General features: G+C 67.7%; 100 protein-coding genes, 3 tRNA genes and 2 pseudogenes. 57 read left to right on the forward strand and 48 right to left on the reverse strand.

The features are described 5' to 3' along the window. Positions 1 to 145 precede the first annotated feature (145 nt). From A5775_RS25715 to A5775_RS19440, 3 genes are all read right to left on the reverse strand, one after another. Complete coding sequence (locus A5775_RS25715) at positions 146 to 301, reverse strand: DUF6131 family protein (protein ID WP_197512744.1); 156 nt, start codon at positions 299 to 301, stop codon at positions 146 to 148. A gap of 21 nt (positions 302 to 322) precedes the next feature. Next, entirely contained in the window at positions 323 to 562 is a 240-nt protein-coding gene (locus tag A5775_RS19435; RefSeq protein ID WP_067255985.1) for a hypothetical protein, read from the reverse strand. Positions 563 to 828: 266 nt separating this feature from the next. Further along, entirely contained in the window at positions 829 to 1,785 is a 957-nt protein-coding gene (locus A5775_RS19440; RefSeq protein WP_067255987.1) for a class I SAM-dependent methyltransferase, read from the reverse strand. A 125-nt stretch (positions 1,786 to 1,910) separates the two neighbouring features. Here A5775_RS19440 and A5775_RS19445 point away from each other — a divergent pair, with 125 nt between their 5' ends. From A5775_RS19445 to A5775_RS19455, 3 genes are read left to right on the forward strand one after another with little or no spacing between them, the layout of a single operon-like run. Beyond that, positions 1,911 to 2,270 carry a nuclear transport factor 2 family protein gene (locus tag A5775_RS19445; RefSeq protein WP_067255989.1) on the forward strand — a complete coding sequence of 120 codons (360 nt, stop codon included), beginning with the start codon at positions 1,911 to 1,913 and terminating at the stop codon, positions 2,268 to 2,270. Positions 2,271 to 2,309: 39 nt separating this feature from the next. Then, on the forward strand, positions 2,310 to 3,308 hold the full coding sequence (locus A5775_RS19450) for a phosphotransferase family protein (protein ID WP_369827896.1): 999 nt from the start codon (positions 2,310 to 2,312) through the stop codon (positions 3,306 to 3,308). Positions 3,309 to 3,326: 18 nt separating this feature from the next. Then, positions 3,327 to 3,800, forward strand: a complete 474-nt coding sequence (locus A5775_RS19455) for a hypothetical protein (protein WP_067255994.1) — start codon at positions 3,327 to 3,329, stop codon at positions 3,798 to 3,800. Positions 3,801 to 4,075: 275 nt separating this feature from the next. Here the strand turns inward: A5775_RS19455 and A5775_RS19460 are convergent. Continuing rightward, positions 4,076 to 4,148 (reverse strand) — tRNA-Arg (locus tag A5775_RS19460). A 42-nt stretch (positions 4,149 to 4,190) separates the two neighbouring features. Beyond that, a tRNA-Ser gene (locus A5775_RS19465) sits at positions 4,191 to 4,279 on the reverse strand. Positions 4,280 to 4,363: 84 nt separating this feature from the next. Here A5775_RS19465 and A5775_RS19470 point away from each other — a divergent pair. Both A5775_RS19470 and A5775_RS19475 read left to right on the forward strand, forming a co-directional pair. Beyond that, positions 4,364 to 5,431 carry a pyridoxal phosphate-dependent aminotransferase gene (locus A5775_RS19470; protein WP_067255996.1) on the forward strand — a complete coding sequence of 356 codons (1,068 nt, stop codon included), beginning with the start codon at positions 4,364 to 4,366 and terminating at the stop codon, positions 5,429 to 5,431. 11 nt (positions 5,432 to 5,442) lie between these two features. Continuing rightward, positions 5,443 to 5,904 carry a DUF4334 domain-containing protein gene (locus A5775_RS19475; RefSeq protein WP_067255998.1) on the forward strand — a complete coding sequence of 154 codons (462 nt, stop codon included), beginning with the start codon at positions 5,443 to 5,445 and terminating at the stop codon, positions 5,902 to 5,904. Between the two features lie 138 nt (positions 5,905 to 6,042). On the opposite strand, the gene A5775_RS19480 is transcribed toward A5775_RS19475, so the two are convergent. Beyond that, complete coding sequence (locus A5775_RS19480) at positions 6,043 to 6,627, reverse strand: TIGR03086 family metal-binding protein (protein ID WP_082953088.1); 585 nt, start codon at positions 6,625 to 6,627, stop codon at positions 6,043 to 6,045. A gap of 23 nt (positions 6,628 to 6,650) precedes the next feature. Between A5775_RS19480 and A5775_RS19485 the strand changes: the two genes are divergently transcribed. Genes A5775_RS19485 through A5775_RS19500 form a run of 4 tightly spaced genes read left to right on the forward strand, consistent with a single transcriptional unit; the run spans position 6,651 to position 10,111 of the window. Further along, positions 6,651 to 7,475: a crotonase/enoyl-CoA hydratase family protein gene (locus tag A5775_RS19485; RefSeq protein ID WP_067256002.1), complete on the forward strand. Its 825-nt coding sequence runs from the start codon at positions 6,651 to 6,653 to the stop codon at positions 7,473 to 7,475. A gap of 25 nt (positions 7,476 to 7,500) precedes the next feature. Then, on the forward strand, positions 7,501 to 8,736 hold the full coding sequence (lipE, locus tag A5775_RS19490) for a lipase LipE (protein ID WP_067256005.1): 1,236 nt from the start codon (positions 7,501 to 7,503) through the stop codon (positions 8,734 to 8,736). A gap of 28 nt (positions 8,737 to 8,764) precedes the next feature. Further along, the gene (locus tag A5775_RS19495; protein WP_067256007.1) at positions 8,765 to 8,953 is read left to right on the forward strand and encodes a hypothetical protein; all 189 of its coding nucleotides are present in this window, start codon (positions 8,765 to 8,767) and stop codon (positions 8,951 to 8,953) included. Between the two features lie 39 nt (positions 8,954 to 8,992). Further along, positions 8,993 to 10,111 carry a hypothetical protein gene (locus tag A5775_RS19500; RefSeq protein WP_067256010.1) on the forward strand — a complete coding sequence of 373 codons (1,119 nt, stop codon included), beginning with the start codon at positions 8,993 to 8,995 and terminating at the stop codon, positions 10,109 to 10,111. Between the two features lie 6 nt (positions 10,112 to 10,117). Here A5775_RS19500 and A5775_RS19505 read toward each other — a convergent pair. Then, positions 10,118 to 10,204: transfer RNA gene (locus tag A5775_RS19505), tRNA-Ser, on the reverse strand. A gap of 37 nt (positions 10,205 to 10,241) precedes the next feature. Between A5775_RS19505 and A5775_RS19510 the strand changes: the two genes are divergently transcribed. Further along, on the forward strand, positions 10,242 to 11,213 hold the full coding sequence (locus tag A5775_RS19510; protein WP_067256329.1) for an NAD(P)H-quinone oxidoreductase: 972 nt from the start codon (positions 10,242 to 10,244) through the stop codon (positions 11,211 to 11,213). Positions 11,214 to 11,298: 85 nt separating this feature from the next. Here A5775_RS19510 and A5775_RS19515 read toward each other — a convergent pair whose 3' ends face one another. After that, positions 11,299 to 12,495, reverse strand: coding sequence for a cysteine desulfurase-like protein (locus A5775_RS19515; protein WP_067256012.1), 1,197 nt, complete (start codon positions 12,493 to 12,495; stop codon positions 11,299 to 11,301). A gap of 129 nt (positions 12,496 to 12,624) precedes the next feature. Here A5775_RS19515 and A5775_RS19520 point away from each other — a divergent pair, with 129 nt between their 5' ends. The 20 genes from A5775_RS19520 (at position 12,625) to A5775_RS19615 (ending at position 38,746) form a co-directional block, all read left to right on the forward strand. Beyond that, positions 12,625 to 14,598 carry a DUF6541 family protein gene (locus tag A5775_RS19520; protein WP_067256014.1) on the forward strand — a complete coding sequence of 658 codons (1,974 nt, stop codon included), beginning with the start codon at positions 12,625 to 12,627 and terminating at the stop codon, positions 14,596 to 14,598. A 90-nt stretch (positions 14,599 to 14,688) separates the two neighbouring features. After that, the gene (locus tag A5775_RS19525; RefSeq protein ID WP_231995230.1) at positions 14,689 to 15,138 is read left to right on the forward strand and encodes a bacterial proteasome activator family protein; all 450 of its coding nucleotides are present in this window, start codon (positions 14,689 to 14,691) and stop codon (positions 15,136 to 15,138) included. A gap of 20 nt (positions 15,139 to 15,158) precedes the next feature. Continuing rightward, positions 15,159 to 15,956: an ABC transporter ATP-binding protein gene (locus tag A5775_RS19530; protein ID WP_008263074.1), complete on the forward strand. Its 798-nt coding sequence runs from the start codon at positions 15,159 to 15,161 to the stop codon at positions 15,954 to 15,956. Further along, on the forward strand, positions 15,953 to 16,867 hold the full coding sequence (locus tag A5775_RS19535; RefSeq protein ID WP_067256019.1) for a glycosyltransferase: 915 nt from the start codon (positions 15,953 to 15,955) through the stop codon (positions 16,865 to 16,867). The genes A5775_RS19530 and A5775_RS19535 overlap by 4 nt, the downstream gene beginning before the upstream one ends. After that, the gene (locus tag A5775_RS19540) at positions 16,864 to 17,694 is read left to right on the forward strand and encodes an ABC transporter permease (RefSeq protein ID WP_067256021.1); all 831 of its coding nucleotides are present in this window, start codon (positions 16,864 to 16,866) and stop codon (positions 17,692 to 17,694) included. Before A5775_RS19535 ends, A5775_RS19540 begins: the two co-directional genes overlap by 4 nt. Before the next feature lie 42 nt (positions 17,695 to 17,736). Then, positions 17,737 to 19,197: an HNH endonuclease signature motif containing protein gene (locus A5775_RS19545; protein ID WP_067256024.1), complete on the forward strand. Its 1,461-nt coding sequence runs from the start codon at positions 17,737 to 17,739 to the stop codon at positions 19,195 to 19,197. 74 nt (positions 19,198 to 19,271) lie between these two features. Continuing rightward, a complete protein-coding gene (locus A5775_RS19550; protein ID WP_067256026.1) occupies positions 19,272 to 19,751 on the forward strand; it encodes a GreA/GreB family elongation factor in 480 nt (159 codons plus the stop codon). Between the two features lie 41 nt (positions 19,752 to 19,792). Continuing rightward, positions 19,793 to 20,215 carry a GtrA family protein gene (locus tag A5775_RS19555; protein ID WP_067256028.1) on the forward strand — a complete coding sequence of 141 codons (423 nt, stop codon included), beginning with the start codon at positions 19,793 to 19,795 and terminating at the stop codon, positions 20,213 to 20,215. Between the two features lie 32 nt (positions 20,216 to 20,247). Further along, positions 20,248 to 21,630, forward strand: coding sequence for an FAD-binding oxidoreductase (locus A5775_RS19560; RefSeq protein WP_067256031.1), 1,383 nt, complete (start codon positions 20,248 to 20,250; stop codon positions 21,628 to 21,630). Positions 21,631 to 21,641: 11 nt separating this feature from the next. Continuing rightward, a complete protein-coding gene (locus tag A5775_RS19565) occupies positions 21,642 to 22,406 on the forward strand; it encodes a decaprenylphospho-beta-D-erythro-pentofuranosid-2-ulose 2-reductase (RefSeq protein WP_067256033.1) in 765 nt (254 codons plus the stop codon). 2 nt (positions 22,407 to 22,408) lie between these two features. Beyond that, positions 22,409 to 24,343 carry a galactan 5-O-arabinofuranosyltransferase gene (locus A5775_RS19570; protein WP_067256036.1) on the forward strand — a complete coding sequence of 645 codons (1,935 nt, stop codon included), beginning with the start codon at positions 22,409 to 22,411 and terminating at the stop codon, positions 24,341 to 24,343. A gap of 6 nt (positions 24,344 to 24,349) precedes the next feature. Beyond that, positions 24,350 to 27,628, forward strand: coding sequence for an arabinosyltransferase domain-containing protein (locus A5775_RS19575; RefSeq protein ID WP_082953090.1), 3,279 nt, complete (start codon positions 24,350 to 24,352; stop codon positions 27,626 to 27,628). A 69-nt stretch (positions 27,629 to 27,697) separates the two neighbouring features. Then, entirely contained in the window at positions 27,698 to 28,021 is a 324-nt protein-coding gene (locus A5775_RS19580) for a helix-turn-helix transcriptional regulator (protein ID WP_067256038.1), read from the forward strand. Further along, positions 28,018 to 28,506: an SRPBCC family protein gene (locus tag A5775_RS19585; RefSeq protein WP_067256045.1), complete on the forward strand. Its 489-nt coding sequence runs from the start codon at positions 28,018 to 28,020 to the stop codon at positions 28,504 to 28,506. The genes A5775_RS19580 and A5775_RS19585 overlap by 4 nt, the downstream gene beginning before the upstream one ends. Next, positions 28,503 to 29,126, forward strand: coding sequence for a maleylpyruvate isomerase family mycothiol-dependent enzyme (locus A5775_RS19590; protein ID WP_067256048.1), 624 nt, complete (start codon positions 28,503 to 28,505; stop codon positions 29,124 to 29,126). The genes A5775_RS19585 and A5775_RS19590 overlap by 4 nt, the downstream gene beginning before the upstream one ends. Before the next feature lie 63 nt (positions 29,127 to 29,189). After that, positions 29,190 to 32,516 carry an arabinosyltransferase domain-containing protein gene (locus tag A5775_RS19595; protein WP_067256050.1) on the forward strand — a complete coding sequence of 1,109 codons (3,327 nt, stop codon included), beginning with the start codon at positions 29,190 to 29,192 and terminating at the stop codon, positions 32,514 to 32,516. After that, positions 32,513 to 35,713: an arabinosyltransferase domain-containing protein gene (locus A5775_RS19600; protein ID WP_067256052.1), complete on the forward strand. Its 3,201-nt coding sequence runs from the start codon at positions 32,513 to 32,515 to the stop codon at positions 35,711 to 35,713. Before A5775_RS19595 ends, A5775_RS19600 begins: the two co-directional genes overlap by 4 nt. Before the next feature lie 182 nt (positions 35,714 to 35,895). Then, positions 35,896 to 36,399, forward strand: a complete 504-nt coding sequence (locus A5775_RS19605) for a hypothetical protein (RefSeq protein ID WP_067256054.1) — start codon at positions 35,896 to 35,898, stop codon at positions 36,397 to 36,399. A gap of 83 nt (positions 36,400 to 36,482) precedes the next feature. Beyond that, positions 36,483 to 36,926: an FHA domain-containing protein gene (locus tag A5775_RS19610; RefSeq protein WP_067256057.1), complete on the forward strand. Its 444-nt coding sequence runs from the start codon at positions 36,483 to 36,485 to the stop codon at positions 36,924 to 36,926. Between the two features lie 41 nt (positions 36,927 to 36,967). Further along, the gene (locus A5775_RS19615; RefSeq protein WP_067256059.1) at positions 36,968 to 38,746 is read left to right on the forward strand and encodes an acyl-CoA dehydrogenase family protein; all 1,779 of its coding nucleotides are present in this window, start codon (positions 36,968 to 36,970) and stop codon (positions 38,744 to 38,746) included. Between the two features lie 3 nt (positions 38,747 to 38,749). Here A5775_RS19615 and A5775_RS19620 read toward each other — a convergent pair whose 3' ends face one another. The 11 genes from A5775_RS19620 to glf form a co-directional block, all read right to left on the reverse strand. After that, positions 38,750 to 40,315 (reverse strand): acyl-CoA carboxylase subunit beta, encoded by a 1,566-nt coding sequence (locus A5775_RS19620; RefSeq protein WP_156660782.1) that lies wholly within the window; start codon positions 40,313 to 40,315, stop codon positions 38,750 to 38,752. 8 nt (positions 40,316 to 40,323) lie between these two features. Next, a complete protein-coding gene (pks13, locus tag A5775_RS19625) occupies positions 40,324 to 45,603 on the reverse strand; it encodes a polyketide synthase Pks13 (protein ID WP_197512763.1) in 5,280 nt (1,759 codons plus the stop codon). Between the two features lie 98 nt (positions 45,604 to 45,701). Further along, positions 45,702 to 47,600, reverse strand: a complete 1,899-nt coding sequence (fadD32, locus tag A5775_RS19630) for a long-chain-fatty-acid--AMP ligase FadD32 (protein ID WP_067256065.1) — start codon at positions 47,598 to 47,600, stop codon at positions 45,702 to 45,704. A gap of 285 nt (positions 47,601 to 47,885) precedes the next feature. Continuing rightward, complete coding sequence (locus A5775_RS19635) at positions 47,886 to 48,896, reverse strand: cutinase family protein (protein WP_067256067.1); 1,011 nt, start codon at positions 48,894 to 48,896, stop codon at positions 47,886 to 47,888. Between the two features lie 105 nt (positions 48,897 to 49,001). Then, positions 49,002 to 49,913 carry an esterase family protein gene (locus A5775_RS19640; RefSeq protein WP_369827894.1) on the reverse strand — a complete coding sequence of 304 codons (912 nt, stop codon included), beginning with the start codon at positions 49,911 to 49,913 and terminating at the stop codon, positions 49,002 to 49,004. A 152-nt stretch (positions 49,914 to 50,065) separates the two neighbouring features. Then, on the reverse strand, positions 50,066 to 51,115 hold the full coding sequence (gene ag85A / locus A5775_RS19645; protein WP_067256069.1) for a diacylglycerol acyltransferase/mycolyltransferase Ag85A: 1,050 nt from the start codon (positions 51,113 to 51,115) through the stop codon (positions 50,066 to 50,068). Positions 51,116 to 51,508: 393 nt separating this feature from the next. Continuing rightward, positions 51,509 to 53,491, reverse strand: coding sequence for a terminal beta-(1->2)-arabinofuranosyltransferase (gene aftB / locus A5775_RS19650; protein WP_304441529.1), 1,983 nt, complete (start codon positions 53,489 to 53,491; stop codon positions 51,509 to 51,511). Then, positions 53,478 to 54,386 (reverse strand): decaprenyl-phosphate phosphoribosyltransferase, encoded by a 909-nt coding sequence (locus A5775_RS19655; protein ID WP_067256073.1) that lies wholly within the window; start codon positions 54,384 to 54,386, stop codon positions 53,478 to 53,480. The genes aftB and A5775_RS19655 overlap by 14 nt, the downstream gene beginning before the upstream one ends. Further along, the gene (locus A5775_RS19660) at positions 54,379 to 54,924 is read right to left on the reverse strand and encodes a phosphatase PAP2 family protein (protein WP_067256075.1); all 546 of its coding nucleotides are present in this window, start codon (positions 54,922 to 54,924) and stop codon (positions 54,379 to 54,381) included. The genes A5775_RS19655 and A5775_RS19660 overlap by 8 nt, the downstream gene beginning before the upstream one ends. Further along, positions 54,917 to 56,803 (reverse strand): glycosyltransferase, encoded by a 1,887-nt coding sequence (locus A5775_RS19665; RefSeq protein WP_067256078.1) that lies wholly within the window; start codon positions 56,801 to 56,803, stop codon positions 54,917 to 54,919. Before A5775_RS19665 ends, A5775_RS19660 begins: the two co-directional genes overlap by 8 nt. Beyond that, on the reverse strand, positions 56,800 to 58,008 hold the full coding sequence (gene glf / locus A5775_RS19670; protein WP_067256080.1) for a UDP-galactopyranose mutase: 1,209 nt from the start codon (positions 58,006 to 58,008) through the stop codon (positions 56,800 to 56,802). Before glf ends, A5775_RS19665 begins: the two co-directional genes overlap by 4 nt. A 266-nt stretch (positions 58,009 to 58,274) precedes the next feature. Between glf and A5775_RS19675 the strand changes: the two genes are divergently transcribed. Together A5775_RS19675 and A5775_RS19680 are read left to right on the forward strand one after the other, a co-directional pair. Continuing rightward, positions 58,275 to 59,294, forward strand: a complete 1,020-nt coding sequence (locus A5775_RS19675) for a PirG (protein WP_197512746.1) — start codon at positions 58,275 to 58,277, stop codon at positions 59,292 to 59,294. Positions 59,295 to 59,425: 131 nt separating this feature from the next. Further along, on the forward strand, positions 59,426 to 61,069 hold the full coding sequence (locus A5775_RS19680; RefSeq protein WP_197512748.1) for an LGFP repeat-containing protein: 1,644 nt from the start codon (positions 59,426 to 59,428) through the stop codon (positions 61,067 to 61,069). Between the two features lie 2 nt (positions 61,070 to 61,071). Here A5775_RS19680 and A5775_RS19685 read toward each other — a convergent pair whose 3' ends face one another. The 4 genes from A5775_RS19685 to A5775_RS19700 are packed head-to-tail and all read right to left on the reverse strand — an operon-like array spanning position 61,072 to position 64,257. Beyond that, positions 61,072 to 61,884 carry an HAD family hydrolase gene (locus A5775_RS19685; RefSeq protein WP_156660783.1) on the reverse strand — a complete coding sequence of 271 codons (813 nt, stop codon included), beginning with the start codon at positions 61,882 to 61,884 and terminating at the stop codon, positions 61,072 to 61,074. Between the two features lie 19 nt (positions 61,885 to 61,903). Further along, positions 61,904 to 62,689, reverse strand: coding sequence for a 1-acyl-sn-glycerol-3-phosphate acyltransferase (locus A5775_RS19690; RefSeq protein WP_067256089.1), 786 nt, complete (start codon positions 62,687 to 62,689; stop codon positions 61,904 to 61,906). 14 nt (positions 62,690 to 62,703) lie between these two features. Next, positions 62,704 to 63,483 (reverse strand): 1-acyl-sn-glycerol-3-phosphate acyltransferase, encoded by a 780-nt coding sequence (locus A5775_RS19695; protein WP_067256091.1) that lies wholly within the window; start codon positions 63,481 to 63,483, stop codon positions 62,704 to 62,706. Positions 63,484 to 63,489: 6 nt separating this feature from the next. After that, complete coding sequence (locus A5775_RS19700; RefSeq protein ID WP_067256093.1) at positions 63,490 to 64,257, reverse strand: 1-acyl-sn-glycerol-3-phosphate acyltransferase; 768 nt, start codon at positions 64,255 to 64,257, stop codon at positions 63,490 to 63,492. 186 nt (positions 64,258 to 64,443) lie between these two features. On the opposite strand from A5775_RS19700, the gene A5775_RS19705 reads away from it, so the two are divergent. Together A5775_RS19705 and A5775_RS19710 are read left to right on the forward strand one after the other, a co-directional pair. Further along, positions 64,444 to 65,994, forward strand: a complete 1,551-nt coding sequence (locus tag A5775_RS19705; RefSeq protein ID WP_067256095.1) for an MBL fold metallo-hydrolase — start codon at positions 64,444 to 64,446, stop codon at positions 65,992 to 65,994. Beyond that, on the forward strand, positions 65,991 to 66,323 hold the full coding sequence (locus A5775_RS19710; RefSeq protein ID WP_067256097.1) for a hypothetical protein: 333 nt from the start codon (positions 65,991 to 65,993) through the stop codon (positions 66,321 to 66,323). The genes A5775_RS19705 and A5775_RS19710 overlap by 4 nt, the downstream gene beginning before the upstream one ends. A 74-nt stretch (positions 66,324 to 66,397) precedes the next feature. On the opposite strand, the gene A5775_RS19715 is transcribed toward A5775_RS19710, so the two are convergent. Then, positions 66,398 to 67,954, reverse strand: coding sequence for an NAD(P)/FAD-dependent oxidoreductase (locus tag A5775_RS19715; protein ID WP_067256099.1), 1,557 nt, complete (start codon positions 67,952 to 67,954; stop codon positions 66,398 to 66,400). Between the two features lie 47 nt (positions 67,955 to 68,001). Beyond that, a complete protein-coding gene (locus tag A5775_RS19720; protein ID WP_067256101.1) occupies positions 68,002 to 68,649 on the reverse strand; it encodes a TetR/AcrR family transcriptional regulator in 648 nt (215 codons plus the stop codon). A gap of 88 nt (positions 68,650 to 68,737) precedes the next feature. Between A5775_RS19720 and A5775_RS19725 the strand changes: the two genes are divergently transcribed. Continuing rightward, positions 68,738 to 69,235 carry a DUF2834 domain-containing protein gene (locus tag A5775_RS19725; protein WP_067256103.1) on the forward strand — a complete coding sequence of 166 codons (498 nt, stop codon included), beginning with the start codon at positions 68,738 to 68,740 and terminating at the stop codon, positions 69,233 to 69,235. Here A5775_RS19725 and A5775_RS19730 read toward each other — a convergent pair. Further along, positions 69,232 to 69,801 (reverse strand): class I SAM-dependent methyltransferase, encoded by a 570-nt coding sequence (locus A5775_RS19730; protein WP_067256337.1) that lies wholly within the window; start codon positions 69,799 to 69,801, stop codon positions 69,232 to 69,234. The genes A5775_RS19725 and A5775_RS19730 overlap by 4 nt on opposite strands. Positions 69,802 to 69,856: 55 nt before the next feature. Between A5775_RS19730 and A5775_RS19735 the strand changes: the two genes are divergently transcribed. Next, positions 69,857 to 70,606 (forward strand): helix-turn-helix transcriptional regulator, encoded by a 750-nt coding sequence (locus A5775_RS19735; RefSeq protein WP_067256105.1) that lies wholly within the window; start codon positions 69,857 to 69,859, stop codon positions 70,604 to 70,606. Here the strand turns inward: A5775_RS19735 and serS are convergent. Next, on the reverse strand, positions 70,603 to 71,862 hold the full coding sequence (gene serS, locus A5775_RS19740) for a serine--tRNA ligase (RefSeq protein WP_067256107.1): 1,260 nt from the start codon (positions 71,860 to 71,862) through the stop codon (positions 70,603 to 70,605). The genes A5775_RS19735 and serS overlap by 4 nt on opposite strands. Positions 71,863 to 71,973: 111 nt before the next feature. Between serS and A5775_RS19745 the strand changes: the two genes are divergently transcribed. The 3 genes and pseudogenes from A5775_RS19745 (at position 71,974) to A5775_RS19755 (ending at position 73,937) form a co-directional block, all read left to right on the forward strand. Then, entirely contained in the window at positions 71,974 to 73,341 is a 1,368-nt protein-coding gene (locus tag A5775_RS19745; RefSeq protein ID WP_067256110.1) for a septum formation family protein, read from the forward strand. Positions 73,342 to 73,345: 4 nt separating this feature from the next. Then, positions 73,346 to 73,749: pseudogene (locus tag A5775_RS19750) on the forward strand (metallopeptidase family protein). Further along, positions 73,746 to 73,937, forward strand: a complete 192-nt coding sequence (locus A5775_RS19755; protein WP_067256114.1) for a hypothetical protein — start codon at positions 73,746 to 73,748, stop codon at positions 73,935 to 73,937. The pseudogene A5775_RS19750 and the gene A5775_RS19755 overlap by 4 nt, the downstream one beginning before the upstream one ends. Before the next feature lie 7 nt (positions 73,938 to 73,944). On the opposite strand, the gene A5775_RS19760 is transcribed toward A5775_RS19755, so the two are convergent. Further along, positions 73,945 to 74,631, reverse strand: coding sequence for a histidine phosphatase family protein (locus A5775_RS19760; protein ID WP_067256116.1), 687 nt, complete (start codon positions 74,629 to 74,631; stop codon positions 73,945 to 73,947). Beyond that, positions 74,628 to 75,578 (reverse strand): prephenate dehydratase, encoded by a 951-nt coding sequence (gene pheA / locus A5775_RS19765; protein ID WP_067256119.1) that lies wholly within the window; start codon positions 75,576 to 75,578, stop codon positions 74,628 to 74,630. Before pheA ends, A5775_RS19760 begins: the two co-directional genes overlap by 4 nt. Before the next feature lie 90 nt (positions 75,579 to 75,668). On the opposite strand from pheA, the gene A5775_RS19770 reads away from it, so the two are divergent. Further along, positions 75,669 to 76,457: a DUF2470 domain-containing protein gene (locus A5775_RS19770; RefSeq protein WP_067256121.1), complete on the forward strand. Its 789-nt coding sequence runs from the start codon at positions 75,669 to 75,671 to the stop codon at positions 76,455 to 76,457. 325 nt (positions 76,458 to 76,782) lie between these two features. Further along, positions 76,783 to 77,730, forward strand: a complete 948-nt coding sequence (locus A5775_RS19775) for an LCP family protein (protein WP_067256123.1) — start codon at positions 76,783 to 76,785, stop codon at positions 77,728 to 77,730. Here A5775_RS19775 and A5775_RS19780 read toward each other — a convergent pair. Both A5775_RS19780 and A5775_RS19785 read right to left on the reverse strand, forming a co-directional pair. Next, the gene (locus A5775_RS19780) at positions 77,727 to 78,551 is read right to left on the reverse strand and encodes a glycerophosphodiester phosphodiesterase (protein WP_067256125.1); all 825 of its coding nucleotides are present in this window, start codon (positions 78,549 to 78,551) and stop codon (positions 77,727 to 77,729) included. The genes A5775_RS19775 and A5775_RS19780 overlap by 4 nt on opposite strands. A 4-nt stretch (positions 78,552 to 78,555) precedes the next feature. Then, entirely contained in the window at positions 78,556 to 79,602 is a 1,047-nt protein-coding gene (locus tag A5775_RS19785) for a DUF4328 domain-containing protein (protein ID WP_197512750.1), read from the reverse strand. Between the two features lie 508 nt (positions 79,603 to 80,110). Between A5775_RS19785 and A5775_RS25720 the strand changes: the two genes are divergently transcribed. From A5775_RS25720 to rraA, 9 genes are all read left to right on the forward strand, one after another. Beyond that, positions 80,111 to 80,266 (forward strand): hypothetical protein, encoded by a 156-nt coding sequence (locus tag A5775_RS25720; protein ID WP_197512752.1) that lies wholly within the window; start codon positions 80,111 to 80,113, stop codon positions 80,264 to 80,266. Between the two features lie 148 nt (positions 80,267 to 80,414). Beyond that, a complete protein-coding gene (locus tag A5775_RS19790) occupies positions 80,415 to 81,038 on the forward strand; it encodes a superoxide dismutase (protein WP_067256127.1) in 624 nt (207 codons plus the stop codon). 196 nt (positions 81,039 to 81,234) lie between these two features. After that, positions 81,235 to 81,768: a peptidase gene (locus tag A5775_RS19795; protein ID WP_067256129.1), complete on the forward strand. Its 534-nt coding sequence runs from the start codon at positions 81,235 to 81,237 to the stop codon at positions 81,766 to 81,768. 668 nt (positions 81,769 to 82,436) lie between these two features. After that, positions 82,437 to 82,835, forward strand: a complete 399-nt coding sequence (locus tag A5775_RS19800; protein ID WP_067256132.1) for a secretion protein EspR — start codon at positions 82,437 to 82,439, stop codon at positions 82,833 to 82,835. Between the two features lie 170 nt (positions 82,836 to 83,005). Continuing rightward, the gene (locus A5775_RS19805) at positions 83,006 to 83,662 is read left to right on the forward strand and encodes a DUF6474 family protein (RefSeq protein ID WP_067256135.1); all 657 of its coding nucleotides are present in this window, start codon (positions 83,006 to 83,008) and stop codon (positions 83,660 to 83,662) included. A 27-nt stretch (positions 83,663 to 83,689) separates the two neighbouring features. Next, positions 83,690 to 84,358, forward strand: coding sequence for a YcnI family protein (locus A5775_RS19810; protein WP_067256138.1), 669 nt, complete (start codon positions 83,690 to 83,692; stop codon positions 84,356 to 84,358). Further along, on the forward strand, positions 84,355 to 84,864 hold the full coding sequence (locus A5775_RS19815) for a copper resistance CopC family protein (RefSeq protein ID WP_067256140.1): 510 nt from the start codon (positions 84,355 to 84,357) through the stop codon (positions 84,862 to 84,864). Before A5775_RS19810 ends, A5775_RS19815 begins: the two co-directional genes overlap by 4 nt. An 89-nt stretch (positions 84,865 to 84,953) precedes the next feature. Continuing rightward, on the forward strand, positions 84,954 to 85,394 hold the full coding sequence (locus A5775_RS19820; RefSeq protein ID WP_067256142.1) for a nucleoid-structuring protein H-NS: 441 nt from the start codon (positions 84,954 to 84,956) through the stop codon (positions 85,392 to 85,394). A 26-nt stretch (positions 85,395 to 85,420) separates the two neighbouring features. After that, entirely contained in the window at positions 85,421 to 85,906 is a 486-nt protein-coding gene (gene rraA, locus A5775_RS19825) for a ribonuclease E activity regulator RraA (protein WP_067256144.1), read from the forward strand. On the opposite strand, the gene A5775_RS19830 is transcribed toward rraA, so the two are convergent. Beyond that, positions 85,903 to 87,372 (reverse strand): NAD(P)/FAD-dependent oxidoreductase, encoded by a 1,470-nt coding sequence (locus tag A5775_RS19830; protein ID WP_067256147.1) that lies wholly within the window; start codon positions 87,370 to 87,372, stop codon positions 85,903 to 85,905. The genes rraA and A5775_RS19830 overlap by 4 nt on opposite strands. A 76-nt stretch (positions 87,373 to 87,448) precedes the next feature. Between A5775_RS19830 and A5775_RS19835 the strand changes: the two genes are divergently transcribed. Next, the gene (locus tag A5775_RS19835; RefSeq protein WP_067256150.1) at positions 87,449 to 88,090 is read left to right on the forward strand and encodes a TetR/AcrR family transcriptional regulator; all 642 of its coding nucleotides are present in this window, start codon (positions 87,449 to 87,451) and stop codon (positions 88,088 to 88,090) included. Positions 88,091 to 88,113: 23 nt separating this feature from the next. Continuing rightward, the gene (gene dinB / locus A5775_RS19840) at positions 88,114 to 89,328 is read left to right on the forward strand and encodes a DNA polymerase IV (protein ID WP_067256152.1); all 1,215 of its coding nucleotides are present in this window, start codon (positions 88,114 to 88,116) and stop codon (positions 89,326 to 89,328) included. A gap of 16 nt (positions 89,329 to 89,344) precedes the next feature. Here the strand turns inward: dinB and A5775_RS19845 are convergent, their stop codons facing one another. Next, positions 89,345 to 90,622: an NAD(P)/FAD-dependent oxidoreductase gene (locus A5775_RS19845; protein WP_067256155.1), complete on the reverse strand. Its 1,278-nt coding sequence runs from the start codon at positions 90,620 to 90,622 to the stop codon at positions 89,345 to 89,347. Positions 90,623 to 90,691: 69 nt separating this feature from the next. Here A5775_RS19845 and A5775_RS19850 point away from each other — a divergent pair, with 69 nt between their 5' ends. Continuing rightward, entirely contained in the window at positions 90,692 to 91,195 is a 504-nt protein-coding gene (locus A5775_RS19850) for an STAS/SEC14 domain-containing protein (RefSeq protein ID WP_231995225.1), read from the forward strand. Between the two features lie 23 nt (positions 91,196 to 91,218). Here A5775_RS19850 and A5775_RS19855 read toward each other — a convergent pair whose 3' ends face one another. Together A5775_RS19855 and A5775_RS19860 are read right to left on the reverse strand one after the other, a co-directional pair. After that, positions 91,219 to 92,223, reverse strand: a complete 1,005-nt coding sequence (locus A5775_RS19855) for a PHP domain-containing protein (protein ID WP_067256158.1) — start codon at positions 92,221 to 92,223, stop codon at positions 91,219 to 91,221. A gap of 76 nt (positions 92,224 to 92,299) precedes the next feature. Then, positions 92,300 to 92,740, reverse strand: a complete 441-nt coding sequence (locus A5775_RS19860; protein WP_067256160.1) for a hypothetical protein — start codon at positions 92,738 to 92,740, stop codon at positions 92,300 to 92,302. A gap of 51 nt (positions 92,741 to 92,791) precedes the next feature. Here A5775_RS19860 and A5775_RS19865 point away from each other — a divergent pair, with 51 nt between their 5' ends. Then, on the forward strand, positions 92,792 to 93,643 hold the full coding sequence (locus A5775_RS19865) for an LLM class F420-dependent oxidoreductase (protein WP_067256163.1): 852 nt from the start codon (positions 92,792 to 92,794) through the stop codon (positions 93,641 to 93,643). A gap of 393 nt (positions 93,644 to 94,036) precedes the next feature. Here the strand turns inward: A5775_RS19865 and A5775_RS19870 are convergent, their stop codons facing one another. Both A5775_RS19870 and gltB read right to left on the reverse strand, forming a co-directional pair. Continuing rightward, positions 94,037 to 95,512: a glutamate synthase subunit beta gene (locus tag A5775_RS19870; RefSeq protein ID WP_067256166.1), complete on the reverse strand. Its 1,476-nt coding sequence runs from the start codon at positions 95,510 to 95,512 to the stop codon at positions 94,037 to 94,039. Continuing rightward, positions 95,505 to 100,088, reverse strand: a complete 4,584-nt coding sequence (gene gltB / locus A5775_RS19875; RefSeq protein WP_067256345.1) for a glutamate synthase large subunit — start codon at positions 100,086 to 100,088, stop codon at positions 95,505 to 95,507. The genes A5775_RS19870 and gltB overlap by 8 nt, the downstream gene beginning before the upstream one ends. Before the next feature lie 630 nt (positions 100,089 to 100,718). Between gltB and A5775_RS19880 the strand changes: the two are divergent. Continuing rightward, positions 100,719 to 101,847, forward strand: a pseudogene (locus A5775_RS19880) (MinD/ParA family protein). Here the strand turns inward: A5775_RS19880 and sigI are convergent. Continuing rightward, positions 101,844 to 102,722 carry an RNA polymerase sigma factor SigI gene (gene sigI, locus A5775_RS19885; protein WP_067256170.1) on the reverse strand — a complete coding sequence of 293 codons (879 nt, stop codon included), beginning with the start codon at positions 102,720 to 102,722 and terminating at the stop codon, positions 101,844 to 101,846. The pseudogene A5775_RS19880 and the gene sigI overlap by 4 nt on opposite strands. Before the next feature lie 111 nt (positions 102,723 to 102,833). Between sigI and A5775_RS19890 the strand changes: the two genes are divergently transcribed. Together A5775_RS19890 and A5775_RS19895 are read left to right on the forward strand one after the other, a co-directional pair. After that, a complete protein-coding gene (locus tag A5775_RS19890) occupies positions 102,834 to 103,682 on the forward strand; it encodes an NAD(P)H-binding protein (protein WP_067256347.1) in 849 nt (282 codons plus the stop codon). Between the two features lies 1 nt (position 103,683). Continuing rightward, positions 103,684 to 104,124, forward strand: coding sequence for a nitroreductase family deazaflavin-dependent oxidoreductase (locus tag A5775_RS19895; RefSeq protein WP_067256172.1), 441 nt, complete (start codon positions 103,684 to 103,686; stop codon positions 104,122 to 104,124). Positions 104,125 to 104,133: 9 nt separating this feature from the next. Here the strand turns inward: A5775_RS19895 and eccA2 are convergent, their stop codons facing one another. The 10 genes from eccA2 to A5775_RS19945 all read right to left on the reverse strand — a co-directional run bounded on the left by eccA2 (position 104,134) and on the right by A5775_RS19945 (position 115,170). Beyond that, positions 104,134 to 105,984, reverse strand: coding sequence for a type VII secretion system ESX-2 AAA family ATPase EccA2 (eccA2, locus tag A5775_RS19900; RefSeq protein ID WP_197512767.1), 1,851 nt, complete (start codon positions 105,982 to 105,984; stop codon positions 104,134 to 104,136). Between the two features lie 112 nt (positions 105,985 to 106,096). Beyond that, positions 106,097 to 107,719 (reverse strand): type VII secretion protein EccE, encoded by a 1,623-nt coding sequence (eccE, locus tag A5775_RS19905; protein ID WP_067256177.1) that lies wholly within the window; start codon positions 107,717 to 107,719, stop codon positions 106,097 to 106,099. Beyond that, entirely contained in the window at positions 107,716 to 109,308 is a 1,593-nt protein-coding gene (mycP, locus tag A5775_RS19910) for a type VII secretion-associated serine protease mycosin (protein ID WP_067256179.1), read from the reverse strand. Before mycP ends, eccE begins: the two co-directional genes overlap by 4 nt. After that, on the reverse strand, positions 109,293 to 110,822 hold the full coding sequence (gene eccD, locus A5775_RS19915) for a type VII secretion integral membrane protein EccD (RefSeq protein ID WP_082953092.1): 1,530 nt from the start codon (positions 110,820 to 110,822) through the stop codon (positions 109,293 to 109,295). The genes mycP and eccD overlap by 16 nt, the downstream gene beginning before the upstream one ends. Further along, on the reverse strand, positions 110,819 to 111,844 hold the full coding sequence (locus tag A5775_RS19920) for a MinD/ParA family protein (RefSeq protein ID WP_156660781.1): 1,026 nt from the start codon (positions 111,842 to 111,844) through the stop codon (positions 110,819 to 110,821). Before A5775_RS19920 ends, eccD begins: the two co-directional genes overlap by 4 nt. 127 nt (positions 111,845 to 111,971) lie before the next feature. Further along, the gene (locus A5775_RS19925; RefSeq protein ID WP_067256183.1) at positions 111,972 to 112,802 is read right to left on the reverse strand and encodes an ESX secretion-associated protein EspG; all 831 of its coding nucleotides are present in this window, start codon (positions 112,800 to 112,802) and stop codon (positions 111,972 to 111,974) included. 112 nt (positions 112,803 to 112,914) lie between these two features. After that, a complete protein-coding gene (locus tag A5775_RS19930) occupies positions 112,915 to 113,202 on the reverse strand; it encodes a WXG100 family type VII secretion target (protein ID WP_008262888.1) in 288 nt (95 codons plus the stop codon). A 51-nt stretch (positions 113,203 to 113,253) separates the two neighbouring features. Then, entirely contained in the window at positions 113,254 to 113,568 is a 315-nt protein-coding gene (locus tag A5775_RS19935) for a WXG100 family type VII secretion target (protein ID WP_008262887.1), read from the reverse strand. Between the two features lie 101 nt (positions 113,569 to 113,669). Continuing rightward, positions 113,670 to 114,839, reverse strand: a complete 1,170-nt coding sequence (locus A5775_RS19940; protein WP_067256352.1) for a PPE family protein — start codon at positions 114,837 to 114,839, stop codon at positions 113,670 to 113,672. 31 nt (positions 114,840 to 114,870) lie between these two features. Continuing rightward, the gene (locus A5775_RS19945; RefSeq protein ID WP_369827895.1) at positions 114,871 to 115,170 is read right to left on the reverse strand and encodes a PE domain-containing protein; all 300 of its coding nucleotides are present in this window, start codon (positions 115,168 to 115,170) and stop codon (positions 114,871 to 114,873) included. Between the last annotated feature and the right edge of the window lie 173 nt (positions 115,171 to 115,343).

Below are 115,343 nucleotides of genomic sequence, written 5' to 3' on the forward strand. Positions count from 1 at the left end.
CACACTGCGGCGGCCGGGGGGGGCCTACAACCCCACCTTTCGCGGCGCCCTCTTGCGCGGGGCATACCACAACCATTGCCGCCCCGTGTAAACCCCCCGGCGCCCGGGGGGGGGCCGGCGCGCGTTCGCGGTTTCGGCAGCAGGGTTAATACCAGTAGCGCCTGCCGCCGACCGGACGGCCGATCGAGCCCAGAATCCAAAGGATCGCGCCAATCACCAACAGCACGATGCCTAGCGTGGTCAGCACGGGTACGTGGAAGAAATACCCGAGAACAAGCAGGACAATTCCTAAGATAACCATTTCGACTTCCTTCGGTGAGGGTTAGAGGTTGACCGATGGCATTGAACTTGGTTGCGGCAGATGGCAATCCGCGACTTTCGGGTTGACGCCAAAGTAATTCAACGGTCCGGCGATCACGGTCACCGCAACCGTGCCCGCGGAGGCGCATGTCGTTTGGTCGTTTTTGAAGTAATCCCGTTGCCACGCCGCGAAGGCTCCGATCAGCAACCACACCAAAGCAACCGTTCCGATGATCCCGCTGCCACGCATCGTGACCTCCATTGTGATCGAGAAGAAGTTTTCTCGTGGACGTGAAGTTACCCATTCGACTTATGTCTAAACATGCAATGGGTTATGCGGCAGTACTTGTCGGCATATCCCGGCACGTCAGAGGTGGTTGGCGCGCCAAACGGCGACCCGCACCGTCGACGCCGGAAAAGCCGCGCGCCCCGGATGAGCTCAGCTAATTTGAGTATTCGCCCCGACTGGCGATGTTCAGACTCGAATAAACGCGCCTGAGCCGTTAATCATCAGCGGCACTTTCGGTCTCAGCGTTCGGGCTGCGGCGCTCGCCGCTGCGCGGACACATAGAGGGTGGGTGGCATCGAATCCTCCGCGCCCGGCGGGATCCGGCGGCCGTACCGGGCCATCAACTCCGCGAACGTCGCGGTCGCGACGTCCCAGCCGCGGTCGCGCAACCAGCCGTCGACGGGCGTGCGCTCCTCCGCGTACCAGAGCTCGTCGAAGTCCGTGATCTCGGCGTTGACCAGCTCGGCGGCCGCGGCCCGCATGCGTCGCATGTCCTCGCGCTGGCGCTGCACCCGGTCGGGGTCGGTGAAACCCGAGGCGGGCACGTTGGACGCCACCCGGCTGCCCTCGACACTCAACGCATCTATCCGCTCGAACAGCAAGTCCTGTGCCTGCGCCGGCAGGTAGCGTACGAGCCCTTCGGCCGACCAGACCGCCGGTAGGGACGGGTCGAACCCCGCTTCCTGCAACGCTTTCGGCCAATCCTGACGCAGGTCGATCGGCACGTTGACCAGTTGCGCGGTCGGCTTCGCGCCGTGCTCGCGCAGGGTGGTGGATTTGAATTCCAGCACCTTGGGTTGGTCGAGCTCATACACGACCGTGCCGTCGGGCCACGGCAGCCGCCAGCTGCGCGCGTCCAGTCCGGCCGCCAGAATCACCACCTGGCGAATCCCGGCGTCGGCCGCGTCCAGGAAGAACTCGTCGAAGAACGCCGTCCGGGTGGCCATGAAGTCGACCATCAGCTGTAGCCGCGCCCGCAGATCCGGTTCGATGTCGCCCGCCCTGGCCAGCAGCGCCGGATCGGCGTAGATGCTCCACATCCCCTCGCCCGCGGCGTCGACGAACACCCGCGCGAACGGGTCGTTGATCAGCGGGTTCTCGCTCTCGGTCTCCGCGGCGCGGGCTGCGGCAACACCGAGCGCGGTCGCGCCGACGCTTTGGGTGATTTCCCAGGAATCGTTGTCGGTCCGCGGCATCGCCAGTTCCCTTCCCCAGAAAGTAAGTTACGCACACTATCCTTCCAGCCGCCGCCACCGGACGCCTCCCGTCGACCCTGCCCTAGTCTTTTTCCCAGACTGTCCACAGGTTGCAAGGGAGTGCCATGACACCCACCCAATCGCGTACGCCGCGGGAGGTGTTCGCCCACCACGGCACGGCGCTGGCCGCGGGCGACCTAGACGAAATCCTCGTCGACTACGCCGAGGAGTCCGTGCTGATCAGCCCCGCCGGCGTGGCGCGTGGCAAGCAGGCGATCCGCCAGGTGTTCGCGCAACTGCTCGCCGACCTGCCGGATGCCAACTGGGACTTGAAGACCCAGCTGTTCGACGATGATGTGCTGTTCCTGGAATGGGCCGCCGATTCGACCGCCAACCGGGTCGACGACGGTGTCGATACCTTCGTGTTCCGCGACGGCATGATCCATGCGCAGACCGTCCGATACACGCCACACCCGAAGGGCTGACGAGTGGACCCGGTGAATCTGGAAGCCGTAGCGGAATGGATGTCCGGGCAGGGGCTCGGCGAGGGCCCGTTGCAAGACGTCTCCAACGTCACCGGCGGAACGCAGAACGTCATGCTGCGGTTCAGCAGGGCCGGGCGGCCCTACGTGCTGCGACGCGGCCCGCGGCACCTGCGTCCGCGCAGCAACAGCGTGATCTTACGGGAGACGAAAGTCCTTGCCGCACTGGCTGGTTCGGACGTGCCCCATCCACACCTGATTGCCGTCTGCGAGGACCCCGCCGTGCTGGGCGATGCGGTCTTCTACTTGATGGATCCGGTCGACGGCTTCAACGCCGGCGAGGGTCTGCCGCCGCTGCACGCCGGTGACGCCACGGTGCGGCACGGCATGGGCCTGTCGATGGCCGACGCGCTGGCCAAGCTCGGTGCCGTCGACCATGTCGCGGTCGGCCTCGCCGAATTCGGCAAGCCGGAGGGCTTTTTGGAACGCCAGGTGCCGCGCTGGCTTTCGGAGCTGGAGTCCTACAACGACTACGACGGCTATCCGGGACCGCAGATCCCCGGCATCGAGGAGGTGTCGGGCTGGTTGGACCGGCACCGGCCGACGCACTGGACGCCGGGCATCATGCACGGCGACTACCACGCGGCCAACGTGATGTTCTCGCGCACGGGGCCAGACGTGGTCGCGATCGTCGATTGGGAGATGTGCACGATCGGTGACCCGCTGCTCGACCTGGGCTGGCTGCTCACCACCTGGCGCCAGCCCGACGGTTCGGCCGTGTTCAGCCACGCCCTGGGCGGGCAGGACGGATTGGCCAGCACCGACGAGCTGTTTCACCACTACGCCGCCAACACGACCCGTGACCTGTCACACATCGCCTGGTACACGGTGCTGGCCTGCTTCAAGCTCGGCATCGTGATCGAGGGGACGCTGGCCCGGGCCTGCGCGGGAAAGGCGGAGAAGGAGGTCGGCGACCAATTGCACGCCGCCACCGTGCATCTGTTCGAGCGGGCGCTGCGCCTCATCGACAACGAGGACTGACCTACTACGATTCGTCTCGTGCCGCCCTATCCCGAGGAACCGGACTACTACTCCGAACCCACCGCGGCCGCGCGGTACGGCGGCTCCTACGACGGCGCGCCCGAACCGCCCGAGCCCCCGACGCCCTGGTACCGCCGCCCGGCAGCGCTGGTCGCCGCCGGCGCCATCGGTGCGCTACTGCTCGGCGTGATCGTCTTCGCGGCGGTCAAGCTTGCGGGCAATTCGCCGGCGCCCGCCCCGGCAACGACGACAACGCCGGCACCCTCCACCACCGCACCGGTGACCACCACGACAACGGAGGCGCCCCGGCACGACGGCGGTGGCGGCGGGCCTACCGAGACCGTCCCACCGACGAGCACCGACACGGGCACGACGACGGTCTCGCCCAGCACGGTCACCGTTACGCCGAGCACCGAGACCAGCACCGTCACCCAAACCGTGACCGAGCCGCCGCGTCGGGGGCCATTCGGCGGGCCGTTCGGGGGACGCTAGCGCAGCGCTCCCCGGGTTCCGTCAAACCCGAGGGCGCAACAGAATTCGACCGCTTACGACAAGGCGCAAGTGGTGACGCCTAATGCGCTTGTGCTGCAACCGCAACCAGACGTCATCGAGGCGCTGGAGGCGATTACCAGGGCGGCGAGGATTGTGGTGACGCGGGCCACGACTCAACTCCGATGTTCGCACGGAACTTAACTGTTGCCCGAGGCCGATGAATTTACGCGCAGACCGGCGCGCGAGGAACCGCGTTTGCGCACGAAATGACTGAGCGCGCCCGAAGGGATTCGAACCCCTAACCTTCTGATCCGTAGTCAGATGCTCTATCCGTTGAGCTACGGGCGCTTGTTCTTCAGTTGTGGTTCCGCGTTCCGTTCAAGGACCCAGCGGAGGCGAGAGGATTTGAACCTCCGGTCCCCTTTGAGGGGGACAACTCATTAGCAGTGAGCCCCATTCGGCCGCTCTGGCACGCCTCCCTTTGGACTTTCTGAGGGTACCGACCCCTTTCCGGTCTCGCGGAACCGGCCATACTGTACACAGTTGGGACATAAACTGTCGAAGTGACCGCCCGCCTGCGCTCCGAACTGGCCGGACTGCCAGTGTATGTGCCCGGCAAGAACGTGCCGGGGTCCATAAAACTGGCCAGCAACGAGACCGTTTACGGCCCGCTGCCCAGCGTGCATGCGGCGATCGAGCGCGCCATTGCCATCGTCAACCGCTACCCGGACAACGCCAGCGTGGACCTCAAGGCGGCGCTGGCCATGCACCTGGGTTCCGGTGTCGCCCCCGAGCACATCGCCGTCGGCAGCGGTTCGGTCACGTTGTGCCAGCAGTTGGCTCAGATCACCGCCGCGGCCGGCGACGAGGTGATGATCGGCTGGCGCAGCTTCGAGTGCTACCTGCCCATCATCCAGGTGTCGGGCGCGACGACCGTCCCGGTGCCGTTGACCGACCACACGCATGACCTCGACGCGATGCTCGCCGCGATCACCGACCGCACCCGGCTGATTTTCGTCTGCAACCCCAACAATCCGACGTCCACGGTCGTCGACCCCGACGCGCTGGCCCGTTTCGTCGCCGCCGTGCCGCCGCACATCCTGATCGCCATCGACGAGGCCTATGTCGAGTACGTCCGCGACGGCATGCTGCCCAACAGCCTGGAGCTGGCTTTCACCCACAGCAATGTCGTTGTGCTGCGGACCTTTTCGAAGGCCTACGGGTTGGCGGGCTTGCGGGTCGGATATGCGGTCGCCCACCCCGACCTGATCACGGCGCTGGACAAGGTCGTCATGCCGTTCGCGGTGACGAACGTCGCCCAGGCGGCCGCCATCGCGTCGCTGGAGGCCTCCGACGAGCTGATGGCCCGCACCGACGCGCTGGTCCTCGAACGCACCCGCGTGAGCGACACCCTGCGCGGCGCCGGGTTCGAGCTGCCGCCGTCGCAGTCGAACTTCGTCTGGCTGCCGCTCGGGTCGCGCACCATGGACTTCACCGAGCAGGCCGCCGACGCGCGACTGGTGGTGCGGCCGTTCGCGTCCGAAGGCATCCGTGTCACCATTGGTGCGCCGGAGGAAAACGACGCCCTGCTGCGTTTTGCCTGCGACTGGATTGCCCGCACCGAACCCTAAGGAGTCGCCCCGTGGACCTCGCGCGCAAGAAGTTCACCGAGTTCAAAGAGCGCAGCGGCGACATCGCGGATTCCGAGCTCGACGAATTCTGGGTAGAACTTTCACCCGCGGCGCTCGAGGAAATGCTCGGCGAATGGAAGGGTGGCGAGTTCCAGACCGGCCACAAAATGAACGGCCAGCTGGAAAAGGCCGGGTGGTTCGGCAAGACGTTCAAATCCGTCAGCGACGTGCAGCCGCTGGTCTGCCTGGACGCCGACGGCAACAAATTCTCGAACGTGGAAATGGGCAAGGGTGAGGCCAGCCTGTGGCTGGAGGACTTCCGCGGGGAGGTCACCGCCACCATGGTCTACGACGGCCAGCCGGTGCACGATCACTTCAAGAAGATCGACGACAACGCCGTGATGGGCATCATGAACGGCAAGGGCGTTCGGGACAACGGCAAGTACTACTACTTCTACCTGGAACGCGTCTAGCTTCCGAGCCGCGCCGTCGAGTGTGCACTGACGGCCTTGACTGTGCGTCCAGGGCGACGACACGCCGCGCGGACCCGCCGTGGCTTCACACTCAAAGCCCAGGCTTCACACTCGACGGGGCGAAAGCCGAAGAGCCGACTATCTCGCCGGATTGCGGCCGGTGAACGCGACCAACTGTTCGAGCGCGCCGGCGTCAGCGGGCACGTCGACCGGGTCGTCGAATCCGGCGACGCCCCGCAACTCCGGCCTGATGATCTGGCGGGCCAGCCCCAGCACGTACTCGGACAGCGGCTCCGGGGCGTCAACCTTGCGCCCCGTCGCGGCCGCGTAATCCCAGGCGTGTACCAGGAATTCGATCGACAGGACGCCGCACGCGCTCTTGGCGGGCATCTCGCCCGTGCCAAACGGCACCGACCCGCCCAGGCCGTGGCGGTGCCAGGCGTCCAAGGCCGGCCGCGCCGCGGCGACCACCTGCCGTTCCACCGAATCGCCGTCGGCGGGCTCGGGAATTTCGGCGCCCACCATGCCGCCGAGAGCCCTGATCGAACTGAGCAGGTGCCCGGTCAGCTGTGCCACATCGAAATCCGCGCAGGGCGTCCGTCGCGACAGGTCATCGGTGGCGACGGTGTGCAGGACCCGCTGCAGCACACCCAGGGTGTCCTCGGCGCTGTGCAGCTCGTCGGTCGGCGGGGAATGCGGGCCGGGTCGCAAGTCAGGAGCCATATTCGCCACGCTACGGTCTCGATATGGCGCAAGCATATGAATCCGTCACCGTGGAGAAGAAAGACCACGTCGCCCAGGTGACGCTGATCGGGCCGGGGAAGGGCAACGCGATGGGGCCCGCATTCTGGTCCGAGCTCCCCGAACTCTTTCCGGACTTGGACGCCGACCCCGAGGTGCGGGCCATCGTCTTGACCGGTTCGGGCCGCAACTTCAGCTACGGCCTGGACCTCGCCGCGATGGGCGGGACGCTGTCAGCGGTGCTGGGTGAGGGCGCCTCGGCGCGACCGCGGGCGGAATTCCACCGCGAGGTCAAGCGCATGCAGGGCGCGATCAGCGCGGTCGCCGACTGCCGGACCCCCACCATCGCCGCGGTGCACGGCTGGTGCATCGGCGGCGGCGTCGACCTGATCTCGGCGGTGGATATCCGCTACGCCAGCTCCGACGCCAAGTTCTCGGTGCGCGAGGTCAAGCTCGCCATCGTCGCCGACGTCGGCAGCCTGGCCCGCCTGCCGCTGATCCTGAACGACGGGCACCTGCGTGAGCTGGCGCTGACCGGCAAGGACATCGACGCGGCCCGCGCCGAGAAGATCGGGCTGGTCAACGACGTGTACGCCGACGCCGAGGCCACGCTCGCCGCCGCCCACGCCACCGCCGCGGAGATCGCCGCCAATCCCCCGCTGACCGTGCACGGCATCAAGGACGTCCTCGACCAGCAGCGCATTGCGGCCGTCTCGGAGAGCCTGCGGTATGTGGCCGCTTGGAACGCCGCCTTCCTGCCGTCCAAGGACCTGACCGAGGGCATCTCGGCGACGTTCGCCAAGCGTCCGCCGCAGTTCACCGGGGAGTAGGACGGCGACACGTACCCTCGCTGAGGTGACTCCTGACGGCAAGATCCGCGTCCCGGCCGATCTGGACGCGGTGACGACGATCGGCGCCGAAGACCACTCCGAAATCGACAGTGCCGCAATCGACCGGATCTGGCAGGCCGCGCGGCATTGGTACCGGGCCGGCTTCCATCCCGCCATCCAGCTGTGCATCCGCCGGCATGGGCGCGTCGTGCTCAACCGCGCGATCGGCCACGGCTGGGGCAACGCCCCGAGCGACCCGCCCGACGCCGAGCAGATCCCCGTCACACCCGACACCCCGTTCTGCGTGTACTCGGCGGCCAAGGGAATGGCGGCGACCGTGGTGCACATGCTCGCCGAGCGTGGCGTCTTCTCACTCGACGACCGGGTCTGCGACTACATCCCCACCTTCACCAGCCACGGCAAGCATCGGATCACCATCCGACATGTGATGACGCACAGCGCCGGGCTGCCGTTCCCGACCGGCCCGCGCCCGGACGTCAAGCGCGCCGACGACCACGAATACGCGCAGCAGAAGCTCGGCGAATTGCGGCCTCTCTACCGCCCCGGGCTGTTCCACATGTACCACGCGCTGACCTGGGGTCCGCTGATGCGCGAGATCGTGTACGGGGCCACCGGCAAGGAAATTCGCGAAATCCTGGCCACCGAGATCCTCGACCCACTCGGCTTCCGCTGGACCAACTTCGGCGTTGCCGAGAAGGACCTGCCGCTGGTGGCGCCGAGTCACGCCACCGGGCGAACGCTTCCGCCGGTGGTCGCCCAGATCTTCCGCAAGGCGATCGGCGGAACCGTGCACGAGATCATCCCGTACACGAACACCCCGCTGTTTCTGACCACCATCATCCCGTCGTCCAACACCGTGTCGAACGCACAGGAGATGTCGCGGTTCGCCGAGATCTGGCGACGTGGAGGCGAACTCGACGGTGTGCGGGTCATCAGTCCGGAGACCATGTACGGCGCGATAGCCGAATGCCGAAGGCTGCGACCGGATTTCGCGGTCGGGCTGCAACCGGCCCGGTGGGGCACCGGCTACATCCTCGGCACCAACCGGTGGGGGCCGTTCGGGCGCAACGCCCCGCACGCCTTCGGCAACCTGGGCCTGGTGAACATCGCGGTCTGGGCCGACCCCGCGCGCGGGCTGGCGGCCGGCGTGGTGAGCAGCGGCAAGCCCGGACGGGATCCGGAAGCCCGCCGGTATACGGCCCTGCTGGACACGATCACCGCCGCAATCCCCGCGGGTTAACGACCACGGCAGTGGGAACCCTGCCGTCATGGCTACCTATCGAGTGCTCAACCCGAAAGGCGACGTCGTCGCGACCAAAGACATCGACAGCGCCGGCGACGCACACGCATGGTTCGTCGACAACAAGGCTGACAACAGCGAGCTCGGCTGGCGCATGGAAGTCGAGCACGACGGCGACTGGCATTTCTTCGACGACAGCGAGGGCGATCGAAGCTAACGGTGTTTGTGCTTCCGCTCGCGGGGCAACCAACAAGGCATGGACTCGCAACGCTTCCGCAAACTGCTGGACGCACCGGGGCCCTTCGTTTCGGTGTATTTCGACGACTCGCACGACACCCATGACGCCGAGGCTCAACTCGAGCTCAAGTGGCGGGCGATTAAAGAGGACCTCCAACGCTCGCGTGCCGGCGCGACGGTGATCGACGCGATCGAGGACGCGGTGATGAACCTGCGGCCCCCGATCGGCCGAAGCGGGAGGGCGGTGATCGCCAGCGCCGACGGTGTGGTGATCAATGAGCATCTGGCCCGCCCCGCCGCCGCCACCGTCATTCGGGTATCCGAATTGCCTTACCTGGTACCGATTCTGGAGCAGAGCTTCGATCACCCCGACTATGTCCTGGTGGTCGTCGACCACAGCGGCGCCGACATCACGACCCATATGGGCGGGACACTGCGCACCGAGACCGTCGACGGCGGCGGCTACCCCGTGCACAAGGCCGCGGGGGCCGAGACCGCCGGATACGGCGACCCCCAGTTGCGCACCGACGAGGCCGCCCGCAAGAACGTACGCGCGGTCGCCGATCGCGTCGCCGAGCTTGCCGACGACAAGGCGATCGAGGTGATCTTCGTGGTGGGTGAGGTGCGATCGCGCTCGGACCTGCTGGCCGCGCTGCCGGAACGGCTGCACGACCGCGCGGTGGCACTCGAGGTCGGAGCGCGGCACAGCGGCCACGGCTTCGGCGAGATCGAGCAGGCCATCGAAGAAGAATTCATCAAGCGCCAGCTGCGGACCATCGACGATGCGGCACAACGATTTACCGCCGAGATCGGGCGGCAGTCGGGGCTGGCGGCCGAAGGACTCGGTCCGGTCTGCTCGGCGCTGCGCCAAGGCGCGGTGGAGACGCTGATCATCGGCGACATCGGCGACGCCACCGTGGTTGCCGACGAGGGCCTGACGGTCGTCGCCCCCAACGAAAACGTGCTGTCCGAGCAGGGCGCCGCCCCCGCCAAGACGCTGCGGGCCGACGAGGCGCTGCCGGTATCCGCGATCTCGGTCGGCGCGGCGCTGGTGCGGACCGACGAGCGGATCTCCCCGGCCGACGGCGTGGGCGCGGTGCTGCGCTACGCGCCGACGCTGCACCAGAGTGTCGAATGACGAGGGCGGTGGCGGAGGGATTTGAACCCCCGGACGGTTTTAGCCGTCTCTCGCTTTCAAGGCGAGTGCATTAGGCCGCTCTGCCACGCCACCGCTGATCAGGGTAGCGGCACTGGGTAGCGTGGCCACCATGCGCGCCATCGTCGCCGAATCCTCCGACCAACTTTCCTGGCAAGAAGTCGCCGACGTATCCGCCAGGCCCGGCGAGGTGGTGATCAAGGTGGCCGCCGCCGGCGTGAACCGCGCGGACGTGCTGCAGGCCGCCGGCAAGTACCCGCCCCCGCCGGGCGCCAGCGAAACCATCGGCATGGAGGTGTCCGGCGTCATCACCGAGGTCGGCGATGACGTCACGGAATGGTCTGTGGGGCAAGAGGTTTGCGCGCTGCTCGCCGGCGGGGGATACGCCGAATACGTCGCCGTTCCCGCCGGCCAGGTGCTGCCGATTCCCTCCGGTGTGGACCTCGTCGACGCCGCCGGGCTGCCGGAAGTGGCCTGCACGGTGTGGTCGAACCTGGTGCTCACCGCGGGCCTGGGCGAGGGACAACTCCTGCTCGCGCACGGCGGGGCCAGCGGCATCGGCAGCCACGCGATCCAAATCGCGCGGGCGCTCCGGGCCCGGGTGGCCGTCACCGCCGGCTCGGCGGAGAAGCTCGACTTCTGCCGCGAGCTGGGCGCCGACATCACGATCAACTACCACGACGAAGACTTCGTCGCGCGGCTGCGCGACGAAACCGACGGCGCGGACGTGATCCTCGACATCATGGGCGCGGCCTACCTGGACCGCAACATCGACGCCCTGGCCAGCGACGGACAGCTCGTCATCATCGGGATGCAGGGCGGTATCAAGGGCGAGCTCAACATCGGCAAACTGCTCGCGAAGCGAGCGCGGGTCATCGGCACCACGTTGCGCGGGCGTCCGACCACCGGACCGAACAGCAAAAGCGAAATCGTGCAGGCGGTGACGGCCTCGGTGTGGCCGATGGTCGCCGACGGCCGGGTGCGGCCGATCATCGGCGCCCGCCTGCCCATCCAGCAGGCCGGCGACGCGCATCAACAACTGGTGGCGGGCAAGGTGACCGGGAAGATCGTGTTGACCGTCTAGCGGATTCGCGAGCGTAACGTGGCTGCGATTTTCGGGCCGGATTTTCGCCGTGGCGTTACGCTCGCGACCACAAGGTCAGCCAGTCTTAACCCAGGGAAGCCAGCGCGCGCACCAACTGGTCGACCTCGGCCGTCGTCGAATAGTGCGCCAGCCCGACGGTGACCGCGCCCCCGATGTCGTTGACGCCCAGCACGTCAAGCGCGCGAGAACTCTCGTTGGTGACGGCCAGAATCCCGTTGTCCGCCAGCCGCTGCACCACTCGTTCGGCGGGCACCCCGTTCAGCGCGAAACTGACCACCGGGATCCGCACCTCCGGACGGCCGATGACCATCACCAACGGCAACGAGCGCAACGACACCATCAGGTAGTCATAGATCCGGTTCAGATATGACGTGGCGGATTGCATCGACACCGCCAGACGCTCGCGGCGGCCGCCGCGGGCGGATTCGTCGAGCGAGGCCAGGTACTCGATGCTGGCGACCACCCCGCCCAGCAGACCGAACTGGTGCGCACCGATCTCCAGGCGCGCCGCGCCGGTGGCTTTCGGGTCGGCCGAGATGGAGCTGAACGAATTGAGCAGCACCGGATCGCGGAACACGATCGCCCCGATCGGCGGACCGCCCCACGCGGCGGCGTTCACCGCCACCACGTCGGCGTCGGTTTCCTTCATGTCGAGCAGCCGGTAGGGCGCGGCGGCGGAATGGTCGACCACCACCAGACCCCCGACGTCGTGCACCAGCTTGGTCATCGCCCGCAGATCGGTGACGGTCCCCATCGTCGCGGACGCCGAAGCGACGGCGACGAGCCGCGTCGACTTGCCGATCAGGCCCTCCCACTGCCACGTCGGCAGCTCGCCGGTCTCGATGTCGATCTCGGCCCACTTGACCTTGGCCCCGTACCGGTGCGCCGCCCGCAGCCACGGGGCGATGTTGGCTTCCTCGTCCAGGCGGCTGACGATCACCTCGTAGCCCAGGCCGGCGCGCGACGACGAGGCCTCGGCCAGCGCGGCCAGCAAAATCGCACGATCGGCGCCCAGCACGACACCCGCGGGTTCCACGTTGAACAGATCGGCCACCGCCGCCCGGGCCGCCTCCAAGATGGCGGCACTGCGCTGTGCCGACGGGTGTGCCCCCACAGTGGTGGGTCCAGACCTGCGGAAAGCCGTCGACACGGTAGTCGCGACGGAGTCGGGAACGAGCATCCCGGCGGGCGCGTCGAAGTGGACCCACCCGTCACCCAGGGACGGATGCAGTCCGCGCACCCGGGCGACGTCATATGCCATGTGGGCCACCTTAAAGCTTCCGCGTTTTTGCGAAAATGTGACGGTAGCGGGTGCCTTGAAAGGGTCCAAGCCGTTCCGGCCAGGCGGTGGCCTCCCGAGCCAGGGCACCCGGCCAGCCATACTAGTCGAGTGGGGCTCTGGTTCGGAACGCTCATTGCATTGTTTTTGCTGATAGCGCCCGGGGCGATCATCGCACGTATCAGTCAGCTGTCGTGGCCGGTCGCTGTTGCGGTGGGCCCGGCGCTGACCTACGGCGTGGTTGCGCTCGCCATTATTCCGTTTGGTGCCATCGGAATACCGTGGAACGGCTGGACCGCGCTGGCCGCGCTGGCCGTGGTCTGCGTGGTGATGACCGGTTTCCAGCTGCTGCTGGCCCGCTACCGCGACCCCGATGCCGAAACCCGCCGGGTCAGCCGCTGGCCGGCCGTCACGGTGGCGGCCGGTGTGTTGCTGGGGGCGTTGCTGATCATGTGGGCCGCCTACCGCGGCCTGGACGCCCATTGGCAGACCGTCCCGAGCACCTGGGACGCGGTCTGGCACGCCAACGAGGTGCGGTTCATCCTGGACACCGGCCAGGCGTCATCCACCCACATGGGCGAGCTGCGTAACGTCGACACGCACCACACGCTGTACTACCCGTCGGTGTTCCACGCCCTGACCGCGGTGTTCTGCCAGCTGACCGGGGCGGCGCCCACCACCGGCTACACGCTGAGCTCGGTTGCCGCATCGGTGTGGCTGTTCCCGACCGGCGCGGCGATGCTCACCTGGCGTCTGCTGCGCCCCACCTGGGGCGAATGGCGCACCGCGGGCGCCGCGGCGACCGCAGCCACGCTGGCGGCATCGTTCACCGCGGTCCCCTACGTCGAGTTCGCCGTCGCCGCGATGCCCAACCTGGCGGCCTACGGAGCCGCCGTCCCGGCGTTCGTGTTGATCACCTCCACGTTGCGGCACCGCGACCGTATCCCCGCGGCCGTACTGGCGCTGGTGGGTGTGATGTCGGTGCACATCACGGGCGGGGTCATCGTGCTGTTGATGCTGCTGGCCTGGTGGCTCGCGGATGCGCTGTGGCATCCGGTGCGCGGCAGGCTGGCCGACGTGGCGGCCCTGGCCTGCGTCGCGGTGGTGTCCGGGTTGATCCTGCTGCCGCAGTTCATCAGCGTCCAGGAACAGGAAGACATCATTGCCGGGCACTCGTTCCTCACCTACCTCAGCAAGAAGCGGGGGCTCTTCGACGCCGTCTTCCAGCACTCCCGCCACCTCAACGACTTCCCGGTCCAATACGGGCTGATCGCGTTGGCCGCCATCGGCGGCGTCATCCTGCTGGTCAAGCGGGTCTGGTGGCCGTTGGCCCTGTGGCTGCTGCTGATCGTGGTGAACGTCGACGCCGGTAATCCGATCGGCGGCCCCATCGGCGCGGTGGCCGGAATGTTCGGCGAGTTCTTCTATAAGGATCCACGCCGGATCGCGGCCGCCACCACCCTGCTGCTGGAGCCGATGGCCGGCATCGCCTTGTTCGTGATCGTGCTGGGCGTCGTTGCCGGTGCCCGACGACTCACCAACCGGTTCAAACCGCTGCCCGCCCCGGTCTGGGTGTCGGTCACCGCGGTCCTGCTGGTGGCGACCACGGTGTTCAGCGCGCGCCACTACCTCTATCGGCACCTGTGGTTGTTCGGCGACAAATACGACTCGGTGATGATCGACCAACGCGATCTGATGGCCATGGCGTATCTGGCCAAGCTGCCCGGGGCCCGCGACACCCTGATCGGCAACGCCAACACCGACGGCACCGCGTGGATGTACGCCGTCGCCGGCCTGCACCCGCTATGGACGCACTACGACTACCCGCAACAGATGGGCCCGGGCCCCAACCGCTACATCTTCTGGACCTCGGCGCGCCGGGGCGATTCCGATCCGAGGGTCCTCGAAGCGATCAAGGCGCTCAATATCCGGTACATCTACACCAGCTCGCCCACTGTCCGGGGGTTCGCCGTACCCGAAGGACTAGTGTCACTGGATAAGTCGAAGTCGTGGGCCCTGATCTACGACAATGGCGGTGCCCGAATCTACGAATGGCGCGGAAACGGCACGACGCCACACTCATAGTCCACAAAGGATGGTGAAGTATTGAGTACCCGCAACGATGGCCCCGACGATAGCGACGTCGAAATCATCGGCGGTGTCGACCCGCGGATCATGGCGGTCGCCGACGATGACTCCGATGAGCGCTCGCTGACCGACCTGGTCGAGCAGCCCGCAAAGGTGATGCGGATCGGGACCATGATCAAGCAGCTGCTCGAGGAAGTGCGCGCCGCGCCGCTGGACGACGCCAGCCGCAACCGGCTGCGCGAGATCCACGCGACCAGCATCCGCGAACTGGAAGAGGGCTTGGCGCCCGAACTGCGTGAGGAACTGGACCGCCTCACCCTGCCCTTCAACGAGGACGCCGCGCCGTCGGACGCCGAATTGCGCATCGCCCAAGCGCAGTTGGTCGGCTGGCTGGAAGGGCTCTTTCACGGCATCCAGACCGCGCTGTTCGCCCAGCAGATGGCCGCCCGCGCCCAACTGGAGAATATGCGCCAGGGCGCGCTTCCCCCGGGCGTCGGCAAGCCGGGCGGCGCGCCCGGGCACGGTCAGTACCTGTAAGCGGCATTAAGTAGTTCACGGTGTCGGGTCCTCACATCAAGACGCACAACGCGTGGGTGGAATTTCCCATCTTCGACGCCAAGTCGCGTTCGCTGAAGAAGGCCTTCTTGGGCAAGGCGGGCGGCACGATCGGGCGCAACAACTCCAACGTGGTTGTCGTCGAAGCGTTGCGGGACATCACCATGTCCCTCGAGCTGGGCGACCGGGTGGGCCTGGTCGGCCACAACGGGGCGGGGAAATCGACTCTGCTGCGCCTACTTTCGGGCATCTACGAGCCCACCCGGGGCTGGGCGCAGGTCACCGGGCGGGTGGCGCCGATCTTCGACCTCGGCGTCGGGATGGACCCCGAGATCTCCGGCTACGAGAACATCATCATCCGCGGCCTGTTCCTCGGGCAGACCCGAAAACAGATGCAGTCCAAGGTCGACGAGATCGCCGAGTTCACCGAGCTGGGTGACTACCTGTCGATGCCGCTGCGCACCTATTCCACCGGTATGCGGGTCCGGCTGGCCATGGGCGTGGTCACCAGCATCGATCCCGAGATCCTGCTGCTCGACGAAGGCCTGGGCGCCGTGGACGCCGACTTCATGAAGAAGGCCCAGTCGCGGTTGCAGGGTCTGGTGGAGCGGTCCGGAATCCTGGTGTTCGCCAGCCATTCCAACGAATTCCTGGCCCGGCTGTGCAAGACGGCGATGTGGATCGACCACGGTGTCATCCGCATGACCGGCGGCATCGAGGACGTCGTGCGGGCATACGAGGGGGAGGACGCGGCCCGGCACGTGCGCGAGGTGCTGGCCGAGACGGCCGGACAGCCATGAGCGACACCGTCGTCGCCGTCGTCGTCACCCACCGGCGCCCCGACGAGCTGGCCAAGTCCCTCGATGTGCTGAGCACGCAGACCCGGCTGCCCGACCACCTCATCGTCGTCGACAACGACTTTACGGGTGACGGCCGTGTCCGCGAACTTGTTGCGGGACAACCCATTCCGACCACCTATCTCGGATCGCGCCGTAACCTAGGCGGAGCAGGCGGCTTCGCGTTGGGCATGCTGCACGCGTTGGCGCTGGGCGCCGACTGGGTGTGGCTGGCCGACGACGACGGGCGCCCGCAGGACTCCCATGTTCTGGCCACCCTGCTGGCGTGCGCGGACAAGCACGGCCTGGCCGAGGTGTCACCGATGGTGTGCAATATGGACGACGCGGCGCGGTTGGCGTTTCCGTTGCGCCGCGGCCTGGTATGGCGCAGGCGCGCAAGCGAATTGCGCACCGAGGACGGGCAGGACCTGTTGGGTGGCATCGCGTCGTTGTTCAACGGCGCGCTGTTCCGGGCCGCGACGCTGGAATCGATCGGCGTCCCGGATCTTCGGCTGTTCATCCGGGGCGACGAGGTGGAGATGCACCGGCGGCTGGTGCGTTCCGGCCTGCCGTTCGGCACCTGCCTGGACACGGTCTACCTGCACCCGTGCGGATCCGACGAATTCCGCCCGATCCTCGGCGGCCGGATGCACACCCAATATCCCGACAATGCCACCAAACGGTTCTTCACCTACCGCAACCGCGGCTACCTGCAGTCACAGCCCGGGCTGCGCAAGCTGGTGGTGCAGGAATGGGTTCGGTTCGGCTGGTTCTTCTTGGTCACCCGTCGCGATCCCCGAGGTCTGGCCGAGTGGATCCGGTTGCGGCGCTTGGGACGTCGTGAGCAATTCGGCCAGCTGGGAGGACCCCGATGACGTTCCTTGACGCGGCGGCACAGTCGCGGACATTCACCCGGGCCCGTGGCGATCTGGCCGACGGCTTCCGTCGTCACGAGCTCTGGCTGCACCTGGGCTGGCAGGACATCAAGCAGCGCTACCGCCGCTCGGTGCTGGGGCCCTTCTGGATCACCATCGCGACCGGGACCACCGCCGTCGCCATGGGTGGCTTGTACTCCAAGCTGTTTCACCTCGAGCTGTCCGTGCATCTGCCGTATGTGACGCTGGGCCTGATCATCTGGAACCTGATCAATGCCGCCATCCTGGAGGGCGCCGATGTGTTCGTCGCCAACGAGGGACTGATCAAGCAGTTGCCCACCCCGCTGAGTGTGCATGTCTACCGGCTGGTGTGGCGGCAGGTCATCTTGTTCGCGCACAACATCGTCATCTACGTCGTGATCGCGATGATCTATCCCAAGCCGTGGTCGTGGGCCGACCTTGCGGTGATCCCGGCGTTGGTGCTGATCGTGCTCAATTGCATATGGGTGTCGCTGTGTTTCGGCATCCTGGCGACCCGCTACCGCGACATCGGTCCGCTGCTCTTCTCCGTCGTGCAGTTGCTGTTCTTCATGACGCCGATCATCTGGAACGACGACACCCTGCGCCAGCAGGGGGCCGGACGGTGGTCGCGCATCGTCGAGCTCAACCCGCTGCTGCACTACCTCGACATCGTTCGCGCGCCGCTGCTCGGGGCGCACCAGGAGCTGCGGCACTGGGCCGTAGTGCTGGTGTTGACGGCCGTCGGTTGGGTGCTCGCGGCCTTCGCGATGCGCCAATACCGCGCCCGGGTGCCGTACTGGGTTTAGCGCTTCGCCGGCTTGTCACCGGGCGCGGCTACTATCGAATGTATGTTCGAAGTGGTGGCCTGCGACCTCGCGTTTCACGGCGTCGACGACGCCGGTGTGTTGGACCGGGTCACCGCGGCGGCCCGCGCGCAAAACGCGCACTGCGCCCGGGAGTTGGCGGCGATCGGGGAGCTGTATGCACGTAGGGCTCCGGCCGACGACGCCGACCGTTTCAATTGGGCCGTCGACGGGCACGAGAATGTGGTCGCCGAGGTGGCGGCCGCACTGGGCATCAGCCGCGGCCGCGCGGCCGGCCGGTTGCACTATGCGATCGCGTTGCGTGAGCGGCTGCCACGGGTCGCCGAGGTCTTCGCCCAGGGAAGAATCGATTTCCGGCTGATGGCGGCGGTGGTGTACCGCACCGATCTGATCGAGGACCCCGAATTGATCGCCCGGCTGGACGCCGCGGTGGCCCGGCATGCACCGAAGTGGATGCGGTTGTCGGGGCCGAAAATGGCCGAGCGTATTGACATGTGGGTGGCGCGGTTCGATCCCGCGGGAGTGCGCGTGCCGGGGATGCGCAGTCAAGATCGCCGCGTCGAGATCGGGCCCATCAGCCCAGGGCTCGCGGAAATCTCGGCGACGGTGCACGCCACCGATGCGGCCGCAGTGGACCGCGCGCTTGACGCGTTGGCCGACTCGGTGTGCCGGAATGATTCACGAACCAAGGCTCAGCGTCGCGCCGACGGTTTTGCCGCGATGGCCGCCGGGCTGACCGTTTTGCGCTGCGACTGTGGCGGGCCGGATTGCCCTGCGGCGCAGCGTCCCTCGGGCACCAACGTCGTGATCCGTGTGCTGGCCGAGCCGGCCGCGGTCGGCGGCCAGACATGCGCGCTGGCGTATCTACCTGGGTTCGGCCCATTGCCGACGGCGTCGCTGCGCGAGCTGGCCGGTGTCGCGAAGACCAAGCCGCTTTCGCTGCCGCCGGATCGCGCGGAAGCCGGGTATCGCCCGTCGACCGCACTGGCCGAATTCATCCGCTTTCGCGATCTGACATGCCGATTCCCCGGCTGCGATGCTCCGGCCGACCTCTGCGATATCGACCACACGGTGCCGTTTCCCCTCGGTCCCACCCATCCGTCGAACCTCAAGTTGCTCTGCCGCCACCATCACCTGCTCAAGACGTTCTATACAGGCCCTGATGGCTGGCGGGATCGCCAGCTTCCCGATGGCACGGTGGTGTGGACGTCGCCGACGGGACATACCTACACCACCAAACCCGTTGGTAGCCATTATTTTCCGGCACTGGCTGTCCCGACCGGAACGCTGACACTGCCGACCTTCACGCCCGCACCTCAGCAGAACCGCGGTGTCATGATGCCGGTCCGGCAGCGAACCCGGGCCGAGGATCATGCCGCCCGGGTCCGCTGGGAGCGCGGCATCAACGAGGCACGCATCAGCGCCGAGGCGGCACGTCGGGCCGAGCGGTCGGCGCCCAACATCAACGACCCGCCACCCTTCTAGATGGTGGCGGGTTGGCTCATCGTGGTGTCACACTGGTACGCCATCTGAGCACACCGGGCGAAAGGTCCACCGACGTGAGCAAGAAAGTCCCATCGGCAGCGGACGCCGCGCGGAACAACCTCGAAGCGGAGCTGGACCGGCTGCGGCAGCGGCGCGACCGCCTCGAGGCCGAAGTCAAGAACGACCGCGGGATGGTGGGCGATCACGGCGATGCGGCCGAGGCGATCCAGCGCGCCGACGAACTCGTGGTCCTCTCCGAGCGGATCAACGAATTGGACCGGCGTCTGCGGGCCGGGCCGCCGGACTCCGACTCCTCGGCGACGCTGCCCGGCGGCACCGAGGTGACCCTGCGGTTCGCCGACGGCGAAGTGGTCACGATGCACGTGATCTCCATCGTCGAGGAGACGCCCGTGGGCCGGGAAGCCGAGACGCTCACCGCGCGCAGCCCGCTGGCCCAGGCCCTGGCCGGGCGCAAGCCGGGTGACACGGTGACCTACTCGACGCCGCAGGGCGAGAACCAGGTTGAGTTGATCGCGGTCAAGTTGCCGCGCTGACGCTGCCCGCCAGCGCCCGGCGGCCCCGTTAGACTCCCCCAATGCTTCCCCCCGAGTCCCCGACCGCGCCGGCGCGCCTGAGCCTGACGACGCAGGTCACGCGTTTCGTCGTCACGGGCGGCCTGGCGGGGATCGTGGACTTCGGGCTCTACATGTTGCTCTGGAAGGTCCTGGGCGTACAGGTTGACCTGTCCAAGGCGACCAGCTTCATCGTCGGCACCATCACCGCCTATCTGATCAACCGCCGGTGGACCTTCCAGGCGGCACCGAGTACCGCCCGGTTCGTCGCGGTCATGGTTCTCTACGGCATCACCTTTACCGTGCAGGTCGGGCTCAACCACCTGTGCCTGGTCCTTTTGCACTATCGGGGGTGGGCGTCCATCGTCGCTTTCGTGATCGCGCAGGGGACCGCGACGGTAATCAACTTCGTCGTGCAGCGGGCCGTAATCTTCCGCATCCACTGAGCCGCCATCGGCAGGCGGTACCCTCTTTGACGATGTCGAGCACCGATCCCGTGACCAAGCCCACCCGGCTGATGGGCTTTGGGCGCACCGCACCGTCGGTGGCCCAGGTGCTGTCCACCCGCGATCCCGAGGTGATCGCCAAGGCGGTGGCCCGGGTGGCCGACTCGGGCGGTCGGGGCGTCATCGCCCGCGGGCTGGGCCGGTCCTACGGCGACAACGCGCAAAACGGCGGCGGCCTGGTGATCGACATGACCGGGCTCAACCGCATCCACTCGATCAGCGCCGACACCCAGCTGGTCGACGTCGACGCCGGCGTCAGCCTGGACCAACTGATGAAGGCGGCACTCCCGTTCGGGCTGTGGGTTCCGGTGCTGCCGGGCACGCGGCAGGTGACCGTCGGCGGCGCGATCGCCTGCGACATCCACGGCAAGAACCATCACAGCGCGGGCAGTTTCGGCAACCACGTGCGGTCGATGGACCTGCTCATGGCCGACGGCTCCGTGCGCACCGTCACCCCCGAGGGGGATGATGCCGAACTGTTCTGGGCCACCGTCGGGGGCAACGGCCTGACCGGGATCGTGCTGCGCGCGACCATCGCCATGACGCCGACGGAGACGGCGTACTTCATCGCCGACGGCGTGGCCACCAAGGATCTCGACGAGACGGTCGCCGTTCACCTCGACGGCAGCGAAGCCAACTACACCTACTCCAGCGCCTGGTTCGACCTGATCAGCCCGCCGCCGAAGCTCGGCCGGGCCTCGGTCAGCCGCGGCAGCCTGGCGAAGCTGGATCAACTGCCGAAGAAACTCGCCAAGAACCCGCTGAAATTCGATGCGCCGCAGCTGTTGACGGTACCGGACATGTTTCCGGTCAGCGCCATGAACAAGCTGTCGTTCATGGCGATCGGCGAGGTGTATTACCGCCTGGGCGGAACGTACTCGGGCAAGATCCAGAATCTGTCGCAGTTCTACCACATGCTGGATCTGGTCAGTGGCTGGAATAACTCCTACGGCCCAAGGGGTTTCGCCCAGCATCAGTTCCTGGTGCCGCCGAACGCGATGGACGAATTCAAGGCCATCATCCGCTGGATCCAAACCAGGGGCCACTACTCGGCGCTGAACGTGTTCAAGCTTTTCGGCCCGGGCAACCGCGCACCTCTGAGTTTCCCCATGGCCGGTTGGAACGTCGCGATGGACTTCCCCAACAAGCCCGGGATCAACGAGTTCCTCAACGAACTCGACCGGCGCGCACTGGAATTCGGCGGCAGGGTCTATACCGCCAAGGACTCCCGTGTCAGCGCGGAGACCTTCCACGCCATGTATCCGCGCATCGACGAATGGATCGCTGTGCGCCGCAAGGTCGATCCCTTGCGGGTGTTCGCCTCGGACATGGCCCGACGTTTGGAGCTGCTCTAGATGGTGTGTCAATGGTTCTAGATGCCGTAGGAAATCCGCAGACCATCCTGCTGCTCGGCGGCACGTCCGAGATCGGGCTGGCCATCTGCGAACGCTACCTGCAGAACGCGCACGCACGAATCGTGCTGGCCGCCATGCCGGGTGACCCAGGCCGCGAGGCCGCGGTGGCGCAGATGAAGGCCGCGGGCGCGCGGTCGGTGGAGGTGATCGATTTCGAAGCCACCGATCCCGACACCCACCCGAAGATGATCGATGCGGCGTTCGCCAACGGAGATGTAGACGTGGCCATCGTCGCCTTCGGCATCCTCGGTGACGCCGAGGAGCTGTGGCAAAACCAGCACAAGGCCGTGTTGGCCGCCGAAATCAACTACACCGCAGCGGTTTCGGTGGGCGTACTACTGGCCGAGAAGATGCGGGCCCAGGGCTTCGGCCAGATCATCGCGATGAGTTCGGCCGCCGGTGAGCGGGTGCGGCGGTCCAACTTCGTCTATGGCTCCACCAAGGCGGGTTTGGACGGCTTCTATCTGGGCCTGGGAGAAGCGTTGCGTGAGTTCGGGGTTCGCGTCCTGGTGATCCGTCCCGGCCAGGTGCGTACCCGGATGAGCGCGCACGTCAAGGAAGCGCCACTGACCGTCGACAAGGAATACGTCGCCAACCTCGCGGTCACCGCTGCCGCAAAGGGTAAGGAATTGGTTTGGGCACCAGCAGCATTCCGTTATGTGATGATGGTGTTGCGACACGTCCCGCGTCCCATCTTCCGCAAGCTGCCAATCTGATCATGCGTAACGCGCTGGCCACCCTCGGCCAGATGGCCTTGGCGGTGCTGGTCGCAGTGGCCGTCGCGGTGGTGTCGCTGACCGCCATCTCCCGCGTGCAATGGCCGGCGTTCCCGTCATCCAATCAACTTCACGCGCTGACCACCGTGGGCCAGGTCGGCTGCCTGGCCGGGCTTCTCGCCGTCGGCTGGGCGTGGCGGCGCTCCGGCCGGCCCAGGGGTCGGCTGCTCGCGCGATTGGGTGGGCTGGTCTTCGTGTCGGCGTTCACCGTCGTCACCCTGGGCATGCCGCTGGGGGCCACCAAGCTGTACCTGTTCGGCATCTCCGTCGACCAGCAGTTCCGCACCGAATACGTGACCCGCCTCGCCGACAACCCCGCGCTGCGCGACATGACCTATCTCGGGCTGCCGCCGTTCTACCCGCCCGGCTGGTTCTGGATCGGCGGGCGCGCGGCGGCGCTCAGCGGGACACCGGCCTGGGAGATCTTCAAGCCGTGGGCCATCACCTCGATCACGATCGCGGTCGCGGTCGCGCTGGTGCTGTGGTGGCGGATGGTGCGGTTCGAGTACGCGCTGATCGTGACCACCGCGACGGCCGCGGTCACGCTGGCCTACGGCTCGCCCGAGCCCTACTCGGCGATGATCACCGTGCTGTTGCCGCCGGTGCTGGTGCTGACCTGGTCGGGCCTGCGCGCCGCGGACCGTCCCGACGCGCCGAGACGCGCCGGCTGGGGCGCGGTGATCGGCGCCGGGCTTTTCCTGGGGTGGACGGCCACCTGGTACACGCTGTTGTTCGGGTTCAGCGCGTTCGCGGTGGGGCTGATGGCGCTGTGGCTGGCCGGGCGCCGTTGGTATCGAAACAGGAAGAGCGACGGCGTCAAGGCCGCGCTCGATCCGCTTGCGCGCTTGGCCGTCATCGCCGGCATGGCCGTGGTGATCGGATGCACGACCTGGTTGCCGTTCCTGTTGCGAGCGGCCGGCAGCCCGATCAGCAACACCGGAGGCGCCGCCCACTACCTGCCGGCCGACGGGGCCGAGCTGACCTTCCCGATGCTGCAGTTCACGCTGCTCGGCATCGTCGCCATGATCGGCACCCTGTGGCTGGTGGTGCGGGCCCGCTCCTCGGTACGGGCGGGCGCGCTGGCCATCGGCGTGCTCGCCGTCTACCTGTGGTCGTTGCTGTCGATGCTCACCACGTTGGCGCGCGTCACGCTGTTGTCGTTCCGGCTGCAGCCGACCCTGAGCGTGCTGCTGGTGGCCGCCGGGGCGTTCGGATTCCTTGAACTCGCTGCGGCGCTGGCCGCCGCGGGCCGCGATCGGAGTTGGGGCCGAACCGTCTCCCCGGTGGCCGGCGCGATCGGCCTGGCCGCGGCGATCGCGTTCAGCCAGGACATCCCCGACGTGCTGCGCCCGGATCTCACCATCGCCTACACCGACACCGACGGCAACGGGCAGCGCGGCGACCGGCGGCCGCCCAGCGCCGAAAAGTTCTATGCGACAATCGATCACGACATCACGCAGGTGACGGGCAGGCCCCGTGACCAGACCGTGGTGATGACGGCCGACTACAGCTTCCTGTCCTTCTATCCCTACTGGGGATTCCAGGGACTCACGTCGCACTACGCCAACCCGCTCGCCCAATTCGACCTGCGGGCCGCGCAGATCAACAAGTGGTCCAAGCTCAAGACCGCCGACGAGCTGATCCACGCGCTGGATACCTGCCCTTGGCCGCCGCCGACCGTATTCCTGATGCGCCGCGGCGCCGGTTCTGGTTTGGGAGGCAACTACACCCTGCGGCTGGCCGAGGACGTCTATCCCAACCAGCCCAACGTGCGGCGCTACACCGTCGATCTGCGCGGTGCGCTGTTCGACAGCCCACGCTTCGTCGTCCGCAGCGTCGGCCCCTTCGTGCTGGCCATCCGCAAGCCGGCGGCGTAGCGGCTGATGAGCACCGAGACCACGCCTCAAACGGGGCCTCACACGGCCGAAGAACTAGCATCTAGCACCGTGCAAGACAGGGAAGCCAATCACCGGATCGCCCGGCTGGTTGCTTCCGTCGCCGGGCTGCTCGGCGTGCTGCTGGCCATCGCCACCCCACTGCTGCCGGTCGACCAGACCACCGCCCAGCTGAACTGGCCCCAGAACGGCACCTTCGGCAGCGTCGACGCGCCCCTGATCGGGTACGTCGCCACCGATTTGAACATCACCGTCCCGTGCCAGGCCGCCGCCGGGCTGACCGGAGGAGGCAACGCCGGCAAGACGGTGCTGCTGTCGACGGTGCCCAAGCAGGCGCCCAAGGCCGTGGACCGCGGCCTGCTGATCGTGCGCGCCAACGACGAACTGGTGCTGGTGGTGCGCAACGTCCCGGTGGTGAGCGCCCCGCTGAGCCAGGTGCTCAGCCCGGCCTGCCAGCGGTTGACGTTCACCGCGCACGCCGACCGGATCACCGCCGAGTTCGTCGGGCTGACCCAGGGACCCAACGCCGAACATCCCGGCTCGCCGCTGCGCGGCGAGAAGAGCGGCTATGACTTCCGGCCGCAGATCGTCGGCGTCTTCACCGATTTGACCGGGCCGACACCGCCCGGGCTGAGCTTCTCGGCGACCATCGACACCCGCTACAGCAGCAGCCCCACCCCGTTGAAGATGGCCGCGATGATCCTGGGCCTGGTGCTGACTGCCGCGTCGCTGGTCGCGCTGCACCGGCTGGACACCGCCGACGGAACCCGGCACCGCCGCTTCCTGCCCGCGCGCTGGTGGTCGGTCGGCGCCCTGGACGCCCTGGTCATCGCGGTGCTGGTGTGGTGGCATTTCGTCGGCGCCAACACGTCCGACGACGGCTACATCCTGACCATGGCGCGGGTGTCCGAGCACGCCGGCTATATGGCCAACTACTACCGCTGGTTCGGCACGCCCGAGGCCCCCTTCGGCTGGTACTACGACCTGCTGGCGCTGTGGGCCCACGTCAGCACCACCAGCATCTGGATGCGGTTGCCCACCTTGGTGATGGCGCTGACGTGCTGGTGGGTGATCAGCCGGGAAGTCATGCCCCGCCTGGGCCATGCGGTCAAGCAGAACCGGGCGGCGGCCTGGACCGCGGCGGGCACGTTCCTGGCGGTCTGGCTCCCGCTCGACAACGGCCTGCGCCCCGAGCCGATCATCGCCCTGGGCATCTCGCTGACGTGGTGTTCGGTGGAGCGCGCGGTGGCCACCAGCCGGCTGCTGCCGGTGGCGATCGCGTGCATCATCGGCGCGCTGACCCTGTTCTCCGGGCCGACGGGCATCGCCTCGATCGGTGCTCTGCTGGTCGCGATCGGGCCACTGCGCACCATCCTGCACCGCAGGATCAAGCGATTCGGCGCGCTGCCGCTGGTGCTGCCGTTGCTGGCCGCCGTCACCGTCACCGCCATCCTGATCTTCCGTGACCAGACGCTGGCCGGTGAGGTCCAGGCCACCATGCTCAAGCGCGCCGTCGGCCCCAGCCTGAGTTGGTTCGACGAACACATCCGCTACGAGCGGCTGTTCATGGCCAGCCCCGACGGGTCGGTGGCCCGCCGGTTCGCCGTGCTGGCGCTGGTACTCGCGCTCGGGGTCACGGTCGCGATGTCGTTGCGCAAGGGCCGAATTCCGGGCACCGCCACCGGGCCCAGCCGGCGCATCGTCGGGATCACCATCATCTCCTTCGTCGCGATGATGTTCACCCCCACCAAATGGACCCACCACTTCGGCGTGTTCGCCGGACTCGCCGGACCGCTGGGCGCGCTGGCCGCGGTCGCGGTGACGGCCGTGGCCATGCGGTCCCGGCGCAACCGCACCGTGTACGCCGCCGTGGTGCTGTTCTTGGTCGCGCTGTCGTTCGCCAGCGTCAACGGTTGGTGGTACGTATCGAATTTCGGTGTGCCGTGGTCGAATGCGTTCCCGGCGTGGCATTACGCGTTCGCCACCGCGCTGCTCGGGCTGACCGTGGCGGTGCTGCTGCTGGCGGCATGGTTCCACTTCGTCGCCCCCGACAACGGGCCGCCCAGAACCCGCGCGGGGGCACGGGCGGCCGGAATCATCCAGTCCCCGTTGGCCATTGCGACATGGGCGCTGGTGGTGTTCGAGGTGGCATCGCTGACCCTGGCGATGACCGACCAATATCCGGCGTGGTCGGTCGGCCGTTCCAACCTGCAAGCCCTGACCGGCAAGTCGTGTGGACTGGCCGAGGACGTGCTGGTGGAGCAGGACGCAGGCGCGGGCATGCTATCGCCGGTGAACGGCTCGGCGGCCGACGCGCTCGGGGCCGGCATGTCGGAAGCCTTCACGCCCAACGGAATTCCCGCCGACGTCCGCGCCGACCCGGTGATGGAACGGCCGGGCGACCGCAGTTTTGTCAACGACGAGGAGAAGACCGGCAGCAACCAGCCGGGCACCGAGGGCGGCACCACCCCCGCCCCGGGGATCAACGGCTCGTCCGCACAGCTGCCCTTCAACCTCGACCCCGCGCGCACACCGGTGCTCGGCAGCTGGCGCTCGGGCATCCAGATTCCCGCGCACCTGCGGTCGGGCTGGTATCGGCTGCCCGCCCGCGACAAGGCGCGGCCGCTGCTGGTGGTGAGCGCGTCCGGGCGCTTCGACCCCCGCGAGGTCCAGGTGCAGTGGGCCACCGACGAGCAGGCGGCCAGCGGACATCCCGGCGGCTCGTTCCAATTCGCCGACGTGGGCGCATCCCCGGCGTGGCGCAACCTGCGGCTGCCGCTGTCGGCGATTCCGACTGCGGCCACCCAGATTCGACTGGTCGCCGACGACGAAGACCTGGCTCCGCAACACTGGATCGCGTTGACCCCGCCGCGGATTCCGCAGCTGCGCACGCTGCAGGACGTGGTGGGCTCCACCGATCCGGTGTTCCTGGACTGGCTCGTCGGGCTGGCCTTTCCCTGCCAGCGCCCGTTCGGGCATCAGAACGGTGTCGACGAGGCGCCGAAGTGGCGCATCCTGCCCGACCGGTTCGGCGCCGAGGCCAACTCGCCGGTGATGGACAACAACGGCGGTGGTCCGCTCGGCGTCACCGAGTTGTTGGCGAAGGCGACCACGATGGCCACCTATTTGAAGGACGACTGGTCCCGCGACTGGGGCTCGCTGCAACGGCTGACGCCGTACTATCCCGGCGCGCAGCCGGCCCAGCTGCTCCTGGGGACGACGACGCGCAGCGGTCTGTGGAACCCGGCGCCGCTGCGCAAGACCTAGAGTTCCGGCCTCGCTTCCGGCCGGCGCGGCCCTTGAGATCCAGTATCGGTAAGTCTAAGCTTACGGTTCGTGGTCACTTACCAAAGCGATGCCGGGTGGCTGGCATTGGCGGACGGGACGCGGCGGGCCATCGTGGAACGACTCGCGCACGGCCCGTCGGCGGTCGGTGAGCTGGCCCGTGACCTGCCGGTCAGCAGACCGGCGGTGTCGCAGCACCTCAAGGTGCTCAAATCCGCCGGGCTGGTGCGCGACCGCGCCGCCGGAACCCGCCGCGTCTATCAGCTCGATCCCACCGGCCTCGAGGCGATGCGCGCCGATCTTGACCGGTTCTGGACACAGGCGCTGGCCGGCTATGCGCGGACCATCGATGAGATCAACGAAGGAAACCCATGACGCCACAACGGATTCCCACCGTCACCCATCACGCCGTCGTCAACGCTCCCATCGAGCGCGCGTTCGCCGTCTTCACCGAACGGTTCGGCGCATTCAAGCCGCGCGAGCACAATCTGTTGGCGGTCCCCATCGCCGAGACCGTGTTCGAGCCCCGCGTGGGCGGCCACATCTACGACCGCGGCGTCGACGGCAGCGTGTGCCGGTGGGCGCGCATCCTGGTCTATGAGCCGCCACATCGGGTGGTGTTCAGCTGGGACATCGGCCCGACATGGCAGCTCGAGACCGACCCGTCCAAGACCAGCGAAGTGGACGTCCGCTTCACCGCCCACGGCGACCAGCGCACCCGCGTGGAGCTGGAGCACCGCCATCTCGACCGCCACGGGCCGGGTTGGCAATCCGTCGCCGACGGGGTCGACGGCGATGCGGGCTGGCCGCTGTACCTGGGTCGCTACGTGGACCTGTTGACCGGCGGTGACCCCCGATGACCGCCGACCTGATGCCCATGGCCCGCGCGGAGCGGGCGGACCTGGCCGACTTCCTGGCCACGTGTGAGCCGCAGGACTGGGAGGCTCCCACCCTGTGCACCCGGTGGAGCGTCAAAGACGTTGTCGCGCATGTGATCAGCTACGAAGAACTCGGCACCCTGGGGCTGCTGAAGCGGTTTGCGAAGGGTCGCGTGGTGCGGGCCAACCAGGTGGGCGTCGAGGAATTCGCGAGCCTGACCCCGCAGCAGCTTTTGGAGTTCCTGCGCAGCCACCTCCAACCGCAAGGATTGACAGCAAGGTTCGGGGGAATGATCGCGCTCGTCGACGGCACGATCCACCACCAGGACATCCGCCGCGCGCTTGGGCGCCCGCGGGAGGTCCCACCCGACCGGCTGGTGCGGATCCTGCCCCTGGTGCCGGGCAACCCGAGGCTCGGCGCGGGGCGACGGATCAGGGGCCTGCGCCTGCGCGCCACCGACCTCGCTTGGACGCACGGCGAGGGGCCCGAGGTAACCGGCCCCGGCGAGGCGTTGCTGATGGCGATGTCCGGGCGCCCGGCCGCACTCGCCGACCTCGACGGTCCGGGGCGTGCCACCCTGGCGGCCCGGCTCGACGGATAGCCCGCCCGCTGCGCGGCCCCGCGTCCCGATGGCACAAAGCCGCGTCGCTTACGATCGAGCCTCGTGCCCCACGACGGTAATGAGCGATCGCAGCGGATCCCCCGATCGGTGGCCGCGGTCGCGGGAATCGTGGGCCTGCTGCTGTGTCTCCTCGTCCCGGTGCTTCCGGCGACGCAGACCACGGCGACGGTCCTGTGGCCGCAGGGCACCGTGGACGGGCACGTCAGCCAGATCACCGCGCCCCTGGTGTCGGGGGCGCCGCGCGCGCTGGACATCTCCATCCCCTGCCGCGACATCGCCACCCTGCCCGCCAACGGGGGTTTGGTGGTCTCGACTCTGCCCCCCGGCGGGATGGACGCCGGGAAGAACGGGCTGTTCGTGCGGGCCAACAAGGACGTGGTCGTCGTCGCGTTCCGCGACACCGTCGCGGCGGTGGCGCAGCGCTCGGCGATCGCCGCCGGGGCCTGCACCGTGCTGCACGCCTGGGCCGGCATCGAGGCGGCCGGCGCCGAATTCGTCGGCATACCCGGCGCCTCCGGCATCCTGCCGGCCGAGAAGAAGCCCCAGGTCGGCGGGATCTTCACCGATTTGAAGGTGCCCGCGGGGCCGGGGCTGTCGGCCCGGGTCGACATCGACACCCGATTCATCACCGCGCCCACCGCCGTCAAGAAGATCGTGATGGTGCTGGGGGTCCTGGCCGTGCTGACGGCCATCATCGCGCTCGCGGTGCTGGACCGCCGCAGCCGGGGCGGCAGCACGTTGCTCAACTGGCGCTCCCCGATCGCCTGGCTCTCCAGGTACCGACCCGGCACGCACCTGGCCAACTGGCGGCGCGTCGGCGTGGCGACGTGGATCGCCGACGCCGGGGTGATCGCAACCCTGTTGCTGTGGCACATCATTGGTGCCACCACTTCGGATGACGGCTACAACCTGACCATCGCCCGCGTCGCCCCCCGGGCCGGCTACGTCACCAACTACTATCGCTACTTCGGCACCACCGACGCCCCCTTCGACTGGTACCTGGGCGTGCTGTCCAAGCTGGCCTCGGTGAGCACCACCGGCGTGTGGATGCGGCTGCCCGCCACGCTCGCCGGAATTGCCTGCTGGCTGATCATCAGCCATTGGCTGTTGCGCCGGCTGGGGCCGGGCCGCGGTGGATTGGCCGCCAACCGGATCGCCGTGTTCACCGCGGGCGCGGTGTTCGTCGCGGCCTGGCTGCCGTTCAACAACGGGCTGCGGCCCGAGCCGCTGATCGCCCTCGGTGTGCTCGTCACCTGGATGCTGGTGGAACGGGCGATCGCGCTGCGACGGCTCGCCCCGGCCGCGATCGCCATCATCGTGGCGCTGCTGACCGCGACCCTGGCACCGCAGGGTCTGATCGCCGTCGCCGCGCTGCTGACCGGGGCGCGGGCCGTCGCCCAGACGATCCGGCGCCGCCGGGCGAGCGACGGGCTGCTGGCTCCGCTGGCGGTGCTGGCCGCGTCGCTCTCGGTGATCCTCGTGGTGGTGTTCCGCAGCCAGACGCTGGCCACGGTGCTCGAGTCCGCCCGGATCAAATACAAGGTCGGGCCGACGATCGCCTGGTACCAGGACTGGCTGCGCTACTACTTCCTCACCGTCGAGTCGAACCCCGACGGATCGATGGCGCGCCGCTTCGCGGTGCTGATCCTGCTGCTGTGCCTGTTCGGGATGCTCGTGATCCTGCTGCGCCGCGGCCGCGTGCCGGGGGTGGCCAGCGGCCCGGCGTGGCGGCTGATCGGCACCACCGCGATCGGGCTGTTGCTTTTGACGTTCACCCCGACCAAGTGGGCGATTCAGTTCGGTGCCTTCGCGGGACTGGCCGGGGCGCTGGGCGCGGTCACCGCGTTCGCGTGCTCGCGGATCGGCCTGCACAACCGCCGCAATCTGACGCTGTACGTGACGGCGCTGCTGTTCGTACTGGCGGTGGCCACCTCCGGCATCAACGGATGGTTCTACGTCGGCAACTACGGGGTGCCGTGGTACGACATCCAGCCGGTCGTCGCCAGCCACCCGGTGACGTCGATGTTCTTGACGTTGTCGATCATCACCGGCCTGCTGGCCGCCTGGCAGCACTTCCGGATGGACTACGCCGGCCACACCGAGGTCAAGGACAACCGGCGCAACCGCGTCCTGGCGTCGACCCCGCTGCTGGTGGTCGCGACCATCATGGTCGTCGGCGAGGTCGCCTCGCTGACCAAGGGTGCGGTGTTGCGCTACCCGCTCTACACCACCGGCAAGGCCAACCTCGCCGCGATCAGTTCGGGGTTGTCTCCCCGCAGTTGCGCCATGGCCGACGACGTGCTGGCCGAGCCCGACCCCAATGCCGGCATGCTGTCACCGGCGCCGGGCCAGACCTTCGGCGCCGACGGTCCGCTCGGTGGCGTCAATCCGGTGGGCTTCAAAGCCAAAGGCGTAGGCGATGACCTGAGGTCGTACCCGGTGGTCACCAAACCCGGGGTGGTGAATTCCGACGCCTCACCCAACAAGCCCAATGCCGCCATGAGCGACGCCGCGGGCACGGCCGGCGGCAGAGGGGCGGTGGGCGTCAACGGCTCAGATGCTGCGCTGCCGTTCGGGCTGGACCCGGCCCGCACTCCGGTGATGGGTAGCTACGGCGAAAACTCCCTGGCCGCCACCGCCACCTCGGCCTGGTACCAGCTGCCGCCCCGCACCCCGGACCGGCCGATCGTCGTGGTGTCGGCGGCCGGTTCCATCTGGTCCTACAAAGAAGACGGCACCTTCACCTACGGACAGTCGCTCAAACTGCAATGGGGAGTTGCCCACCCGGGCGGGACGACCCAGCCGCTCACCGAGGTGCAGCCGATCGATATCGGACCAGAGCCGGCGTGGCGCAATCTGCGGTTCCCGCTGACGTGGGCGCCGCCGGAGGCCAACGTGGCGCGCATAGTCGCCTACGACCCGAACCTGAGCTCCGATCAGTGGTTCGCGTTCACGCCGCCGCGGGTGCCGGTGACCGAAACCTTGCAGCAGCTGATCGGGTCGCGCACACCCGTGCTGATGGACATCGCGACCGCCGCGAACTTCCCATGCCAGCGGCCATTCTCCGAACACCTTGGCGTCGCCGAACTTCCGCAATACCGCATCCTGCCCGACCACAAACAGACGGCATCGTCGTCGAACGGCTGGCAAGCCGGCGAGGCGGGCGGCCCGTTCCTGTTCGCTCAGACGATGCTTCGTACCTCGACGATCTCGACGTATCTGCGCGGCGACTGGTATCGCGACTGGGGATCCGTGGAACAGTACTTCCGGCTGGTGCCGGCTGATCAGGCGCCGGACGCCGCGATCGAGCAGGGTGTGATGACAGTGCACGGCTGGAGCCGGCAGGGACCGATTCGGGCACTCCCATGAGCGCTCCGACCGTCAGCAAGAACGTGCGGGTGACGCGCTGGGTGGCGACCATCGCCGGCCTGATCGGGTTCGTGCTGTCGGTTGCCACCCCGCTGCTACCCGTCGTGCAGACCACCGCGACGCTGGATTGGCCGCAGAACGGTCAGCTGAACAGCGTTACGGCACCGCTGATTTCGCTGACCCCGGTCGATGTGACGGCAACCGTACCGTGCTCTGCGGTGCGCGCCCTGCCACCGGAGGGCGGGATCGTGCTGAGTACGGCGCCCAAGAAGGGCAAGGACGCCGCGCTCAACGCGCTGTTCGTCGTCGTCAACGGCAAGCGCGTCGACGTCACCGACCGCAACGTGGTGATCGCCAGCGCGCCTCGGGATCAGGTGACGTCCCCGCAATGTCAGCACATCGACATCACCTCGACGAAAGCCGGCGCCTTCGCCACCTTTGTCGGACTGAATGATCCAGCGGGCAAACCGATCAGCGGCGGTTTCGCCGACCCGAACCTGCGGCCGCAAATCGTGGGGGTGTTCACCGACCTGACCGGCGCCGCCCCTGCGGGTTTGAAGCTATCGGCGACCATCGACACCAGGTTCTCCACCACCCCAACCACTTTGAAGCTGGTCGCGATGGTGCTGGCGATCCTGGCCACCGTCGTCGCGCTGGTCGCGCTGTGGCGGCTCGACCAGCTGGACGGGCACCGGATGCGCCGGCTCATTCCGGCGAATTGGCGCACGTTCACCCTCGCCGATGTCGCGGTGATCGGCGGGTTCGTGCTCTGGCATGTGATCGGGGCGAACTCGTCCGACGATGGCTACATCCTGGGCATGGCGCGGGTCGCCGACCACGCCGGCTACATGTCCAACTACTTCCGGTGGTTCGGCAGCCCGGAGGACCCCTTCGGCTGGTACTACAACTTGCTGGCGCTGATGACCCATGTCACCGACGCCAGCCTGTGGATGCGGTTGCCGGATTTGATCGCCGGAATCGTGTGCTGGCTGCTGCTCTCGCGCGAGGTGCTCCCCCGACTGGGGCCCGCGGTCGCGTCTAGCAAGGCCGCCAACTGGGCGGCGGGCATGGTGCTGCTGACGGCCTGGATGCCGTTCGACAACGGCCTGCGCCCCGAGCCGATCATCGCTGTCGGTTCGCTGATCACCTACGTGCTGATCGAGCGCTCCATGCGGTACAGCCGGCTGACGCCCGCGGCATTGGCGGTCATCACCGCCGCGTTCACGCTCGGCGTCCAGCCCACCGGGTTGATCGCGGTCGCCGCGTTGATCGCCGGCGGCCGACCGATCCTGCGAATTTTGGTCCGCCGTCACCGCCTGGTCGGCACGTGGCCGCTGGTGGCACCCATGCTGGCCGCCGGCACGGTCATCCTGACCGTCGTGTTCGCCGACCAGACACTGTCAACCGTGCTGGAAGCCACCAGGATTCGCACTTCGATCGGCCCCAGCCAGGCCTGGTACACCGAGAACCTGCGCTATTACTACCTGATTCTGCCCACCGTCGACGGTTCGCTGTCGCGCCGCTTCGGGTTCCTGATCACCGCGTTGTGTCTGTTCACGGCCGTGTTTATCATGTTGCGGCGCAAGCGTGTTCCGGGAGTGGCCCGCGGGCCGGCGTGGCGGCTGATGGGTGTCATCTTCGGCACCATGTTCTTCCTGATGTTCACGCCCACCAAGTGGGTGCACCACTTCGGGCTGTTCGCCGCGGTGGGGGCGGCGATGGCCGCGCTCACGACGGTGCTGGTGTCGCATGAGGTGCTGCGCTGGTCGCGCAACCGGATGGCGTTCCTGGCGGCGGTGTTTTTCGTGTTGGCCCTGTGTTTCGCCACCACCAACGGCTGGTGGTACGTCTCCAGCTACGGCGTTCCGTTCAACAGCGCAATGCCGAAGGTCGGCGGAATCACAATCAGCACAATCTTTTTCGCGCTGTTTGTGATCGCCGTCCTCTACGCGATTTGGTTGCACTTTGCGTCCCGCGACCACGGCGAGGGCCGCGTAGCCCGGGCGCTGACGGCGGCGCCTGTCCCCCTCGCGGCCGGCTTCATGGCGCTGGTGTTCATCGCGTCGATGGCGGCCGGCATCGTCCGTCAGTATCCCACCTATTCCAACGCCTGGGACAACCTGCGCGAATTCAGCGGAGGCTGCGGCTTGGCCGACGACGTGCTCGTCGAGCCGGACAGCAACGCCGGCTTCATGGCGCCGCTACCCGGCAATTACGGACCGTTGGGACCGCTGGGTGGTGAGCGCCCAACAGGATTCACGCCGAACGGGGTGCCGGACCGCACCCTGGCCGAGTCGGTCAAGGAGACCTCGGTGCCGCAACCCGGCACTGACTACGACTGGGACGCACCACTCAAGCTAACGACGCCGGGTATCAACGGATCAACGGTACCGCTGCCGTACGGCCTGAACCCTCAGCAAGTTCCGTTGGCGGGCAGCTACACCACCGGCGCGCAACAGCAGAGCAGGCTGAACTCGGCGTGGTACCAGCTGCCGAAACCCGACGCCGGACACCCGCTGATCGTCATCACCGCCGCGGGCACCATCACCGGCAACAGCATCCTGCACCACCACACCACCGGGCAGACGGTGGAATTGGAATTCGGCAGGCCCGGAGCCGACGGCTCCGTACAGCCTGCGGGCCGGTTGGTGCCCTACGACCTCTACGGCGAACAACCCAAAGTGTGGCGAAATCTGCGGTTCGCACGCACGCAGATGCCCGCCGACGCGGTCGCCGTGCGGGTGGTGGCCGAGGACCTGTCTCTGACGCCGGAGGACTGGATCGCGGTGACCCCGCCGCGGGTGCCGGAGTTGCGCTCGCTGCAGGAGTACGTCGGTTCCACACAGCCGGTGCTGATGGACTGGGCGGTCGGATTGGCCTTCCCGTGCCAACAGCCGATGCTGCACGCCAACGGCGTCACCGAGATCCCGAAATACCGCATCACCCCGGACTACAACGCCAAGAAGCAGGACACGGACACCTGGCAGGACGGCGTCAATGGGGGCCTGCTGGGTATCACGGATCTGTTGCTGCGGGCCCACGTGATGTCGACCTACCTGTCCCGTGACTGGGGCCGCGACTGGGGGTCGCTGCGCAAATTCGACACCATCGCCGACGCGCATCCCGCACAGCTCGGCCTGGGCACCGCGACCCGCACCGGATGGTGGTCGCCGGGCCAGATCCGCATCAAGCCGTAATCGCGGCGAAAGGTGTTATTTCCGGGCGTATTTAAATGGCGGGCGAGGGCAGCTATTGATTGGTGGAATAGGGCGCCGAATTAACGCCTGAGTAAGTGTCGGCGGCGGGTTTGAACCGGCGAATTGCGGGTCAATACTCATTCCGATGTGATCCCGTTCACACAACGGAAAAGGGTCGCCCCATGCACGCGCTGACACGCCTCGGAAGCTGTATTGCCGCGGTCATCCCGGTCGCGACGTTGGCCATCGGCACGGCGGCCGCGGACGGCGGCGGCACCACCGTCGTTCTGGATGCCAAACTTCGGCGTTGCGATTTCAGCCTCGTGAGTACCGTGCCGCAGGTGCCGCGCCCGGCACTGGGGACGGGTTCCGTCGTCGTCCACACGGCCGGGTCACGGGTGGTCGCGGACGTCCATTTGGTGGACGCGCCCGAGCCCGGCACCCATTTCGATGTGGGGCTTATCCAGGTGCCCCGCCCCGCCTCGGCCACGTGCGGGCCCGGTGATCCCGGGACCGCCTTTACCGGCCTGGACACCGACGGGGCGGGCAGCGGAAATACGACCGTGCAAGACAGTATTCGGCCCGGCACGACGGGAGTCTGGGTGATTGTCCAACAGCCAAACCCTCACTCGCAGAACCCGGCGGAGTTCTACACGTCGGAGTTCGTGGCGCCGGTGCGGGCATAGGGGACTTCGGTCCCTATCTCGCCGCCCGGGTCGAATGCTCCAATAGACGCGTCGAAAGACCTGGCGTCGGATGAGAGGCAAGGGTGTCGGCATCACAACGGGACACACGACAGCAGCGCATCGCGGCGGATGACGCCACCGGCGATATCGGCTCCGCGCTGCGTACCGACCTCCCCGAGGAGATCGACACGTCGTCGGCAGCGGCCGAGGCGGCGGCGCTGGAGCGCGGCTCGGCCATGCTCGTGGTGAAACGGGGTCCCAACGTCGGATCGCAGTTCATCCTGAACCAGCCCGTCATGACAGCCGGACGCCACCCCGCCAGCGACATCTTTCTCGACCACATCACGGTCAGCCGCCGGCATGCCGAATTCCGCCACGAGAACGACGAATTCCGCGTCGTCGACCTCGGCAGCCTCAATGGCACCTATCGCAACCGGGAAGCCGTCGACTCCGCGGTGCTCGCCAACGGCGACGTGCTCCAGGTCGGCAATTTCCGGCTGGTTTTCCTCACCGCCCAGACGCCCTGACACCGAGGAGTGCGATCGGCTCGGCGCGTAGCGTCTCAACCATGAGCGACTACGCCGTAGAGGCGGTGGACCAGCTGCCGTTCTCCACTGAAGAAAAATCGCAGCGCTACGCGACCGAGAACTACCGCGGCGCGGTCGGTCTCAATTGGTACAGCACCGATCCCACGCTGCAGTTCACCATGGCCTACTACCTGCCGCCCGAAGAGCTGAAAGTGGCCGAGCGCCACCTCACGCGCATCGGCGAGCTGATGGGCGGTCCGGTGGCGCGGTGGGCCGAAGAGACCGACCGCAACCCACCGCGGCTGGAGCGCTACGACCGGTGGGGCCACGACGTCAGCCAGGTGGTCATGCCACCGTCGTTCACGCAGTCCAAGCGGGCCGTCCTGGATGCGCAGCAGGCGCTGCGAACCGAGGCGCGCGAGGCCAAGATGAGTTCGTCGCTGACGCTGTTCGCGTCGAATTATCTGCTCAATCAAGCCGATATCGGGATGGGATGCGCGTTGGGCACCGGTGGCGGCATGGTCTCCTCGCTGGTGGCGGCCTACGCGCCGGCCGATGTGGCCGAACACGTGCTGGCCAAGTTCGCGTCCGGCGAGTGGGCCGGCGAGACGGCCCAGCTGCTCACCGAACGCACCGGCGGCTCCGACCTGGGCGCGCTCGAGACGACCGCGACACGTCACGGTGACTCGTGGTTGCTGAACGGGTTCAAGTGGTTTGCGTCCAACTGCGCCGGGGAGGCGTTCGTCGTGTTGGCCAAACCCGAAGGCGCACCGGACTCTTCGCGGGGCGTCGCCAACTTCCTGGTGCTGCGCACCCGTCGCGACGGCTCCCGCAACGGGGTGCGGGTGCGGCGGTTGAAGGACAAGCTCGGCACCCGCTCGGTGGCCTCGGGCGAGGTCGAGTTCGTCGACGCCGAGGCGTTCCTGTTGTCCGGCGAACCCAGCGCCGAATCCGGACCCTCCGACGGCAAGGGTCTGGGCCGCATGATGGAGCTCACCAACGCCGCGCGGCTGGGCATCGCGTTGTTCGGGCTCGGCAACGCCCGCCGCGCCCTGGTCGAGTCGCTGTGTTACGCGCGGCAGCGGCGCGCCTTCGGCGGGGCGCTGATCGACAAGCCGTTGATGCGGCGCAAGCTCGCCGAGATGATCGTCGATGTCGAGGCCGCCCAGGCGCTGGTGTTCGACGGCACCGGCGCCACCAACCATCGTCAGCCGCGCAGCCTGCGGCAGCGCATCGCGGTGCCGGTCACCAAGCTGAAGGTGTGCCGGCTCGGGATCACCGCGGCGTCGGATGCGATCGAGATCCACGGCGGCAACGGTTATATCGAGAGCTGGCCGGTGGCAAGGCTTTTGCGCGATGCGCAGGTCAACACCATCTGGGAGGGCCCGGACAACATCCTGTGCCTGGACGTGCGCCGCGGGATCGAGCAAACCCGCGCGCACGAGACACTGTTGGCGCGCCTGCGCGATGCGGTGTCGGTCGCCGAGGACGACGAGGCCACCCGGCTGGTCGCCGGCCGGATCGAGGATCTCGACGCGGCGATCACCGCGTGGTCCAAACTCGACCGGGAGATGGCCGAGGCGCGACTGTTCGGACTGGCGCAGTTCATGGGTGACGTCTACGGCGGAGCGCTGCTCATCGAGCAGGCCGCCTGGGAGCGGGCCACCCGCGGCGGCGAGCGCAAGGCGCTGGTGGCACGGCTCTACGCGCAGCGATATCTCGCCGACCGCGGGGCGCTGCGCGGGATCGACGCCGACTCCGACGAGGCGCTGGAGCGCTTCGACGAGTTGCTCGACGGCGCCTTCAACCACGCGCGGTGAGGACTAGATCGGGATGAGCCCGTGCTTGCGCGCCGTGCGGAACCACAATTGCTTGTCCCGCAACAGCTTCATCGACTTGCGCAGCAGCAGCCTGGTCTGGTGCGGATCGATGACCGCATCGATGAAGCCGCGTTCGGCGGCGGTCCACGGGATCGCCATGTTGAGGTTGTAGCCCTCGATGAAGTCCTTCTTGATCTGCTGCGCCTCGGGCGTGGTCGGGTCGGGGAAGCGCTTCATCAGCAACTGCGCGGCCCCCTCGGCGCCGATCACCGCGATGCGCGCGGTGGGCCAGGCGAAGTTGAAGTCGGCGGTCAGCTGCCGCGACCCCATCACCGCGTAAGCGCCGCCGTAAGACTTGCGGACGGTGATCGTCACCTTCGGCACGTCGGCCTCGACGACCGAGTACAGGAACCGGCCGCCGCGCTTGATGATGCCGTTGCGCTCCTGCTCCGCGCCCGGCAGGAAGCCCGGGGTGTCCACCACGAAAACGAGCGGGATGTTGAACGCGTCGCAGAACCGGATGAACCGCGCCGCCTTGTCGGAGGCCTCGTTGTCGATCGACCCGGACAGGTACATGGGTTGGTTGGCGATCACGCCGACCGGGCGCCCGTCGACCCGCGCGAATCCGGTGATGATGGCCGGGCCGCCCTGCGCGGCGACGTCGAGGAAGTCGCCGTCGTCGAAGATGCGCAGCAGGATCTCGTGCATGTCGTAGGCCATGTTGTCCGAGTCCGGCACGATCGAGTCGAGCTCCAGATCGGTCGGGGTCGTCTCCGGCTCGAGGCCGGGGTTGACGATCGGCGGCTGGCCGACGGCGCTCGACGGCAAAAACGACAGGAAGTCGCGCACGTACTGGAACGCCTCGGCCTCGGAGTCCACCACCTGGTGGATGTTGCCGTAGCGGGCCTGCGCGTCGGAGCCGCCGAGCTCGTCGAGGCTGACCTCCTCGCCGGTGACCTCCTGGATCACGTCGGGTCCGGTGACGAAGAAGTAGCCCTGGTCGCGCACCGAGACGAGCAGATCGTCCTGGATCGGCGAATAGACCGCTCCCCCAGCGCATTTGCCGAAGATGAGGGAGATCTGCGGCACCAGCCCGGACAGCGCCTCGTGACGGCGGCCCAGCTCGGCGTACCACGCCAGCGAGGTGACCGCATCCTGAATCCGGGCGCCACCCGAGTCCTGGATGCCGATGATCGGACAACCGACCATCGCGCACCACTCCATCAGCCGCGCGACCTTGCGGCCGAACATCTCGCCGACGGTGCCCTGGAACACCGTCTGGTCGTGGGAGAACACCCCGACCGGCCGGCCGTCGATCATCGCGTGTCCGGTGACGCACCCGTCTCCGTAGAGCGCGTTCGGGTCGTTGGGCGTCTTGGCCAGCGCCCCGGTCTCCAGGAAGGTGCCCGGGTCGACCAGCGCGTGCACGCGGGCGCGGGCGCTGGGGATGCCCTTCTTGTCGCGCTTGGCGACGGCCTTCTCACCGCCGGGTTCTTTGGCCAGTTCCAGGCGGCGATAGAGCTCAGCCAGCTTCTCGGCCGTGGTGTGCTGGATGGGAGCCGGCGCCATCTCCGTCACTACTTGCCTACCTCACTTGTCTGAGTGGTTTCCGCGTCCACCTTATTCAGCACCTCGGCCAGGTGCGCGCCCACCTTGGCGACGATCGGCTCGTCGATGGCCTGGATGTGTTCGCCACCGATGGGAACCACCTCCAGGTCCGCCACGAACTCACCCCAGCCGCCATCGGGCTGGCGGACCGCATAGCGCGGCTCGAACTCGATGACGTCATCGTGGTAGCGATCGGCCATGTAGAGGGTCACGTGGCCGTCGTACGGCTCGATCACGACGGTCTCGAGCGCCCGGTTGTCCAGATACGACGTCCGCTGGTGCTCGACGATGCCGCCCGGAATCTGCACGCCGCTCTGCTGGACGATGTCCAAGACGAACTTGACCTGACCCTCGTCGTCGAGCTCTTCGAGTTGCTCGTAGGGGATCGCGGGAATCTCGACGTTGAAGGTGCGCTCCGCGAACTTCGCGTAACGGTCCCAGCGCGCCCGGGTTTCCTCCTTGGTCTGCGGGATCTCCTCGCCGGCGCGCACCGTGTCGATCATCCCGACAAAGCGGACGTCGGCACCGGCGCGCTTCAGCCCGATCGCGCACGCGTACGCCAGCGCACCGCCGAGCGACCACCCGGCCAGAATGAACGGCTTGCCCTCATTCATTTCCAGCAGCTTCGGCACATACTGGGCGGCCCGCTCCTGAATGGTGCCCTCGACCCGCTCCAACCCGTACATCGGGGTCTTGGCCGGCAGCCGGTTGAGCAGCGGCTCGTAGACCACGGTCGACCCGCCGGCCGGGTGGAACACGAAAACGGGTACCTGCGAGTCGTTCTCCGGCGCCCGGATGGTCCGGACGAAGCCGTCGATCTGACCGGCCTCCAGGTACTGACGGACCTTCTCGGCCAGCGCCTCGATGGTGTCGGACGTCAGTACGTCCTGCGCGGTGATCGGGCCGTCGGCGCGCTCCGAGAGGCGTTGCGCCACCTTGGCCGCGGTATCCTCGTCCAGCTTGGGCAGCGGGTTGAAGATGCCGCCCGGCGACTTGCCCGTGACGATGGCCCAGGTGGCGAAGGTGACCCGCTCGGCGGCATCACGCGGCGGCACATCGGAATTGAGCGCGTTGGCCACCGCCTCCTGGCTGAGTGCTCCCGCCAGGTTCGGCGTGGCGCCGTTGCCCGAGGGTCCCGACGGATCCGTCGGCGGCGGCGGGATCGGGGCGTCCGATGCCGACGACGGCGTCTCCGGCTGCGTCTCGGGCTCGGCCTGCGGATCCGGTGCGGGTGCGGCGGCCGATGTCGGCGTGGCCCCGCTGAGCAACTGGGCCTGCTCCTTGGCGATCTCTTCGGGCGTCTGCGTCTTCTGGTGCTCGGCCAGCTGCTCGACCTCGTCGCGGTGCTCGACCGCGTACTCGATCAACTTCTCGATGGCGTAGAGGTTGGCGTCGCGCACGGCGGTCAATTGGATTGGCGGCAGGTTGAAGTCGTATTCGACGCGGTTCTTGATCCGCACCGCCATCAGCGAGTCCAGGCCGAGCTCGATCAGCGGCACCTCCCACGGCAGGTCCTCGGGCTCGTAGCCCATGGCCGCCGAGACGATCAGGCCCAGCCGCTCGCCGATGGTCTCACCGGAATCCGGTGTCCATCTGCCCACGCTGGACGGCAGGTAGCGGTTGGTCAGGCTGTCCGACAGCGTCTCGGCGTCAGTCTCCTCCGCCGGTGCGGCCGCCCCGGCGGCCGACGCGCCGGGCGCGGCGATCGTGGTGGGGGCGGCGGCAATTGCCGCGCCGGCGCCCACGGCGGTCGGCAACGCGGCCACGCTCTGGCCGGCCCGCGACACCAGCGCGTCGTAGACCAGGGTGAAGGACTCGTCGATGCGGGCGTGCACCTGAACCGAGGCGCCACCCGGGTGCCGGGTCATCGTCGTCACCAGCCTCGCACCCGCCCCGGGCACCGCGCGCTGCTCGGACGCCACCAACTGCGCATCCGGAAGCACTTGTGTCGCAGCCGATCTCACCAACGCACCCAGATCCGTCTCCGCGTTGCGCGGCGCGTACTCCCAGACATGGCGGCCGTCCGGCAGCGCGACATGGGTCCCCGGCATGATCACCGAGCCGTCGCCGGAGAAGTGCACGTCCAGCCAGTGCTCTTTGCGCTTGAACCGGGTCGGCGGGATATTCGCGTAATCCTCAGGGCCCTGAGCGCGGGTGAACAGCGTCCGGATGTCCAGATCGTGGCCGTGGACGTAGAGCTGGGCCATGGCCGAGGTCATCGACTCGACGTCGTCCTGCTTTTTGGCCAGCGTCGGAATCAATTGGGCGTCATGCAAACCCGCGGCCGCGGTGGTCAAACCGATCTGCATCAGCGCCACCGGGTTGGGCGCCAGCTCCAGGAACGTGGTGTGGCCGCTGTCGACGGCGTTGCGGACGCCGTGCGTGAAGTAGACCGAATGCCGCATTCCCTTGACCCAGTAGTCGACATCATGGATCGGCTGGCCACCGGGCTTGATGTAGCTGCCCTCGTGCACCGTCGAGAAGATCCCGACGGTGGGGCTCATCGGCTTGATGCCCTGCAATTCCGCGGAGAACTCACCGAGCAGCGGATCCATCTGCGAGGTGTGGCCGGCGCCCTTGGTCTGCAGCTTGCGGGCGAAGCGACCCTCCGCCTCACAGCGGGCGACGATCGCGTCGATCTGCTCGGGTGGACCACCGATCACGGTCTGACTGGGTGCGGCGTAGACGCACACCTCCAGGCCGGGGAAGTCGGCGAACACGGTCTTGAGCTCGTCGGCGGAGTACTCCACCAACGCCATCAGCCGGATGTATTCACCGAACAGCATGGCCTCGCCCTCACCCATCAGGTGCGAGCGCGAGGCGATCACGCGGACGGCATCCCGCAGCGACAGCCCGCCGGAGAAGTAGGCTGACGCGGGCTCACCCAGCGACTGCCCCACCACCGCAGCGGGTTTCGCGCCGTGATGCTTGAGCAGCTCGCCCAGCGCGATCTGGATGGCGAAGATGACGACGTTGGAGGTTTCGATGCCGTATTCGTGCGAGTCATCGAGGATCAGCTCGAGTACCGAGTAGCCCCGCTCGTCCTGAATCAGCGCGTCGACCTTCTCGATCCACTCGGCGAAGACCTCGTTGCGCAGGTAGAGGCTCTTGCCCATCTTGCGGTGCTGCGCACCGAAACCGGCCATCGCCCAGACCGGGCCGCTGGTCACCGGTCCGTCGACGCTGAACACGTTCGGCCGCTGCTTGCCCTCGGCGACCGCCCGCAGGCCCTTGACGGCCTCTTCGTGGTCGTGGGCCAGCACCACCGCGCGCGAGCGGCCGTGGTTGCGCCGCGACAGCGACCGGCCGATCGATTCCAGCGACGACGCCTGCCCCTCCGGGCTTTCCATCCAGTCGGCGAGCTCGGCGGCCGCGGCCTTCTTGCGCGAGGTCAAAAAGCCCGATACCGCGAGCGGGATCAGCGGTGCTGATTGTTCTTGCGCGGCAAGCTCTTCGGCTGCGATCTCCTTGAGGCGCAGAGCCTCTTCGGTCACACCCGGCAGTTCGTATTCTTCTTCCTCGGGCGCCTCCGCGTCGGGGATGATGTTGCCGAAATCGTCGAACCGCAGCGAGTGGGCCTCGAGCGTGGGGGCATCGGCCGCCTCGGTGGCGGCCTGCACCTCGGGGGCGGGCTCGGGCTCGCGCGCCTCCTTCTCCACGACGTCACGGGGCAGGACCTCGCGCACCACCAAGTGCGCGTTGGCCCCACCGAAGCCGAAGCTGGACACCCCGGCGAGCGCGTAGCCGCCGTAGCGCGGCCAATCGGTCGCGTTGTCAACCACTTTCAAGTGCATGCCGTCGAAGTCGATGTAGGGGCTGGGTCCGGCGAAGTTGATCGACGGGGGCAGCTTGTCGTTCTGCAACGCCAGCACCACCTTGGCCAGGCTCGCCGCGCCGGCGGCCGACTCCAGGTGTCCCACATTGGTTTTCACCGCACCCAGCAGCGCCGGACGGTCGGCGGGACGGCCCCGCCCGACGATGCGACCCAGCGCCTCGGCCTCGATCGGGTCACCCAGGACGGTGCCGGTGCCGTGTGCCTCGATGTAGTCGACGGTGCGCGGATCGATGCCGGCATCCTTGTAGGCCCGGCGCAGCACCTCGGCCTGGGCGTCCTGGTTGGGGGCGATCAGGCCGTTGGACCGGCCGTCGTGATTGACCGCGCTGCCGGCGATCACGGCCAGGATCTGGTCGCCGTCGCGGCGGGCGTCGTCGACCCGCTTGAGCACGAACATGCCACCGCCCTCGGAGCGGGTGTAGCCGTCCGCGTCCGATGAGAACGACTTGATCCGGCCGTCGGGAGAAAGCACCTGACCGATCTCGTCGAAACCGAGCGTCACCAACGGCGTCAGCAGCGCGTTGACACCACCGGCAAGGGCCACGTCGCATTCGCCGTTGCGCAGCGCCTGCACCGCCTGGTGCGTCGCCACCAGCGAGCTCGAGCAAGCGGTGTCCAGCGCGACCGACGGGCCGCGGAAGTCGTAGAAGTAGGAGACCCGGTTGGCGATGATCGAGCTGGCGGTGCCGGTGATCGCGTACGGGTGCGCAACGGTCGGGTCGGAGACCGCCAGGAATTGGTAGTCGTTGTTGGAGAAGCCGACGTACACGCCGACGGCCTCGCCGCGAAGGCTCGACGCCGGGATGCGGGCGTGCTCGAGTGCCTCCCAGGTCAGCTCCAGCGCCATCCGCTGCTGCGGGTCGATGTTGTCGGCCTCGGTCTTGGCGACCGCGAAGAACTCCGAGTCGAAGCCCTTGATGTCCTTGAGGTAGCCGCCCCGGGTGCGGGCGCTGGCGACGCGCTGGGCGATCCGCGGCTCCTCGAGGAATTCCGACCAGCGGCCCTCGGGCAGATCGGTGATGGCGTCGCGGCCCTCCATCAGCGCTTGCCAGGTTTCGTCGGGGCTGTTCATGTCGCCGGGCAGCCGGGTGGACAGTCCCACGATCGCGATGTCGACGCGCTCGGCCGGGCCGGTGCGGGTCCAGTCCGCCCCCTCGAGGTCGTCGTCGGGGCGTTCGGGTTCCCCCTCGATGATGCGAGTGGCCAGCGACTCGATGGTCGGATGCTGGAACGCCACCGCGACCGAGAGCGTGACTCCGGTCAGGTCCTCGATGTCGGCGGCCATCGCCACCGCGTCGCGCGACGCCAGGCCGAGCTCGACCATCGGCACCGACTCGTCGATGTCGTCGGGCGAACGTCCCACCGCCTTGCCCACCCAGTTGCGCAGCCACTGGCGCATCTCGGGGACCGTCATATCAACTTTTTTGGCGGGCACCTCCCCGCCGGGGTCCGGGGTGGTGTTTACGGGATCGGTGTCTTCGGGGTGATCAGTGTCAGCCATGGTCCTACAGCTCAGTCAGTTGAATTTGCGAAGGCCGTCGGAGATCCGACACCGCTTCGCAGACTGCCGTCGAGGTAGGCGGAGCGGCACGCGCGGTGCCCGATCTTGCCGCTGGAGGTACGCGGGATGGTCCCGGACTGCACCAACAACAGGTCGCGGACCGTGACACCGTGGCGCACGGCGATGGCCGCCCGGATGTCGTCGGCGATGGGCTGGTAGTCCAGCTTGTGCGACCCCGCGGCGCGCTCGGCGACGATCACCAGCTGCTCGGACCCGTCGTCCGGGTCGTACTTGAGGCCGGTGTGCGGGTTGTCGAACACTTCCTTCGGCAGCTGGTTGGCCGGCACCGAGAAGGCGGCCACGTAACCGGTGCGCAGCGCCTTGCTGGCTTCCTGCGCCGAGTACTCGAGGTCCTGCGGGTAGTGGTTGCGGCCGTCGATGATGACCAGGTCCTTGATCCGGCCCGCGATATAGAGGTGGCCGTTGTGGTAGGTGCCGTAGTCGCCGGTCTTGACCCACATGCCGTCGTCGGGGGCACCCTCGGCGTGGGACTGGCTGATCCGCGACTTGAGGATGTTGCGGAAGACGTCGTTGGTCTCCTCTTCCTTGCCCCAGTAGCCGATGCCCAGGTTGTTACCGTGCAGCCAGATCTCGCCGATCTGACCGTCGGGCAGCTCGCTGGCGGTCTCCGGGTCGACGATGACGGCCCACTCGTCCACGCCGATGATGCCGGCGGAAACCTGCGGAACGGCCTTCGGCGAATCGGCGGGCACCTCGACGAAGCGCTGGTTGTTCAGCTCGTCACGGTCGACGTGGATGACGGTGGGGGTCTCGTCCATCGGCGTGGTCGAGACGAACAGCGTCGCCTCGGCCAGTCCGTAGGACGGCTTGATCGCGGTCTCGCGCAGACCGTAGGGCGAGAACGCGTCGTAGAACTTGCGCATCGACGCCGGGGACACCGGCTCGCTGCCGTTCAGGATCGCCTTGACGTTGCTCAGGTCCAGCGGCGGCTCGCCGTCCTTGGGCACCCCGCGCACGGCGGCGTGCTCGAACGCGAAGTTCGGCGCGACGGTGATGACCTCGCAGTCCGGGGCATCCTCGGGCTTGCGCGCCATCTCGCGGATCCACCGGCCGGGCCGGCGGACGAAGGCGGCCGGGGTCATGAAGGTGAAGTTGTGACCGATCACCGGCGACAGCAGCGCGGTGATCAGCCCCATGTCGTGGAAGAACGGCAGCCAGGACAGGCCGCGGTCTGCCTCCTTGCCTTCCAGGCCGTTGAGCACCTGCAGCACATTGGTGGGCAGGTTCAGGTGGGTGATCGCCACGCCGGTCGGGGTGCGGGTGGAGCCGGAGGTGTACTGCAGGTAGGCGATGGTGTTCTCGTCGGCCTCCGGCGGCTCCCAGGTCGATGCGACCTCGTTGGGCACCGCGTCGACGGCGATGACGCGGGGGCGCTCCTTGGCCGACCGGGCGCGGATGAACTTGCGGACGCCCTCGGCGGCCTCGGTGGTGGTCAGGATGGTCGACGGGGTGCAGTCGTCGAGCACGGCGTGCAGGCGGCCGACGTGGCCGGGCTCGCTCGGGTCGAACAGCGGCACTGCGATGCGGCCGGAGTACAGCACGCCGAAGAGGGCGACAAGGTAGTCCAGGTTCTGCGGGCAGAGTACGGCGATGCGGTCGTCGGGCTGCGTGACCTGCTGCAGCCGGGCGCCCACGGCGCGGTTGCGGGCGCTGAACTCCGACCAGGAGATGTCGCAGGCGACGCCGTCGCGCTCGGTGGAGAAGTCCAGGAACCGATAGGCGAGCTTGTCGCCACGAACCTTTGCCCACTTCTCAACGTGCTTGACCAGGTTCGTGTTGTCCGGGAACTTGATCTTTCCATTCACGATGAACGGGTTGTGGTACACCATGCCGCGCTCCTGTCACACCTGTTATCTGGTCGGCTCCGCCGACGTTTCGTTCTCTAGCCTCTGGTCGGCTACCGCAGACCGTTACATGTCGCACGGCACCCGCTGGGTATCACCGGTCACCTGCCAGTCCCAGCCGGCAGCGACCCGCCCCGGGTCCGCGATACAGTCTGGTAGCTCTTAAATTCCTCTTAATGTTACGGGCCTGCCCCACGGCAGACCAAATCACAAGGTACCGCTGAAAGCCACCGGCAACCGCCACCTAAAGCCTGTGTCCCACCGCACCAATCATCCGTGTTTCGGTTGTGGCGCATTTGCAATCAGCCCGTGAGCCCAGTTCAACGTCCAATCGGACGCGGGGGCCCCGTCGACGCTCCAGCACTGCGTCGTCGCGTACAGCGCGTGGACCGGTTGAGCGGCGCCGCCTGCCAACGTGTTCAACGTGCTCGGCAGGTTGGCGATGCTGAAGGCCTCCTCCGGCGCGGCGCAGATGAGGTCGCCCGGCGCGCAGATCTCGTTGGTCCTGCCGTTGAGGTCGCCGAAGCCACCCGGGCGCGCACCGGTCATGGTGAGGCCCATCCCGGACAGGATGGGCACCTCGTGCAACGTGACCTCGGCGCCCTGGCCCGGCGGGTTGGGCCCGATGTCGTTGCCGACCCCGAGCTGGCGACGCCCGTCAGCGATCAACGTCACACCCAACACCAGGTCTTCGTCGACGGGGCCGCGGCCATTGCCGATATCGCTGGCGATATCGCCCATGATCACCGCGCCCTGAGAAAAGCCCATCAGCACGTAGCTGGTCAGCGGGCACTTGGTGTTCATGTCGGTCATCGCTTGGACGGTGGCGCGGGTGCCCTCGGCCCGGCTGGCGTTGTAGGACATCTGCGTGTCGCCGCTCAACGGATTATGGAACTGGGCGGTGTACGGGGTGGTGTACGCCTGCACACGTGACGCGGGGAAATCCTGGGTGATGCTCGCGGTCACCTTGTGCAGCAACGCATTCGGAAATTGCAGCGGATTGACCGGATCGTCCTGCGGCGCGGACTCCCACGTGCCGGGAACGTTGACCAGCAGCACGTCGGGACAGGAGGCGTCCTGGGAGGCGGGCCGCGGCTTGTGCGGGTGCGACGTCGTCGACGACGGCGGCAAGACCCCGGGCGGCACCGCGCTCGGCTGCGACTCGCGCCCGCGCAGCACGGTGACGACGCCCACGATGACCAACAAGACGACGCCGGCGACCGAAAGGGCGGCAACCCAGGCGAGGGTGCGGCGGCGCTTGCGCCGGGCGCTGTTAGCCATGTTCTCCTGCCAGCAGAGTGGATGGATCGCAGCTTGAATCCGGGCAAGCGCCCCCCGACCCTTGCTGCACTCCTACACGGTACCGGCTCGCCCGAGCGGGGCTGACTAGCGAATGGCGCCGACGATGTCGCCCGACATGGCCCCCAATTGCCCCGACCACGAGCCCCAGCCGTTGTCGCCGCCGGCGGGGAAGTCGAAGTGCCCGTTGTGCCCGCCGTTGCTGCGGTACTGCTGGTTGAACTCGCGGGAACTGCCCATCGCCGCGGCCGCCTGGCCGATCATCGCGGCGTCGTCACCGCCCATGTTCGTCGGGCTGTAGACCCACACCCGGGTGTTGTTCTGCGCCAGCAGCGACGCGTGTACGTAGGGGTCGTGCCACTTCCACCGGCCCAACTGCGGTGCCCCCCACATGCCGTTGCCGTCCACGCCGCCGAACTGCTGCAGCCCGGCCAGGATGGCGCCGTTGTAGTTGGTGCTCGACGGGTACAGGAACCCCGACAGCGAGCCCGCGAAACCGAAGCGGTCGGGATGGAAGGCGGCCAGCGCCATCGCGCCGTAGCCACCCTGCGAGGCGCCGACGGCGGCATGGCCACCCGGCGCGAGGCCCTTGTTGGCGGCCAGCCAGTCGGGCAGCTCGCTGGACAGGAAGGTGTCCCACTGCTTGCTGCCGTCCTGCTCCCAGTTGGTGTACATGCTGAAGGCGCCGCCGGCCGGCGCCACCACCGAGATGCCCTTGCCGCCCAGCGTGTTCATCGCATTGCCGGCGGTGACCCAGTTGCTCACATCGGGCGCCGCATTGAAGGCGTCCAGCAGGTACACCGCGTGCGGGCCACCGGCGAGGAAGGCCACCGGGATGTCGCGGCCCATCGCCGCCGACGGAACCATCAGGTTTTCGTAGCCCGCGGCCCTGGCCTTTCCGGCGGTCCCGGCCATCGGCAGCACCAAGGCCAACCCGACCGCTAGCGCGGCAAAACAGAACGCCCGAACAACCGTTGGCACACCCCGCACGACCGTCATGTCACCCTCCATCGTGTAGTCGCTGAGTGCACATTAGCCAGCGGCTCGGGATCGGCGCTCGCCGGGTAGTGAAACAGGTCACACACGCCGCAAACGACTAACGGCGGGAACCCCGAAGGATTCCCGCCGCGAGCCGCAACGCTTGGTGTGTTTTAGGTGCCCTGGCCGGTGCCGGTGCCGTTACTGGCGGCCGAGGCCGTGGCCGGGCCTGCGCCCGGGGTGGCGCCCAGAACCGACTGCATGTCAGGCTTCATCGCCTGCAACTGCGCGCCCCAGTAGGGCCAGTCGTGGGTGCCGTTGGCGTCGAAGTTCCAGAAGGCGTTGTGCCCACCGGCGCCGTTGTAGGCCTCTTGGAACTTCAGGTTGCTGGTTCGCACGAAGCCCTCGAGGAACTTCGCGGGCAGGTTGTCGCCACCGAGGTCGGACGGCTTGCCGTTACCGCAGTAGACCCAGATGCGGGTGTTGTTGGCGACGAGCTTGCCGACCTGAAGCGAGGGGTCGTTGCGCGCCCAGGCCGGGTCTTCCTTCGGCCCCCACATGTCGGCAGCCTTGTAGCCACCGGCGTCACCCATGGCCAGACCGATCAGCGACGGGCCCATGCCCTGGGACGGGTCCAGCAGCGCCGACAGCGAGCCGGCGTAGACGAACTGCTGCGGGTGGTAGGCGGCGAGGATCAGCGCCGACGAGCCCGCCATCGACAGACCGACCACGGCGCTGCCGGTCGGCTTGACCTGCTTCTCGCTCTGCAGGTACGCCGGCAGCTCGCTGGTCAGGAAGGTCTCCCACTTGTAGGTGGTGCAGCCGGCCTTACCGCAGGCGGGCTTGTACCAGTCGGAGTAGAAGCTGGACTGGCCGCCCACCGGCATGGCAACCGAGATGCCCGACTGGTTGTACCACTCGAACGCCGGGGTGTTGATGTCCCAGCCGTTGAAGTCGTCCTGCGCACGCATACCGTCGAGCAGGTACAACGCCGGCGAGTTGGCGCCACCGCTTTGGAACTGAATCTTGATGTCGCGGCCCATCCCGGCGGACGGAACCTGCAGGTATTCCACCGGCAGACCCGGGCGCGAGAAGGCCCCGGCGGTCGCCGAGCCCCCGACGGCGCCAATCAGGCCCGTAAGCAGCGCCGCGCTGGCGGCCCCCACCACGAGCCGGCGCGGCATACCCGCCACGGCGCCGCGCAATCTGTCGACAAGCGTCATCCTTGCTTCCTCATCCTTCTTGCGGCCTCCCGGCGCATTCGTCCGATCGGGCGCTTTCTTGATTGGGTCGAACTACCTACGCGTACTCAATTGCACGGCTCCTCCTCAGGCCATCGTCGGCCCGCATCGTCGCCGCGCGAAGCGCAGGAGTGCCCGTGTAGTCAACCACACCTTGCCCCATTCATTCGCATCGAGGCGGGCCCCCGAACCGTCGAGCGGCCCACCTACCCAGCGGTTTTCATGTCAAACATGTGTAGAAGAGGCGATGTTCGCGCATGTGCTTGACCGCCATTGCCAGCTGGTAAGGGGCCAAATGTGATGTTGCTGCCATTTTTTCGCAGCCGCCCGGCCGTGATTGGTGCGAGATCTGCCGAAATTTCTTCTGCGCAGCGCTTACTCGCGAGGCGGCGGTGGAACTTGTTCGGGTATCGGTAGCCCACACCGGGCGAGTTCGTAGAGCGGCACGCGGTCGATCCGGTACTTGGTGAATTGGAAGGAGTGCAGCACGTTGGACAGGAATCGGTGCGGCGTCATCGGCGCGCGCACCGAGCCGAGCATCGCCTGGGTGTCGGGGCATTTCAGCGCCGAGACGGCCTCGGCGACCCACTGCGCGTCCAGGTAGCCCGGAATTCCGGGATACACCTTCACCCAGGGGCCGTCGGCGATCACCCAGTCCGGGAAGAGGTTTTTGTCATGCCCGATGCGGCCGTGCTTCAGCCGCTCGGTGTGTTGCGCCAGCGGGTTTGCCAAGCCGATCTGATCGATGACCCGGACGTCGAGCCCGACGTTCATGCCCACCATGCCGAGGTTGGTGAAAAACACCGCGTGCTGCGGCTTTTGCGGGGGGTTGTCGGGGGCGGCACCGGGCGGCGGCTGGGCCATCGGCACCAGGTCCCATTGGATGTAGTTACCCGACGGCAGCAACAACGCGCCGTCGGGGGTGTTGTTCAGGGCCGTCAGGATGGCCGCCATCCGCGGATAACCCAGGTAATCCGCGGCGGTCAGTGGATGCGCATGGCCGGTGGCCTGGGCATAGAAGCGGCGTTCGTCGACGATCCCCGAGTAGGTGACGTGGGTGGCGTCATCGCCCATGCCGGGGGAATTCGCCGCCCACAGCGCCCAGCCGGCCACCCCCAGCCACAACGCGCCCGCCGCGCCGGCCACCCAGTTGCCGGTCTCGCGCGAATAGTCCTGGCCGTCGGGGACGATGACCGGGACGGCGGCCACCGGGGCCAGCAAGCAGAACACCGGCGCCAGCAGCACCCGCGCGTGCATGAAGTCGCCGCCCTGCCGAATCCAGTACAGGGCCTGCAGCAGCCCACTGATCAGGACCCACGCCACCACCGCCGCCGGGCTGTGCACCGCCCGGGCCAGCCGGCCGTAGTCGGGCGCCAGCGCAGGGCGCAGGAATGACGGCCGTCGCCGGGCAGCGAACAGCAACACGCCCAGCGGCACGAGCAGCACCACAGGTATCCACACCGCGTACGGGGCATCGAAGTTCGAGAGATAGATCATGCCCTGGGACCACTTGTCCCCGGCCGCGTCCTTGGCCAGGGCGGTCCCGGGCACGAGCAGCCCGTAGTAGCCCATCCGGAAGATCTCGTAGGCGACCGGCAGCAAACCGCCCGCCACCACGATCAGCGCGCGGCGCCGCCAGGTGCGGGCGGCGACCAGCATCATGATCAGCGCCAGCCCACCCATGAGGGCCAGCTCGGGACGAACCAGGACGCTGAAGCCGGCGACGAACGCCAGCGCGCCGACGAACACCTTCTTATCCGGGCGGTTACGCACCGGCTGCGCCCAGCAGACCATCATCCACCACAGCAGCCCGAGGTAGGCCAGCGCCAAACCGCTTTCCAGGCCGGAGGTGGCGAAGTCACGCGCCGGCGGCAGCGCGATGTAAACCAGCGCCCCGGCAGGCAACATGATCGCCCGGCGGCCGCGCAGGCTGGGCGCATACAAGCGCGCGGCGCCCAGCATCAGCAGCGCCACACCGAGCACCGAAAGCACCAGCGCCAGAGCCAAAGCCACGTATTCCATGCGCAGCGGGCCGCCGACCCAGCTGCCGACGTACATCAGGTACGTCCAGGCGGTGGAGGTGTTGGCCTCGACCCGCTCGCCCTGGTTGAAAACCGGTCCGTTGCCGGCGAGCAGATTGCGGACCGTGCGCAACACGATGAGGCCATCGTCGGCGATCCACCGCCGCTGCCAGGCGCCCCAGGTGAACAGGACGGCGACCACCGCGACGCTGATCCACAGGCTGACCCGCACCATGGCGGTGTATGGGAACACCGGCCAGCCGGGCCGCCTGATCACCGGCCGGCTGCGCATCATGCGCGCTTTGAGCGCCTGTAGTTCGGGGCTAACCGAAGGCAACAGCGGCTCCCACTGTTGCGATCCACGCCATGAACAGCAGCTGCAGCACGCGGTCCCGCAGCGCGATGTCTTCGGGCTCCCCGGCCAGCCCGCCGTCCACGTCCACCGCGTAGCGCAGGATCGCGATGGTGAACGGGACCATGGACACCGCGTACCAGGACCCCGAGTGGTGGCCGCGTTCGAATGCCCACAGGCCGTAGCACATCACCACCGCGGTGGCCGACAGCGTCCACACGAATCGCAGGTAAGTACTGGTGTAGCTCTCCAACGATTTGCGGATCGCCGCGCCGGTGCGCTCGGCAAGCTGCAATTCCGCATAGCGCTTGCCGGCCACCATGAACAGCGACGCGAACGCCGCCGAGAGCAAAAACCATTGGGACAGCGGGATTTTGGCAGCGACACCGCCCGCGATGGCGCGCAGTAGATACGCCGAGGAGACGATGCAGATGTCAAGCACCGCTTGGTGTTTGAGGCCGAAGCAGTACGCCAGCTGCATGCCGAGGTAGACGGCCATCACCAGCGCCAGGTTCGGCGCCACCGTCCACGCGATGCCCAGCGAGGCCACGCCCAGCAGCACCGCGACGACGTAGGCCAGCCAGGCGGGCACCACACCCGCGGCGATCGGACGGAATCTCTTGGTGGGGTGTTCGCGATCCGCCTCTACATCGCGCACATCGTTGATCAGGTAAATCGACGACGCCGCCAGGCTGAACACCACGAACGCCAAGCCCACTTGGGTGAGCATCTGTCCGTAGTCGTACCGAATGCCGCTGCCCAGCCCGGCCACCGGTGCGGCCAGCACCAACACGTTCTTCACCCACTGCCGGGGCCGGATCGCCTTGATCACCCCGGTGACCAGGTTGCCCGGCGGTCGGGTCACGACGTCCTCACTCATTCAGCCACACCTCTCCTGCGCGGCGCGCGATCGCCGCGATGACGGCACCCAGGGCGATGCCGCAGGCCACGTCGCTGGGGTAGTGCACGCCCAACAGCATCCGCGACAACGCCATCGGCGGCACCAGGACCGCCGCGCATACTCCTCGAGGCAGGCCGGTGGTCCGGCCCATCAGGATCGCGGCGGCCGTGGTGGACGTGGCATGGGCGGACGGAAAACTCAGCTGACTGGGCGTGCCGACGTTCACCACGACGGCGGGATCATGCGGCCGCTTGCGCCGCACGATCCGCTTGACGATCACCGCGGCGGCGTGAGCGGCGAACGCTCCGGCGCCGGCGACCAGCCATTCCCGGCGCCGCTTAGGCGACAGGACCGCGCCGAGCAGGGCCACGGCCACCCAGCCGATGCTGTGCTCGCCGAAGTGGGACAGTGCGCGCGCCACCGGCAGCACACCGGGGCGATTGCCCAGCGCCGCCTGGACGGCGACGAGCGCGGCCACTTCACCGCGCGGGGCTTCTGCGGGAGAGGCCTCAGGCATGTTCTGCAGCTGGCAGCAACGCCGTCTCCCACTTCTGCTTGCTGGACAACACCGGCAGCGCGTCGCGGTACACCGTGCGCATCTCGTCGAACCGGCCGAGCAGCTGGCGCTGACGGCGCAGCGACTTGAACAACAGCGAGAACATCTTTCGCCGGTCCCGCTGCCGGTAGACCACGCCGCACCCGTCGGCCGTCGTGACCGTCACGCCGTCGACCGTGCACAGCCGGAACCAGCGCGCATCCTGGGTCGCCACGTTGTACTCGGGCCGGCTGTGGGATTCGGGTTTCGCCTTGGTCGCGTTGTGCAGGATTCCGCGGGCCAGCCGGTAGCCGATCGACACCGGGTTGACCGGCGGGTTCATCGCCTTGCTTTGGTAGCGCGGCTGCGGCAGTTCGCTCGCCGCCGGCAACACCACCGCGTCCGGGTACTCCTTGCGCAGCCGATGCACTTCCGGCAGAGCGGATTCCAGGATAGAGAAGATGTGCTCTGGCCCGGCGAGGAAATCTTCGATGGCCTGGTTCTGGATTGCCACTGTCGAATACTCAAGGCAGGCAAGGTGTTTCAGCGTCGCCTTGAGATGGCTGCGAACCAGCCCGGTGATGTCGCCGTCCCAGTGCAGCGCGGCCACCACCAGCCGGTTGCGCAAGTGGAAGTAGGCCTGCCAGTCGATGGCGTCGTCCTTGTCGCTCCAGGCCATGTGCCAGATCGCCGCGCCGGGCAGCGTGACGGTCGGATATCCGTGCTCGCCGGCGCGCAGACCGTATTCGGCGTCGTCCCATTTGATGAACAGCGGCAGCGGCTGGCCCAGCTCCTCGGCGACCTGCCGCGGGATCATGCACGTCCACCAGCCGTTGAAGTCGACGTCGATGCGACGGTGCAGCAGCGCGCTTCGGGAGTTCTTGTCGCTCAACGGGAATTCGGCGAAGTCGTGGTCGTACTCGGCGTGCGGCGCGGCGGTCCACATGAAGTTCGACTGGTTGACGACCTCGCCCATGATGTGCAGGTGCGACGGCTCCTGCAGATTGAGCATCTGACCGCCGACGAGCATCGGCGACTTGGCGAACCGGTGCATCGCCAGCACCCGCAGGATCGAGTCCGGCTCGATGCGGATGTCGTCGTCCATGAACAGGATCTGTTGGCAGTCGGTGTTTTTCAGCGCCTCGTACATGACCCGGCTGTAGCCGCCGGAACCGCCCAGATTGGGCTGGTCGTGGATCGACAGCCGATCGCCCAGGCCCGCGGCCGCCGCCGGGAAGTCCGGGTGATCGCGCACCTTGCGCACCCCCTGGTCCGGGACGATCACCGCGCCAATCACTTCGTCCACCAAGGGATCCGCGGTGAGGTCGGCCAGGGCGTTGACGCAGTCGGCGGGGCGATTGAAGGTGGGGATTCCGACGGCGATGTTGGCCGGAACCGGGGCGGGCTCGGTCGCATACCAGCCTCCGCTCACCAAGTTGACCGCGCTGTCGGTGGTGATGTCGAACCAGATCCACCCGCCGTCCTCGAACGGTTTGAGCGCCACCTCGATCTCGACAATGGCCGGCTGCTCGTCGGTGCCGACGAATTGGCGGCCCTCCACCGAGATCCGCACACCGGTGGCCTTCGTCCGGTACACGTCGACGCGTCCGGTTCCGGTGAGCTCCGCCCGTAACACCACCGACGTGCAAATGGACCAGCGCCGCCAATAGCTGGCGGGGAACGCGTTGAAGTAGGTGGCGAACGACACCTCGGACTCTTTGCCGATCTCCAGCGAGGTGCGGCTCATCGCGTGGGCTCGCCGGGCGTTGGTCGTCGACTCCTCCAGATACAGCTTGCGCACGTCGAGCGGCTCGCCGGGACGCGGCAGGATGATTCGGGACAACAAGCTCACGGCGGTCATCGCGCGCCTTCCTCCTTGTTCTGGGCTTCCGACAGGGATGCGCCATCGCGCAGGTGCGGCGCGAGGACGTTGTCGTACATGCTCAGTGCGCTCGCGATGGCCATGTGCATATCCAGATACTGGTAGGTGCCCAGCCGCCCGCCGAAAAGTACCTGCGACGAAGCGGTTTCGGACTTGGCCCTGGCCCGATAGGCGGCCAGCACGGCGCGGTCGGCCTCGGTGTTGATCGGGTAATAGGGCTCGTCCTCGTCCTCGGCGAACCGCGAGTACTCACGCATGATCACGGTCTTGTCGACCGGATAGTCGCGCTCGGTGTGAAAGTGACGGAACTCGTGGATGCGGGTGTAGGGGACGTCGGGGTCGTTGTAGTTCATCACCGGCGTGCCCTGGAAATCCCCGATGGGGAGCACTTCCAGCTCGAAGTCGAGGGTGCGCCAGCCCAGCCGGCCCTCGGCGTAGTCGAAGTAGCGGTCCAGTGGGCCGGTGTAGACGACCGGCGCCTCGGGGCTGTCCGCACGCAGTTGGTCGCGCACGTCGAACCAGTCGGTGTCCAGCCTGACCTCGATGCGGTCGTCGGCGGCCATGTTCTGCAGCCAGGCCGTGTAACCGTCGACGGGCAGGCCCTCGTAGGTGTCGCTGAAGTAGCGGTTGTCGAAGGTGTAGCGCACCGGCAGCCGGGTGATGTTGGCGGCCGGCAGCTCCTTGGGGTCGGTCTGCCACTGCTTGGCGGTGTAGCCCTTGACGAAGGCCTCGTAGAGCGGGCGGCCGATCAGCGAGATCGCCTTCTCCTCGAGGTTCTGCGCGTCGGCGGTGTCGATCTCGGCGGCCTGCTCGGCGATGAGCTTGCGCGCTTCGTCGGGCGTGAAGTACTTGCCGAAGAACTGCGACACCAGGCCCAGCCCCATCGGGAACTGGTAGGCCTGCCCGTTGTGCATGGCGAACACCCGGTGTCGGTAGTCGGTGAAGTCGGTGAACTGCCGCACGTAATCCCACACCCTCTTGTTAGAGGTGTGGAACAGGTGCGCGCCGTACTTGTGCACCTCGATGCCGGTGGCCGGCTCGGCTTCTGAATAGGCGTTGCCGCCGATGTGCGGGCGGCGGTCCACGACGAGTACACGCTTCCCGAGCTGGGTAGCCACGCGCTCGGCAATGGTCAGTCCGAAGAATCCAGAGCCGACGACGAAAAGATCGAAACGAGCTGTCATCGGTTGCTTAGGGTATCCGACCGCGAGGCCCTAACCCATTTGGCGAGGCCAGGGAGAGCCTCGGCCGTTTATTCACGGCCGTCGCGGTGTCCGGGATCCGGGATCCGGGATCCGGGATCACAGTCCTGGTCGCAATTGCCTCACGATTCAATATCACCACTCTAGTAACAGGGTTCCCACTCGTACCATCGACTTTGTGTGATTCCTGCCAGCTAGCACCGGCGGGACGCGCCGATACAACACACAGTCAGATAGAGGAGACTTCCGTGCCGAACCGACGCCGACGCAAGCTCTCGACAGCCATGAGCGCGGTAGCCGCCCTGGCAGTGGCGAGTCCGTGCGCATACTTCCTTGTCTACGAATCGACGGCCGACAACAAAGCGCCCGAGCATCACGACTTCAAGCAGGCCGCGGTGATGAGCGACCTGCCCGGTGAACTGATGGGCGCGCTGTCGCAGGGGCTGTCCCAATTCGGGATCAACATGCCCCCGGTGCCCGCCCTGAGCGGGGGCGCGACCACGCCGGGTCTCGCCAGCCCCGGCCTGGGCACTCCAGGCCTCGGAACCCCCGGAGTAGGGACGACGGGCCTGACCAATCCGGGCTTGACGAGCCCCGGCTTGACCAGCCCCGGCTTGACGAGCCCCGGTTTGGCGAGTCCGGGCTTGACGAGCCCCGGCTTGGCGAACCCCGGTTTGGCGAGTCCGGGCCTGACGAACCCGGGTCTGGCGCCCACGACGCCCGGGCTCACCGCCCCGGGCGCGCTGCCGACCACCCCGGGCGCGGGGATCGCGACCCCGGGCGCCGGCCTCAACCCGGCGCTGTCCAACCCCGGACTGACCAGCCCGGCTGGCGTCGCACCGGGCCTGGGCAGCCCGACCCTGTCGCCGAGCGAAGTTCCGATCGACTCCGGAGCCGGATTGGACCCGGGCGTTGGTGGCACCTACCCGATCCTCGGCGACCCGTCGACATTCGGTAACGCCTCGCCCATCGGCGGCGGCACCGGCCTGGGCAGTGGTTCCGGCTCCGGTGCCAGTGGCGGCCTGGTCAACGACGTGATGCAAGCCGCCAACCAGTTGGGCGCCGGTCAGGCAATTGACCTGCTCAAGGGCTTGGTGATGCCGGCCATCACGCAGGGCATGCAGGGCGGCGGGGCGGCGGGTGCCCTCCCGGGTGCGGCCGCCGGTGCCCTGCCGGGCGCTGCGGGCGCCCTGCCCGGCGCCGCGGCGGGAGCTCTCCCGGCCGCCGCGGGTGCTGCCGGCGCGGTACCGTTGCTGCCCCCGGTCTGACCTTTCGCAAACCCTCCACCAGACGGCACCGCAGAATCCTCTGCGGTGCCGTCGATCTTGGTGCAGATTCAACAGCGCTCAACCTCGTGTCGTCTCATAGATAACATTAGAAACACACGTAACATCGGCTGGTGTCTCGCAGTCGCGCACCGACGATGTTGCTCACCGCCATCGCGGCGACCGTCGTCATCGTCTCGTGGGTGGGGGACGCGACACGCGGTCGCGGAGCCGTCCCGCAGCCGGCGCGCGGCACCCAACTCGTCGAGCAGCCGCTGATCGGGCTGGGTGCCGGAGTCACGGTTCGGGAAATCAGTCAGCACGCCCCGTTCTCTTTGGTGGCGCTGACCGGCGACCTGGCCGGCACGTCGACCCGCGTGCGCGCCAAGCGTCCCGACGGTTCGTGGGGCCCCTGGTATCAGACCGAGTACGAAACCGCGGCGCCCGACCCGTCGCGGGCCGACCACCCTGCCGGGGCCGCGGAGGGGCCGCGCGGCACGGATCCGGTCTTCGTCGGCACCGCGACGACGGTCCAGATCGCGGTGACCCGCCCGTTCGACGCCAAGGCGACCCGGCCGCCCCCGGCGCCCCCGGGGGACGCGAAGGATCTGGGATACAAACCGGCCTCGAGGGAACAGCCCTTCGGCCAGAACATCTCCGCCGTCCTCATCTCCCCGCCGCAAGCGCCGGCCCAGACGCAGTGGACACCACCGTCCGGGGTGGTGATGCCCGGGCAAGCGCCCCCGATCATCAGCCGAGCGGAATGGGGCGCCGACGAATCGCTGCGCTGCGGTAGCCCGCAGTACGACAACGGAATTCGCGCCGCGGTCATCCACCACACCGCGGGCAGCAACGACTATTCGCCGCTGGAATCAGCCGGGATCGTCAAGGCCATCTACACCTACCACAGCAAGACGCTGGGCTGGTGCGACATCGCCTACAACGCGCTGGTCGACAAGTACGGCCAGGTGTTCGAGGGCAGCGCCGGCGGGCTCACCAAAGCGGTCGAGGCTTTCCACACCGGCGGATTCAACCGCAACACCTGGGGCGTGTCGATGATCGGCAACTTCGACGACGTGCCCCCGACGCCGATCCAACTGCGCACCGTGGGCCGGCTGCTCGGCTGGCGATTGGGCATGGACGGCGTCGACCCGAAGGGCACGGTGCAACTGGAGTCGGCCGGTAGCCACTACACCACCTTTCCGGCCGGCTCCATCGCGACGCTGCCGACCATCTTTACCCACCGCGACGTGGGCAACACCGACTGCCCGGGCAACGCCGCCTATGCGCTGATGGACGAAATGCGGGACATCGCATCGCATTTCAACGATCCACCGGAGGAATTGATCAAGGCGTTGCAGGGCGGCGCGATCTATGAACACTGGCAGGCGATCGGCGGGATGAACAGCGTGCTGGGCGCGCCGACCTCGCCGGAAGACAGCGCGGCCGGTGACGCCCGCTTCGTCACTTTCGCCCGGGGTGCGATGTATTGGTCACCCGAGACCGGTCCCCAGCCGGTCACCGGCGCCATTTACGACGCCTGGGGTTCGGAAAGTTACGAGCGCGGCCCGCTCGGGTTGCCCACCAGTGCGGAAATTCAAGAGCCCCTGCAGATTACGCAGAATTTTCAGCATGGGACGCTGAACTTTGAACGGCTGACCGGAAACGTCAGCGAAGTCGTGGACGGGATCACTACGCCGCTGGCCACCCAATTGCCAAGCGGCCCAACGGTGCCGGCCGAGCATTTCTCGCTGCCGACGCACCCCGGCGCGGCCTGAAGCTAAGGCCACCAGCGTTCCAGCACCCGCCCCACGCCGTCGTCGTTGTTGGCGGCGGTGACCTCGTCGGCGGCGGCCTGCACGTCGGGATGGGCGTTGCCCATGGCCACGCCATGCCCCGCCCAGTGCAGGATCGGCAGGTCGTTGGGCATGTCGCCGAACGCCACCACCTGGTCGCGGCCGATCTCCAACGGCCTGGCGATCTCGTCCACGCCGGTGGCCTTGCTGATCCCCAGCGGCACGATCTCGACCAGGCCGTTGTTGGTGGAGTAGGTGATGTCGCCCTCGATGCCGACGTGCTTGGCCAGTTCGGCGGCCATGTCGGAGCTGCGGGCCCCCGCCCGGCGAATGAGCAGCTTGATCGCCGGGGCGCTGAGCAGGTCTTCGATCGACACCTCGGTGTTGTCCGGGTTCAGCCAGGCATGCTCGTAACCCGGCGAGCTGATGAACTGAGGGGTCGCGGTGTCATGCGCGCGTTCGCCGATCCGCTCGACGGCCAGCCCCGCGCCGGGGATCACGCGCGTCGCCAGCTCCGCCAACTCGGCCAGCGTGTCGACCGACAACGTGCGCGTCGAGACCACCCGGTCGTTCGCGGAGTCATAGATCACGGCGCCGTTGGCGCACACGGCAATTGGGGCGAAGCCGAGCGCGTCGACGACGGGACGTATCCACCGGGGCGGGCGTCCGGTCGCCACGACGAACTGTGCGCCGGAGTCCACCGCGGCGCGGATGGCGTCGCGGGTGCGTGGGGTGATCTTTTCGTCATCGTCGAACAGCGTGCCGTCGACGTCGCAGGCGATGAGCGTCGGCTTCATCGTCATCGGGTCCGACCGCTCAATGCAATCCGCTTTGGGTCTGCCCCGGTCGCGTGACGCCGTCGGTTCCGTATTTCTGCATCCGGTCTTGCAACTCCGACAACCGAATGGCTCGGGAATCGTCCTGGGTGGGCGCGCCGCCGCCCAATCGGCGCGGCACCCAGAATTCGTCCTTCGGGTGCGGATATTCCTCTTGCACCCGATACAGCAGGGCATTGAGCGCCTCACGCAACACGGCGTTGAGTTGCTCGGGCGTGCCCCGCGGTGGCAGCGGGCGCCCGGCGACCACGGTGATCGGAACCTTGTTGCGCAGCACCTTCTTCGGATGGTCCTTCGGCCAGATGCGATGGGCGCCCCACACGATCACCGGAACGATCGGCACCTGGGCTTCCAGCGCCATGCGTGCCGCCCCGGTTTTGAATTCCCGCAGTTCGAAACTGCGGCTGATGGTGGCCTCGGGGTGCGTTCCGATCAGCTCGCCCTCGCGCATGCGCTGCACCGCCGCGTCGAAAGCGTCGTGCCCCGACCTGCGATCCACCGGGATCAGCCGGGCGTGCTTGATGACGTAGTTGACCGCCTTCACGTCGGCCATCTCCGCCTTGATCATGAAGTACGCCCGCCGCCGGCGCTCCCGGACGGCCATCAGCGTCGGAAGCCAGTCCAGGTAGCTGGTGTGATTTTGGGCCAGCAGGGCGCCGCCGCGCTCGGGGATGTTCTCGAGGCCCTGATAGGTGAACGTGGTTCCCTGCATGGCGACCATCGGCGGGACGATCCACTCCGCAAACCGATAGAACCCCTCAGGCATGTCTTCTCCTTCGCCTACTGCGACGGGCGTTCGGCCCGGTTGGCGGCCTTCTTGGGCGATGGGGCGGCCGATCGGGCCGCCGCCTCGTCGGCCTCGATGCGCGCGGCCTCCGCGCGGGTCGGGGCTGTGCCGCCCAGCCGGTGCGGCACCCAGTACGCTCCGGGCTCGTGCGGATAGTCCTGTTGCGCCTGGTGCAGCAACGTGGTCATCGAGTCGCGCAGGGCAACGTCGGCCTGCGCAAGGTCTTCGCGCACCCACAACGGTGCGCCCACCTGCACGGTGACAGGTATTTTGACGCGACCCAGTTTACGTGGGTGGTCCTTGGTCCAGATTCGCTGCGCCCCCCAGACGATCAGCGGGACGATCGGGACGTCGGCTTCGAGGGCCATCCGGGCGGCACCGGTCTTGAACTCCTTGAGCTCAAAGCTGCGGCTGATGGTGGCTTCGGGATACACGCCCACCAGCTCACCTTCGCGGAGCCGCTGCACGGCCACCGCGTAGGCGCCCGCCCCGGCGCCGCGGTCCACCGGGATGGTGCGGGTGTGCTTGATCAGGAAATTGACGACCTTCACCTGCTGCATCTCGGCTTTGATCATGAACCGCAGCCGTCTTCCCCGGCGATGCACGGCCAGGGCGGCGGGCAAAAAGTCGACATAGCTGGTGTGGTTGATCGCCACCACGGCCCCGCCCCGCTCAGGGATGTGCTGCTCGCCGCGATACGTGATTGTGGTGCCCGTAGCCGTCACCGCCAGTCGGGCCAGAAGCTCCAGCGCGCGGAAGGTCGGCTCCACCATCGATCACTACTCCGGCGCCCCTGCGGGCCCGGCCCGGCGAGCCGCCCGGGCGGCCGCCTCCTCGGCTTCCAACCGGGCCGCGTCCGCCAGCGATGGGGCGCCTCCGCCCAACCGGTGCGGCACCCAGAACTCCCCGGCGGGATGAGCGCCATAGAGTTCCTGCGCGCGTTCCAGCAGGTGCTGCATCCGCGAATGCAGGAGGCCCTTCAATTCCTCGATGCCCAGCGTCGGCTCGATGGGCTCGCCGACCACGACGATGATCGGCACCTTCGGCCGCCACAGCTTCTTCGGGCGGTCCTTGGTCCAGATGCGCTGGGCGCCCCAGACGATGTGCGGAACGATCGGCACCCCGGCCTCGACCGCCATGCGCACGGCCCCCGATTTGAACTCCTTGATCTCGAAGCTGCGGCTGATGGTGGCTTCGGGATAAACCCCGACCAGCTCACCGTCTTTCAGGTGCCGGACGGCGGCCTCGTAGGAGGCGGCGCCGTCCTGCCGGTTCACCGAGATGTGGCGCAGGCTGCGCATGATCGGCCCGGTGACCTTGTGGTCGAAGACCTCCTGCTTGGCCATGAACCGCACCTTGCGGCCCAGGCCCTGCTTGTAGGCGGGCAACCCCGCGAACGTGAAGTCCAGGTAGCCGGTGTGATTGATCGCGATCACCGCACCGCCGCTTTTCGGTAGGTTCTCCACGCCCGTGATCGTGATCTTCAGGCCCTGGACGCGCCATACCAAGCGGGCTAGTGCGATGACCGTCCCGTAAACCGGTTCCACAGCTCATCAGCCTAGTGCCCCCGACTGTGCGGCGCCCCCAGTGCCGAGAATCGGCAGCGTCGACCTCGGGCCGGCGGCCCGCGGCACCGCACCCGGCCCGGCGCCCCGCGCTAAGCTCGGGAGCTGAAAACCGTCATCGCCGGCCGAGATCGAATCGGTCCCTGTAAGGCCCCCGGAAAGGTATTAGTGCAGGTCACCAGCGTAGGCCACGCCGGCTTTTTGATCGAGACCCAAGCGGGCAGCATCCTTTGCGACCCCTGGGTCAATCCCGCCTACTTCGCATCCTGGTTCCCGTTCCCGGACAACAGCACGCTGGACTGGGACAAACTGGGCGCCTGCGACTACTTGTATGTGTCGCACCTGCACAAGGATCACTTCGACGCGAAGAATCTGGCCGAGCACGTCAACAAGGACGCGACGGTCCTGCTGCCCGACTTCCCGGTGCCGGACCTGCGCGATGCGTTGCAGGAGTTGGGTTTTCACCGATTCTTTGAGACCAGCGATTCAGTCAAGCATCGGATCGACGGACCCGAGGGCGGCCTCGACGTCATGATCATCGCCCTGCGGGCGCCCGCCGACGGCCCCATCGGCGATTCGGCGCTGTTGGTTTCCGACGGCGCGACAACGGTTTTCAACATGAACGACGCGCGGCCGGTCGATCTGGACGTGCTGGCGTCCGAGTTCGGGCACATCGATGTGCACCTGCTGCAGTACTCCGGGGCGATCTGGTACCCGATGGTCTACGACATGCCGGCGCGCGCCAAGGAATCGTTCGGCGTCCAGAAGCGGCAACGGCAGATGGACCGCGCCCGCCAATACCTCGCCCAGGTCGGGGCGACGTGGGTGGTCCCGTCCGCGGGCCCGCCCTGCTTCCTGGATCCACAGTTGCGCCACCTCAACGACGACCACGCGGATCCGGCCAATATCTTCCCCGATCAAATGGTGTTCCTGGATCAGATGCGCATGCACGGAAACGATGGCGGTTTGCTGATGATCCCCGGGTCGAGGGCCGACTTCACCGGGTCCACCCTGAATTCGCTGCGCCACCCGCTGCCCAGCGCCGAGGTCGAGGCCATCTTCACCACGGGCAAAGCCGACTACATCGCCGAGTACGCCGAGCGGATGGCGCCGGTCATCGCCGCGGAGCGGGCGAGCTGGGCCCCCGCCGCCGGGGAGCCGCTGCTGGAGCCGCTGCGCGCCCTGTTCGAGCCGATCATGTCGCAAAGCGACGAGATCTGTGACGGGATCGGCTATCCCGTCGAACTCGTGCTCGGACCCGAGACCGTGATCCTGGACTTCCCGAAACGGGCCGTGCGGGAACGGATTCCGGACGAGAAGGTCCGCTACGGCTTCGAGATAGCGCCGGAGCTGGTGCGCACCGTGCTGCGCGATGACGAACCGGACTGGGTCAACACCATCTTCTTGTCCACCCGCTTCAGGGCGTGGCGTGTGGGCGGCTACAACGAGTACCTCTACACCTTCTTCAAGTGCCTGACCGACGAACGGATCGCCTACGCCGACGGCTGGTTCGCCGAAACCCACGACGACTCGGCGTCGATCACGCTGGATGGCTGGGAGATTCAGCGCCGTTGTCCCCACCTCAAGGCTGATCTGTCGAAATTCGGTGTGGTGGAAGGAAACACGTTGACCTGCAACCTACACGGGTGGCAGTGGCGATTGGACGACGGACGTTGCCTGACCGCGCGGGGCCACCAGCTGCGGAGCCGCCGGGCGTGAACGGCTCCTACGATGACGGCCTGGTGCAGCTGGATCGCACGGCGATCACGCTGCGCCGCTACCACTTCCCGTCGGGCACATCCAAGGTCATCGCGCTCGACACGATCCGCGGATACAAAGCCGAGAAGCTGGGCCTGTTCACGCAGCGGCTGCGGATCTGGGGCAGCTCGGACTTTCGCCGCTGGCTCCCCCTGGACATACAACGGCCGTTCCGGTCGACGTTGATCAGCCTGGACGTGCCGGGGACCTGGCCCAGCCCCGCGTTCACGCCGGCGCGTCCCGAGGAATTCACCGCGCTGCTCGACGAATTGCTGAGCGGGCGCGGCTAGCGCTCGTCGCCGAGCGTGCACTGATCGCGACGTCTGGTGCCATTTCTGGCACTGGTTACCCGCTGGGCGATGCGTCAGCGCGCGTCCAATGCCGCGCGCGCCGCGTTGTAGCCGGGGATGAACGTGATTCCCGGCCCGCCGTGGCAGCCCGCACTGCCCAGGTACAGCCCCTCGATCGGGATCGGCTGGCCCAAAAAGCCCCGAGGGCCGGGCCGGTTGGGACCGATCTGATTGGCATTCAGCAAACCGTGGCAGTAGTCGCCCCCCGGCGCGCCGAACATCACCCCCATGTGCTTGGGCGTGAAGGTGGTGTGCCGGATGATGCTGCGCTCGAAATTCGGTGCGAGCCGGGTGATCTTGTCGATCACCCGCTGCCCCATTTCGACCTTCGCCTGCCCGTAATCCACGTCGCCCTCGATGGGGAAGAACAACGCGAACGCCGACGCGGCGTGCTTGCCCTCCGGGGCGAGGTCCGGGTCGTTCTGCGAGGGAATCTGCAAGACGACCGTCGGGTCGGCCGGAACGATCCCGCGCCGAGCGTCCTCCCACTGCTGCTGGACCTCTTCGGGCGTGCAGAACAGGCCGATCGAGGCCTGCATGGCCGGCTCGTTGAGGGCCTCGTACGGGGGGGCAAAGGCGGGAGCCTCGTCCAGCGCGAAGTGCATCTGCACGTAGCTGCCGCGGTGGTCGATGCGCGCATAGCGCTCCCGGATGTCGGCGGGCAGCGCGCCAGGTTCGATCATGTCGTTGAGCGTGATGTCCGGGGCGATGCCGGAGACGACGATCGGGGCGTCCAACGTCTCGCCGGCCTCGGTGCGCACGCCGGTCACCCGCCCGTCGGCGACGAGGATCTCGGTCACCTTGGTGCGCAGCCGAAGCTCGCCGCCGTGCCTTTCCAGCACGTCGCACAGGTGCGAGGTCAGCGCGCCGATGCCGCCGCGCAGCTTCTTCATCTGCATCGTGTCGCCGTCGGGAACGCCCAGGCCGAAGGCGAGCGCGGCCGCGCTCCCCGGCGTGGACGGACCCCGGTAGAGCGTGTTGACGGCCAGCACGGTCATCGAACCGCGCAGCGCGCCATGCTTTTCGCGGTCCGGCAGATACCGGTCCAACACGTCGGTGACCGAGCCGAACAGCATGTCGTCGATCGCCGAGCGCTCGAATTCGTTTGTGGCGCAGGCATACATCTCGTCGATACTCTTGGGCGGCGTTCCGGCTTCGAATCGGCCCAGCGCGCGCGTAGGGCCCTGGCTCCACGCCATCAGCCCCGCCATTCCATTGACGGCGTCGGCCCCGTGCACCTCGTTGAGGTGGGTGAACAGCTTGACGGGGTCGCTGTACTGAACCAGCGGATCGTCACCGACGCCGCGCACCGCCACCGACATCACGTCCAGGTCGATCGTCGGCATGGTGGCCAGGCCCAGCTCGTCGACCACCACCTGTGACGTCGGGAATTGCACCGAGCCGGCGATCTCGAACTGGTAGCCGTCGAAAAGCTCGACAGTGGAAGCCATCCCGCCCGCGTAGAGCTTGGGATCCAGGCACACCGTCCGCAGTCCGGCCTTTTGCAGCAGCACCGCCGCGGTCAGCCCGTTGTGTCCCGCACCGATGACGATCGCGTCATAACCAGTCATGTCTGCCCTCCGAAAAGGAGGCTCGCACGACGGCAAAGTTTTGTCAATTATGACGAAACTTGGGGCGCGGTCGCCGTGATCCAGGAGTCGGTGATCCCCGCTCGCAGCGACTCCAGCGCCGCGTGGCACAAGCGCGCGAGTTCGCCGAGAGACCGGTCGCCGCCGACCATCCAGACCTCCATCGCGCCGAAGACGGCGGCGGCGATACACCGCGCGGTCACCGCGATGCGCACCCGCTGGTCCGCCGTCGGCTCCGCGGTGCCGTTGGCCCCGCGGCCACGCCGTTGTAGCTGTGCCGCAATGGCGTCGGCGAAGTCCGCCTGGACCTCCCGGATGTGGCGGACGATGCGGCCGGGGTCGAGCTCGTCCTGGCGCAGTGCGGCGATCTTGCTGACCGCGTCGACGTCATACGGGAACGAGAAGATGGCCGATTGCACCGAGTCGATGATCGGTTCGTCGGCCGGTCTGGCGTCCAGGGCGGCGCGAAACCAGTGCAGGCCGGTGTAATCGGCGAACAACAGGTCGTGCTTCGAGCTGAAGTGGCGATAGAAGGTCCGCAGCGACACCCCGGCGTCGGCGGCGATCTGTTCGGCCGACGTGTCTTCGACACCCTGGGCCAGGAATCGCACCAGGGCGGCCTGGCGCAACGCTTCGCGCGTGCGCTCGCTGCGCGCCGTCTGAGCGGGCCTGACCATCTCAGTAAGGTACCAAGACTTCGGATTTGTCATCCCGCTTGTTGTGTCAATATTGACAAAACTTCGCGGCGCGGGTGAGACTGCGCCCATGGTCTCGCTACTCACTCACGCGGTGCTCGGACTGGCGGTCATCAGTTGGATCGTCAGGTCGAACTCGAAGGTCTTCGCCCGGCCGGCCAACGGCCCACTCTTTTCGCCGATGGAAATCGTGTACTACGTCGTCGGCGTCGTGTCCGTCGCGCTCGGCTGGTACTTCAACATCACCTTCGTGCAGGAGTACTCGCACGGCTCCACCAATCCGGTGTGGGGCGAACACGGGAGCTGGGCTGAATACATCAAGCTGATGTTCACCAACCCGGCCGCCAGCTCGGCCAGCCAGGACTACACGATCGCGAATGTGATTCTGCTGCCGATCTTTACGATCGTGGACGGCTACCGGCGCGGACTGCGCCACCCGTGGCTGTACTTCGTGTCCAGCCTGTTCACCAGCTTCGCGTTCGCATTCGCGTTCTACTTCGCGACGATGGAACGCCAGCGCCGGCATGAGCAGGTCGCCGGTGAGCCGGCGCCGAAAATCTCCGCCTAGATCGGCTTGGTGGCCCGCCATCTCTGGCGGCCGCGGTTGACGTCGGTGTGGACGTCGGTGAATCCCGCGGCTCGAAGCCGGCCGGGGAGGTCCTCCGGTGGGATGGGGTTGTAGGTATCGGCAACGTGGATCAGCCGGAACGCCCACGACGGGACGCCGTCGCTGCCGGCGAATGTCCCGCCGGGCCGTAGCACCCGGAACGCCTCGGCGAAGAGTTGGTCCTGCAACCCGGCGCTCGGAACGTGGTGCAGCATCGTGAAGCACACCACCGACGTGAAATCGTCCGCGGGCAGTCCCGTTTCGGTGCCGTTGGCGTGAATGATGTGCGCCCGGTCGCCGTACCGGCGCTGCAGACGATCGGCCATGGCGCCGTCGACTTCAACGGCCGTGAGCGAGTCCGCGCGATCGAGCAGGGCGCGCAGTGTCGCGCCGTATCCGGGGCCGATTTCCAAAGTGCGCGTGCCCAATTCGACGCCCTGCAACGCCCACGGCAACAGCTGATCGGCCACCGCCTTTTCCCATGAGGCCGAGCTGCAGCGCCGTCGGTGGAGGAGGTTCATCGCCATACCGAGCACGCTACGCCGCCACACCGGCTGCGGGCTTCCGATATCCTGCCGAGATATGTCGGAAATCAGCCACCACGGACTGGTGACGTCGGCGCAGACGCTGCCGCCGGGGGCGCGGATCGAACGACACCGCCACCCGCAACATCAGATCGTCTACCCGTCCTCGGGTGCGGTGTCGGTGACCACCCCCGCGGGAACGTGGATCACGCCGGCGAACCGCGCCATCTGGATACCGGCCGGGTGCTGGCACGAACACAAGTTCCACGGCACCACGCAATTCCACGGCGTCGCATTGGATCCCGGCCGCTATCGCCGCGGCCCGGCGGCGCCGGCCGTGCTGGCGGTCAGCCCGCTGATGCGCGAACTGATCATCGCGTGTTCGCACGCCGGCGGCACCGAGACCGTCGAGCATCACCGGATGCTGGCCGTCCTGCACGATCAGCTGCAAGCGACCAGCGTCGCGGAGCCCTTGTGGATTCCCACGCCCGTCGATCCCCGGCTGCGGCACGCGTGCGCATTGATCGCCGACAACTTGCGGGAGCCGTTGACGCTGCAGCAGCTCGGCAACCGGGTCGGCGTCGGCCAGCGCACGCTGAGCCGCCTCTTCAGCGACGAGCTGGCCATGACGTTCCCGCAGTGGCGCACCCAGGTCCGGCTGCAACACGCACTCGTGTTGCTCGCCGATCGCCGCGATGTCACGTCGGTGGCAGCCGAATGTGGTTGGGCCACAACGAGTGCCTTCATCGACACCTACCGGCGTGCCTTCGGGCATACCCCGGGTCAGCTGGCCGGCAAGGCGCTCTAGCTGACGGGCTCGAGCACCTCGGCGCCGACGAACGGCACCAGCGCCTCGGGAATCCGCACGCTGCCGTCGGGCCGCTGGTGGTTCTCCAGGATCGCCACCAGCCAGCGGGTGGTGCCCAGCGTGCCGTTGAGTGTGGCCGCAGTCTGCGGCTTGCCGTTCTGGTCGCGGTAGCGGGTGGCCAGCCGGCGGGCCTGGAACGTGGTGCAGTTCGACGTCGACGTCAGCTCGCGGTAGGCACCCTGCGTGGGAACCCATGCCTCGCAGTCGAACTTGCGCGCGGCCGAGGAGCCGAGATCGCCTGCGGCCACGTCGATCACCCGATACGGCACCCCGATGTGGCCCAGCATCTCGCGCTGCCAGCCCAGCAGCCGCTGGTGTTCGGCCTCGGCGTCGGCGGGCGTGCAGTAAACGAAGCCTTCGACCTTGTCGAACTGGTGGACCCGGATGATGCCGCGGGTGTCCTTGCCGTAGCTGCCGGCCTCGCGGCGGAAACACGACGACCAGCCCGCGTACCGCAGCGGGCCGCCGGAGAGGTCCAGGATCTCGTCCGAGTGGTAGCCGGCCAGGGGCACCTCGGAGGTGCCCACCAGGTAGAGGTCGTCGGCCTCGACGCGGTAGACCTCGTCGGCATGGGCGCCCAGGAATCCGGTGCCGGCCATCACCTCCGGGCGCACCAGCACCGGCGGGATCATCGGGATGAACCCGTTCTCGACGGCCACCCGCAGCGCCAACTGCAGCAGGCCGAGCTGGAGCAGCGCGCCCTGGCCGGTCAGGAAATAGAACCGCGAGCCGGATACCTTGGCGCCGCGCTGCATGTCGATGAGGCCCAGCGATTCGCCCAGTTCCAGGTGATCCTTGGGGTTGTCGATCGCCGGGGGCTCGCCGACGATGTCGAGCACGGCGAAGTTGTCCTCCCCACCGGCCGGGACCCCGTCGATGACGACGTTCGAGATGGCCATGTGCGCCGCGGTGAACGCCGTCTCCGCCTCGCTCTGAGCGGTCTCGGCGGCCTTCACCTGCTCGGCCAGCTCCTTCGCGCGCGCCAGCAACGCGGGACGCTCGTCGGGCGACGCGGCGCCGACGCTCTTGCTGGCGGACTTCTGGTCGGCCCGCAGCGCGTCGGCGGACGAGATGGCGGCCCGACGCGCGGCGTCGGCCGACAGCAGGGCGTCCACCAGCGTCGGGTCTTCGCCGCGGCTGGTTTGGGAGCGGCGCACGGCGTCGGGGTCTTCCCGGAGCAGCTTCAGGTCGATCACGGCCCTGAGACTACTTTCACCGGCACAGGCCGACGGGCAGAGCATCCACCCCGGCCGGCTCAGGACTCACATCCGTAACTTTTGTCACGCGCCTCAGTTGGCCCTGTCAGAATGGACCCGATGTCGCAAGCGCCCGAGACGGAACGTTCGGAAGGCCCCGCAGTCGAGACGCCCGCCGCCTCGACCGGTGAGCCTTCCGCACAGCAGCCGTCCGCCTTCCTGTGGCCACGCAGCCTGCAGGCCCGCGCGACCAGGCGAGCGCTGTTGCTGACCGCCCTCGGCGGCTTGCTGATCGCCGGGCTGGTCACCGCGATCCCGGTCGGCACCGGATCGGGACGACTGCTCGACAGCAGCCCCGTGCGCAGCACCGGAGCCAAGAGCGACGCCGCTCTCAACCGTGCCTCCCGCGGGGAATGCCTGATGTGGCCCGACACCACCCCGGAGTCGGCGAAGATCGTCAACTGCGGCGACGACCACAAGTTTGAAGTCGCCGAATCCATCGATATGCGGACGTTCCCGGGCTCCGAGTACGGGCCCAACGCCGCGCCCCCGACCCCCGCCCGCATCCAGCAGATCACCCAGGAGCAGTGCGAGGCTTCCGTCCGCAACTACCTCGGGCTCAAATTCGATCCGAACAGCAAGTTCACCGTCAGCCTGCTGTGGCCCGGCGACCGGGCCTGGCGTCAGTCCGGCGATCGCCGCATGCTGTGCGGCCTGCAACTGCCCGGCATGAACAACCAGCAGCAGCCGTTCAAGGGCAAGGTCGCCGACGTCGACCAGTCCAAGGTGTGGCCGGCCGGCACCTGCCTGGGTATCGACCCGGCGACCAATCAGCCGACTGATGTGCCGGTCGACTGCGCGGCCCCGCACGCGATGGAGGTCACCGGCACGGTCAACCTGGCCGAGAAGTTCCCCGCCGCCCCGCCCGCCGAGCCGGACCAGGACGCCTTCATCAAGGATTCGTGCACCAAGATGACCGACGCGTACCTGGCGCCGGTCAAGCTGCGCACCACCACGCTGACGCTGATCTACCCCACGGTGCCGCTGTCGAGTTGGACGGCCGGCAGCCGCGAGGTGGCCTGCAGCGTCGGCGCAACGCTGGGTAACGGGGGTTGGGCCACCCTGCTGAACAGCGCCAAAGGCCAGCTGCTGATCAACGGTCAGCCCCCGGTGCCCCCGCCCGACATTCCCGAAGAGCGGCTCACGATGCCGCCGATTCCACTGCAGGGCCCGGCGCAGGAGCCGTCCAACCAGGCCGCCACTCCCCCGGAGATCCCGCCGAACAATCAGCACCTGCCGGGGCAGCAACCGGTGGTGACGCAACCCCAGCAAGCCCCGCCACCCGAGCAGCAGGCTCCCGCCCCGCAAGCACCGCAGCCGCCGCCCGCGGACAACGGCGCACCGCCCCCGGCCAACCCGGCACCCGAGGCGCCACCACCGCCGCCCGCTCCGCCTGCCGAGCCCCCGCCGGGGGGCTAGCCCGGTGCCCGTGCGGATGGATCGGCGGCGGTTCGACGAGCTGGTCTCCGACGCCCTCGACCTGATACCGCCCGCGCTGGCCGCGGCGATGGACAACGTCGTCGTCCTGGTCGAAGACCGCCATCCCGAGGACGCCGATCTGCTCGGGCTGTACGAGGGCGTGGCGCTGACCGAACGCGACTCCGACTATGCCGGTGCGCTGCCGGATGCCATCACCATCTACCGCGAGGCACTGCTGGACTCGTGCGAATCCGAGGCCGAGGTGGTCGAGGAGGTGGCGATCACGGTGATCCACGAAATCGCTCACCACTTCGGCATCGACGACGACCGGCTGCACGAACTGGGCTGGGCCTGACTGGGCGCGGCATCCCGGATTTGTCCGCGGCGGGTGCTATGAACGGCGTATGAGCACTGACTGCCGCGACTGCCGGGCAGGCTTAGATCACTGTCACGGCACCATCATTCGCCACGCACTGCACCGGTCGGAGTGCACCGAGCCGGATTGCTTCAGCCCCGAATTGTTGCTGCACGCCTTCGTCATCGATTGCGACGCCGTGGGCTGTGCCTGCACCGAAGTGGTCGCACTGGCCGTCTGACCGGGTGTCAGCCCATCGGATCGGTGCTTGACCGCACCGCGTCGACGACCGGGGTCGCCTCGCGCTCTGGATAAAAGGGCGGTGCCAAGGTTCCCCAGCGCACGCAGCTCCACCGCCCGTCGGTGATCGGGGTCAAGGCCACCGATTCGGTGTTGTCGAGATGGTTGTCCAGGGCGAAGTCGGCCTCGACACCGGCCAGCACCGCGGCCGCCAACCGAATCGCCGCGCCGTGGCTGACGACCACGATGTCGCCGTGGAAGTCGTGGTCATCGAGGTAGCGCAGGCGCAGGTCGGTGAGCACCGGCACGTAGCGGTCCAACACGTCGTTGCCGGTTTCGCCGCCGGGTAGCGGCACATCCAGCTCGCCGCGGTGCCAGCGGTCGTAGATCGCGTTGAACTCCGCGACCGCCCCGTCGTCGTTGCGGTCTTCCAGTTGGCCCACCTGCACCTCGTGGATGCCGGGCATTTCGATGGCGGACATCGCGAGCTGGCCCGCGATCACCGCCGCGGTTTGTGAGGCCCGGGTGGCCACCGAGTGCGCGAGCATCGCCGGCCGACCCGACCCGCGCGCAAACGCCCGGGCCTGGTCGCGGCCCAATGGTGTCAGCTCCGCCCCGGGCAGTCGGGTGTCGAGCCGGCGCTCGACGTTTCCGTAGGACTGGCCGTGACGCACCAAGATCAAGCGACCGCTCACCGCTGCGACCCCCCGGCGGGCTGTTCGGGCTTTCCCACCCGCACCCGCGCCAGCCAGCGCAACGCCTCGTCGGCGGACGGCGGCAGCGCGCCGGCGGGCGAGCCGGTGGACCAAGACCCCAGGAAGCGCACATCAGCACAACGACGGTGCAGCGCCTTGAGTGCCTCGGCGACGGCGTCGTCGTCGACGTGCCCCACACAATCGGCGAAGAAGCGGTAGGTGCCGAGTCCGGTTCTGGTCGGCCGGGATTCGATTCGCGTCAGGTCGATGCCACGAATGGCGAACTCGGCAAGCGCGGCCAACAACGCGCCCGGCGCGTTGTCGATGCGCAGCACCACCGACGTCCGGTCGGCTCCGGTGCGGGCCGGCGGCGGTCCGGGCAGACCGACCAGAACGAAGCGGGTGCGGGCGTTGGGCTCGTCGACAACGCCGTCGGCCAGGGTGTCCAGCCCCCAGTGGGCGGCGGCCAGCGGCGAGGTCACCGCGGCGTCGACCCGCCCCTCGGCCACCTGCTGGGCGGCGTCGGCATTCGAATACGCCGGGCGCAGTTCGGCATCGGCAAGGTTGGCGGCCACCCACTGCCGCACCTGGGCCACCGCCACTCCGAAGGCGGCCAGCGTGCGCACGTCGGCGGCGCGGCATCCCCGTTGCACGACGATGCTGAAGGCGACGTCCAGCGTCGTCTCGGCGAAGACCTGCAGGGGCGACCCCATGGCCAGGCTGTCCAGGGTCGGCGTCACCGAACCGTCGATCGAGTTCTCGATCGGCACGCACGCGTAGTCGGCGGCGCCGTCGCGCACCGCGTCCAAGGCGACCGAGGTGCTTTCGACCGGCAACGGCCGCACCCCGTCGGGCCCCTGTGCGGGAATCAATCCGGCAGCGGCGATCTGTCGCAGCGCCGCCTCGGTGAAGGTCCCTTCCGGACCGAGGTAAGCGATGCGGGCCACGTCCCAACCCTAGCGGCGAGCCAGACAGAAAACGCTTGCGACGCCAACCCGGGTAAGTTAACTTAGGCTTACCTAAGCATAAGGATGAGAATGGTGTTACCGCTGAGCTGCCACGCCCCGACCACTGCCGAACGTATCCGCAGCGCATGTGTGCGCGCCGGCGGCGCACTCCTGGCGATCGAGCATGACGACCCGGTCCCCACGCCCGTGCATTACCTGATGGACGATGGCACCTTCGCGCTGGCGCTGCCCGTCGAACGGGAACGCGGGCGGCCCATCGCGGGATCGCAGGCTCTGCTGGAACTGACCGATTACGCGCCACTTCCTTTGCGCGAACCGGTCCGTTCGCTGGTATGGGTGCGCGGGCGCCTGCGGGAGGTGCCCCCGGCCGAGATCCTCACAACGCTCGACGCGATCGCCGCCGAATGCCCGAATCCGGCCCTGCTGGGAGTCGACACCCCGAGGTGTGCGCCCTCCCGGGGGCAAGAACAGCGGTACACGCTGCTGCGGCTCGAGATCGCGTCGGTCGTCGTCACCGATGCGACCGGCGCGGAACCGGTGACCGTGGACGACCTTCTGGCGGCCCGGCCCGACCCGTTCTGCGCGGTCGAGTCGAGCCTGCTGTGGCACCTGGACACCGCCCACAGCGACGTGGTGGCACGACTGGTGTCCCGGCTGCCCGCGCCGCTGCGCCGCGGGCAGGTGCGACCGCTGGGGCTCGACCGCTACGGCGTGCGGTTCCGCGTCGAGGGCAACGATCGCGACCACGACGTCCGGCTGCCGTTCCACAGGCCGGTGGACGACATGACCGGTCTGCGGCAGGCCATCCGGGTGCTGATGGGGTGCCCGTTCATCAACGGGTTGCGGGCGCGCGGCTAGCCCTACGACGATGCAGCCCGCGTAGCGGGGTGAGGAGGAGTAGGGCAATTGGCCCAGCGAGATCGCGGCGTACCGGCGCGGCACGGCGCCGGGCACGTAGGTTAGCCAGGTGAACGGCGACCGCGGACCGCAGCGTCGGCGGCCCGAGCCGCCGCAGGAGATTCGCCGCGCGGGCGCCTCGCCGCCGTCACCGACCGCGGAGACCCAGCCGCTGCACCGGCCGGTGCCAGCGGCCCCCGCGGCCGTCACCCCCGGGCAGCGACCACCCCCGCCACGACCACGCGCGCCGAGCGCGCCCCGGAAGCGGCGCCGCTGGGTCGCAACGATGTTCTCGGCACTGCTGGTGGGCGTGCTGCTGATCGGCGCGGGCATCGTCGCCGGCGCCGTCTGGTTCGATACCAAACTGCACCGCGAGCAGGTGCTCGCCGACTATCCCGACCGCCCCGGCCCCGGCCGCGGCACCAACTGGCTGATCGTCGGATCGGACAGCCGTCAGAGCCTGAGCGCCGAGCAGCAACAGGATTTGGCCACCGGCGGCGACATCGGCGACGGCCGTACCGACACGATCCTGCTGGTTCATCTGCCGGGCGTAGGGTCCGGGGTTCCGACGACGATGGTGTCGATACCGCGCGACTCCTATGTGCCGATCCCGGAGCACGGCAAGGACAAGATCAACGCCGCGTTCACGATGGGCGGCCCGCAGCTGCTGGTCCGCACCGTGGAACAGGCCACCGGGTTGCGCATCGACCACTACGCCGAGATCGGATTCGGCGGATTCGCCGCCCTGGTGGACGCGCTCGGCGGGGTGACCGTGTGTCCGAAGAACCCGCTCAGCGACCCGCTGGCCGGCATCGACCTGCCGGCCGGCTGCCAGACCCTCGACGGCCGCCACGCCCTGGGGTACGTCCGGACGCGGGACACCCCGAGGGCAGATCTGGACCGGATGGTCAATGAACGCCAGTTCGTGGCCGAACTGCTGCATCGCGCCGGCAGCCCGGCGGTCTGGCTCAATCCAGGGCGCTGGTATTCGGTGCCGCGCGCGGCGGCGGACGCCCTGACCGTCGACCAGGGTGACCACGCGTGGGATCTGGCCCGGCTCGGCTGGGCGTTGCACGGATCCACCGCCACCTTGACCGTCCCGATCGGGGAGTTCACCAGCGGTGACGCCGGCGCGGTGGTGGTGTGGAATCACGACGAGGCCGGCCGGTTGTTCCAGGCGTTGGCCTCCGATGCGCCATTACCGCCCACCACGGCGGATGGCCAGTCGAACTAGATGCTGATCTGGCCCGCGGGGTCGCCCCGCAGCCACGCCTTGGTGCGGCCCGGGTGGTGCGTGGCCAGCCACGCCACGCCGACCTCGCGGCAGAAATCGATGTCGTCGTAGTCGTCGACGTTCCAGCAGTAGACGGCCCGGCCCTGGGCGATGGCGCGGTCCGCCAGTTGGGGATATTCCCTCAACGTCAGCAGCGAAGGCCCGACGGCGGTGGCGCCGACGGCAGTGGGCGCACCGCTGGTCAAGTAGCGCGCGGTCTTGCCCAGCAGCACGGTGGGCAGCAGCGGCGCGGCCCGCCGGATCCGCCAGACCGCGGACGCCGAGAACGACATCACCACGGCGCGGGACCGGTCGGCGGAGGCGGGCGCGGCGATGCCGAAGCGGTGCAGCAGCGCCAGCAGCTTGGTCTCCACCAGTGAGCCGTACCGGACGGGGTGCTTGGTCTCGATGAAAAGCTTCACCGGCCGGTGCCAATCGAGCACCAGTGAGACGAGGGCGTCCAATGTCAGCAAACTGGTGTCGCCGTGGGTGCCGTCCTCGCGCCAGCTGTCGTGCCACGCGCCGTACTCGAGCTCGCGCAATTGCGCGAGGGTCATCGTGCTGACCAAGCCGGCACCGGTCGAGGTGCGGTCCAGCCGGCGGTCGTGCACGCACACCAGGTGGCCGTCGCGGGTCAACCGCACGTCGCATTCCAGGCCGTCGGCGCCCTCTTTGAGCGCGAGGTCGTAGGCGGCCAGCGTGTGTTCGGGGCGCGCCGCCGAGGCGCCGCGGTGGGCGACGACATAGGGGTGCCCGGCGAGCACCTCGTCGGCCCACGTCATATCCCTATGCTGCCGGTTCCTGCCCCTCTAACTCAACTGGGTCAGCCGAAGCCGGCGCGACGGACCCGTCGTCGGGAACCATGACCCAGCGGTGCGCAGGCCGCGCGACGGGTTTGCGCTGGAATCCCTCGAAAATGCGGGTGGCGGCGGCCAAGGTGGCGGCCGCGAGCAGGTAGGCGACAACCATCAGCACGGTGTTGTTGGCGATGCCCTGGGCGTCGGTGGCGAAGCTGGTCGCGATGGCGGCGATGGAGACGGCGTAGCTGCAGACCCACGCGATCCACCACAGAAGGATCGGCCTGCGCAGCCGGGCCCAGTGGTCTTCGAGCAGGGCCAGCTCGATGACGTACACCGGGGCCCACAGCAGATTGGCCAGCGGCGCGACGCAGCCCGCCCACAGTGCCCGCACGGAGCGTGGCTCGGGCAGGCCGTGATGGGCGAACACGGCGGCACGCCGGGCGATCATCCAGCGGATGAGCTGCACGCCGGAGGCGATCACCGCCGCACCCGCGCCCACGCTGGCGAGCACGCCGAGCCAGTCGGCGGCGAGGGCCACCCACGAGTTGAGCAATGTGTCCCGGTTGATCACGAGCAGCACATAGCGGACGACGTAGACCAGGGCGGCGATGCTGAGGACCAGCACGCTCACGAATGAGGTGGTGCGGATGATGTGCGCCGACGGCCCGGGCGGCGCGGGCGTTTCGGCGACGGCGGGCGCGTGTTCTATGCGGTCCGCCAAACCCCACCGCGGTATCACCGTGTAGCGCGGCGTGGGCCCCAGCGGACGGCGGCCGTGTCTGGCCCGCGGCGCGGTGCCGGGACGCACCGCGATCCAGCGATAGCCGGGCGGCAGCCGCGGCGGTGTGCGCTGCCACCCGGGAGACCGCTGCGGTCCGGCCGGGGGCGGGGCGCCTGCAGCGCCCCATCGCGGGTCGGCGGGTGGGGACTCCGGCAGGGGCGCCATGAGGGCGCCGCGGCAGCGGGGACACCACTCGCGTTGCCGGTCGCGCACGTTCCAGCGGGTGCCGCACTGGGAGCACACCTGGATCACCGGACCAGACTAGCGCCGCGACGATGCGGCCCGCGGAACGCGGGGCGCGGAGAAGCGGCGCCATCGGGCCCCGCCGCGACGATGCGGCCCGCGGAACGCGGGGCGCGCAGGAGCGGTGTGGGCAACGTATTCAGGCGCCGCAGACTATCCACAGTTTCCACAGGTTTATCCACATAGACCCACGGGGTACAGATAGCCATCGCTACAGCCTCTGGCGCCGGCCCGTGATGTAACTGTGGATAACGTCCCGGTGTTTGACGCGTGTCATAGACAGCCGCAATTGGTCGTCGAGCGAAATTGATTGCTTCACTAAGCACCGACGCGACAGCGGTCCGGACAGCCATCCGGCTCCTGCCGTTTTTGGCCCGCGGACCTTCGAGTTGGCGTCAACCCGCAGCTCAGAGGCTTATTTCGCAACCTCGCCACAAAGCGCTATGATCGCGTTCGCAAAAGTGTTTTGTGACTCACCTCACTAGCGCGGGGTGGATCGGGGGGTGGAAGGCGATTGATGGCCACGCATTCGTTCGGCCCGGGTTCACCGGCCCAGTCGAAGTCGTATTGCGGCTCGCCCGCGTGGAATCACAGCTACAGCATCGCGGCGCTACGCGCCGGATTGATCGCATTGGCCTTGCTGGCTGTGCTCGCGGTCATCGTCTTGTTCTGAATTTTCCCGCGCGGGTATCCGCCTTGCGGCTCAACAGGGGTCGTTGTTGCGGTGCGCGCGGTGATGGAGCAGGGTTGATAGCGGCCGGCCGCCGCGAGGCGGCCCCACGCGACTGAGCTTCAAGACGATAATCGAAGAAAGGAATGCCGTGGCTGAATACACCCTGCCCGACTTGGACTGGGACTATGCAGCGTTGGAACCGCACATCTCGGGGCAGATCAACGAGATCCACCACAGTAAGCACCACGCCACGTACGTCAAAGGCGTGAACGACGCTGTGTCCAAGCTCGAAGAGGCCCGCGCCAACGAGGACCACGCTGCGATCTTCCTGAACGAAAAAAACCTCGCCTTTCACCTGGGCGGCCACGTCAACCACTCGATCTGGTGGAAGAACCTGTCGCCGGACGGCGGCGACAAGCCGACCGGTGATTTGGCCGCCGCGATCGATGACGCGTTCGGATCCTTTGACCGATTCCGCGCGCAGTTCAGCGCGGCCGCCAACGGCCTGCAGGGGTCGGGCTGGGCGGTGCTGGGTTATGACACCCTCGGCGGCAGGCTGCTGACCTTCCAGCTCTACGACCAGCAGGCCAACGTCCCGCTCGGCATCATTCCGCTGCTGCAGGTCGACATGTGGGAGCACGCCTTCTACCTGCAGTACAAGAACGTCAAGGCGGACTACGTCAAGGCGTTCTGGAACGTCGTCAACTGGGCAGACGTGCAGAAGCGGTACGCGGCTGCCACCTCGAAAACCCAGGGGCTGATTTTCGGCTGACTTTCATTTCGATCGGTTGGGGCGTCGCGCGGATTGCGCGGCGCCCCAGTCGTTTGTCTGGCCCGGAATCGGCCAGATGTGAAGATTTGCGAAGCTGACCGTGTCGTGTTGCACGGCGCCTAATCCGCAGGCATTCTTAGTTATTCGGACTACCAGTGTGGTTATTCCCAAACGGAGGCATCGCGCGGAGGTCGAGATGGAAACTGGGTCGGATCGGCCTATCGGGGTCTCCCCGTTCCATTCTCGTGGCGCCCTGAAAGGCTTCCTGATCTCCGGACGCTGGCCCGATTCGACGAAAGAGTGGGCCCAACTACTCATGGTCGCGGTCAGGATCGCGTCTTTGCCCGGATTGCTCTCCACCACAACGGTGTTCGGCGCCCGCGAGGAATTGCCCGACGAACCCGAACCGGGCACGGTCGGCCTGGTGCTGGCCGAGGGCACCGTCTTCGGTGAATCAGCAATCCAGCCAGGCTATTTCGCAGATCATCAGCCGCCCGCCCTACTCATGTTGCATCCGCCGTCGGAAACCATGCCTTCGCTGCCCGAATGCACGGGCGCGGCATCGGGATGCGTGTTGCTGCCCGGGTTGCCCTATCTCGGCCTGGAACATCGGGCGGCTTGGGTGGAAGCGGAAGCCGACGGCACCATCACCTCGATGGTGAGCCGGGTGGGCGTCGACCCGATCAGCCATCCCGACACGGCAATTCTGGCGATGCTTCTCGCCGCATAAGGACAGCGGAAAATCGATCGCCGGATCGACATGGGATCCGTAGCGATGCGGCTCAGCGGCACCGAATAGGCCCATCGGTCCCCGGGACCTCCACCGAGACGCGCGGCGGCGCGCGAACGGCGATTCGCCTCCCCGACGATCATGTCGTCTTATGCGGCCGCGGTCATGAGCGACCACGCCGCTCTGGCGACCGCGACGTCGGCCGCCGATCACGACCGAACTGCCCGCTGATAACCGGCGACCTCGCCGCGCCGGCTAAGTTAACGGCCCCTCGACCATCGCTGTCCGCCGGGTTTCGACGTGTCCTTCGGGGTCCCACTTCGCGCTCGGCAGCAAATGGCGTCCCAGATCGGGCGGGTGCGCCCGCCCGTTGCGGTGCAATCGCCCAGCACGGCTCGGGTGCTCGCCGTGACCCCCACGAGGCGGCCCGCCCGCCACTTCGGGACGGGTGTCCGATTCTGCGGATAACCTGTGAGTTCCTTGGATTTGGTGGACACCCCAGCGAATCAGTTAGACGCTCGTCAAGTGGGGAGTTGGTGGGCATCAGCTATGCCGGTCGGGAATCCTACGGGGTTTGCACCTGGTTACCCTTACCAAGCCTCGCTACCATGATCAGCAAATACACCTAGGTAATAGTTCGCTTCTACAGCCCAGTGGAGGTCATATCAATGAGCACGACGTTCGCTGCTCGCCTTAACCGCCTGTTCGACACGGTGTATCCACCCGGACGCGGGCCGCACACCTCCGCGGAAGTGATCGCGGCGCTCAAGGCGGAGGGCGTAACGATGTCGGCTCCCTACCTGTCCCAGTTGCGTTCCGGTAACCGCACCAACCCGTCTTCGGCGACGATGGCCGCTTTGGCCAACTTCTTCCGCATCAAGCCGGCCTACTTCACCGACGACGAGTACTACGAGAAGCTCGACAAGGAATTGTCGTGGCTGGCCACGACCCGCGACGACAATGTGCGCCGCATCGCGGTCCGCACGATCGAGCTGTCCCCCGAGGCCCAGCGCGAGGTCATGGACCGGGTCAACGAGCTGCGTCGCGCGGAGCACCTGGACGCGTAGCGGCCGCCCAAGCCTGACGATCGCCTTCCGGGGCCTTTCGAGCCCTCCCGCCAGCCCTGGCAGCCCTGGCGGGTCGCCGCGCGCCCATTCCGATTAGGGTTGGCAAACGGATCGCGAACGCGAGAGCGTTAGACAACGATTGCCAGCGAGATACCGGGAGGCGGCCGGGAATGGGCCTGTTCGGCAAGCGAAAGAGCCGCGCGACGCGCCGCGCGGAAGCCCGCGCGATCAAGGCCCGCGCGAAGCTCGAGGCCAAGCTGACCGCGAAAAACGAGGTGCGCCGCGCCAAATCCGCTCAGCGGGCGGAGAACAAGGCGCTCAGGGCTCAGATCAAGGCGCAACGCGACAGCGACCGCAATGCGTTGAAAGTCGCTGAGGCGCAACTCAAGGCGACGCGGGAGGGCAAGATCTTTTCTCCGACACGGATCCGCCGCGTGCTCACGGTGTCGCGGCTGCTCGCGCCGATCCTCACGCCGGTGATCTACCGGTTGGCCGTATCGGCGCGCGCGCTGATCGATCAGCGCCGCGCGGATCGGCTCGGGATTCCGCTGGCGCAGATCGGCCAGTTCTCCGGACCCGGCGCCCAGCTGTCGGCCCGAATCGCCGGGGCGGAGAAGTCGCTGCGGACCGTGCAGGACAAGAAGCCCAAGGACGCCGAGACCAAGGCGTTCGTGGCTGCCATCAACGAACGGCTCGCCGATCTGTCGGCGGCGGTCACCGCCGCGGAGAATCTGCCCGCCGCGCGACGCCGGGCGGCCCACGCCGCGATCTCGTCGCAGCTCGAAGGCATCGAGGCGGACCTGATGGCCCGCCTCGGGTTGAGCTGACCGACCGCACGAAAGGCAAGCCCCGGCATGGCAATCCACAGCAGGTGGATCTCGCGCATCCTGATGGCGGCCGGCGCGATCGTCGTCCTGGCTCTCGGATCGGCGGTCCACACCCCCGCCGCCTGGGCGCACGTCCACGCCAGCAGCGACAATGCGGCGCGCGGCGCCATGGCCCTGGTCACCTTCCAGGTGCCCAACGAATCGGACACCGGGGCCGCCACCACCGCATTGACCGTCACCCTCCCCGACGTCGCATCGGCACGCACCGAGAGCATGCCGGGCTGGGCGGCCAGGCTCGACCGTGACGCGGCGTCGGGCGCCGTCCGCTCGGTGACCTGGACGTCCGCCCCCAACGGCGGGATCACGCCGGACCAATTCGCGCTGTTCCGGTTGTCCGTGAAGTTGCCCGACGCTGACACCGTGAGGTTCCCGGCGACGCAGACCTACGCCGACGGGATCGTGGTGAAGTGGGATCAGCCTCCGCTGCCCGACGGCGGCGAGCCGGAACACCCGGCGCCCATGCTCAGCCTTGCCGCCGGACCGGCGGGGCCCCACCACCACCACGCGACGCCCAATGCGGTCGCCGAACCCGCGCGCCCGCACGCCGCCGACAACACCGCGCGGCTGTTGGGTGGCGCGGCTCTGGTGGTCGCGGCGCTGGGTATCGCGATCGCCCTGGTCCGCCGACGCCCATGAAACGGCTGGCGATCGGCGCGTGCGTCAGCGCCTTGTTCGTGATGGCCACGCTCGCCGCACCCGGGGCGTCGGCGCACGCCGCCCGGATAGCCACCGACCCCGCGGCCAACGCGGTGCTGGCTTCGGGACCGCAACGGGTCAGCGCAACCTTCAACGAGCAGTTGCAGACGGCGTTCGCCGCCATGACGGTGGTCGGGCCGGACGGCAACGTGTGGTCCACGGGGGAGCCCGCCGTGGCGGGTGCGGTGGTCAGCACCGCCGTGCGCTTGCTGGGGCCGGCCGGGACGTACACGGTGAACTACCGGGTGACCTCCGCGGACGGGCACCCGGTGTCGGGGTCCTGGTCGTTTCAGCTCACGGTGTCGGGCACCGGCACGCCCGGGCCGCGCGCCGCCGGCGGCGGCAGGGGCGGCGGGGGTGGCGACGTCCCCGTCTGGCCGTTTGTGGCGGCCGCGCTGGCGCTCGTCGCGGGCGGCGCCTGGTGGACGGTGCGGCGCAGGCGGTGAACGAGGCGCCGCGAGGCGTGCTGGCATGATGGGACCGAGATCCCTGAGCTAGGGAAACGAACGACAGAGGAAGCTCAAGGAGCGGCCGCATGGCAGACCCGCAGGACCCCACCCACAGCGCACCCGACGGCGCCGGCACTCCGCCGGAAAAGAAGCCGCCCGCCAAGGCGGCGAAAAAGATCGCGAAGGCGCCGGCCAAGAAGGCACCTGCGAAGAAGGTGCCCGCCAAAAAAGCGCCGGCCAAAAAAGCGCCCGCGAAGAAGGCGCCGGCCAAGAACGCCGAACCCGCGCCCCCGAAGCCGCCCGAGCCGCCGGCCGACATGCAGCAGCGGGCGGAAACCAATGGCGACCTCACCGCCGCCGCCAAAGATGCTGCCGCACAGGCGAAGTCCACGGTGGAAGCCGCCAACAACCCGGTCTCTCCCGCTATTGCGGGCCCCGCAGTGCGTCAATCCCCGGTGCCGCTGATCGTTGCCCTGGCCGTCAGCCTGCTGGCCATCCTGCTCATCCGTCAGCTGCGCCGGCGCTGAGCGCGCGGGCGTCTAACGTGTCAGAAGTGACGGTGTCATTCCGGCCGACCGCCGACCTGGTCGACAGCATCGGTCCCGACGTACGCAGCTGCGACGTGCAATTCCGTCAGCTCGGCGGGCGGGCAGAGTTCGCCGGGCCGATCAGCACCGTGCGCTGCTTTCAAGACAACGCGCTGCTGAAGTCGGTGCTCTCTGAGCCAGGGGACGGCGGGATATTGGTGGTCGACGGCGCCGGCTCGCTGCACACCGCGCTGGTCGGCGACGTCATCGCGGAGCTCGCGCGCTCCAACGGCTGGTCCGGGCTCATCATCAACGGCGCGGTGCGGGACTCGGCCGCGCTGCGGGGCATGGACATCGGCATCAAGGCGCTGGGCACCAACCCCCGCAAGAGCGCCAAGACCGGCGCCGGCGAACGCGACGTCGAAATCACCCTGGGCGGTGTGACATTCGTGCCGGGCGAGATCGCCTACAGCGACGACGACGGGATCGTCGTGGTCGCCACAAACAGCTAAACTGCTACCGGCGCACGCTTTTTCGCGAACTTCAGGCCTTCGTCGTCGACCTTGCCGCGCCGGATCGTGCGCATGTCGAAGAAGTAGTTCTGCTTGAGCCGCCACGGCGCCCGCGAGCCCGACTTGGGCAGCAGGTGCATCGAACGCCGGAAGTAGCCGGGAACGAAGTCCATGAACGGCAGCTCGTCGACGTCATCGCCCGGATGTTGGGGCTCCACGAAGTCAAACCCCTTGGCGTCCATGTGATTCAGCAACCGGCAGACGAATTCGGAGACCAGATCAGCCTTCAGCGTCCAAGACGCGTTGGTGTATCCGAACGTGATGGCGAAGTTCGGCACGCCGGAGAACATCAGGCCCTTGTAGGTCATCAACGAGGTCAGCTCGATGTCCTCACCGTTGCGGGTCGGCTTCACCCCGCCCAACAACTGCATGTTCAATCCCGTTGCGGTGATGATGATGTCGGCCGCCAATTCCTCACCCGAGGCGAGCTTGATGCCGGTCTTGGTGAACCGGTCAATGGTGTCGGTCACGACGTCGGCCTTGCCGTGCCGGATGGTCCGGAAGAAGTCGCCGTCGGGCGCCAGGCACAGCCGCTCGTCCCAGACGTTGTAGCGGGGCCCGAAGTGCTTCTCGACGTCGTAGCCCTGCGGCAGGCGTCGCTGCGCCATCGTCATCAACGTCTTGCGCATGTAGGCCGGAGCCTTGCGGGACAGCTGGTACTGGAAAGTGCTGAACGCGATGGCTTTCCAGCGGTTGGCCATGTGGGCCAGGCGCTCGGGTAGCAGCCGGTTGGCCTTCTCGGCGAAGGGATCCACCCCCGGCAGCGAGCCGATGTAGGTCGGCGAACGCTGCAGCATCGTGACGTGGCCCGCGCCCGAGTTCACCAGGGCGGGGATCAGGGTGATCGCCGTGGCACCGGACCCGATGACGACGATTCGCTTGCCCGCGTAGTCGAGGTCCTCCGGCCAGTGCTGCGGATGCACGATGGTGCCACCGAAGTCGTCGGAGCCTTCGAAGGTGGGCGAGAACCCCTCGTCGTAGTTGTAGTAGCCGGTGCAGGCGAACAGGAACGAACACGTCATCTCGCTCGTGCGGCCGTCGGATTCGACGGTCAGCGTCCAGCGGTTGTCGGCGTCGGACCAGTCGGCGGCCACCACCCGGTGGCTGTAGCGGATGTGCGGTTCGATCCGGTTCTCAACCGCGGCCTCCTTGATGTAGGCCTTGATCGACGCGCCGTCGGCGATCGACTTCGCCGAACGCCAGGGCTTGAACCGGAAGCCCAGGGTGAACATGTCCGAGTCGGATCGGATGCCCGGGTATTTGAAGAGGTCCCAAGTGCCGCCGAGATCAGCACGACGTTCGAGGATGGCGTAGCTCTTGGTCGGGCAGCGTTCCTGCAGGTGCCAGGCCGCGCTCACACCGGAGATGCCGGCGCCCACGATGAGGACGTCAAGGTGCTCAGTCATAGCGCCACGCTATCAACGCTGTGTCGAGCGGGTCAACACGGTGTTGAAGATTTCGACAGGGTGTAAAGTAGCGGCCGTGACTTCCGCCGGCCAGACTCGCGCCCTGCGGGGCCGCCGCGCCATCCGCCCTTCGGGTGACGAGCGTGAGCAGGCCATCCTCGCCACCGCCGAACGGCTGCTCAAGACGCGGCCGTTCGCCGGCATCTCGGTCGACGACCTGGCCAAGGGCGCCGGGCTGTCGCGGCCCACGTTCTACTTCTACTTCAAGTCCAAAGAGGCGGTGGTGCTGTCGCTGCTCGAGCCGGTCATCGCCCGCGCCGACGCCGAGTTCGACGGCGCCGTGCAGCGACTGCCGGCCGACCCGCGGCGGGTGTGGCGCAACGGGATCAAGGCGTTTTTCGCCGCCTTCAGCTCGCACCGCCCGCTGGCCCGGGCCGCCACCGAGGCGCTGGCCACCAGCTCGGAGTTGCGGTCGGTGTGGTCGGGATTCATGCAGAAGTGGATCGACCAGACCGCGGCCATGATCACGGCGGAACGCGAGCGCGGCGCCGCACCGGACACCATTCCCGCCGCCGACCTCGCCACCTCCCTGAATCAGATGAACGAGCGCAGCATGATGGCCGCGCTCTCCGGCGAGATGCCCGCGGTCGACGAGGACCGCGTCGTCGACACCCTCACCCACATCTGGGTCAGCAGCATCTACGGCGAATCCGGCTAGTTGTCGCAGGCGCGTGCGAACATATGTTCGTGCGGAGTGACGCTTCCATCCTGCACGCGGACCTCGATTCCTTCTACGCGTCCGTCGAACAGCGCGACGACCCGAGGCTGCGGGGCCGTCCGGTGATCGTCGGCGGCGGGGTGGTCCTGGCCGCGAGTTACGAGGCCAAGGCCTACGGCGTTCGCACGGCCATGGGCGGCGCGCAGGCGCGCCGGCTGTGCCCGGCCGCCGTGGTGGTGCCGCCGCGGATGAGCGCCTACACGCGCGCCAGTGACGCCGTCTTCGAGGTCTTCGGCGATTGCACCCCGATCGTGGAAGCGCTGTCGGTGGACGAAGCCTTCCTCGACGTCGGCGGGCTGCGCCGGGTCCGCGGCACGCCGGTGGCGATCGCCGCGCGGCTGCGCGCCGACGTGCGCGAGCGGGTTGGCCTGCCGATCACCGTCGGGATCGCCCGGACGAAGTTCCTCGCCAAGGTCGCCAGCCAGGAAGCCAAGCCCGACGGGCTGCTGCTGGTGCCGCCCGATCAGGAGCTGACGTTCTTGCGGCCGCTGCCGGTGCGCCGCCTGTGGGGTGTCGGCGCGGTGACGGCCGAGAAGCTGCACGCGCACGGCATCGTGACTGTTGCCGACGTCGCCGAGCTCAGCGAGTCGGCACTGGGCTCGATGGTGGGCGGCGCGATGGGCCGTCAGCTGTATGCGCTGTCCCGCAATATCGACCGTCGGCGGGTCACCACCGGCGTTCGCCGCCGCTCCGTCGGCGCCCAGCGGGCGCTGGGCCGCTCCGGTAACACCATGTCGCCCAACGAAATTGACGCCGTGGTGGTCAACTTGATCGACCGCATCACGGCCCGTATGCGTGCGGCCCGGCGCACCGGACGCACAGTGGTGCTGCGGCTGCGCTTCGACGACTTCACCCGGGCGACCCGGTCACACACCCTGCCGTGGGCCACGTCGGCCACGGCGCCCATCCTGGCCGCCGCGCGCCAGCTGGTCGGGGGCGCTGCCCCGATGATCGCGCAGCGCGGTCTGACGCTGGTCGGCTTCGCGGTGTCGGGCATCGACCGCAGCGGCGCCCAGCAGCTGATGCTGCCGTTCGGCGAATCGCACCGCCGGGCAGCCGGCGACGACATCGACGCGGCCGTCGACCGGGTGCGCCGGCGCTACGGCAAGTCGGCGCTCACGCCCGCGGTGTTGTTGGGCCGCGATCCGGGCTTCGAGATGCCGCACCTACCGGACTGATCGAACAAACGGCTCGTCAGCTGGGTCGTTCGGTTGCCATGAGGGACTGTGCCGCCAGTTCGCCGCTCTCTACGGCACCTTCCATGAAGATCGGCCAGCTGCTGCGTTCGGCGCCGGCGAAGCTCACGCGGCCGTGACGATGCGGCAGCGAGCGGCGGAACTGGGTGAAGTGACCGGGCGACACATGTGCGTATGTGCCGCAGGTGAATTGGTCTTGCGGCCAGCGCACCACCTCGATGCGTTCAATCGTGTCGGGATCGACGCCGACGCCTCGGCAGAGATCTTCGGCCAGCGCGCCGGCGTCGCATTTCTCGGCGCTGGGCGGCGTGAAGCCGTAGAGGACGCGACGGGTGCGCCAGCCGACGACCATTGTGCTTCCCCCGATGAATGCCTTGGCGTGGAAGGGCTTTCGTGCTGAGACGACGACTGCGACCTTGGTGGCTTGCCCATAGCGAATGGCGGCGTTCGCATCGCGGATTTGTCCCGGTAGGTTCGGGGCGAAATCGATACGAGACAGCGCAGTCGTCGGCACCGCCATGACAGCGTGGTCGGCCTCGATCACATCCCCGTTGCTGACGTGCACCGCCACACTGTCGTTGCCCAGCTCGACGGCGCGGGCCGTTGCTGCGAGGTGGACGCGCCCAGTGAGCTGACCGCCCAGGTAAGCGCAGAGTGCACTGGTGCCCTCGGCGATGTGGCTGGCGCGAGCTACTTCGCCGATCATGAATCGGTAGACTCCCCCTTCGCGGCGAAGCAGTTCGACCAACTCCAACAGCGAGACGTCGCCGAGGTCAGCGCCGCCGAAAAGTGCGCCGACGACACTGTCCATCAGGGGACGGGCTGCACCCCAAAGCCGGAGCTCCTCGAGCCACTCGGCCACCGATCGCGAATCAAGGTCGGCCCGTTGGGATTCGAAGGATGCGCCGGCGGACAGCGCACGAAGGCCGCGCGGGCCGAAGAGAAAACGATTCAGCACGAGGAGCTCAGTGGGGTTGAGGCGTGGAATGACTCGCCCGCAACGATCGTGCGCACCGCGCCACCGGATCAGGCCCGCGGCGTAGTGATCGCGGATAAGGTGCAACCCGGCGTCGGTCACGAGCTTTCGCATCCGCCGATGGTTTCTGGAAATGAACTGGGCGCCAAGCTCGAGCACATCGCCGGTGATGGGCCGGGATCTGCTTCGCCCGCCGATCTCGTCGCGGCCGTCGAGGACGACCACCTCCTGAGCGGCTGCGGACAACTGGGCCGCCGCCGTGAGGCCGGCGAGTCCCGCGCCGACAATGACGACTCTCATGCGCGTACCTATCCCGTCAGCGGAGCAAGCTCTACCATAGCACTAGGCAATAATTGTACTAGGAAATGGATGGGGGTTGCTGTGCTCAAAGAGCTCGTGAGCGTGCCCGCAGGAATTCAGGCCCTGGAGGCTGTCGGGACGGTGACGACAGAGGATTACGACCGGGTGCTTGCGCCGCTGGTCGATCGGGCGCGACGAACCAAGGGCCGGATGCGGCTGCTCTACCAATTCGGCCCGGGCTTCGAGCGCATCACGCCGGGCGCGTTATGGGCGGACAGCCGACTGGGAGTGGGCTACTTGCCGGTTCTCGATGGTTGCGCCGTCGTGAGCGACATCGATTGGATTCGGGCGCCGGCGCGCGCCATCGGTGCGTGGATGCCGTGCCCGATGCGGTTGTATGGCAACGACGAGTGCGACGACGCACTCGCCTGGCTGGCCTCCCTTCCAGGCGGCACTGACGTGTCGAAGCGGGACCTAGCCAAGGCCTTTATCGGTGGCACCCTCGCAGCGATGGGAAGCCTTGGAGGACTTGTCATTTCCGCGGGCACCAAGAGTAGTCACGGGAGTCGGTGATCCACAGGATGTCCGACAGGCGGCTAATTCGCCGCCCACTCCAACAGCCGCTCGGCCGGCCAGGTGTTCACGATCCGGTCGGCGGGAACGCCCGCGTCCAGCGCGCGCTGGGCGCCGTAGCCGAGGAAATCCAGCTGGCCGGGCGCATGGGCATCGGTGTCGATGCTGAACACGCAACCGATCTCCAGCGCCAGGTTGAGCAGCCGGGTCGGCGGGTCGCGCCGCTCGGGTCGGGAGTTGATCTCCACTGCGGTGCCGTGCTCGCGGCACGCCGTGAACACGGCCTCGGCGTCGAACTTGGATTCCGGCCGGATGCCACGGTTCCCGGACACCAGCCGCCCGGTGCAGTGGCCGAGCACGTCGGCGTGCGGATTTTCGGCCGCGCGCAGCATGCGCCGGGTCATCGCGGCCGAGTCCATCGACAACTTGGAGTGCACGCTGGCCACCACGACGTCGAGACGCTCCAACAGTTCGGGTTCCTGGTCCAGGCTGCCGTCGTCGAGGATGTCGACCTCGATCCCGGTGAGAATGCGCATCGGCGCGAACTTGGCCTGCAGCCCGTCGATCACGTCGAGTTGCTTGCGTAACCGCTCCGCCGAGAGGCCGTTGGCGATGGTCAGCCGCGGCGAATGGTCGGTCAGCGCGCAGTATTCGTGACCCAGCGCCGCCGCGGCGGCCATCATCTCCTCGATCGGCGCCGAGCCGTCCGACCAGTTGGAGTGCAGATGCAGATCGCCGCGCAGCGCGGAACGAATATCACCCCCGCCGAGATCCTCTGCGGTGGAACGCAATTCGACCAGCAGGTCGGGCTCACGACCGGACCACGCCTGATCGATCACCTTGGCGGTTTTGGGGCCGATGCCAGGCAACGACTGCCAGCTGTTGGCCGCGCCGTGGCGTTCCCGCGCCGCGTCGTCGAGGCCCTCGATGATGTCGGCCGCGTTGCGATAGGCCATCACGCGTCTGGGGTCGTGGCGGCTCCGATCTTTGTAATAGGCGATCTGCCGCAGCGCCGCTACCGGGTCCATGACTCCAGTGTGCCCGCACGGTGACTGCAAGCGCGGCGACGCTGGGCGTCGCAGGTCATTGCGGGACCTCCGCGGATCACAACAGCTGGCCGGCAACGAATCCGGCGAGCAGCACGGCGAATCCGCCGATCTCCCCCACGATCAGCAACGCCATCGCCAGCCTGAGTCGCCCGTCGGCGTTCTCGAATTGGTTGACGGTGTCGCGCCGCGCTCCGTGGTCGATGTAGGCCGCGATGGCCGCCACGAAGAAGAAGACCACCACTCCCGCCGCCGTCAGGTTCACCCACACCGGCCAGGCGCTGTATTGCACGAAGGCCGCCAGCAGCAGCGTCGCGAACGAGTACAGCAGCGCCGCGCGGTGCGCGATGTCGACGTAGGGATGCGCGAGGTGATTGTCGGAGGTGATCATCTCGCGGTATTTCCATACGCCGAGAACGAGCGCGAGCAGGAAGATCAGGCCCGCCGCCAGCAGGGTGATCTTGGTATCGATGCCGAGGGAACTGCAAACGGTAGTCATAGCGCGCTTGAGTTTAGTTGCCCTTCATAAAGGCCCACTAACGTCATCAAGATGCGATTCGCGTTCAAGACTTCCCCGCAAAACACCACCTGGGCACAAATGCTGGCCGTTTGGCAGGCGGCCGACGACATCCACGTCTACGCATCCGGGTGGACGTTCGACCACTTCTACCCGATCTTTTCCGACAGCAGCGGGCCATGTCTGGAGGGTTGGACGACACTGACGGCGCTGGCACAGGCCACCGACCGGTTGCGGCTGGGCACCCTGGTCACCGGGATCCACTACCGCCACCCCGCGGTGCTGGCCAACATGGCGGCCGCCCTCGACATCATTTCGAACGGGCGACTCGAGCTGGGGATCGGCGCCGGCTGGAACGAAGAGGAATCCGGCGCCTACGGCATCGAGCTGGGCAGCATCAAGGAACGCTTCGACCGCTTCGAGGAAGCATGCGAGGTGCTGACCCGCCTGCTCAGCGACGAAACAACCGACTTCGACGGCAGGTTCTACCAGCTCAAGGGCGCCCGCAACGAGCCCAAGGGTCGGCAGCGGCCGCACCCGCCGATCTGCATCGGCGGCAGCGGGGAGAAGCGCACGCTGCGGATCACCGCCCGCTACGCGCAGCACTGGAACTTCGTGGGCGGTCCGCCCGACGTGTTCGCCCACAAGCGCGACGTCCTCGCCTCGCACTGCGCGGACATCGGCCGCGACCCGAAGGAGATCACGCTTTCGGCCCACCTGCGCCTGGAGCCGGATCTCGATTACGGGAAGGTCATCGAGGACGCGGCCGGACTGGCCGCCGAAGGGCTGGATCTCGGGATCGTCTACCTTCCCCCGCCGCACGACCCCGCGGTGCTGGAACCCCTCGCCGAGGCGATCCGCGACTCGGGGCTGCTGGACCGATAGCCCCGATTGGGGGTCCGCTGGCGGGTCTCAGGCGAACATTCCGCCCGCCGGGACCTGAGCAAACCCACCCCGTGTCCTCAAGCGTGTCGGCTAGATGATCACGCCCCGAAGAGCAGCAAGTCCTGAGCGGTGACCAGGCGCTCGTGCTTGGCGGGGAACTCACGACTTTTTACCGGGTGACGCAACCATGACCAGGCCATTCGCCCCATCCGCGTCCGGGGTACTGGGTGGATATGCACAAGAACCACTCCTGCGATCGGTCCGTTCATCCGGGAAACAGTGTGACCCCCCCTGTGAGCGGGCTCACAAACAGCTATTAGACACCTACCGTCTGGCAAACTGCGGACGACGCGCCGAACGAAGGCAATCGTGTTTCTGGTGTGACTGGTGTTACTACTGAAGCGGTACCGCGGACGGTTTGATGGGCGCCGGCAGCGCGGTGGAACCCATCATGAACCGGTCCGCCGCCGCCGCGGCCGCCCTGCCCTCAGCTATCGCCCAGACGATCAACGACTGGCCGCGACCCATGTCACCGGCAACGAAGACACCCGGAACGGACGTCTCGAAATCGGCGCTGCGCGCGACGTTGCCGCGCTCGGTGAGCTTGACCCCGAGTTCGGTGAGCAGGCCCTCCTTCTCCGGGCCGACGAATCCCATCGCCAGCAACACCAGATCGGCCTCGAGTTCGAACTCGGAACCCTCCACCTTGACGAACTTGCCGTCCTGCATGGTCACCTCGTGCGCCTTGAGCGCGGTCACGCGACCGTCCTTGCCGACGAACTCCTCGGTGTTGACGGAGAACACCCGCTCGCCGCCCTCTTCGTGCGCCGCGGACACCCGGTACATCAGCGGGTAGGTCGGCCACGGGGTGGACGGGGCGCGCGTCTCCGGTGGGCGCGGCATGATCTCGAACTGGTGCACCTCGATCGCGCCCTGCCGGTGCACGGTGCCCAGGCAGTCGGCGCCGGTGTCACCGCCGCCGATGATGATGACCTTCTTGCCCTTGGCGGTGAGCGGCGGCTGCCCGTCCGCATCCACCTCGTCCTCGCCGAGGTCGCCCGACGCCTGCCGGTTGCCCCAGGGCAGGAACTCCATCGCCTGGTGGATGCCGTCCAATTCCCGGCCGGAAACGGGCAGATCACGCCAGGCGGTCGCACCACCGGCCAGCACCACCGCGTCGAAGTCGGAGCGCAGTTGTTCGGCGGTGATGTCGACCCCCACGTTGACGCCCGCGCGGAATTCGGTTCCCTCGGCCCGCATCTGGTCCAGTCGGCGATCGAGGACGCGCTTTTCCATCTTGAATTCCGGAATGCCGTAGCGCAGCAGTCCACCGATGCGATCGGCCCGCTCGAAGACGATGGCGGTGTGGCCGGCGCGGGTCAGCTGCTGGGCGGCGGCCAGACCCGCCGGTCCGGAACCGACCACGGCGACCTTTTTCCCGGTGAGCTTCTCCGGCGGCAGCGGCCGCACCCAGCCCTCGGCGAAAGCCTTCTCGATGATTTCGTACTCGATCTGCTTGATCGTCACCGCGGGCTGGTTGATGCCGAGCACGCAGGCCGGCTCACAGGGGGCCGGGCACAGCCGACCGGTGAAGTCCGGGAAATTGTTGGTGGCATGCAGCCGTTCGATGGCGTCGCGCCACTGGTCCTTACGGACCAGGTCATTCCACTCCGGAATCAGGTTGCCCAGCGGGCAACCGTGGTGACAGAACGGAATACCGCAGTCCATGCAGCGGGTCGCCTGCTCGCGCAGGGTCTCGTTGTCGAATTCTTCGTAGACCTCGTTCCAGTCGCGCAACCGCAACGGGACGGGCCGGCGCTTCGGCAGTTCCCGACGCGTGTATTTCATGAAGCCGCTCGGATCAGCCATGGGCGGCCGCCATGATCGCCTTGTCGATATCCACGCCGTCGCGTTCCGCTTCGGCAATCGCCTGCAGCACCCGCTTGTAGTCCCGCGGCATCACCTTCACGAAACTCCGTCGCTCTTGCGTCCAGTCGCCCAGAATACGCTGGGCCACAGCGGAATCGGTGGCATCAACGTGTGCCTGGATCATCCCGTGCAACCATTCGCTGTCATCTTCATCCAAGCTCTCGAGCTCGACCATCTCCGCGTTGAGATTTCCTGGCAATTCGCCGTGCGGGTCGTAGACGTACGCCACACCGCCGGACATGCCGGCCGCGAAGTTACGGCCGGTGCGACCGAGGACGACGACTTTGCCGCCGGTCATGTATTCGCAACCGTGGTCCCCGACGCCCTCGACGACGGCGTGCGCCCCGGAGTTGCGGACCGCAAATCGTTCACCGACGACACCGCGCAGGTACGCCTCCCCGCTGGTCGCGCCGAACAGGATCACGTTGCCGCCGATGATGTTGTCCTCGGCCACGTAGTCCTGCGGCGCGTTGTCCGACGGCCGAACCACAATCCGGCCACCGGACAGGCCCTTACCGACGTAGTCGTTGGCGTCGCCGTAGACGCGCAAGGTGATGCCGCTCGGCACGAACGCGCCGAAGCTGTTGCCCGCCGAGCCGTCGAAGGTGATGTCGATGGTCCCGTCCGGCAACCCTTGACCGCCATAGGCTTTGGTGACCTCGTGGCCGAGCATGGTGCCCACCGTGCGATTGACGTTGCTGATCGTGGTGGAGAAGCGCACCGGCTGCTGCGAATCCAGCGCCTCGCGGCTCATCACGATCAACTGCTGGTCGAGCGCCTTGTCCAGGCCGTGGTCCTGACGCGAGGTGCAGTACAGGTCCTGGTTCATGAACGCCGATTCCGGCTCGTGCAGCACGGGTGCCAGATCCAGCTTGTGGGCCTTCCAGTGCGCTCGGGCCAGCGTGGTGTCCAGTGATCCGACCTGGCCGACGGCCTCGTTGACGGTGCGGAAACCCAACTGCGCCATGTATTCGCGGACTTCTTCGGCGATGTACATGAAGAAGTTCTCCACGAACTCGGGCTTGCCGGTGAAGCGTTCTCGCAGCAGCGGGTTCTGGGTGGCCACTCCGACCGGGCAGGTGTCCAGGTGGCAGACCCGCATCATGATGCAGCCCGCTACGACCAGCGGCGCGGTGGCGAAGCCGAATTCCTCGGCGCCCAGCAGCGCCGCGATCATCACGTCGCGGCCAGTCTTGAGCTGGCCGTCGACCTGGACCACGATCCGGTCGCGTAACCCGTTGAGCAGCAACGTCTGCTGCGTCTCGGCAAGGCCCAGCTCCCACGGCGCACCGGCGTGTTTCTGCGAGGTCAGCGGCGTGGCGCCGGTGCCGCCGTCGTGCCCGGAGATCAGCACCACGTCGGCGTGCGCCTTGGACACGCCCGCGGCCACCGTGCCCACGCCGTTCTCGGAGACCAGCTTGACGTGCACACGCGCGGCCGGGTTGGCGTTCTTGAGGTCGTGGATCAGCTGGGCGAGATCCTCGATGGAGTAGATGTCGTGGTGCGGCGGCGGTGAGATCAGGCCGACCCCGGGTGTGGAGTGCCGGACCTCGGCAACCCAGGGGTACACCTTGTGCCCCGGAAGCTGACCGCCCTCACCGGGTTTCGCACCCTGCGCCATCTTGATCTGGATATCGGAGCAGTTGGTCAGGTAGTGCGACGTGACGCCGAACCGCGCCGAAGCAACCTGTTTGATCGCGCTACGGCGCCAGTCCCCGTTGGGATCGCGGTCGAAACGCTTGACATCCTCGCCGCCTTCCCCGCTGTTCGATCGCCCGCCCAGACGGTTCATCGCGATGGCCAGCGTCTCGTGCGCCTCCGCGGAGATCGAGCCGTAGCTCATCGCCCCGGTGGAGAAGCGCTTCACGATTTCGCTGGCGGGCTCGACCTCGGCCAGCGGAATGGGTTGCCGCACACCGCCGCGGAATTTGAGCAGGCCGCGCAGAGATGCCATGCGCTCGCTCTGGTCGTCGACCAGTCGCGTGTAATCCTTGAAGATCTTGTATTGACCGGTGCGGGTGGCGTGCTGCAGCTTGAAGACGGTCTCCGGGTTGAACAGGTGGTACTCGCCCTCGCGGCGCCACTGGTATTCCCCGCCCACCTCGAGCTCACGGTGAGCGCGTTCGCCCGGGCGGTCCAGGTAGGCCAGCGCGTGCCGGGCGGCGACGTCGACGGCGATGTCGTCCAGGGTGATCCCGCCGATGGGACAGCTCAACCCGGTGAAATATTCGTTGAGCACATCCTCGGAAATCCCGACCGCCTGGAACAACTGAGAACCGGTGTAGGAGGCCAGCGTCGAAATGCCCATCTTGGACATCACTTTCAGCACACCCTTGCCGGCGGCCTTGATGTAGTTGTTCAGCGCGGTCTTGCGGTCGATGCCCTCGATGACGCCCCTGTCGAGCATGTCCTCGATCGACTCGAACGCCAGGTACGGGTTGATCGCCGCGGCGCCGAAGCTGACCAGCGCCGCCATGTGGTGCACCTCGCGGGCGTCACCGGTCTCCACCACCAGGCCCACGTGGGTCCGCGTGCGGTCGCGCACCAGGTGGTGGTGCACCCCCGCCACCGCGAGCAGCGACGGAATCGGCGCCATCTTTTCGTCGGATTCGCGGTCGGACAAGATGATCACCCGCGCGCCGTCGGCGATCGCCGCCGACGCCTGCGCACGCACGTCCTCGAGGGCGGCGGCCAGCCCGGCACCACCTTCGGCCACCGGATACAAGCAGCGAATCACCTTGGAACGCATGCCATGCGGGCGACCGTTGACCTCGTCGTCCGGGTTGAGGTTGATCAGCTTCGCCAGCTCCCGGTTGCGCAGAATCGGCTGGGACAGCGCGATCTGGTGACACGAGAGCTCGGTCGGCGTCAGCAGGTCACGCTCGCCGCCGGTGGTGCCCTGCAGGCTGGTCACCACCTCCTCGCGGATGGCGTCCAGCGGCGGGTTGGTCACCTGCGCAAAGAGCTGCTGGAAGTAGTCGTAGAGCATCCGGGGACGCTGCGAGAGCACCGCGACCGGGGTGTCGGTACCCATCGACCCGATCGGTTCGGCGCCGCTGCGCACCATCGGCGCCACCAGCAGATTGAGTTCCTCGTAGGTGTAGCCAAAGGTCTGCTGGCGCTTGACCAGTCGGTCGTGCGGCATCCGCTTGTAGTGGCCTTGCGGCAGGTCGTCGAGGGGGACCAGATTCTTGTCCAGCCACTCCTGATAGGGGTGCTCGGCGGCCAGCTCCGCTTTGATCTCCTCGTCGGCGACGATGCGGCCCTGCGCGGTGTCCACCAGGAACATGCGGCCGGGCTGCAGCCGCATCCGGCGCACCACCTTCGCCGGGTCCAGGTCCAGCACGCCGGCCTCGGACGCCATCACCACCAAACCGTCCTCGGTGACCCAGATCCGCGAGGGGCGCAAGCCATTACGGTCGAGCACCGCGCCGATGATGGTGCCGTCGGTGAAGGTGATCGACGCCGGTCCGTCCCACGGCTCCATCAGTGAGGCGTGGTAGCGGTAGAACGCGCGGCGCGCCGGGTCCATCGACTCGTTGCGCTCCCAGGCCTCGGGGATCATCATCAGCACGGCGTGGGCCAGGCTGCGCCCACCCAGGTGGAGCAGCTCGAGCGCCTCGTCGAAGCGCGCGGTGTCGGAGGCGCCCGGGGTGCAGATCGGGAACAGCTTCTCGACGTCGGCCTCCGAGCCGAAGACGTCGGTCTTGATCAACGCCTCGCGGGCCCGCATCCAGTTCTCGTTGCCGGTGACGGTGTTGATCTCGCCGTTGTGGGCGACGCGGCGGAACGGATGCGCCAGCGGCCACGACGGAAAAGTGTTGGTGGAGAACCGGGAGTGCACGATGCCCAGCGCGCTGGTCAGCCGATTGTCTTGCAGGTCAAGGTAAAACGCCTTGAGCTGCGGGGTGGTCAGCATGCCCTTGTAAACCATGGTCTGGCCCGAAAGGCTTGGGAAGTACACGGTTTCGCGGCCGGGGCCGTCTTGACCCGGGCCTTTGGTGCCCAGCTCGTGCTCGGCGCGCTTGCGCACCACGTAGGCGCGGCGCTCCAGCGTCATGTCGGACGCCCCCGCCATGAACACCTGCCGGAAGGTCGGCATGGCATCGCGCGACAGTGCCCCCAGCGACGAGTCGTCGGTGGGCACGTTGCGCCAGCCCAGCACCGTCAAGCCCTCGGCTTCGGCGATCTTCTCCACTGCGGCGCACGCGGTGGCGGCGTCCTTGGACGATTGCGGCAAGAACGCGATGCCGGTGGCGTAGCTGCCCGGCTGCGGCAACTCGAAGTCCACGACTTCGCGAAGGAAGGCGTCGGGAACCTGAAGCATGACGCCGGCGCCGTCGCCGCTGCGCGGCTCGGCGCCCTGGGCACCCCGGTGTTCGAGGTTGAGCAGCGCGGTGATTGCCTTATCGACGATGTCGCGGCTGCGGCGGCCGTGCATATCGACGACCATGGCTACCCCGCACGCGTCGTGCTCGAACGCGGGGTTGTATAACCCGACGCGCTTGGGCGTCATATGCACCTGACCCTTCACCTGAACGTTCTGCGCGGCCGTTGCAGCGGCCCCGATGAGGTCGCACCCGGAGGTGCGGGCTAAAACCCCTTCGGTCTTGTCTCGATGGGCTGTGCCCCGGGCGGAGATGACCCTGTAGGGATGTCCGTGCAGCTCTGAACGGTGGCCTGGAACCGGTCGCGACAAGTCGTAAAACGATATGACAATACCCGCCTGACATGCCAACTTCGTCAAGTCTAACCGTCGCCCCGCGGGGTCGTAAATTTCGTTATCGCCGCTGATCGACGATATCGTCACGCCGCTGTTTGGGCCCGTGATTCACGCCACGGCGAGGCCTCTCTCGGGCGCTTCGGGGGCTGGCGATGCCGACCGCAAGAAATTTGCTGACGCCGCTTTCCGACTTGGCTGTGACGCGCTACGGACAGTGACGTGCCTGCTAAACAGCCCGATCACGGCGCCACATAAGCCCCGCCAGGCCTCAACCGAGTTTGCCGGTTCCCACACCGGCCGCCTGAGGAGATACTGGACCCGTACTGGTCGCGCCGCATCGCACGCTGGACCGTGGCGCTTATCACGTACGACGCGAGCCGGGCCACCGGCGCGACGATCGACCGCCTGGCACCCGAGGAGCCCATGAACGAGCGCGACGAATTCCTGCGGGACCGTCTGCGGCCCGAGCGGGGAACCACCGCGGCGGCACGTCCGTCCGGTCCCCCTCCGCACGGGGCCCAGCCCTGCGGCGGAGCCGCCGGCCGCCCCGCAATCGGCTCCCGCCGCCCCGGCGTCCTTCCGCCCACCGCCCGCCGTATCGCCGCAGCAACCGGCCCCTCCGGCGCCGCCGCCCCAGGAGTTGCCCGACCGCGGCTGGCGACGCGTCCTGCGCATCGTCACCTTCGGTGCGATCACCTTGGGCCCCTCGCCCGCCCAACGGCAAGAGGCTCAATTCGAGGCGGTCATCCAGACCCGCCTGTACGGCAACTGCAAGGTCGGCGTGCTGGGCAAGGGCGGTGTGGGAAAGACGTCGGTGGCCGCCAGTGTCGGCTCGCTGTTCGCCGAACTCCGCCGGCAAGACCACGTGGTGGCGATCGATGCCGACACCGCCTTCGGGCGGCTCAGCAGCCGCATCGATCCGGGGTCGACGCGCTCGTTCTGGGAGCTCACCGCCGACAAGAACCTCCGGTCCTTCGATGACGTGGTGGCGCGGCTGGGCCGCAATTCCGCGGGCCTGCACGTGCTCGGCGGTGAACCGGCGTCGGGCCCGCGCCGCGTGCTCGATCCCGCGATCTACCGGGAGGCCGCGCTGCGGTTGGACCGCCATTTCACGATCTCGGTCATCGACTGCGGTTCGACGATGGATGCCCCCCTCACCCAGGAAGTCCTGCGCGATCTCGACGCGTTGATCGTGGTGTCCTCGCCCTGGGCCGACGGCGCGTCCGCCGCCGCGCGAACCATGGAGTGGCTGACGGATCAGGGCCTGACGACGCTGCTGCAGCACAGCATCGTGGTGCTCAACGATTCCGACGGTCATGCCGACAAACGCACCCGGGCGTTGCTGGCCCGCGAGTTCACCGATCACGGGCGGCCGGTCATCGAGGTGCCGTTCGACCCGCACCTGCGTCCCGGCGGCGTGATCGACGTGAGCCGCGAAATGGCACCGGCCACGCGACGCAAGTTCCTCGAGATCACGGCGACGATCGCCGGCTATTTCGCGGCACGCACCGACCGGTCGGGCGACCGAGGGCCGAAGGGCCAACTGAACTAGGCCTTCTCGGCAGCGTTCCCGGTTCGCGCCGACGGGTCGGCGATCGCCTCGATCTTGGCCACGCGCGCGCCGCGGATGGTCAACACGATGACGGCGAACAGGCGGCGGTCGCTGAAGGCCAGCAGGACCGGTGCGCCGGCGGGACCGCTGACCAGGGTCACGTCCGGCCACAAGTAGCGCAGCAGGTTGGTGGCCACCGCTTCTGGCCCGTGGTTGACCTGTGGCGGCGGCGCGGGGTCGGCGAGAATCGTGCCCACTCCCCAGACCGTCGGATCCAGGACGGCGGCCAGCCCGGCGAGGTCACCGTTGGCGCACGCGGTGATGAATTTCTCCGTGACGAGCTGGTGTTCGGCCGCGGCCACCGAATTGACCTTCGGTTGCGCCGCAACGAATTTCGCCCGCGCGCGCCGCGCCAGCTGGCGGCAGGTGCCGACCGGACGGCCCACGGTTTCCGAGATCGAGTCAAAGGGCACGCCGAAGACGTCGTGCAGCACGAAGGTGACCCGCTCTCCGGGGCTGAGCCTGCGCAGCACCTCCAGCAGCGCGGTGCGGATCTCGTCGTCGAGGGTGATCCGGTCGGCCGGGTCGGTGCGGCGTGGTGCGGGCTGCTCCCCGATGTCGCCGGGGCGTTCGTAGCGGGCGCGGGCCGAGCGCACCTGGTCGAGGCAGAGCCGGCTGGCCACCACCGTCAGCCAGCCCCGGACATCCTCGATCCCGCTGACTTCGGCGCGTGAGAGCCGCAGGAACGCTTCCTGCGCAACGTCTTCCGCCTCGCCGATGTCTCCCAGCATCTGGTAGGCGAGGTTGACCAGATACGCGCGGTGACGCCGCCAGGCCTGCGCGACCTGGTCGCTCGCTGACTGCGACTGGTTCATGACTCTTCGACGATCTGCTGCCGCAAAAAGTTACGCGTTCTCCGGTGTAACTTTCCCACCTTTTGCCCCGTCCTTGCAGCAGTGCAGAAATATCACGAAAGGAACCATCCCATGACAATTGTCGTCACCGGGGCGACCGGCAACGTCGGGCGCCCGCTCGTCACCGACCTGCTCGCCGCGGGAGCACAAGTGCGCGTGGTCACCCGGCAACCGGGACCGGCCGGATTTCCCCCAGAGGTCGAGGTGCTCGACTCGGCCACCGAGGCGCTGTCGGGCGCGTCGGCGGTCTTCCTGAACTCCCGCGCGCTGGGCGGCCAACTCGACGACGTGGTCGCCGAATGCCGGCGCGCTGGCATCTCCAAGCTGGTCGCGTTGTCGGCGATCAATGCCGACGACGACGACTCCCGGCAACCGTCCCGCTTTCGCGGCGACCGCAACAGGGAGGTCGAGCAACTCGCCGTCGGCTCCGGCCTCGCCTGGGTGAGCCTGCGGCCCACCGTGTTCGCGACGAATTTCGCCGGCATGTGGTCCCCGCAGCTTCGCGCCGGCGACGTGGTTGCGGGGCCATACGCCGCCGCGTCGACGGCGCCGATCGTCGAGACAGACATCGCCGGTGTTGCCGCCCACGCGTTGCTGACCGATGATCTTGTCGGACAGCGGATCCCGCTGACCGGTCCGCAGGCGCTCACCAACTCAGAGCTGGTGGACGTCATCGGCACCATTCTAGGACGGCCGCTGCAGTACCTCGAAGTTCCCGCAGACGCTGTGCGGCAACGGTTTCTGGGTTTGGGGTTCAGCGCCGGATTCGCCGACGCCTACCTGGCGATGCTCGCCGAATCGCTCGACAAACCCGCAATGGTCACCCACGACGTCGAGAAGATCCTCGGCCGGCCGGCACTTCCGTTCGCCCACTGGGTCGCCGAGCACCGCGGCGTCTTCACCGAGGAGAAGGGAACCTGACATGACCGCACCGCGTCCCCCGCGCTACCTCAAGCCCATGAACAAGTTCATGATGGCGGTCCAACGGCTGGGCATTCCGACCGGCCCGGCCATGGTGCTCACCGTGCCCGGACGCAAGTCCGGTCAGCCCCGCAGCACGCCGATGACGCCGTTCGACTTCCGGGGCGGCCTGTATGTGGTGGCCGGATATCCCGGCGCCGACTGGGCGGCCAACGCCCGGGCGGCGGGCGCCGGCACGCTGCGCCGCGGCCGACGGTCACGCCGCGTCCGGATCGTCGAACTATCTGCCGGCGAGGCGCGGCCGGTGCTGCGGGAGTTCCCCGCCAAGGTCCCGGTCGGCGTGGCGTTCGCGAAACGCTCCGGAATGGTGCGCGACGGCACGGCCGACGAATTCGAAGCGCTGGCAGGCACTCTCGCCGTCTTCCGCTTCGAGCCGACGTGATCGGCCGAGTCACCAGACGATGGCGGCCATGTCGCGGTTGTCCGAACACACGCTGCGCACGGCCGCCTCGATGTCGGCCGCGGAGATGATCTGAAGATCCTCGACCGTCACCGGTTGGCCTGCACGCTTTTGCGCGACCACGCGAGTGTCGCGAAAGCCCTCGGCACGTTCGACCACATTGCGGGCGAACCGACCGTTCTGCATGGCGTCGATGCCGTGGCGCCCACCGGGAGTGGTGTAGTTGCGGATCGTCGTCGCCGCGTCCAGGAACTTCTCGCGTGCGGCTTCGTCGAGCAGGCTGGCGCGCGGCGTCGCGTAGCGGTTCGCGATCTCGACGATCTCGGCCGGCGAGTAGGACTCAAAACGCAGCTTGCGGTTGAACCGGCCGGCCAAACCCGGGTTCACGGTGAGGAATTGGTCCACCTGATCTTCATAACCCGCCCCGATGAAGCAGAAGTCGAATCTGTGCGCTTCCAACGCGACGAGGAGCTGGTTGACGGCCTCCATGCCGATCATGTCAGGCGTGCCGTCCTGATGGCGCTCGATCAGGGAGTAAAACTCGTCCATGAAAATGATTTGGCCGAGCGACTTTTCGATCAGTTCGTTGGTCTTGGGTCCCGACTCCCCGATGAAGTGGCCGCAGAAATCCGAACGGCGCACCTCCCGGATCTCGGGGTGGCGCACGATCCCCATGCCGGCATAGATCTTGCCCAGCGCTTCGGCGGTGGTCGTCTTACCGGTGCCCGGCGGCCCGACCAGCAGCATGTGGTTGGTCTGCCCCTCCACCGGCAGACCATGCTCGAGGCGCATCATCCGTACTTCGAGTTGGTCTTCCAGCGCGGCGACCGCCTGCTTGACGGCGGCCAGCCCCACTTGCTTCGCCAGCAGCTTGCGTCCCTCGGCCAGCAGCTCGGCCCGCCGGTCGGCGGTGGCGTCGTCGTCGAGTTCGTCGCGACTCTTAGCCGACGAGGCGTCCCAGCGGTCGGTGCGGCTGTCGATGGTTTCCTCGTCGGTGACCACCAGGTGCAGGTTCGGGTCGGCCAAGGCTTCTTTGGCCGCCGCGGTGAGAACCCCGTTGATGGTGGCTTTGGACAGCCAGATCTGTGCCTTGTCCTCCTCGCGCAGCTGGCGGTGCACCATCCCGCGCACGTAGGCGAGATCGGCGACGAGCAGCGGAATGTCGGCCGGGCCGATCGAGGCGGTCAGCACGTCCGCGTCGAAGCGGGACGACGATTGGGTGTGCCCGATGACGTCGACGCGGTCCAGCCAGTCCAGCGCGACCCGGCCCTGTCCGAGGTGGGCGGCGGCGTGCGCGGCCAATGCGCAAATCGATGCCGTCACAGCCGACATGACGATCGCCTGGGCGGGCAACTCCTCGGCGGCCGCCAGCAGCACGTCCGGCCAGCGCTGCGTCCGGTACATCAAGAACGTGCGTGCCAGCTGGTGCCACTGGTAGTTGGTCCAGGAGTCCAGCAGGTCGCGGTTGGCCAGCAGTTTGTCCGCCTCGGCGTACTCCCCGGCGATCGTCAGTGCGGACGACAGGGCCAGCCCGACCTGCGACGCGTCGGTGACGGTGATTCCGATGTAGGGGCCGAGCTGGATCTCGGCGGCCAGTGTCTGCCCGATCCGCGTGGTCTCACGGTGCAGCCATTCGCTGGTGGCATAGAGATGCCGCAACGACGCCAGGTCGCCGTCACCGCACGCGATGCGCCCCAGCCACGCATCGGCCATCGACGCGTCGGCGTCGGTGGCGGCAACGAACTCCGGCAACGCAGCAGCCCGGCCCTGCCGGCTCTTGATCCCCATGGCCCGGTCGAAATGCCTTCGGGCCGTTTGTAAATCACCCATCACATCCCCCATCACGAGCGCCGCGGCTGTGACCATCGGGGTTGCGCGCGGCCACCCTTGGCCGGACCGAGCTGCCGCCACGTGCGCTCATCGAACTGTGCCTCAAACCCGCGTTACCGAACTTCTACGTGCCGACCGACATGCTGACCGGATCCAGGCTGACGTAGCGGTTCTCGGCGCGGAACATGTCCATCTCGGCGAGCCAATTCTTCCCCGCCGCACTGACATTGACCACCGCTGGGCCAACTTGCTCGATGATTACCTCGAAGCCGTGGCGCTGTCCCTCGGAGAGCCGGGCGCCCGCGGGTGCGATGGTGATCACGGTCGCCGGCCGCGGCGTGGGCGAAATCGCCGCGTCCCGAATATCGGGGACCCCGCCGTCGGGTGCCCCATTGCTGTCCCTGCCTCGGCGCGCGGCGTATTCCACGACGCTGACGGTAGTGCGCGGCGCCGGGCGCGAGCCGTTGACGACGCTGATCTCGGGCATTCGCACGCTGACCCAGCGCGACATGTCTCGGGTGTGCACGCAGACTCGTTCCCCGGCCCCGGCGGTGCGGATCACGATCCGCTTGGCGATGGGGTCGTCGGCGGCGACGAAGACGCGCGACAGTTCCCCCGCGTCGGTGACCGGCACCAGCAGCCGATCGCCGTTGCTGAGTTTGCCGATCAGCACACCCGAGGGACCGATCTCGGTGACCAACTCCGCGGGCAACGGGCTGCGCCGCATGCCGCGCAGGTGTGGTCGGGGGCCACACATGTTGGCCGACGCCGCCGCGGCCTGCTCGCCGTTGAGCCGGCGCAAGATCACGCTGGGCGGCGTGAGCGCGGGCGTCGGTGTGCGCACGGTGATCGTCGCGGTGCACTGCGCGTCCGGATACACCGTCACGTTTTGGATGACCTCGTCGGCGCGCAGCGTCCACGCCTGAGACAGGTTGCGCGACGTGATCGCCTCCGGCGGATACGCATAGGTGGTCTGCCAGCCCGCTTCCCCGCGGATGGCTTTCCATCGCTGCGCGGGTCCCGACACAGCGTCCCAGCCGAGCCGGCGATCGAGTTCGACCAAATCGGTGGCGGTGGCCACCTTGGCCCGCAGGCCTTCGCAGCGCAGTAGGCCCGCGATGCGCTGGGCCACCGAAATCGCCGCTGCGCCAACAGTCGTGCGCCAAACCAGGGTGTGGGCGTTGTCGATCACCGCCAACCGCATGATCAGCCACGTCTCGCGGCGGCCGGCGTACGGCGGGGTGCCGATCTCGGAGTCGTAGACGCGCGGGTAGTCCCCGACGGTTCCGTGCCGAGAACCGATGCTGACGACGCTGATCGAGTCGAGTTGCAGACCGAGCGCCTGGCGGAGCATCGGCACTAATTCGACGACGTCGAGCACGTTGGCGGTCTCGACAGTCACCGAGCCGGTGACCATGGTGGCTTGATGCGCTCGGCCCAGCAGTTGCACCGCGACCACGGCGACCCCGTCTTGCACGCGCACGCCGCCACCGGATCGGTTGTTGGCCACGGTGATCGGAGTCGCCCAGTCGATCGGACGCCGGCCGCGTCGCCACAGCACCGCCCACGACCACGCCGGCTGGCCCCACCAGCGCACGAACACCAGCGCCACGCCCACCACCACGGCGACCGCGGCACCGATGTAGCCGGCCAGCAGCCAGCTCGCGAGCGCGAGCACGAACACCACCCACACCCCGACCACCCGGCGATTGCTGCCGCGGCTGAACCCGGTGAGGTTGGGCCTCATCGGGCCCTCCGCAAGCGCGCGGCGATCGCGAGCAACAGCACACCGGCGGCCACGATTCCCAGGAAGCCGATGGCGATGTTGCGCGCCCGGTGATCCGGCGGTGGGGGCGGCGCTGCCGGGGTGATGACCCGGCTTTGTGCGCCCGGAGACATCCGGTCACCCGGCGGGATGTTGAAGGTCAACGCGGCGACCGGGTCCACCAGTCCGTAGCCGACCTTGTTGTCGACTCCTGCGGGCGGATTGTGGGCCGACTGGATGATCCGGTTGATCACTTGGTGCGCACTGAGATCGGGGTATTTCGCGCGCACCAATGCCGCGACGCCGCTGACGTATGCCGCCGAGAAGCTGGTTCCCCAGAACGGCATGTTCTTCTCGCCCGGCCTCGACGGTGGGTAGGCGTTGACCGGTCCGCCGCCCTGGGGCGAAAGTCCCATGATGTGGGTCCCCGGCGCGGCAACCCCGACCCAGGGGCCCGACATGCTCTTGTCCAGCGCGGCGCCGCTGGCATCGACGGCACCCACCGACAGGACGTAATCGGAAAACCACGACGGCGCCGAAACGACCTTGACCTGATGCCAGTCCCGTGGATCCGACGGATCCAGTGGGTCATACATCGGGTTGTTGTTGCAGCCGGCTTCCCCATCGTTGCCGGCGGCCGCCACGACCACCGCGTCCTTCGCGGTGGCCGCGTACCACAGCGCCGCACCCAGCGCCCGCTGATCGGCAGGGGCCGCCGCGGGCAGGCAGGCGGTGACCGAAATGTTGATCACCTTCGCGCCCATGTTCGCGGCGTGAACCACCGCGCGCGCAACCGAATTCAGCGTGCCGGCCTTGACCTTCTCGTCGGAGTTGGGGTCCCCCGGCGGCGGGTTGACCGGTTCGAAGGCCCGGGAGGACTGCCGGATCGAGATGATGGTCGCGTGCGGGGCCACACCGACGACCCCGTCGGGCGCTCCCGGGGGAAGCGGCGGCACCGCGGGTTCTTCCTCGGTCTGCGGATCGGGTGGCCCATTCGATGCGGCGGTGGCGCCACCCCCCTCCGGCGGCGCCATCGGGGGCGGAACCTCGACCGGTGGCGGAGGCGCCCCGGCGACCGGTGGCGGCCCGGCCGGCGGCGGGAACGCAGGTGTGGCCGGCATGGGCCGCGGCATCGGCAAAATCCCTTGGGGCGCAGCGCCGATGATCGAGCTGACGATGGTTCCGTGGGCGTCGCAGTCCGTCAGGCCGTCCTCACCCATGATGTAGTCGCCGCCGGGCACCGCCGGTAGCCGCGGGTTCGGCGTCACCCCGGTGTCGATGACCGCGACGGGCACACCGTTGCCGGTGCTGTATTGCCACGCCTTGGCGATGTTGAGCAGGTTGAACCCCGGAGCCATCTGCGCCACGTCGGGGTTTCGCACGGTGATCGGCGACGAGCAGCTGTTGGCGCGGCGCATCGGCTGATCGGGCCGCGGCGGGCCGTCCGGTGGCACCATCCCCGGATCCACCGATGGCGGTGTGATCGCTTGTGCTGCGGGGATATTGGCGGATAGTGCGACCAGGGTCAGGGCGGCCGTCAGCGCCGCAGCGGTTCTCAGTGGCGAATCCACGTGAAGAGCCCTCCCAGGGCCGCCGCCGCCGGCAGCAGGACGATGAATGCGAGCACTTCCACCCATTCCACGGTCAACCGGATGAACGGTCTGAACCGCATCGTCGGCACCAAAAGCGCTGCGGCCAAACCCAATGCGGCGAATGTCGCCACGGCGACCACCGGCCACAGCAGTCCCGTCATCGCGTCTTTCGGCCCGGCGACGGCGTATTTGACGACTCCGGCGCACACCGCGGCCGACGCGCCGCACACCAGCGCGACGGCCTGGTATTTGGCGGCGAATCCGCGGCCCTGGGTGATGAAGATCCCCACCACCAGCCCGGCGACCACCAGCGCCAGCCACGCCCACTGGCGTCCCGGCGTCAACACGCCCCACACCGCGGCCGGCAGCACTATCGACACCCCGACGCACAGACCCACCTGGACCGCGTTGACCAATCGCGCCGAGGCGGCGATCGCGGCGCCGCGCGCGGTGATGTCGGTCAATTCGTTGTCTTCGTCCTCGGATTCGTCCTCGCTGACCGGAGACACGGTGTCGACCGGCATCCCCTCGCGCCGCGCGAACAAGTCCCGTCCGGTGATCGACCCGAAATGCGGCGGCCTGACGCGTGCCACCCACAACGCGATCAGCGGGGTCATCCGGACCAGGACAAGCAATCCGACCAGCACGCATACCGCCAGCACCTGCGCCGAGGCCGGCCGGAACATCCGGACGGCGGCAACGACGGCCAGGACGCCGCACACCGTCACCACGGCGGTGACCACCGCGGTCTGCCACCGGTTGCGCGCCGTCACCCCGATCGCGACGGCGCCCAGGATTACCACCACGGCGCCGATCAGCCCGTGCGCTGCGCCGAGCACACCGGGCGGCGCGCAGGCGCCGGCGGTGGCCAGCGAGACCACCGCAAGCCAGGCGAACCCGCTGAACAGATCCCGCCGCCGTCGCCATCCGCTTCGCACCACCAGCGTCGCGATGACCAGGAGGACACCGACCGCGCCCGCCACCGCGGCCGGGAGCGGGCCGTCGGTGAATGTCCGTGCCCGCAGCGTCAGCGCCACCACGACCGAGACCGCCATCGCGATGACCGCGACCGCCGTGTGCGCGGCTGTCAGCGGCGTCACCGGCGCGAACATCCGATCGCCTCCGTCGCGGCCCAGCCACTTGCCCATGGCGGCCAGCCCCGTCGACAGCGACTCGTACTGCGGTTCGAACGACTCCCCGTCGACCCTGGGCACCAGGACCAGGGTGTCGCCGTCCTGGACGCCCAGCTCGTCGAGGCTCTTATTGATATCGAGCCGCACCCCATTGATCTTGTGGAGTTCGTAGCTGCCCGGCGGCAACGAAATACCGTCAAAACCTTTGCGCTTCAGGTCCGCATCGAACAGCTCGACCATTCCCTCGAAGAATCCCTCCATCGGAATTCCGGCGGGGAAAACTTGGGAACACAGATGCTTCTCGTAAGAAATGTTGACCGCACAACGCGCCGGAAAAGCGACCTTATGCGGCGAGGTCACGGCACCGCCCGCTCGGCATCGGGAATGTATTTGTCGGCCAGCCCCGCGGTGATTTCAAAGAGGCGCAATCGCGTCTTTTTCTTCAACTCGTGAACCGTATCGATGATGCCGCCTTTGGCGAGGTGCGGATCAAACGGCAGCGCTTCGACGGTCGCCCCGACCTTGGTGAACCGCTCGGTCAGGTAAGCCAGCGCATCCTTGTCGGTGATCTGGTCGGTGTGGTTCACGATCACGGTGCTGCGCGAGACCAACTCGTGGTAGCCCTGCGACCGCAGGTAATCCACCGCCCTCAGCACCGGGCGTGAGCGATCCGCGGTGATCCCCGAAACGAACACGAGGGTATCGGTGTTCTCCAATACCGGTTTCATCACTTCGTGTTCGAGATCGGGAGAGGTGTCGACGACCATGACCGTGTGGGTGCGCCGCAGCCGCGACAGCACCCCGGAAAACATCGCCGGCACCAACGGCCTGGGCTGGTCCGAGGTGCGGTTCCCGGCCAGCACATCGAGACCAACTGCGTTCTGCCCCAGATGTTCTCGGATATCGGCGTAGCCCTGGACATCGGTGTCGTTGATGATCGCGGTGTAGTCGCCCGGCGGGGAGTCGTCGATGCGGTCGGCCAGCGTGCCGAAACCGGGCACGGCGTCGATCGCAATCACGTTCTGCGGGCGGCATTCCCGGAACACGCCGCCGAGGCAGGCGACGAGCGTCGTGACCCCGACGCCGCCCTTGCCGGAGACCACGGTGATCACATACTGCCGTCGGATATGCCGTCGGATACGGTTTTGTAAATCACGGTAGTGCCGTTCGCGGGGAGATTCGCCCGGATTTATTTTTCGAAATGAGATGGCGTAAATGAATTTCCGCCAGCCCGACCCCGGTGGAATCTTTCGTGGCGCGGCCAGATCGGTAATTCGCATCGTGTCGGATACCGAATCCGGGAAGTTGCTGCCCCTTGACGGATCCCCCCGTCTGAGCGCTCCTTCGTCCGACATATTCGGGTCATTCCAAGGGCTCGTCACGACGAGATGCTAACACGGTTCGCGATACCGCGTTTACCTGTTCAGAAACCTTTCAAGTGCGACAGGCGTTGTTATTACAAGACTTTGGTTGACTAAGTTACTTCGGCATCCGATAACCGGAGCGCGCTCACACCACCCGCCGATATGAGTGCCACTCGTCGCCCGCGGGCAGCCGGCGGATGAGCCGTTGCACGGCTCCGCCGATGTCGCTACGCGAGCCGGGCGAGAGAATCTGATAGCGACGCTGCCCCGAGGTGACGCTTTCGATGCAGACCCGGCCCCCGGGGGTGTCGACGATGGACACCGTCGAATCGCCGACGGCCACGCGCGCCAATTCGTCCGGTCCGACACCGGCCTGCAGCGCGACGATGTTCGCGTGTGCGGACCGCGCGCGATCGGCGGCCGTCAGAACCACCTGCAGCTGGTCGGCGTCGAGGCGCTGTTCGAGCAGGAACGCTCGCAGGCTGGCGGTGTCGCGCACCGAATTCAGCAGTTGCTCGGTATCCAGGGTCACGGGCCGCAGCGGTGCCGCCTCGGACACGCCGCACAGCCGCTCGATCTGACCGACCACGAGCTCGCTGGCCGAGGATTCGTTGTTCGCCGTGCCGGCGGGGTACAAACGCACCAGGTCACCATGCCGCTCCAGGACCACCCACCAGGTGGCGAAACGGTTGATCGACGCACGCGTCGGCTCGCGGCCCGGCACACCGATCATCACGACCAGCCCCAGGTCTCGCCGCAACAGGACGGTGAGCCATTCGCGGATCATCGGGTCGACGTTGCCCGCCTCATCGAGCGCACCGGCGGCCACCAACTCGGCGGCCGCGGGGTGGCCCAGCGCGCGCTCCGGGGTGTCGAGCCGCGGCAGCATGGGCCGCAGCCCCAGCTCAGGGCAGGTTTGCTCCACTCCGGTGATCGCCTGCAACACCCACAAGCCATCGACCGTCGTTGTCAGCACGTCGCTCCCCTAATCAGCGACCCCCTCGATCGGCGGAGAAGAGACCGAAGGTGGGGCACATACGCCTCGGCGCAGCTACCCCACCTCCGCTTGTCCCGGTGGTCGAGCGGGCTCAGAACAGGCCGGCGATGTGCTGGTCGGTGCTGAGCGCGCTGTCGAGCACGTGCGAGGTCGTCTGCCCGTGCTGACGGATGGTGTCGATGAGGCCCTGCAGCCCGGACAGCATCTGCGCCTGCGCCTCGAAGAAGCCCGATGCGCCGTGGCCGGCGAAGAATTCTTGCAGGGCGTGCGTCCGGTTCGAGGTGTCGTCGAAAATGGACTGCAGCTGGCCGGCGCGGGAAGCGACATCGGTGGCGAAGTCGGCTACGGCACCCGGGTTGTAAGTGATCGGGTCGGACATTACGAATTTCCTTTCAAAGACCTTTATGAATTGACGAATGAGTGGATTAGGTCAGGAGCCGTGGCCGCCGAAAAGCGCGGTAAAGGCGTGCGAGGAATCCGCCTCGTGGCCTTCCATCAGTGCCGCCGCCTTCGTGAGGCCCTCAGCCAGACGCGTGCCGCCGGTCAAGACTTTGTTCAAGTCATTTTGGACCTCGATGGCCGTCGCGTGCGACGCGGCGACCGCATCACCAGACCAGGTGGCCGGGTTCATCACATTTTCCTGATTTGCGACGTACCCCTGACCGATCCCGATCGCATGTTCCATGTTCGCCTGAATCGCGTTCGAAGTATCGCGAAGCATTTGCGGGGTCACCTTGATTGTCACGGAATTCTCCTTCTGCGTTGGCCGCCCCCCGTAAGGGCATGAAGCGAAGTGTATGGCGGCTATTTGGACCTGTCGATTCACCTTTCACCAGGGGGTGGGCTTCAGACTCTGGCGTCCACAACCCGCACGGTGGCGGGCTGTTCGGCTTTGTCACGGGATCCGCGGTCGCCTCCCGCGCCGTGCCCCACGGGCATACCGCCCATCGGGGCACCACCCATCGTCGTGGTCTGCGGCCGCATGGCCTCGGCGCCCAATGCCCCCGCCGGACGCAGCCCCACCGGCCGGCCGCTGGTGGCGGGTTCGAAGGCGCTGACCGGCCGGGTGAAACTGGTCGCGGGGACGCCCGCGCTACCCATGGACGCGCCGCCGGCTTCCGCCGCGGAAAGTCCGGTGGCCGACACCGCCGAGACTGCGGGCGTCGCCCCGCCCATACCCATGGCGCCGGGATTGGCGAACATGCCCATCAGCGGCTGCATCATCTGCATCGGAGCCTGCATCGCCTGCATAGGAGCCTGCATCATCTGGGGCGCCGCGCCCATCATCTGCTGCACGGGCTGCATGAAGGTGCCGGCCTGACCCATGAAGTCCTGGGCACCCGAGGTCGCCTGGCCCGCGCCCTGAGTCCCCGTCTGGGCGCCCTGCATGGCGGCGCGCATACCGTCGCCGGCGCCCATTTGCGCGGCGGACTCGCCAACCGCCGCCGCCGCCTGCGCCGGCGCCGCCGGTGAGGCGCCCATGGTGGCGATCGGCGGCGGAATGGTCAGGCTTTGGGACAAGGCCGTGAGGATCGTTCCGTAACTGGCCCCGACCGCGGAGTTGTTCGGCCACATCGACCCGAAGTACTCGAGCTCCAGCGACGTGATGCGTGGGGTCAAGGCGCCGAGCACCAGCGGGTTGATGCCGTAGTCGGTGGCGGTCTCGGTGCGGTTCTCGAGGCATTCGGGAGCGGGGCGCATCGAACCGTATGCCATCTGATACGCCGAGACCGCGGTCGACACCACCGCCGGCTTGACGTCGACCCAGCCGGCCAGCCCGTGCAGCGACGCGTTCAGCGCGGTGGCGTTGGCCGCCGAGGCCAACGATCCACCGCCCGTCCAGCTCGCCGACGTCGCGACGGTGTTGATCGTCGAGGCGATGCTGGAGCCGTGATGGGTAGCCGCCAATGCCGTCCAGGCGGCCTGGTTCGCCAAATGGGTGACGACGCCGGCGCCCGCCTTGAGTAGCAGATCGTTTTCCTCAGGCGTACGCGCAGCCCACCCCGGATCGGCCATGCGCACTTCCCCCTTTAGACGTCGCTAGCGGCTAAGCGCCAATGGCCAGCGTCAGGCTGCGCATGAGCTCGGTAACCACGTACGTGCCCGAGGCGAGGCTCTGGGTGCCGGCGAACAGGCCGCGCTGGGCGGCGTGCTCGGACACTACGCCCAGGTAGCCCGCGCCGCACGCGTTCAGCGCCGCCGCGAACATCGCCGAGTCCGGGTCACCACCCATCGGCAGCACTCCCAGCAGGACCGGCGACGCCGCCGAGGCGGCCGCCTCGGTCTCGGCGCTGATCGCCGTCTCGGCGCTTGACGATGCCAGAACCGCTTCTGACTGCACCGACATACCAACCATGATTTTCCCTCCGAACGCTCAACGCCAAAGCGACGTGCTTGGGGCCTTAGTGTAGTGCGGTTTTGGTGATCTTGTATTCACTGCCTATCGGCCGGATCAAAGGCCCCTGATTTCGACAAATTCTGCTGGTCCCAAGCGCGAAACTGACGATTCCCATAAGGAGT

Source organism: Mycobacterium sp. 852002-10029_SCH5224772 (assembly GCF_001667315.1).
Lineage (GTDB): Bacteria > Actinomycetota > Actinomycetes > Mycobacteriales > Mycobacteriaceae > Mycobacterium.

Excerpts from the sequence above, each read along its gene's own strand:
- A5775_RS25715 (WP_197512744.1), bottom strand. The coding sequence starts at position 301 with ATGGTTATCTTAGGAATTGTCCTGCTTGTTCTCGGGTATTTCTTCCAC.
- A5775_RS19435 (WP_067255985.1), bottom strand. The coding sequence starts at position 562 with ATGGAGGTCACGATGCGTGGCAGCGGGATCATCGGAACGGTTGCTTTG.
- A5775_RS19440 (WP_067255987.1), bottom strand. The coding sequence starts at position 1,785 with ATGCCGCGGACCGACAACGATTCCTGGGAAATCACCCAAAGCGTCGGC.
- A5775_RS19445 (WP_067255989.1), top strand. The coding sequence starts at position 1,911 with ATGACACCCACCCAATCGCGTACGCCGCGGGAGGTGTTCGCCCACCAC.
- A5775_RS19450 (WP_369827896.1), top strand. The coding sequence starts at position 2,310 with ATGTCCGGGCAGGGGCTCGGCGAGGGCCCGTTGCAAGACGTCTCCAAC.
- A5775_RS19480 (WP_082953088.1), bottom strand. The coding sequence starts at position 6,627 with ATGGCTCCTGACTTGCGACCCGGCCCGCATTCCCCGCCGACCGACGAG.
- A5775_RS19485 (WP_067256002.1), top strand. The coding sequence starts at position 6,651 with ATGGCGCAAGCATATGAATCCGTCACCGTGGAGAAGAAAGACCACGTC.
- A5775_RS19495 (WP_067256007.1), top strand. The coding sequence starts at position 8,765 with ATGGCTACCTATCGAGTGCTCAACCCGAAAGGCGACGTCGTCGCGACC.
- A5775_RS19500 (WP_067256010.1), top strand. The coding sequence starts at position 8,993 with ATGGACTCGCAACGCTTCCGCAAACTGCTGGACGCACCGGGGCCCTTC.
- A5775_RS19510 (WP_067256329.1), top strand. The coding sequence starts at position 10,242 with ATGCGCGCCATCGTCGCCGAATCCTCCGACCAACTTTCCTGGCAAGAA.
- A5775_RS19515 (WP_067256012.1), bottom strand. The coding sequence starts at position 12,495 with ATGGCATATGACGTCGCCCGGGTGCGCGGACTGCATCCGTCCCTGGGT.
- A5775_RS19525 (WP_231995230.1), top strand. The coding sequence starts at position 14,689 with ATGGCGGTCGCCGACGATGACTCCGATGAGCGCTCGCTGACCGACCTG.
- A5775_RS19535 (WP_067256019.1), top strand. The coding sequence starts at position 15,953 with ATGAGCGACACCGTCGTCGCCGTCGTCGTCACCCACCGGCGCCCCGAC.
- A5775_RS19540 (WP_067256021.1), top strand. The coding sequence starts at position 16,864 with ATGACGTTCCTTGACGCGGCGGCACAGTCGCGGACATTCACCCGGGCC.
- A5775_RS19545 (WP_067256024.1), top strand. The coding sequence starts at position 17,737 with ATGTTCGAAGTGGTGGCCTGCGACCTCGCGTTTCACGGCGTCGACGAC.
- A5775_RS19555 (WP_067256028.1), top strand. The coding sequence starts at position 19,793 with ATGCTTCCCCCCGAGTCCCCGACCGCGCCGGCGCGCCTGAGCCTGACG.
- A5775_RS19560 (WP_067256031.1), top strand. The coding sequence starts at position 20,248 with ATGTCGAGCACCGATCCCGTGACCAAGCCCACCCGGCTGATGGGCTTT.
- A5775_RS19565 (WP_067256033.1), top strand. The coding sequence starts at position 21,642 with ATGGTTCTAGATGCCGTAGGAAATCCGCAGACCATCCTGCTGCTCGGC.
- A5775_RS19570 (WP_067256036.1), top strand. The coding sequence starts at position 22,409 with ATGCGTAACGCGCTGGCCACCCTCGGCCAGATGGCCTTGGCGGTGCTG.
- A5775_RS19575 (WP_082953090.1), top strand. The coding sequence starts at position 24,350 with ATGAGCACCGAGACCACGCCTCAAACGGGGCCTCACACGGCCGAAGAA.
- A5775_RS19585 (WP_067256045.1), top strand. The coding sequence starts at position 28,018 with ATGACGCCACAACGGATTCCCACCGTCACCCATCACGCCGTCGTCAAC.
- A5775_RS19590 (WP_067256048.1), top strand. The coding sequence starts at position 28,503 with ATGACCGCCGACCTGATGCCCATGGCCCGCGCGGAGCGGGCGGACCTG.
- A5775_RS19600 (WP_067256052.1), top strand. The coding sequence starts at position 32,513 with ATGAGCGCTCCGACCGTCAGCAAGAACGTGCGGGTGACGCGCTGGGTG.
- A5775_RS19605 (WP_067256054.1), top strand. The coding sequence starts at position 35,896 with ATGCACGCGCTGACACGCCTCGGAAGCTGTATTGCCGCGGTCATCCCG.
- A5775_RS19615 (WP_067256059.1), top strand. The coding sequence starts at position 36,968 with ATGAGCGACTACGCCGTAGAGGCGGTGGACCAGCTGCCGTTCTCCACT.
- A5775_RS19620 (WP_156660782.1), bottom strand. The coding sequence starts at position 40,315 with ATGGCGCCGGCTCCCATCCAGCACACCACGGCCGAGAAGCTGGCTGAG.
- pks13 (WP_197512763.1), bottom strand. The coding sequence starts at position 45,603 with ATGACGGTCCCCGAGATGCGCCAGTGGCTGCGCAACTGGGTGGGCAAG.
- fadD32 (WP_067256065.1), bottom strand. The coding sequence starts at position 47,600 with ATGGTGTACCACAACCCGTTCATCGTGAATGGAAAGATCAAGTTCCCG.
- A5775_RS19635 (WP_067256067.1), bottom strand. The coding sequence starts at position 48,896 with ATGGCTAACAGCGCCCGGCGCAAGCGCCGCCGCACCCTCGCCTGGGTT.
- A5775_RS19640 (WP_369827894.1), bottom strand. The coding sequence starts at position 49,913 with ATGACGGTCGTGCGGGGTGTGCCAACGGTTGTTCGGGCGTTCTGTTTT.
- ag85A (WP_067256069.1), bottom strand. The coding sequence starts at position 51,115 with ATGACGCTTGTCGACAGATTGCGCGGCGCCGTGGCGGGTATGCCGCGC.
- A5775_RS19655 (WP_067256073.1), bottom strand. The coding sequence starts at position 54,386 with ATGAGTGAGGACGTCGTGACCCGACCGCCGGGCAACCTGGTCACCGGG.
- A5775_RS19660 (WP_067256075.1), bottom strand. The coding sequence starts at position 54,924 with ATGCCTGAGGCCTCTCCCGCAGAAGCCCCGCGCGGTGAAGTGGCCGCG.
- A5775_RS19665 (WP_067256078.1), bottom strand. The coding sequence starts at position 56,803 with ATGACCGCCGTGAGCTTGTTGTCCCGAATCATCCTGCCGCGTCCCGGC.
- glf (WP_067256080.1), bottom strand. The coding sequence starts at position 58,008 with ATGACAGCTCGTTTCGATCTTTTCGTCGTCGGCTCTGGATTCTTCGGA.
- A5775_RS19685 (WP_156660783.1), bottom strand. The coding sequence starts at position 61,884 with ATGAAGCCGACGCTCATCGCCTGCGACGTCGACGGCACGCTGTTCGAC.
- A5775_RS19690 (WP_067256089.1), bottom strand. The coding sequence starts at position 62,689 with ATGCCTGAGGGGTTCTATCGGTTTGCGGAGTGGATCGTCCCGCCGATG.
- A5775_RS19695 (WP_067256091.1), bottom strand. The coding sequence starts at position 63,483 with ATGGTGGAGCCGACCTTCCGCGCGCTGGAGCTTCTGGCCCGACTGGCG.
- A5775_RS19715 (WP_067256099.1), bottom strand. The coding sequence starts at position 67,954 with ATGACTGGTTATGACGCGATCGTCATCGGTGCGGGACACAACGGGCTG.
- A5775_RS19720 (WP_067256101.1), bottom strand. The coding sequence starts at position 68,649 with ATGGTCAGGCCCGCTCAGACGGCGCGCAGCGAGCGCACGCGCGAAGCG.
- A5775_RS19725 (WP_067256103.1), top strand. The coding sequence starts at position 68,738 with ATGGTCTCGCTACTCACTCACGCGGTGCTCGGACTGGCGGTCATCAGT.
- A5775_RS19730 (WP_067256337.1), bottom strand. The coding sequence starts at position 69,801 with ATGGCGATGAACCTCCTCCACCGACGGCGCTGCAGCTCGGCCTCATGG.
- A5775_RS19735 (WP_067256105.1), top strand. The coding sequence starts at position 69,857 with ATGTCGGAAATCAGCCACCACGGACTGGTGACGTCGGCGCAGACGCTG.
- A5775_RS19745 (WP_067256110.1), top strand. The coding sequence starts at position 71,974 with ATGGACCCGATGTCGCAAGCGCCCGAGACGGAACGTTCGGAAGGCCCC.
- A5775_RS19755 (WP_067256114.1), top strand. The coding sequence starts at position 73,746 with ATGAGCACTGACTGCCGCGACTGCCGGGCAGGCTTAGATCACTGTCAC.
- A5775_RS19770 (WP_067256121.1), top strand. The coding sequence starts at position 75,669 with ATGGTGTTACCGCTGAGCTGCCACGCCCCGACCACTGCCGAACGTATC.
- A5775_RS19775 (WP_067256123.1), top strand. The coding sequence starts at position 76,783 with ATGTTCTCGGCACTGCTGGTGGGCGTGCTGCTGATCGGCGCGGGCATC.
- A5775_RS19780 (WP_067256125.1), bottom strand. The coding sequence starts at position 78,551 with ATGACGTGGGCCGACGAGGTGCTCGCCGGGCACCCCTATGTCGTCGCC.
- A5775_RS25720 (WP_197512752.1), top strand. The coding sequence starts at position 80,111 with ATGGCCACGCATTCGTTCGGCCCGGGTTCACCGGCCCAGTCGAAGTCG.
- A5775_RS19795 (WP_067256129.1), top strand. The coding sequence starts at position 81,235 with ATGGAAACTGGGTCGGATCGGCCTATCGGGGTCTCCCCGTTCCATTCT.
- A5775_RS19800 (WP_067256132.1), top strand. The coding sequence starts at position 82,437 with ATGAGCACGACGTTCGCTGCTCGCCTTAACCGCCTGTTCGACACGGTG.
- A5775_RS19805 (WP_067256135.1), top strand. The coding sequence starts at position 83,006 with ATGGGCCTGTTCGGCAAGCGAAAGAGCCGCGCGACGCGCCGCGCGGAA.
- A5775_RS19810 (WP_067256138.1), top strand. The coding sequence starts at position 83,690 with ATGGCAATCCACAGCAGGTGGATCTCGCGCATCCTGATGGCGGCCGGC.
- A5775_RS19815 (WP_067256140.1), top strand. The coding sequence starts at position 84,355 with ATGAAACGGCTGGCGATCGGCGCGTGCGTCAGCGCCTTGTTCGTGATG.
- A5775_RS19820 (WP_067256142.1), top strand. The coding sequence starts at position 84,954 with ATGGCAGACCCGCAGGACCCCACCCACAGCGCACCCGACGGCGCCGGC.
- A5775_RS19830 (WP_067256147.1), bottom strand. The coding sequence starts at position 87,372 with ATGACTGAGCACCTTGACGTCCTCATCGTGGGCGCCGGCATCTCCGGT.
- dinB (WP_067256152.1), top strand. The coding sequence starts at position 88,114 with ATGTTCGTGCGGAGTGACGCTTCCATCCTGCACGCGGACCTCGATTCC.
- A5775_RS19845 (WP_067256155.1), bottom strand. The coding sequence starts at position 90,622 with ATGAGAGTCGTCATTGTCGGCGCGGGACTCGCCGGCCTCACGGCGGCG.
- A5775_RS19850 (WP_231995225.1), top strand. The coding sequence starts at position 90,692 with ATGGGGGTTGCTGTGCTCAAAGAGCTCGTGAGCGTGCCCGCAGGAATT.
- A5775_RS19855 (WP_067256158.1), bottom strand. The coding sequence starts at position 92,223 with ATGGACCCGGTAGCGGCGCTGCGGCAGATCGCCTATTACAAAGATCGG.
- A5775_RS19860 (WP_067256160.1), bottom strand. The coding sequence starts at position 92,740 with ATGACTACCGTTTGCAGTTCCCTCGGCATCGATACCAAGATCACCCTG.
- A5775_RS19865 (WP_067256163.1), top strand. The coding sequence starts at position 92,792 with ATGCGATTCGCGTTCAAGACTTCCCCGCAAAACACCACCTGGGCACAA.
- A5775_RS19870 (WP_067256166.1), bottom strand. The coding sequence starts at position 95,512 with ATGGCTGATCCGAGCGGCTTCATGAAATACACGCGTCGGGAACTGCCG.
- gltB (WP_067256345.1), bottom strand. The coding sequence starts at position 100,088 with ATGACGCCCAAGCGCGTCGGGTTATACAACCCCGCGTTCGAGCACGAC.
- sigI (WP_067256170.1), bottom strand. The coding sequence starts at position 102,722 with ATGAACCAGTCGCAGTCAGCGAGCGACCAGGTCGCGCAGGCCTGGCGG.
- A5775_RS19890 (WP_067256347.1), top strand. The coding sequence starts at position 102,834 with ATGACAATTGTCGTCACCGGGGCGACCGGCAACGTCGGGCGCCCGCTC.
- A5775_RS19895 (WP_067256172.1), top strand. The coding sequence starts at position 103,684 with ATGACCGCACCGCGTCCCCCGCGCTACCTCAAGCCCATGAACAAGTTC.
- eccA2 (WP_197512767.1), bottom strand. The coding sequence starts at position 105,984 with ATGGGGGATGTGATGGGTGATTTACAAACGGCCCGAAGGCATTTCGAC.
- eccE (WP_067256177.1), bottom strand. The coding sequence starts at position 107,719 with ATGAGGCCCAACCTCACCGGGTTCAGCCGCGGCAGCAATCGCCGGGTG.
- A5775_RS19930 (WP_008262888.1), bottom strand. The coding sequence starts at position 113,202 with ATGTCCGACCCGATCACTTACAACCCGGGTGCCGTAGCCGACTTCGCC.
- A5775_RS19940 (WP_067256352.1), bottom strand. The coding sequence starts at position 114,839 with ATGGCCGATCCGGGGTGGGCTGCGCGTACGCCTGAGGAAAACGATCTG.
- A5775_RS19945 (WP_369827895.1), bottom strand. The coding sequence starts at position 115,170 with ATGTCGGTGCAGTCAGAAGCGGTTCTGGCATCGTCAAGCGCCGAGACG.